This window comes from Rhizobium mongolense subsp. loessense, assembly GCF_900099775.1.
Classification (GTDB): domain Bacteria; phylum Pseudomonadota; class Alphaproteobacteria; order Rhizobiales; family Rhizobiaceae; genus Rhizobium; species Rhizobium loessense.
This window is the reverse complement of record NZ_FMTM01000001.1, coordinates 55,296-167,825: the sequence shown is the minus strand read 5'-3', so window position 1 is coordinate 167,825 and position 112,530 is coordinate 55,296. Positions and strand designations below refer to the sequence as shown.

General features: G+C 60.0%; 108 protein-coding genes, 3 tRNA genes, 4 pseudogenes and 1 riboswitch (2 of these 116 running past the window's edge). Of the genes and pseudogenes, 70 read left to right on the top strand and 45 right to left on the bottom strand.

What is annotated here, in order from left to right:
* Positions 1-700 carry the 5' portion of a phosphoribosylformylglycinamidine cyclo-ligase gene (purM, locus tag BLP23_RS00855; RefSeq protein ID WP_092583140.1) on the bottom strand. 374 nt of this gene lie to the left of the window's left edge, so the window shows 700 of its 1,074 coding nt (coding positions 1-700); its start codon is at positions 698-700; the stop codon falls past the left edge of the window.
* Positions 701-938: 238 nt separating this feature from the next.
* Here purM and BLP23_RS00850 point away from each other — a divergent pair, with 238 nt between their 5' ends.
* From BLP23_RS00850 to ppx, 4 genes are all read left to right on the top strand, one after another.
* Positions 939-2,060, top strand: coding sequence for an AI-2E family transporter (locus BLP23_RS00850; RefSeq protein ID WP_092583139.1), 1,122 nt, complete (start codon positions 939-941; stop codon positions 2,058-2,060).
* Complete coding sequence (hdaA, locus tag BLP23_RS00845) at positions 2,057-2,755, top strand: DnaA regulatory inactivator HdaA (RefSeq protein ID WP_092583138.1); 699 nt, start codon at positions 2,057-2,059, stop codon at positions 2,753-2,755. The genes BLP23_RS00850 and hdaA overlap by 4 nt, the downstream gene beginning before the upstream one ends.
* Before the next feature lie 65 nt (positions 2,756-2,820).
* Positions 2,821-5,025 (top strand): RNA degradosome polyphosphate kinase, encoded by a 2,205-nt coding sequence (locus BLP23_RS00840; RefSeq protein ID WP_092583137.1) that lies wholly within the window; start codon positions 2,821-2,823, stop codon positions 5,023-5,025.
* 12 nt (positions 5,026-5,037) lie between these two features.
* Positions 5,038-6,561: an exopolyphosphatase gene (ppx, locus tag BLP23_RS00835; protein ID WP_092583136.1), complete on the top strand. Its 1,524-nt coding sequence runs from the start codon at positions 5,038-5,040 to the stop codon at positions 6,559-6,561.
* Between the two features lie 279 nt (positions 6,562-6,840).
* Here the strand turns inward: ppx and BLP23_RS00825 are convergent, their stop codons facing one another.
* The 4 genes from BLP23_RS00825 to BLP23_RS00810 all read right to left on the bottom strand — a co-directional run bounded on the left by BLP23_RS00825 (position 6,841) and on the right by BLP23_RS00810 (position 12,391).
* Complete coding sequence (locus BLP23_RS00825) at positions 6,841-8,199, bottom strand: esterase-like activity of phytase family protein (protein ID WP_092583134.1); 1,359 nt, start codon at positions 8,197-8,199, stop codon at positions 6,841-6,843.
* 54 nt (positions 8,200-8,253) lie between these two features.
* On the bottom strand, positions 8,254-9,318 hold the full coding sequence (locus BLP23_RS00820) for an adenylate/guanylate cyclase domain-containing protein (RefSeq protein WP_092583133.1): 1,065 nt from the start codon (positions 9,316-9,318) through the stop codon (positions 8,254-8,256).
* A 94-nt stretch (positions 9,319-9,412) separates the two neighbouring features.
* Positions 9,413-10,558 carry a ribonuclease D gene (gene rnd / locus BLP23_RS00815; protein ID WP_092583132.1) on the bottom strand — a complete coding sequence of 382 codons (1,146 nt, stop codon included), beginning with the start codon at positions 10,556-10,558 and terminating at the stop codon, positions 9,413-9,415.
* Between the two features lie 441 nt (positions 10,559-10,999).
* A complete protein-coding gene (locus BLP23_RS00810; RefSeq protein WP_092584207.1) occupies positions 11,000-12,391 on the bottom strand; it encodes a multicopper oxidase family protein in 1,392 nt (463 codons plus the stop codon).
* Between the two features lie 258 nt (positions 12,392-12,649).
* Between BLP23_RS00810 and aspS the strand changes: the two genes are divergently transcribed.
* Positions 12,650-14,440, top strand: coding sequence for an aspartate--tRNA ligase (aspS, locus tag BLP23_RS00800; RefSeq protein WP_092583130.1), 1,791 nt, complete (start codon positions 12,650-12,652; stop codon positions 14,438-14,440).
* Between the two features lie 60 nt (positions 14,441-14,500).
* On the opposite strand, the gene BLP23_RS00795 is transcribed toward aspS, so the two are convergent.
* A complete protein-coding gene (locus BLP23_RS00795) occupies positions 14,501-15,688 on the bottom strand; it encodes a YdgA family protein (protein WP_092583129.1) in 1,188 nt (395 codons plus the stop codon).
* A 221-nt stretch (positions 15,689-15,909) separates the two neighbouring features.
* Between BLP23_RS00795 and parC the strand changes: the two genes are divergently transcribed.
* Positions 15,910-18,165: a DNA topoisomerase IV subunit A gene (parC, locus tag BLP23_RS00790; protein ID WP_092583128.1), complete on the top strand. Its 2,256-nt coding sequence runs from the start codon at positions 15,910-15,912 to the stop codon at positions 18,163-18,165.
* A 154-nt stretch (positions 18,166-18,319) separates the two neighbouring features.
* Entirely contained in the window at positions 18,320-18,775 is a 456-nt protein-coding gene (locus BLP23_RS00785; RefSeq protein ID WP_092583127.1) for an SRPBCC family protein, read from the top strand.
* A gap of 105 nt (positions 18,776-18,880) precedes the next feature.
* On the opposite strand, the gene BLP23_RS34185 is transcribed toward BLP23_RS00785, so the two are convergent.
* From BLP23_RS34185 to hemB, 5 genes and pseudogenes are all read right to left on the bottom strand, one after another.
* On the bottom strand, positions 18,881-18,937 hold the full coding sequence (locus BLP23_RS34185) for a hypothetical protein (protein WP_233426646.1): 57 nt from the start codon (positions 18,935-18,937) through the stop codon (positions 18,881-18,883).
* 37 nt (positions 18,938-18,974) lie between these two features.
* Positions 18,975-19,322 (bottom strand): annotated as a pseudogene (locus BLP23_RS00780) (DMT family transporter); the annotation flags it as partial.
* Entirely contained in the window at positions 19,323-20,099 is a 777-nt protein-coding gene (locus BLP23_RS00775; protein WP_092583126.1) for an arginyltransferase, read from the bottom strand.
* Positions 20,100-20,267: 168 nt separating this feature from the next.
* Entirely contained in the window at positions 20,268-20,726 is a 459-nt protein-coding gene (locus tag BLP23_RS00770; RefSeq protein WP_022714741.1) for an RDD family protein, read from the bottom strand.
* Positions 20,727-20,797: 71 nt separating this feature from the next.
* Positions 20,798-21,811, bottom strand: coding sequence for a porphobilinogen synthase (gene hemB, locus BLP23_RS00765; RefSeq protein ID WP_092583125.1), 1,014 nt, complete (start codon positions 21,809-21,811; stop codon positions 20,798-20,800).
* A gap of 132 nt (positions 21,812-21,943) precedes the next feature.
* Between hemB and BLP23_RS00760 the strand changes: the two genes are divergently transcribed.
* The 7 genes from BLP23_RS00760 to BLP23_RS00730 all read left to right on the top strand — a co-directional run bounded on the left by BLP23_RS00760 (position 21,944) and on the right by BLP23_RS00730 (position 28,774).
* Positions 21,944-22,381: a DUF6163 family protein gene (locus BLP23_RS00760; RefSeq protein WP_092583124.1), complete on the top strand. Its 438-nt coding sequence runs from the start codon at positions 21,944-21,946 to the stop codon at positions 22,379-22,381.
* 131 nt (positions 22,382-22,512) lie between these two features.
* Positions 22,513-23,028 carry a transcriptional regulator LdtR gene (ldtR, locus tag BLP23_RS00755; RefSeq protein WP_092583123.1) on the top strand — a complete coding sequence of 172 codons (516 nt, stop codon included), beginning with the start codon at positions 22,513-22,515 and terminating at the stop codon, positions 23,026-23,028.
* 453 nt (positions 23,029-23,481) lie between these two features.
* Complete coding sequence (locus tag BLP23_RS00750; protein WP_022714745.1) at positions 23,482-24,783, top strand: L,D-transpeptidase family protein; 1,302 nt, start codon at positions 23,482-23,484, stop codon at positions 24,781-24,783.
* 326 nt (positions 24,784-25,109) lie between these two features.
* The gene (gene glyA, locus BLP23_RS00745) at positions 25,110-26,408 is read left to right on the top strand and encodes a serine hydroxymethyltransferase (protein WP_092583122.1); all 1,299 of its coding nucleotides are present in this window, start codon (positions 25,110-25,112) and stop codon (positions 26,406-26,408) included.
* Positions 26,409-26,417: 9 nt separating this feature from the next.
* Positions 26,418-26,894, top strand: a complete 477-nt coding sequence (gene nrdR / locus BLP23_RS00740) for a transcriptional regulator NrdR (RefSeq protein ID WP_022714748.1) — start codon at positions 26,418-26,420, stop codon at positions 26,892-26,894.
* A gap of 3 nt (positions 26,895-26,897) precedes the next feature.
* Positions 26,898-28,154: a bifunctional diaminohydroxyphosphoribosylaminopyrimidine deaminase/5-amino-6-(5-phosphoribosylamino)uracil reductase RibD gene (ribD, locus tag BLP23_RS00735; RefSeq protein WP_092583121.1), complete on the top strand. Its 1,257-nt coding sequence runs from the start codon at positions 26,898-26,900 to the stop codon at positions 28,152-28,154.
* Positions 28,154-28,774 (top strand): riboflavin synthase, encoded by a 621-nt coding sequence (locus BLP23_RS00730; RefSeq protein WP_092583120.1) that lies wholly within the window; start codon positions 28,154-28,156, stop codon positions 28,772-28,774. The genes ribD and BLP23_RS00730 overlap by 1 nt, the downstream gene beginning before the upstream one ends.
* Here BLP23_RS00730 and BLP23_RS00725 read toward each other — a convergent pair.
* The 3 genes from BLP23_RS00725 to BLP23_RS00715 form a co-directional block, all read right to left on the bottom strand.
* Complete coding sequence (locus BLP23_RS00725) at positions 28,737-29,270, bottom strand: GNAT family N-acetyltransferase (protein ID WP_092584206.1); 534 nt, start codon at positions 29,268-29,270, stop codon at positions 28,737-28,739. The two genes, BLP23_RS00730 and BLP23_RS00725, sit on opposite strands and share 38 nt — an antisense overlap.
* A 29-nt stretch (positions 29,271-29,299) precedes the next feature.
* Entirely contained in the window at positions 29,300-29,794 is a 495-nt protein-coding gene (locus BLP23_RS00720; RefSeq protein ID WP_092583119.1) for a cupin domain-containing protein, read from the bottom strand.
* 114 nt (positions 29,795-29,908) lie between these two features.
* Entirely contained in the window at positions 29,909-30,268 is a 360-nt protein-coding gene (locus tag BLP23_RS00715; protein ID WP_092583118.1) for a hypothetical protein, read from the bottom strand.
* A 321-nt stretch (positions 30,269-30,589) separates the two neighbouring features.
* Here BLP23_RS00715 and ribH point away from each other — a divergent pair, with 321 nt between their 5' ends.
* From ribH to BLP23_RS00700, 3 genes are all read left to right on the top strand, one after another.
* On the top strand, positions 30,590-31,051 hold the full coding sequence (ribH, locus tag BLP23_RS00710; RefSeq protein WP_092583117.1) for a 6,7-dimethyl-8-ribityllumazine synthase: 462 nt from the start codon (positions 30,590-30,592) through the stop codon (positions 31,049-31,051).
* A complete protein-coding gene (nusB, locus tag BLP23_RS00705) occupies positions 31,048-31,530 on the top strand; it encodes a transcription antitermination factor NusB (protein ID WP_022714756.1) in 483 nt (160 codons plus the stop codon). The genes ribH and nusB overlap by 4 nt, the downstream gene beginning before the upstream one ends.
* Positions 31,531-31,728: 198 nt before the next feature.
* Entirely contained in the window at positions 31,729-33,864 is a 2,136-nt protein-coding gene (locus BLP23_RS00700; RefSeq protein ID WP_092583116.1) for a sodium-translocating pyrophosphatase, read from the top strand.
* 69 nt (positions 33,865-33,933) lie between these two features.
* Here the strand turns inward: BLP23_RS00700 and BLP23_RS00695 are convergent, their stop codons facing one another.
* On the bottom strand, positions 33,934-34,458 hold the full coding sequence (locus tag BLP23_RS00695) for an outer membrane protein assembly factor BamE (RefSeq protein ID WP_092583115.1): 525 nt from the start codon (positions 34,456-34,458) through the stop codon (positions 33,934-33,936).
* A gap of 189 nt (positions 34,459-34,647) precedes the next feature.
* On the opposite strand from BLP23_RS00695, the pseudogene BLP23_RS00690 reads away from it, so the two are divergent.
* The 6 genes and pseudogenes from BLP23_RS00690 to BLP23_RS00665 all read left to right on the top strand — a co-directional run bounded on the left by BLP23_RS00690 (position 34,648) and on the right by BLP23_RS00665 (position 39,114).
* A pseudogene (locus BLP23_RS00690) lies at positions 34,648-35,237 on the top strand (ubiquinol-cytochrome C chaperone family protein).
* 10 nt (positions 35,238-35,247) lie between these two features.
* The gene (locus tag BLP23_RS00685; RefSeq protein WP_022714761.1) at positions 35,248-35,802 is read left to right on the top strand and encodes a YceD family protein; all 555 of its coding nucleotides are present in this window, start codon (positions 35,248-35,250) and stop codon (positions 35,800-35,802) included.
* Positions 35,803-35,907: 105 nt separating this feature from the next.
* A complete protein-coding gene (plsX, locus tag BLP23_RS00680; RefSeq protein WP_092583113.1) occupies positions 35,908-36,954 on the top strand; it encodes a phosphate acyltransferase PlsX in 1,047 nt (348 codons plus the stop codon).
* A gap of 19 nt (positions 36,955-36,973) precedes the next feature.
* The gene (locus BLP23_RS00675; RefSeq protein ID WP_092583112.1) at positions 36,974-37,945 is read left to right on the top strand and encodes a beta-ketoacyl-ACP synthase III; all 972 of its coding nucleotides are present in this window, start codon (positions 36,974-36,976) and stop codon (positions 37,943-37,945) included.
* Positions 37,946-38,056: 111 nt separating this feature from the next.
* The gene (locus BLP23_RS00670; protein WP_022714764.1) at positions 38,057-38,395 is read left to right on the top strand and encodes an integration host factor subunit alpha; all 339 of its coding nucleotides are present in this window, start codon (positions 38,057-38,059) and stop codon (positions 38,393-38,395) included.
* Between the two features lie 182 nt (positions 38,396-38,577).
* Complete coding sequence (locus BLP23_RS00665; RefSeq protein WP_022714765.1) at positions 38,578-39,114, top strand: MerR family transcriptional regulator; 537 nt, start codon at positions 38,578-38,580, stop codon at positions 39,112-39,114.
* Between the two features lie 353 nt (positions 39,115-39,467).
* Here BLP23_RS00665 and BLP23_RS00660 read toward each other — a convergent pair whose 3' ends face one another.
* Positions 39,468-39,782: a DUF1236 domain-containing protein gene (locus BLP23_RS00660; RefSeq protein ID WP_092583111.1), complete on the bottom strand. Its 315-nt coding sequence runs from the start codon at positions 39,780-39,782 to the stop codon at positions 39,468-39,470.
* Positions 39,783-40,023: 241 nt separating this feature from the next.
* Between BLP23_RS00660 and BLP23_RS00655 the strand changes: the two genes are divergently transcribed.
* Together BLP23_RS00655 and BLP23_RS00650 are read left to right on the top strand one after the other, a co-directional pair.
* Positions 40,024-40,689 (top strand): HAD family hydrolase, encoded by a 666-nt coding sequence (locus BLP23_RS00655; protein ID WP_267890056.1) that lies wholly within the window; start codon positions 40,024-40,026, stop codon positions 40,687-40,689.
* Positions 40,690-40,885: 196 nt separating this feature from the next.
* Positions 40,886-40,959: transfer RNA gene (locus BLP23_RS00650), tRNA-Pro, on the top strand.
* A gap of 181 nt (positions 40,960-41,140) precedes the next feature.
* On the opposite strand, the pseudogene BLP23_RS34180 reads toward BLP23_RS00650, so the two are convergent.
* Together BLP23_RS34180 and BLP23_RS34175 are read right to left on the bottom strand one after the other, a co-directional pair.
* A pseudogene (locus BLP23_RS34180) lies at positions 41,141-41,338 on the bottom strand (hypothetical protein); the annotation flags it as partial.
* A 329-nt stretch (positions 41,339-41,667) separates the two neighbouring features.
* Positions 41,668-41,931: a hypothetical protein gene (locus BLP23_RS34175; protein ID WP_092583110.1), complete on the bottom strand. Its 264-nt coding sequence runs from the start codon at positions 41,929-41,931 to the stop codon at positions 41,668-41,670.
* A gap of 118 nt (positions 41,932-42,049) precedes the next feature.
* On the opposite strand from BLP23_RS34175, the gene BLP23_RS33525 reads away from it, so the two are divergent.
* Positions 42,050-42,211, top strand: a complete 162-nt coding sequence (locus tag BLP23_RS33525) for a hypothetical protein (RefSeq protein WP_167363811.1) — start codon at positions 42,050-42,052, stop codon at positions 42,209-42,211.
* A gap of 38 nt (positions 42,212-42,249) precedes the next feature.
* Positions 42,250-42,462, top strand: coding sequence for a hypothetical protein (locus BLP23_RS00630; protein ID WP_092583108.1), 213 nt, complete (start codon positions 42,250-42,252; stop codon positions 42,460-42,462).
* A gap of 3 nt (positions 42,463-42,465) precedes the next feature.
* On the opposite strand, the gene BLP23_RS33520 is transcribed toward BLP23_RS00630, so the two are convergent.
* The 6 genes from BLP23_RS33520 to BLP23_RS00600 all read right to left on the bottom strand — a co-directional run bounded on the left by BLP23_RS33520 (position 42,466) and on the right by BLP23_RS00600 (position 47,622).
* Positions 42,466-42,615, bottom strand: coding sequence for a hypothetical protein (locus BLP23_RS33520; RefSeq protein ID WP_092584204.1), 150 nt, complete (start codon positions 42,613-42,615; stop codon positions 42,466-42,468).
* A gap of 73 nt (positions 42,616-42,688) precedes the next feature.
* A complete protein-coding gene (locus BLP23_RS00620; RefSeq protein WP_092583107.1) occupies positions 42,689-42,982 on the bottom strand; it encodes a helix-turn-helix domain-containing protein in 294 nt (97 codons plus the stop codon).
* 38 nt (positions 42,983-43,020) lie between these two features.
* A complete protein-coding gene (locus BLP23_RS00615; protein ID WP_092583106.1) occupies positions 43,021-44,265 on the bottom strand; it encodes an O-antigen ligase family protein in 1,245 nt (414 codons plus the stop codon).
* Positions 44,262-45,812, bottom strand: a complete 1,551-nt coding sequence (locus BLP23_RS00610; protein ID WP_092583105.1) for an undecaprenyl-phosphate glucose phosphotransferase — start codon at positions 45,810-45,812, stop codon at positions 44,262-44,264. Before BLP23_RS00610 ends, BLP23_RS00615 begins: the two co-directional genes overlap by 4 nt.
* Before the next feature lie 46 nt (positions 45,813-45,858).
* Positions 45,859-47,040 carry a glycosyltransferase gene (locus BLP23_RS00605; protein WP_092583104.1) on the bottom strand — a complete coding sequence of 394 codons (1,182 nt, stop codon included), beginning with the start codon at positions 47,038-47,040 and terminating at the stop codon, positions 45,859-45,861.
* Between the two features lie 6 nt (positions 47,041-47,046).
* Positions 47,047-47,622: a polysaccharide biosynthesis/export family protein gene (locus BLP23_RS00600; RefSeq protein WP_022714777.1), complete on the bottom strand. Its 576-nt coding sequence runs from the start codon at positions 47,620-47,622 to the stop codon at positions 47,047-47,049.
* Positions 47,623-47,816: 194 nt separating this feature from the next.
* Here BLP23_RS00600 and BLP23_RS00595 point away from each other — a divergent pair, with 194 nt between their 5' ends.
* Positions 47,817-49,955, top strand: a complete 2,139-nt coding sequence (locus BLP23_RS00595; RefSeq protein WP_092583103.1) for a GumC family protein — start codon at positions 47,817-47,819, stop codon at positions 49,953-49,955.
* Here the strand turns inward: BLP23_RS00595 and BLP23_RS00590 are convergent, their stop codons facing one another.
* Positions 49,956-51,179, bottom strand: a complete 1,224-nt coding sequence (locus tag BLP23_RS00590) for a GNAT family N-acetyltransferase (RefSeq protein WP_092583102.1) — start codon at positions 51,177-51,179, stop codon at positions 49,956-49,958. It lies immediately after the preceding gene.
* 122 nt (positions 51,180-51,301) lie between these two features.
* On the bottom strand, positions 51,302-51,511 hold the full coding sequence (locus tag BLP23_RS00585) for a DUF2842 domain-containing protein (protein WP_092583101.1): 210 nt from the start codon (positions 51,509-51,511) through the stop codon (positions 51,302-51,304).
* A 111-nt stretch (positions 51,512-51,622) separates the two neighbouring features.
* Here BLP23_RS00585 and BLP23_RS00580 point away from each other — a divergent pair, with 111 nt between their 5' ends.
* Positions 51,623-52,726: a COX15/CtaA family protein gene (locus tag BLP23_RS00580; RefSeq protein WP_092583100.1), complete on the top strand. Its 1,104-nt coding sequence runs from the start codon at positions 51,623-51,625 to the stop codon at positions 52,724-52,726.
* Between the two features lie 20 nt (positions 52,727-52,746).
* Here the strand turns inward: BLP23_RS00580 and BLP23_RS00575 are convergent, their stop codons facing one another.
* From BLP23_RS00575 to BLP23_RS00560, 4 genes are all read right to left on the bottom strand, one after another.
* Entirely contained in the window at positions 52,747-53,538 is a 792-nt protein-coding gene (locus BLP23_RS00575) for a sulfite exporter TauE/SafE family protein (protein WP_092583099.1), read from the bottom strand.
* A 20-nt stretch (positions 53,539-53,558) separates the two neighbouring features.
* Positions 53,559-54,491: an N-acetyl-gamma-glutamyl-phosphate reductase gene (gene argC, locus BLP23_RS00570; RefSeq protein WP_092583098.1), complete on the bottom strand. Its 933-nt coding sequence runs from the start codon at positions 54,489-54,491 to the stop codon at positions 53,559-53,561.
* A gap of 62 nt (positions 54,492-54,553) precedes the next feature.
* Positions 54,554-55,513: an agmatinase gene (gene speB / locus BLP23_RS00565; RefSeq protein ID WP_092583097.1), complete on the bottom strand. Its 960-nt coding sequence runs from the start codon at positions 55,511-55,513 to the stop codon at positions 54,554-54,556.
* A gap of 84 nt (positions 55,514-55,597) precedes the next feature.
* The gene (locus tag BLP23_RS00560) at positions 55,598-56,389 is read right to left on the bottom strand and encodes a phenylalanine 4-monooxygenase (protein WP_092583096.1); all 792 of its coding nucleotides are present in this window, start codon (positions 56,387-56,389) and stop codon (positions 55,598-55,600) included.
* 151 nt (positions 56,390-56,540) lie between these two features.
* On the opposite strand from BLP23_RS00560, the gene BLP23_RS00555 reads away from it, so the two are divergent.
* Positions 56,541-57,002: an Lrp/AsnC family transcriptional regulator gene (locus tag BLP23_RS00555; RefSeq protein WP_092583095.1), complete on the top strand. Its 462-nt coding sequence runs from the start codon at positions 56,541-56,543 to the stop codon at positions 57,000-57,002.
* A gap of 76 nt (positions 57,003-57,078) precedes the next feature.
* On the opposite strand, the gene rpsI is transcribed toward BLP23_RS00555, so the two are convergent.
* The 3 genes from rpsI to BLP23_RS00540 form a co-directional block, all read right to left on the bottom strand.
* Positions 57,079-57,546, bottom strand: coding sequence for a 30S ribosomal protein S9 (gene rpsI / locus BLP23_RS00550; RefSeq protein ID WP_022714787.1), 468 nt, complete (start codon positions 57,544-57,546; stop codon positions 57,079-57,081).
* 2 nt (positions 57,547-57,548) lie between these two features.
* Positions 57,549-58,013 (bottom strand): 50S ribosomal protein L13, encoded by a 465-nt coding sequence (gene rplM / locus BLP23_RS00545; RefSeq protein WP_022714788.1) that lies wholly within the window; start codon positions 58,011-58,013, stop codon positions 57,549-57,551.
* 229 nt (positions 58,014-58,242) lie between these two features.
* On the bottom strand, positions 58,243-58,668 hold the full coding sequence (locus BLP23_RS00540) for a PaaI family thioesterase (RefSeq protein ID WP_092583094.1): 426 nt from the start codon (positions 58,666-58,668) through the stop codon (positions 58,243-58,245).
* 73 nt (positions 58,669-58,741) lie between these two features.
* On the opposite strand from BLP23_RS00540, the gene BLP23_RS00535 reads away from it, so the two are divergent.
* Entirely contained in the window at positions 58,742-59,572 is an 831-nt protein-coding gene (locus BLP23_RS00535; protein WP_092583093.1) for an enoyl-CoA hydratase, read from the top strand.
* Between the two features lie 245 nt (positions 59,573-59,817).
* On the opposite strand, the gene BLP23_RS00530 is transcribed toward BLP23_RS00535, so the two are convergent.
* A complete protein-coding gene (locus tag BLP23_RS00530) occupies positions 59,818-60,654 on the bottom strand; it encodes an EamA family transporter (RefSeq protein WP_092584203.1) in 837 nt (278 codons plus the stop codon).
* 472 nt (positions 60,655-61,126) lie between these two features.
* Positions 61,127-61,450: a hypothetical protein gene (locus tag BLP23_RS00525; protein ID WP_092583092.1), complete on the bottom strand. Its 324-nt coding sequence runs from the start codon at positions 61,448-61,450 to the stop codon at positions 61,127-61,129.
* Between the two features lie 97 nt (positions 61,451-61,547).
* Between BLP23_RS00525 and BLP23_RS00520 the strand changes: the two genes are divergently transcribed.
* From BLP23_RS00520 to BLP23_RS00510, 3 genes are all read left to right on the top strand, one after another.
* Positions 61,548-61,976, top strand: a complete 429-nt coding sequence (locus BLP23_RS00520; RefSeq protein ID WP_092583091.1) for a CoA-binding protein — start codon at positions 61,548-61,550, stop codon at positions 61,974-61,976.
* 104 nt (positions 61,977-62,080) lie between these two features.
* A complete protein-coding gene (locus BLP23_RS00515; protein WP_092583090.1) occupies positions 62,081-63,364 on the top strand; it encodes an O-acetylhomoserine aminocarboxypropyltransferase in 1,284 nt (427 codons plus the stop codon).
* A gap of 6 nt (positions 63,365-63,370) precedes the next feature.
* Positions 63,371-63,715 (top strand): cupin domain-containing protein, encoded by a 345-nt coding sequence (locus tag BLP23_RS00510; RefSeq protein ID WP_092583089.1) that lies wholly within the window; start codon positions 63,371-63,373, stop codon positions 63,713-63,715.
* On the opposite strand, the gene BLP23_RS00505 is transcribed toward BLP23_RS00510, so the two are convergent.
* Complete coding sequence (locus BLP23_RS00505) at positions 63,712-64,203, bottom strand: MarR family winged helix-turn-helix transcriptional regulator (RefSeq protein WP_092583088.1); 492 nt, start codon at positions 64,201-64,203, stop codon at positions 63,712-63,714. The two genes, BLP23_RS00510 and BLP23_RS00505, sit on opposite strands and share 4 nt — an antisense overlap.
* Before the next feature lie 149 nt (positions 64,204-64,352).
* Between BLP23_RS00505 and BLP23_RS00500 the strand changes: the two genes are divergently transcribed.
* The gene (locus tag BLP23_RS00500; RefSeq protein ID WP_092583087.1) at positions 64,353-65,156 is read left to right on the top strand and encodes an SDR family NAD(P)-dependent oxidoreductase; all 804 of its coding nucleotides are present in this window, start codon (positions 64,353-64,355) and stop codon (positions 65,154-65,156) included.
* A 278-nt stretch (positions 65,157-65,434) separates the two neighbouring features.
* A complete protein-coding gene (locus BLP23_RS00495; protein WP_092583086.1) occupies positions 65,435-66,250 on the top strand; it encodes a DUF1194 domain-containing protein in 816 nt (271 codons plus the stop codon).
* Here BLP23_RS00495 and BLP23_RS00490 read toward each other — a convergent pair.
* Together BLP23_RS00490 and BLP23_RS00485 are read right to left on the bottom strand one after the other, a co-directional pair.
* Positions 66,234-67,478 carry a cytochrome P450 gene (locus BLP23_RS00490; protein ID WP_092583085.1) on the bottom strand — a complete coding sequence of 415 codons (1,245 nt, stop codon included), beginning with the start codon at positions 67,476-67,478 and terminating at the stop codon, positions 66,234-66,236. The two genes, BLP23_RS00495 and BLP23_RS00490, sit on opposite strands and share 17 nt — an antisense overlap.
* A gap of 50 nt (positions 67,479-67,528) precedes the next feature.
* Positions 67,529-68,782: a GGDEF domain-containing protein gene (locus BLP23_RS00485; RefSeq protein ID WP_092584202.1), complete on the bottom strand. Its 1,254-nt coding sequence runs from the start codon at positions 68,780-68,782 to the stop codon at positions 67,529-67,531.
* Between the two features lie 368 nt (positions 68,783-69,150).
* Between BLP23_RS00485 and clpP the strand changes: the two genes are divergently transcribed.
* The 6 genes from clpP (at position 69,151) to BLP23_RS00455 (ending at position 78,216) form a co-directional block, all read left to right on the top strand.
* Positions 69,151-69,780, top strand: coding sequence for an ATP-dependent Clp endopeptidase proteolytic subunit ClpP (clpP, locus tag BLP23_RS00480; protein ID WP_039844551.1), 630 nt, complete (start codon positions 69,151-69,153; stop codon positions 69,778-69,780).
* Positions 69,781-70,082: 302 nt separating this feature from the next.
* Positions 70,083-71,360: an ATP-dependent Clp protease ATP-binding subunit ClpX gene (gene clpX / locus BLP23_RS00475; RefSeq protein WP_022714809.1), complete on the top strand. Its 1,278-nt coding sequence runs from the start codon at positions 70,083-70,085 to the stop codon at positions 71,358-71,360.
* A gap of 401 nt (positions 71,361-71,761) precedes the next feature.
* Positions 71,762-74,179: an endopeptidase La gene (gene lon / locus BLP23_RS00470; RefSeq protein ID WP_022714810.1), complete on the top strand. Its 2,418-nt coding sequence runs from the start codon at positions 71,762-71,764 to the stop codon at positions 74,177-74,179.
* 205 nt (positions 74,180-74,384) lie between these two features.
* The gene (hupB, locus tag BLP23_RS00465) at positions 74,385-74,660 is read left to right on the top strand and encodes a DNA-binding protein HupB (RefSeq protein ID WP_028739578.1); all 276 of its coding nucleotides are present in this window, start codon (positions 74,385-74,387) and stop codon (positions 74,658-74,660) included.
* A gap of 121 nt (positions 74,661-74,781) precedes the next feature.
* A riboswitch (FMN riboswitch) is annotated at positions 74,782-74,934 on the top strand.
* A gap of 80 nt (positions 74,935-75,014) precedes the next feature.
* Positions 75,015-75,923 carry a DMT family transporter gene (locus tag BLP23_RS00460; RefSeq protein WP_092583084.1) on the top strand — a complete coding sequence of 303 codons (909 nt, stop codon included), beginning with the start codon at positions 75,015-75,017 and terminating at the stop codon, positions 75,921-75,923.
* An 82-nt stretch (positions 75,924-76,005) separates the two neighbouring features.
* Positions 76,006-78,216 carry an esterase-like activity of phytase family protein gene (locus BLP23_RS00455; RefSeq protein WP_208603109.1) on the top strand — a complete coding sequence of 737 codons (2,211 nt, stop codon included), beginning with the start codon at positions 76,006-76,008 and terminating at the stop codon, positions 78,214-78,216.
* Positions 78,217-78,281: 65 nt separating this feature from the next.
* Here the strand turns inward: BLP23_RS00455 and BLP23_RS00450 are convergent, their stop codons facing one another.
* Positions 78,282-79,268, bottom strand: coding sequence for an aldo/keto reductase (locus BLP23_RS00450; protein ID WP_092583083.1), 987 nt, complete (start codon positions 79,266-79,268; stop codon positions 78,282-78,284).
* Between the two features lie 215 nt (positions 79,269-79,483).
* On the opposite strand from BLP23_RS00450, the gene BLP23_RS00445 reads away from it, so the two are divergent.
* The 27 genes from BLP23_RS00445 (at position 79,484) to BLP23_RS00315 (ending at position 104,274) form a co-directional block, all read left to right on the top strand.
* The gene (locus BLP23_RS00445; protein WP_092584200.1) at positions 79,484-79,885 is read left to right on the top strand and encodes a (R)-mandelonitrile lyase; all 402 of its coding nucleotides are present in this window, start codon (positions 79,484-79,486) and stop codon (positions 79,883-79,885) included.
* A 217-nt stretch (positions 79,886-80,102) separates the two neighbouring features.
* Positions 80,103-80,179, top strand: a tRNA-Asp gene (locus BLP23_RS00440).
* A 46-nt stretch (positions 80,180-80,225) separates the two neighbouring features.
* A tRNA-Asp gene (locus tag BLP23_RS00435) sits at positions 80,226-80,302 on the top strand.
* A 246-nt stretch (positions 80,303-80,548) separates the two neighbouring features.
* A complete protein-coding gene (locus tag BLP23_RS00430; protein ID WP_028739579.1) occupies positions 80,549-80,914 on the top strand; it encodes an NADH-quinone oxidoreductase subunit A in 366 nt (121 codons plus the stop codon).
* Positions 80,905-81,489: a NuoB/complex I 20 kDa subunit family protein gene (locus BLP23_RS00425; RefSeq protein WP_092583082.1), complete on the top strand. Its 585-nt coding sequence runs from the start codon at positions 80,905-80,907 to the stop codon at positions 81,487-81,489. Before BLP23_RS00430 ends, BLP23_RS00425 begins: the two co-directional genes overlap by 10 nt.
* Positions 81,490-81,508: 19 nt before the next feature.
* The gene (locus tag BLP23_RS00420; RefSeq protein ID WP_092583081.1) at positions 81,509-82,111 is read left to right on the top strand and encodes an NADH-quinone oxidoreductase subunit C; all 603 of its coding nucleotides are present in this window, start codon (positions 81,509-81,511) and stop codon (positions 82,109-82,111) included.
* A gap of 156 nt (positions 82,112-82,267) precedes the next feature.
* A complete protein-coding gene (locus BLP23_RS35190; protein WP_092583080.1) occupies positions 82,268-82,510 on the top strand; it encodes a four helix bundle protein in 243 nt (80 codons plus the stop codon).
* Positions 82,511-82,586: 76 nt separating this feature from the next.
* Positions 82,587-83,777 (top strand): NADH-quinone oxidoreductase subunit D, encoded by a 1,191-nt coding sequence (locus BLP23_RS00410; RefSeq protein WP_022714819.1) that lies wholly within the window; start codon positions 82,587-82,589, stop codon positions 83,775-83,777.
* Positions 83,777-84,049, top strand: a complete 273-nt coding sequence (locus BLP23_RS00405) for a hypothetical protein (protein ID WP_092583079.1) — start codon at positions 83,777-83,779, stop codon at positions 84,047-84,049. The genes BLP23_RS00410 and BLP23_RS00405 overlap by 1 nt, the downstream gene beginning before the upstream one ends.
* A gap of 16 nt (positions 84,050-84,065) precedes the next feature.
* Positions 84,066-85,196 (top strand): NADH-quinone oxidoreductase subunit E, encoded by a 1,131-nt coding sequence (locus tag BLP23_RS00400; protein WP_092583078.1) that lies wholly within the window; start codon positions 84,066-84,068, stop codon positions 85,194-85,196.
* 12 nt (positions 85,197-85,208) lie between these two features.
* Entirely contained in the window at positions 85,209-86,513 is a 1,305-nt protein-coding gene (gene nuoF, locus BLP23_RS00395) for an NADH-quinone oxidoreductase subunit NuoF (RefSeq protein ID WP_022714822.1), read from the top strand.
* 4 nt (positions 86,514-86,517) lie between these two features.
* A complete protein-coding gene (locus tag BLP23_RS00390; protein ID WP_092583077.1) occupies positions 86,518-87,126 on the top strand; it encodes a 5' DNA nuclease in 609 nt (202 codons plus the stop codon).
* Positions 87,127-87,348: 222 nt separating this feature from the next.
* Positions 87,349-89,430, top strand: coding sequence for an NADH-quinone oxidoreductase subunit NuoG (nuoG, locus tag BLP23_RS00385; protein WP_092583076.1), 2,082 nt, complete (start codon positions 87,349-87,351; stop codon positions 89,428-89,430).
* An 11-nt stretch (positions 89,431-89,441) separates the two neighbouring features.
* Positions 89,442-90,485, top strand: coding sequence for an NADH-quinone oxidoreductase subunit NuoH (nuoH, locus tag BLP23_RS00380; RefSeq protein ID WP_092583075.1), 1,044 nt, complete (start codon positions 89,442-89,444; stop codon positions 90,483-90,485).
* A 40-nt stretch (positions 90,486-90,525) separates the two neighbouring features.
* Positions 90,526-91,017 (top strand): NADH-quinone oxidoreductase subunit NuoI, encoded by a 492-nt coding sequence (gene nuoI, locus BLP23_RS00375; protein WP_092583074.1) that lies wholly within the window; start codon positions 90,526-90,528, stop codon positions 91,015-91,017.
* Positions 91,018-91,160: 143 nt separating this feature from the next.
* Positions 91,161-91,775, top strand: a complete 615-nt coding sequence (locus BLP23_RS00370) for an NADH-quinone oxidoreductase subunit J (RefSeq protein ID WP_022714827.1) — start codon at positions 91,161-91,163, stop codon at positions 91,773-91,775.
* A gap of 24 nt (positions 91,776-91,799) precedes the next feature.
* Positions 91,800-92,108 carry an NADH-quinone oxidoreductase subunit NuoK gene (gene nuoK / locus BLP23_RS00365; protein ID WP_022714828.1) on the top strand — a complete coding sequence of 103 codons (309 nt, stop codon included), beginning with the start codon at positions 91,800-91,802 and terminating at the stop codon, positions 92,106-92,108.
* Between the two features lie 7 nt (positions 92,109-92,115).
* The gene (nuoL, locus tag BLP23_RS00360; RefSeq protein ID WP_092583073.1) at positions 92,116-94,116 is read left to right on the top strand and encodes an NADH-quinone oxidoreductase subunit L; all 2,001 of its coding nucleotides are present in this window, start codon (positions 92,116-92,118) and stop codon (positions 94,114-94,116) included.
* The gene (locus BLP23_RS00355; RefSeq protein WP_022714830.1) at positions 94,116-95,627 is read left to right on the top strand and encodes an NADH-quinone oxidoreductase subunit M; all 1,512 of its coding nucleotides are present in this window, start codon (positions 94,116-94,118) and stop codon (positions 95,625-95,627) included. Before nuoL ends, BLP23_RS00355 begins: the two co-directional genes overlap by 1 nt.
* 18 nt (positions 95,628-95,645) lie before the next feature.
* Positions 95,646-97,091: an NADH-quinone oxidoreductase subunit NuoN gene (gene nuoN, locus BLP23_RS00350; RefSeq protein ID WP_092583072.1), complete on the top strand. Its 1,446-nt coding sequence runs from the start codon at positions 95,646-95,648 to the stop codon at positions 97,089-97,091.
* A complete protein-coding gene (locus BLP23_RS00345) occupies positions 97,091-97,855 on the top strand; it encodes a biotin--[acetyl-CoA-carboxylase] ligase (protein ID WP_092583071.1) in 765 nt (254 codons plus the stop codon). The genes nuoN and BLP23_RS00345 overlap by 1 nt, the downstream gene beginning before the upstream one ends.
* A gap of 8 nt (positions 97,856-97,863) precedes the next feature.
* On the top strand, positions 97,864-99,534 hold the full coding sequence (locus BLP23_RS00340) for a ribonuclease J (protein WP_092583070.1): 1,671 nt from the start codon (positions 97,864-97,866) through the stop codon (positions 99,532-99,534).
* Positions 99,535-99,537: 3 nt separating this feature from the next.
* Positions 99,538-99,942 (top strand): methylmalonyl-CoA epimerase, encoded by a 405-nt coding sequence (gene mce, locus BLP23_RS00335; RefSeq protein WP_092583069.1) that lies wholly within the window; start codon positions 99,538-99,540, stop codon positions 99,940-99,942.
* 116 nt (positions 99,943-100,058) lie between these two features.
* Positions 100,059-100,334 (top strand): DUF1467 family protein, encoded by a 276-nt coding sequence (locus BLP23_RS00330; protein ID WP_092584199.1) that lies wholly within the window; start codon positions 100,059-100,061, stop codon positions 100,332-100,334.
* Between the two features lie 593 nt (positions 100,335-100,927).
* Positions 100,928-102,250: a proline--tRNA ligase gene (gene proS, locus BLP23_RS00325; RefSeq protein ID WP_092583068.1), complete on the top strand. Its 1,323-nt coding sequence runs from the start codon at positions 100,928-100,930 to the stop codon at positions 102,248-102,250.
* Positions 102,251-102,267: 17 nt separating this feature from the next.
* Positions 102,268-103,575, top strand: coding sequence for a lipoprotein-releasing ABC transporter permease subunit (locus BLP23_RS00320; protein ID WP_092583067.1), 1,308 nt, complete (start codon positions 102,268-102,270; stop codon positions 103,573-103,575).
* Positions 103,576-103,590: 15 nt separating this feature from the next.
* Complete coding sequence (locus BLP23_RS00315) at positions 103,591-104,274, top strand: ABC transporter ATP-binding protein (protein WP_092584198.1); 684 nt, start codon at positions 103,591-103,593, stop codon at positions 104,272-104,274.
* Here the strand turns inward: BLP23_RS00315 and BLP23_RS00310 are convergent, their stop codons facing one another.
* A complete protein-coding gene (locus BLP23_RS00310; protein WP_092583066.1) occupies positions 104,275-104,739 on the bottom strand; it encodes a DUF5680 domain-containing protein in 465 nt (154 codons plus the stop codon).
* Positions 104,740-104,810: 71 nt separating this feature from the next.
* Complete coding sequence (locus tag BLP23_RS00305) at positions 104,811-105,389, bottom strand: hypothetical protein (RefSeq protein WP_092583065.1); 579 nt, start codon at positions 105,387-105,389, stop codon at positions 104,811-104,813.
* Positions 105,390-105,697: 308 nt separating this feature from the next.
* Here BLP23_RS00305 and dnaE point away from each other — a divergent pair, with 308 nt between their 5' ends.
* The gene (gene dnaE, locus BLP23_RS00300) at positions 105,698-109,180 is read left to right on the top strand and encodes a DNA polymerase III subunit alpha (RefSeq protein WP_092583064.1); all 3,483 of its coding nucleotides are present in this window, start codon (positions 105,698-105,700) and stop codon (positions 109,178-109,180) included.
* 1 nt (position 109,181) lies between these two features.
* Here the strand turns inward: dnaE and BLP23_RS00295 are convergent.
* The 4 genes and pseudogenes from BLP23_RS00295 to BLP23_RS00285 all read right to left on the bottom strand — a co-directional run.
* Positions 109,182-109,708, bottom strand: a pseudogene (locus BLP23_RS00295) (HIT family protein).
* 141 nt (positions 109,709-109,849) lie between these two features.
* On the bottom strand, positions 109,850-110,026 hold the full coding sequence (locus BLP23_RS33515) for a hypothetical protein (RefSeq protein WP_167363810.1): 177 nt from the start codon (positions 110,024-110,026) through the stop codon (positions 109,850-109,852).
* 81 nt (positions 110,027-110,107) lie between these two features.
* Positions 110,108-111,346, bottom strand: a complete 1,239-nt coding sequence (locus BLP23_RS00290; RefSeq protein ID WP_092583063.1) for a L,D-transpeptidase family protein — start codon at positions 111,344-111,346, stop codon at positions 110,108-110,110.
* Between the two features lie 138 nt (positions 111,347-111,484).
* A protein-coding gene (locus BLP23_RS00285) for a DNA polymerase IV (RefSeq protein ID WP_092583062.1) crosses the window boundary here: on the bottom strand, positions 111,485-112,530 show its 3' portion. It continues 250 nt past the right edge of the window; the window shows 1,046 of its 1,296 coding nt (coding positions 251-1,296); its start codon lies beyond the right edge, outside the window — the gene reads right to left on this strand; its stop codon occupies positions 111,485-111,487.

Below are 112,530 nucleotides of genomic sequence, written 5' to 3'. Positions count from 1 at the left end.
AGATGCGGGTCGGCGTCAGCAGCGCTTCGCCGAGAGCCGCGCCTTCAGCGAAAGGCGCCGGCGCCTCCCAGCCGAGCCCCGAAAGCTCAACGATCTTGCGCACCAGTGAAAAGCCGTTCGAGTGAACACCGGAGGAGGCGAGGCCGAGGATGATATCGCCTTCGGCAATATCGCCTGCGGGGAGAAGCTGGCCGCGCTCGGCGGCACCGACGGCAAAGCCTGCAAGATCGTAATCGCCGGAAGAATACATGCCCGGCATTTCCGCCGTCTCGCCGCCGATCAATGCACAGCCTGCCTCGCGGCAGCCGGCAGCAATGCCGCCGACGATCGCCGCACCCTGATCCGGATCGAGCTTGCCGGTCGCGAAATAGTCGAGGAAGAAGAGCGGCTCAGCACCTTGCACGACAAGGTCGTTGACGCACATGGCAACGAGGTCGATGCCGACCGTTTCGTGATAATCCGCGTCGATGGCGATCTTCAGCTTGGTGCCGACGCCGTCATTGGCGGCGACGAGAACAGGATCGGTGAAGCCGGCAGCCTTGAGATCGAACAGGCCGCCGAAGCCTCCTATTTCGCCATCGGCGCCAGGGCGCCTCGTGGAGCGTACGGCAGGCTTGATCTTCTCAACCAGAAGATTTCCGGCATCGATATCGACGCCTGCGTCGCTATAGGTCAGGCCGTTTCTTCCAGACTGGCTCATGCTGATCTCCGATGGCTGGTTCGGGCGGTATAATGGACCGCGTCACATGCGGGTCGCAATTGCATGAGAGTGCGCTTTATGCAAGGCGGCGATGGAGAAAAGCCCCAATTTCCCGCTCTTTCCATAGGGGAGGGTTGGATTTTCCGCCGCAGGGTTGACCATCTTCCGGCCTGCATCCTATGTGCTTCGAGTAGCGGCGCGAAAAGATTGCGTCACGGGCAGACGAACGGGGAAAGCGATGCCACATCAGGTCAGCGGAGCAAGTCTCAAACGGCAGGTCTTCTTCTGGCTGGGCGTGCTCGTCTTCTTCATCGTCTTTCTCTATGTCTTTAGCTCCATCCTGCTGCCCTTTGTCGCCGGCATGGCGATCGCCTATTTCCTCGATCCCGTGGCCGACCGTTTGCAGCGTCTGGGGCTCAGCCGCCTGATGGCAACAATCGGCATCCTGGTCGCCTTCGTCATCACCTTCGCGCTGGCGCTGATGATCCTCATTCCGGTCTTGATCAATCAGTTCAACGATTTCGCCCAGCGGCTCCCTGGATATATCAGCCAGCTGCAGGCCTTCATCGTCAATGTGCAGGATTCCCTGCTGCCGGGCTGGATCAAGAACCAGCTCGGCACGATCAAGGACAATTTCACCGGCATATTGTCGGAAGGCATGGGCTTCCTGACCGGCCTCTTTGGCCAGATATGGAATTCCGGCAAGGCCATCGTCGACGTCATCTCGCTGCTGGTCGTGACGCCGGTCGTTGCTTTTTACATCCTACTCGACTGGGACCGCATGATTTCCAAGGTCGATCAGTGGATTCCGCGCGATTATGTCAGCGACGTTCGCCAGATCGCTCATGAGATCGATCAGGCGATCGCCGGCTTCATTCGCGGGCAGGGCTCTCTCTGCCTGATCCTCGGAATCTTCTACGCCGTCTGTCTGTCGCTCGTCGGCTTGAACTTCGGCCTGCTCATCGGCCTCTTTGCCGGCATGATAAGCTTCATCCCCTATGTCGGCTCGCTGGTCGGGCTGGTCCTTGCGGTCGGCGTGGCGCTCGTTCAGTTCTGGCCGGGTTATCTCTGGGTCGGCGCCGTGGTCGTTGTCTTCTTCAGTGGCCAGTTCCTGGAAGGCAATATCCTGCAGCCGAAACTCGTCGGCCACAGCGTCGGACTTCACCCGGTCTGGCTGATGTTCGCGCTCTTCGCGTTCGGCGCGCTCTTCGGCTTCGTCGGCCTGCTCGTAGCCGTGCCGGCCGCTGCCGCCGTCGGCGTCCTTGTCCGCTTTGCGCTCTCGCGCTACCTTCAGAGCGATCTTTATGCGGGCGGTTCGCAACCTGCCGACGCCCGGAAGACAAAAGCCGATTCCAAATGAACGACGTGAAGCGCAAGGCGGGGGAACAGCTCCCGCTGGTCTTTTCCCATGATGCGGCAAGCGGCCGAGACGACCTGTTGGTCTCCGACCGGCTGAGCGCTGCGGTGACCATCATCGACGCCTGGCCGCAATGGCCGTCGCCGGTCGTCATTCTGGCCGGGCCGGTCGGATCCGGAAAGTCGCATCTTGCAAGCATCTGGAAAGAGCATAGCGGTGCCGTCAGCATCCATCCTAAGCGGGGATCGGATGCCGCCCTCACTGCGGCAAACGGTCCTGTCCTTTTCGAGGATGTCGACCGCCTCGGCTTCGATGACACCGAACTCTTTCACGTCATCAACAGCGTGCGCGAAAACGGCAACAGCCTGTTGATGACGAGCCGCCTGTGGCCGATGTCGTGGCCGGTTGAGCTTCCGGACCTGCGCTCGCGGCTCAAGGCTGCGACCGTCGTCGAAATCGGCGAGCCGGACGAGGAATTGCTGTCGCAGGTTATCGTCAAGCTTTTCTCTGACCGGCAGCTTAATATAGATGACAAGCTTGTCCTTTATGTCGTGAACCGGATGGAGCGGTCGCTGAACGCGGCCCAGACGATCGTCGAAAGGCTCGACCGGCTGGCCCTTGCGCGGGGCACGAAAATCACCCGGTCTCTCGCTGCCGAAGTGTTGAATGAATTGGGTAATCCGGCGTCTTCCGATTGACTGTCACAGTTCCGTCGTGAAACTGATATACTGCGCAGGGACGAGTGAAACGGGGTGATCGGAACATGGACAGTGCGGTAGTAGAGCATCAGGAACCGGTTCCGGAAACAGCGGCAACCGTCCCGCCGCTGGAAGACCTGCTCGCTAGTCCCGAACGTTTCATCAACCGTGAATTTTCCTGGCTGCAGTTCAACCGTCGCGTTCTCGAGGAAACGCTGAACACTGAGCACCCACTGCTCGAGCGCGTCCGGTTCCTGTCGATTTCAGCGGCCAATCTCGACGAATTCTTCATGGTGCGCGTCGCTGGCCTCGAAGGCCAGGTACGCCAGAACATCGTGGTTCGCACGCCCGACGGGAAGACGCCCGCCGAACAGCTCGACGCAATCCTGCAGGAGATCGACAATCTGCAGATGGAGCAGCAGGCCTCGTTCGCCGTCCTGCAGCAGTATCTCGCGAAGGAAGACATTCTGTTCGTCCGTCCCGGCGCTCTCAGCGACGCCGACCGGCAGTGGCTGGCGGCAGAGTTCGAGCAGGCGATCTTTCCGGTTCTGACGCCGCTGTCGATCGACCCGGCTCACCCGTTCCCGTTCATCCCGAACCTCGGTTTCTCGATCGGCCTGCAGCTTACCAGCAAGCACGGGCGCGAGCCGATGACGGCGCTGCTTCGCCTGCCGCCTGCGCTCGATCGCTTCGTGCGCTTGCCCGATGACGCCGGTACGATCCGCTATATCACGCTAGAGGACGTCGCGAACATCTTCATTCACCGGCTGTATCCCGGTTACGAGGTGCAGGGCTCCGGTACATTCCGCCTCATCCGCGACAGCGATATCGAAGTGGAGGAAGAAGCCGAAGACCTCGTGCGCTTCTTTGAAACCGCGCTGAAGCGCCGCCGCCGCGGCAAGGTGATCCGCATCGAGACGGATTCGGAGATGCCGGCATCGCTCCGCCAGTTCGTGGTGCAGGCTTTGAATGTTCCAGACAATCGTGTCGCCGTTTTGCCGGGCCTGCTCGCGCTCAATACGGTCTCTGAGATCACCAAGGCGCCGCGCGACGACCTTCGGTTTCAGCCCTATAATGCGCGATTTCCCGAACGCGTTCGCGAGCATGCCGGAGACTGCTTCGCGGCCATTCGCGAAAAGGACATGGTGGTTCATCACCCCTACGAGTCTTTCGACGTGGTGGTCCAGTTTCTTCTCCAGGCTGCGCGCGATCCTGACGTTCTGGCCATAAAGCAGACCCTTTACCGCACCTCGAACGACAGCCCGATCGTCCGCGCTCTCATCGATGCTGCCGAAGCCGGTAAGTCGGTGACTGCCCTCGTCGAGCTCAAGGCCCGTTTCGACGAAGAGGCGAATATCCGTTGGGCACGAGACCTCGAACGCGCCGGCGTGCAGGTCGTCTTCGGCTTCATCGAACTCAAGACACACGCAAAGATGTCGTTGGTCGTTCGCCGCGAGGAAGGCAGACTCCGCAGCTACTGCCACCTCGGCACCGGCAACTACCATCCGGTCACCGCGAAGATCTATACCGACCTCTCGTTCTTCACCTGCAATCAAGTGATCGCCCATGACATGGCGAACATCTTCAACTTCATCACCGGCTACGGCGAGCCGGAGGAGAGCATGAAGCTCGCCGTCTCGCCTTACACGCTGCGCTCGCGCATCCTCCGTCACATCGACGAGGAGATCAAACATGCCAAGAACGGTGCGCCGGCAGCGATCTGGATGAAGATGAACTCGCTCGTCGATCCGGAAATTATCGACGCGCTCTATACGGCAAGTCGGGCAGGCGTTGAAATCGACCTGGTCATTCGCGGTATTTGCTGCCTGCGCCCGCAGGTGCCGGGCCTCTCCGACAATATTCGCGTCAAGTCGATCGTCGGCCGATTCCTGGAGCACAGCCGCATCTTCTGCTTCGGCAATGGACACGGCCTGCCGTCCGACAAGGCGCTCGTCTATATCGGCTCCGCCGACATGATGCCCAGAAACCTCGACCGCCGCGTCGAGACGCTCGTCCCCCTCATCAATCCGACTGTGCACGAGCAGGTTTTGTCCCAGATCATGCTAGGCAATATCATTGACAATCAGCAGAGCTACGAGATATTGCCCGACGGCACGTCTCGGCGCATGGAAGTGCGCAAAGGCGAAGAGCCGTTCAATGCGCAGCAGTATTTCATGACCAATCCCAGCCTTTCCGGCCGTGGTGAAGCCCTGAAATCCAGTGCGCCCAAGCTGATTGCCGGCCTGCTTTCCGGCTGGACCAAGAGATAAAACTGGACCTGCATGGTTGAATCAGAAGCCCAGGGGCGCCTACCAGGGATTGCCCCGGTCTCCGTCGTCGATATCGGGTCGAATTCGATCCGAGTGGTCATCTACGAAGGCATGTCCCGGTCGCCGGCGATCCTTTTCAACGAAAAGGTGCTCTGCGGCCTCGGTAAGGGCATCGCGCTGAACGGTAAGATGGATGAGGAAAGCGTCGCCCGCGCGCTGGCTGCTCTACATCGGTTCAAGGCCCTTTCCGACCAGGCCCGCGCGGCGACGATGTATGTGCTGGCGACGGCTGCCGCGCGCGAAGCCTCCAACGGGCCTGATTTCATCCACCAGGCCGAAACGATCCTCCGGCGCAAGATTCGCGTGCTTTCCGGCGAGGAGGAGGCGAAGTTTTCCGCGCTCGGTATCGTCAGCGGCTTCTTCCATCCGGACGGCATCGCGGGCGACCTCGGCGGCGGCTCGCTGGAACTCATCGACATCAAGGAGCGCGAGATCGGCAGGGGAATCACCCTGCCGCTCGGGGGACTTCGCCTTTCGGAATATGCCGGCGGTTCCCTCGCGAGAGCCCGCACTTTCGCTCGCAAGCATGTCCGAAGCGCCACGAAAATCCTGGAAAAGGGGGCCGGGCGGACCTTCTACGCAGTTGGTGGCACCTGGCGTAACATCGCCAAGCTGCACATGGAACTTACCCAATATCCGCTTCACATGATGCAGGGCTACGAGGTTTCTCTCGAAGGGATGATGCAGTTCCTCGATCAGGTGGAAGTAGCCAGAGATTCCAAGGATCCGGCCTTCCAGGCGGTGTCGAAGCATCGCCGTGCGCTGCTGCCCTTCGGCGCCGTTGCCATGAAGGAAGTGTTGAGCGCCATGAATCCCGGCGTCATTTCCTTCTCGGCGCAGGGCGTCCGCGAAGGCTATCTCTACTCGCTGCTGTCGGAGGGCGAGCGCCGCGCCGATCCGCTGCTTTCGGCGGCCGGCGAGCTTGCCATCCTGCGCGCGCGTTCCCCTGAACATGCGCGCGAGCTTGCCGCATGGACCGGCTACATGATGCCGTATTTCGGCGTTGTGGAAACGGAAGAGGAAGCGCGCTACCGCCAGGCGGCCTGTCTGCTCGCCGACATCAGCTGGCGCGCGCATCCGGACTACCGCGGCCTGCAGGCGCTGAACCTGATTGCCCATTCATCCTTCGTCGGCATCAGCCATCCCGGCCGGGCCTTCATCGCGCTCGCCAATTACTACCGCTTCGAAGGCCTGAATGACGACGGCTCGACGGCACCGCTTGCCACGATCGCCGGCCCGCAATATGTCGAGCGCGCCAAGCTGCTCGGCGGCTTGCTGCGCGTCGTCTATCTCTTCTCGGCCTCCATGCCGGGCCTGGTCAAGAACCTGACATTCCGCAAGTCCACCAATCCAAGCATCGACCTCGAATTCGTCGTGCCATCGGAATATCGCGACTTCGCCGGAGAACGCCTCGACGGCCGCCTGCAGCAGCTCTCGCGGCTGACGAATAGACGGCTAGCGTTCAAGTTCGAGTAGGGGCATTCGTGGATTTGTTCTGCGGTGAAGCGCTACTGGACGCCCGTGCGCTGGTCATAAGAATTCACGGCGCGTCTGCGCCGTGAATGACTCTCCCTCAAATCAAAATGAGTCTCCCGCGCCTCAAGGTCCTGGGCGCACCTCATTTCTGTGACAGGCTCGGGAATGAGGTGGGGGAACGAGGAAACGGTCTGCCCGAGCAACGCCTCATCCGCAGTCAGCCGCAAGGGGAAGATAGCGCTCACGCGCTACCCTCTCCATCCTAAAGAGCGTCTTTGTCTATTTCGCACTCAAAAGCTCACCAACTTCCAGCAGGCTGAACTCGTTGTCATCTGCCTTGTCGACGGCGCGGCCGGCGGAGAAGGGGAGGTTGTTGTCGTTGCCGACGATGATGTGCGTGGCATCGACGCGGTCGACATTCTCGATCGTCACGAAGGGCATGTCGTAGAAGCCTTCGCGGCCGCCCTGTTTCTTCTTGTTGTCCGGGTCTTCGATATGCATCAGGTCGATGTAGCCGATCTTGCGCACCGCCTTGCCGGCGTTGGCATCGTCTAGCTCGATTTTGTAGATGCGCTTGAACTCCGCCGGAGCTTGGAAGCAGTCCGGCTTGGGCTCCTTGGGATCGGCACAGACCTTGTCCTTCGTACCGGCCCCATTGTCGCGCTCGATGACGAGGGCGGTCGTGTCGTCAAGCATGTTGAAGTCGCCGATCGCGGCACCCTTGTCCTCGAATGGATAGAACCAGCTGCGGCCCGTCCATTTCTTGGAGGCGACGTCGAACTCGATGAGGCGGATGGCGGTGTGGCCGTCAACGGATTCCATCTTGCCGTCATCCTGGTAGAGCGCACCTTCCAGAAGGCCGTAAAGCTTGGTTCCGTCCTTCGCCATGGCAAGGCCTTCGAAGCCGCCGGAGCGCTTCAGATTGAAGGCAGGCATCTTGGCGGCCGGATTTGCCGGAACCGAGAGCAGCGGGTTGTCGGGCGACATCACCAGCTTGCCATCGGCCGTGGTGGCGATCACGTCGGTCAACCGGCCTTCGGTATCGACTTTCAAAAGATAGGGACCGAACTCATCGCCGAGCCAGAAGCCATCTGCGACCGGCTGGATGGATTCGATGTCGAAATCCCCGCCGGTCAGATAGCGTTTCTCGGCACCTTCGAGCGTAATCGGGAAGGGCGCGATCTTGTTCGGATCGGAGAGAAAGATGTTCTTGACGACGTCGGCCCTGCCGTTCGTCCAGTCGAGTTTCATCTGGTGCAGGAAGAGCATCGCGTCGCTAGAGTTGCCCTTGGAGCCGAAACCGTTGTCGGAGAGCGTCCAGAACGTGCCGTCTTCCATCGTCTTGATGCCGGAAAAGCCTTGGACAGGCTGGCCGTCGAGCGGCAGCTTGATGTCGGTGACGCGCTGTCCGTCCTTGCCGGGAACGGAGCCGAGCGCTTCGATGCGCTTGCGATCCGGAGTGGTGAACTTGCCGGCGTGCTTCAGGAATTCGGGCGCGTCGGAAGGTGCCGGAACCAGCGTGTTGGCAGGCAGGATCGCCTGGCCGGCGAGCTTGGCCGGAAAAGCCCGCTGATCGGCGGAAGCGGAGGTGGCGATGAGGAAGACGAGGGAGACGGAACTGAAAAGCGCAGCTTTCATGGAAACCTCCAGTAAATGAAATGGCGGTTTCGCTTAGCAGTCCATTGATGGCGCCTAATTGAAGGTTGAATGAAGCTTTGGTGACGCTGCCGATGTGGGCAGGGCTTGTGCCAGCGTCATGACGCCCAGTCCCTGGCCGCGGCCCTTGAGTGCATGAACACCCAGGTCCTGCGCGCTGATCCTTTCAGGCAGCGTCAGGCGTTGGGCAAGCTCGCTTGAGATCAGCACCGGTCGGTTCAGCGTCTTGCAAAGGGACTCAAGCCTTGAAGTTGTATTCACGGTGTCGCCGAAATAGGTGATCTTGTGGTGATCGACGCCGATTTCCGCTGTGATGACGAAGCCGCCATGAAGTGCTGCGCGCAGGCGGGGCACCTGCCCGTATTGCTTCAGCCAGCTTTCCGCATCGGCTTCGATGTCGTTCAGGATGTCGAAGATGCAGCGCACGCAGCGGCCATCCTTCAGCCCGCGCGCGAGCGGCCAGGTTATGATCGCGGAATCGCCGACGTAATCATCAATCGCCCCTTTGTTCCGCCGCACCGGTTCGGCAAAAGCGGCAAACAGCGAGTTCAGTAATTGCTGCGCTCGAAGATCTCCGTGCTTTTCGGCAAAAGGGGTCGAATCGACGAGGTCGATAAAGAGGAAGATGCGCTCCTCCTGGACGGGGGTCCGGTAGCGGCCCGAAAACATGCTAAGAAAAACGTCGCGGCCGAGCAGTTCGCGCACGCGCAGCACGAAGATGATGACGGCGCAGACCCCAAGCGCATACATGAAGACGTTGAACGGCATCACCAGGATGTTCAAGAGCGACTGAGGCTTGGTCAGCCCGACCGCCGACAGCAGCGATGCGGCCAGCGCATAGCCGATGTTCATGAGGGCTTCATAAATCAGCAAAGCTGAAATGATAAACGCCGCCGTCGGAAGTTTCTGGAGCCGCCGGTAGAGCGGGCGCAGGAAGGCTCTCCGCTCGAAGGCCAAAATCGGCATGCCGATAAAGACTGCAAAGACCGCGCCGATGACGACCGGTTCGTCGGGATAGACCACCAGGCCATAGGCTACGCCGCTTGCAGCCATCACGGCCGTTAACAGAAGCCAGTTCTGCGCCGGAGAAATCTCTTTCATGACATCTGCCCTGTGTTGGCACCCGCGCGCATTTTTCCACGCAAGACGCGTCGGTCAAGCGATTTCGCAAGCCCGCTCAAGGGGCGAGGAAGCATCAAAGCGAAACGGTATCGACTTTCTTGCCGACGAAACGAAGCGCGATCTCGCCCTTGATAAGCTGCAGCGCGGGCGCACCGAACAATTCGCGGCGCCAGCCGCTGAGTGCCGCGACCTGCGCCTTCTCGCCGTCCGCGGCAATCTTGTCGAGGTCTTCGCTGTTGGCGATGACTTTCGGCGCGACGCCGTGTTTTTCCGAAATCAGCTTCAACAGTACCTTGAGTAATTCGACCGCAGCGGCAGCACCCTCGGGCGCCTGCGTGTGGCGGGGCACATGGGGCATCTCTGCTTTCGGCAGGGCAAGAGCCGTATTGACGGCTTCGAGAACCGCCGTACCGGCGGCAGAACGCTCCCATCCCTTCGGGATCGTGCGCAGGCGGCTCAGGGCCTCGGTGTCCTTCGGCTGCTGCTGGGCGATCTCGTAGATCGCATCGTCCTTCAATACCCGCGAACGCGGCACGTTGCGGGATCGCGCCTCCCGCTCGCGCCAGGCCGCGACATATTTGAGGGTCGCAAGTTCCTGCGGCTTGCGCAGTCGCATCTTCAAACGTTGCCAGGCGTCATCCGGATGCATGTCGTAGGTCTCGCGCGATTCGAGAATATCCATCTCCTCCGAGAGCCAGGACGAGCGGCCCTCGCGCTCCAATTCGGCCTTGAGATAGAGATAGGCGTCTCGCAGATGTGTGACGTCCGCCAACGCATAATCGAGCTGCTTTTCGGAAAGTGGCCGGCGGCTCCAGTCGGTGAAGCGCGAGGATTTATCGATCTGCACGCCCTTTGTCCGGCTGATGAGCTGGTCATAGGAAACGCTGTCGCCGAAGCCGCAGACCATGGCGGCGACCTGCGTGTCGAAGATCGGATGCGGGATCAGCCCGCCGCGATGGAAGATAATTTCGATGTCCTGGCGCGCTGCATGAAAAACCTTGAGCACATTCGGGTTGGCCATCAGCTCGAAGAAGGGTGCAAGGTCTATGCCCTTAGCAAGTGGGTCGATGATGACTTCCGTCGTCAAGCTCGCCATCTGTATCAGGCAAAGCTCGGGCCAGAATGTCGTCTCACGCAGGAATTCAGTGTCGATTGTAATGAAGTCGGACTTGGCCAGCTCTTTGCAGGCGGCCGCCAATTCGGCGGTTGTTTCTATCATGTCAATTCATTCGCAAGGTAAAAGGTCGGTTAACCTTCCTTCTCCTTTACGCTCGATATGTCAATACGTTGAAGGTGCCTATGCCGGCGTGGCCGCGGGGTTATTCGCCGGGATCGGTGGGCGCTTCGCACGATTGCTGTATTCATTGGCGAGTACGGCAATCCAGCCTCCCGCGGCAATCATCGCAGCAAACAATGAAAGCGAAGATTTCGATGCCGCTCATGGGGGTAGGCCCTCCCGATGCACGTCCGCCTGCCAAATGTAATGCAATCGGCGAGGAACGAGATGCAGGAGACTGCGTCATGCCGAAGCCCTTCACCCAAACTCCGTCCCCGCGGGGCGAGGGACTGGCCTCGTGAAATGGCTGAGAAGGACGGAGAGGTTGCGGCACCATGAAAACCGGAAGGGTGCCGGCAGGCGGATGAGGGGCTCCAGCTTACCTTAAACAACCCGCACGTAACTCGTCATGCCGGTCTTCTGATGCTCGATGATATGGCAATGAAGCACCCAGTTGCCCGGATTGTCGGCGACGAAGGCAAGCTCAACCTTCTCATCGGGCTGGACGAGATAGGTGTCGGAAACGAGCGGCATTACCTCGCGTGTGGAGGACGAAATGACCGTGAAGCTCATGCCGTGCAGATGGATCGGATGCAGGTGCGGCGTCACGTTCTCGAGCTGGAAGATGTAGCTCCTGCCAAGCTTCAGTTCGGCAAGCGGGGCGGTCGGATCGGCAATGTCGCCCGGCCACGGCAGTCTGTTGATCGCCCAGAAAGTGTAGCCGATTGTACCGCATATGCTGTCGACGGAGGCGTTTTCCGCTGTGGCGCTGAGCACCAGCGGGATCTTTTCGGCGGCGGAAAGATCAGCCTGCGGGACGGGATTGGCGGCAAGCGGGGCAAGGTCGCCCGCGTTGCGTTTCAGCGACTGGCCGACGGCGCGCAGGCTCGCGATCGTTTTCGGCGTGGTCCCCCGGATATCCTCCAGTATCGCAACGCCGCCTTCGCTGTCCGGCATCCGCACGACAAGGTCCAGCCGCTGCCCGGGACCGATCTGGAGCAGGTCGAGCGGAAAGCGCTGCGGCACCGGATTGCCGTCGATGGCGATCACCGTCGCCTCGGCGCCTTCCATCCGCAGCGAGAAGACGCGGGTGACATCCGTCACGGCGATGCGCAGGCGGACAAGGCCCCCGGCCGGCGCGTCATATTGCGGCTCGTGCTGCCAGTTCGCCGTGCGCACGGTACCATAGGTGCCGGTCTTTGCCGCGTCGCGCGGACGGAAGGGCGCGATGAATTGCCCATCTCCGCCGAGCCGCCAGTCGCGCAGGTTGAGCACGATCTCGGCATCGAAAGTCGGATCGGCAGCATCCTCGACGACGATCACGCCGGTCATGCCTCGGCCTATCTGGGTCAGCGTGTTGCAATGCGGGTGATACCAGAAGGTGCCGGCATCCGGCGGCGTGAAGGCGTAGTCAAAGCTGTCGCCCGTATAGACGTAGGGCTGCGTCATGAAGGGCACGCCGTCCATTCTGTTGTCGATGCGAAGGCCATGCCAGTGGATCGTCGTCGGCTCGTCGAGAGCATTGGTCAGGCGTACGGCATAGGGCCTGCCACGGGTCATGCGAAGCACCGGCGGCGGGCCGCCATCGCCCCAGGTCATGACATCCCTCGTCGGTCCGGCAGCGGTGAGCGAAGCCTTGGTTTTCCCCGCCTTCAGCACCTGTGGTTCGGGCGCCGAGCCGGCAAAGCCGAACTTGCCGGCAATGCCCATGCCGGCGCTGTAGGCGCCGGCGACGGCGGACGCCTTCAACAGATTGCGGCGGGTAAGTAGGGGCATCTGGCGCTCCGGCAACAACAATGGCGCCATCTTTAAAGTTGACTGCGGTTTTCATCAATAAGGAAGTGCGGGCCAAACTGCCGCAGTTGCCGTGCGCAGGGCGCCCGAATAAACCGCGCCAAAGTGGCGCTCAATGCGGCCCAAGCCTTGACAAATCAGACCGTCCATGCGCTTTTCCGCCCGATTTTCTTGTCGGCACCGGCGAGCCATTCGAGCCCCTTGCTGCCGTCTCAAGCCAAAATACCAGGATTAGACATTATGCATCGCTACCGCAGCCACACATGTGCAGCCCTCCGTAAGTCGGATGTTGGCTCGAATGTCCGGATTTCCGGCTGGGTCCACCGCGTTCGCGACCACGGCGGCGTTCTCTTCATCGACCTTCGCGACCATTATGGCATCACGCAGGTTGTTGCCGATCCGGATTCGCCGGCTTTCAAGATCGCTGAAACCGTTCGAGGCGAATGGGTCATCCGCATCGACGGCCTCGTGAAAGCACGTACTGAAGACACCGTGAACAAGGCGATGGCGACCGGCGAGATCGAGCTCTACGCGCAGGAGATCGAAATCCTCTCCGCCGCCAAGGAACTGCCGCTGCCGGTCTTCGGCGAGCCGGACTATCCGGAAGACGTCCGCCTCAAGTACCGCTTCCTCGACCTTCGCCGCGAGACTCTGCACAAGAACATCGTCAAGCGCACGCAGATCATCTCTGCCATGCGCCGTGAAATGGGCAATATCGGCTTCACCGAATATTCGACGCCGATCCTTACGGCCTCCTCGCCGGAAGGCGCGCGTGACTTCCTCGTGCCGAGCCGCATCCATCCCGGCACCTTCTACGCCCTGCCGCAAGCGCCGCAGCTGTACAAGCAGCTCTTGATGGTCGCCGGTTTCGACCGCTACTTCCAGATCGCGCCCTGCTTCCGTGATGAAGACCCGCGAGCCGACCGCCTGCCCGGCGAATTCTATCAGCTCGACCTCGAAATGAGCTTCGTGACCCAGGAAGACGTCTGGAACGCCACGGGTCCGCTGATGACCAAGGTATTCGAGGAGTTTGCCGAAGGTAAGCCGGTGACCAAGGAATGGCCACGCATTCCTTACGACGAGGCAATTCGCAAATACGGCTCCGATAAGCCGGACCTGCGCAACCCGATCGTCATGGAGGCCGTGACCGAGCACTTCGCCGGCTCCGGTTTCAAGGTCTTCGCGAACATGATCGCGTCCAACCCGAAGGTCCAAGTCTGGGCGATCCCGGCAAAGACCGGCGGCTCCCGCGCCTTCTGCGACCGCATGAACGCTTGGGCGCAGAGCCAGGGCCAGCCCGGCCTCGGCTACATCTTCTGGCGCAAGGAAGGCGAGAAGCTCGAAGGAGCCGGTCCGCTCGCCAAGAACATCGGCGAAGAGCGCACGGATGCGATCCGCACCCAGCTCGGCCTCGATGACGGCGACGCCTGTTTCTTCGTCGCTGGCGAGCCGGACAAGTTCTACAAGTTCGCAGGCGAAGCACGCAACCGCGCTGCCGACGAGCTGAACCTCATCGACCGCGACCGTTTCGAACTCTGCTGGATCGTCGACTTCCCCTTCTTCGAATGGAACGAGGATGAGAAGAGGGTCGATTTCGCGCACAACCCCTTCTCCATGCCGCAGGGCGGCTTGGAGGCGCTGCAGAACCAGGATCCGCTGACGATCAAGGCCTTCCAGTACGACGCCGTCTGCAATGGCTTCGAAATCGCTTCTGGCTCGATCCGTAACCAGTCGCCGGAACTGATGGTCCAGGCCTTCGAAAAGGTGGGCCTCAGCCAGGCGGACGTCGAGGATCGCTTCGGCGGTCTCTATCGCGCCTTCCAGTACGGTGCACCGCCGCATGGTGGCGCCGCCTTCGGTATCGACCGGATCGTGATGCTGCTCGCTGGCGCGAAGAACCTGCGCGAAATCTCGCTCTTCCCGATGAACCAGCAGGCCCAGGACCTCCTGATGGGCGCACCGTCGCCGGCAACCCCTGCGCAGCTGCGCGAACTGGCGATCCGCCCGATCCCGCCGGTCAACAAAGACTGAGTTTTCCAATGAAATAAGCCCGGTGCGTTACCGGGCTTATTTGTTGGCGGCATTCAAATCTTACTGGTTCGCCGTCACCTTCACGCCGAGCACGCCGGGCAGCGTGTTTGGAGCGCCCATGGCAGCACCCATGATGGTCGGGAAGGGGACAGGCTGGGCCGGTGCGGCGCTGACGGCGAAGCTTTTCGGGTCGTCGAGATAGGTGTTGACCGCAGCCGAAATTGCATTCTGCAGTTCCGGGATGTTGAGCTGCGCCAACGCAATCGGCGTCATAGCCTTTAGCGCATCCGCCATCTGCTGTGCCGAGATGTTCTGCTTGGAGCCGGCATATTCCAGCGCACGCTTCGTGATCGATGCGTCATCGAAGCGGATTTCGGCGCCGTTGAACGAAAGTTGCTGCATCAGACCGAGCATGGCAAGGCCAAGCGCCTGCTGCGCTTCTTCCTTGTTCGGGTTCGCTTCGGAGGCCTTTGCCGCTTCCTGCAGCGACTTCATGAAGGGCAGGGTGTATCCCGAGATCTTGAAGGCAAGCTTTAGGCGGCCGACATTTGTCACGTCGAAGGCAAATTCGGAGATGTCGATCGTGCCGGGGCCGAGATCCCAGGCGCCCTTCATGGTGATGTCGCCGTTGACGTGCTGCAGGGCCAGCTTGTCGATCGCTTCTTTCGCCTGCGGGTCCGGAGCATCGCTGAGGTCCGCCTTCATGCTCTTGAACGCGCCGTCGAAGTCGAAGCCGGATTCGTCTTCACGAAGCGACAGGTTCATCTGGGTTTCGCCGAGCGAGAAGACTTCCTTGCCGTCCTTGGTGACCTTGAACGGGCCGACATGCGCCGTTTCGTAAAGCAGTATGGAGTCGAGGCCGTCACCGCTGACATCGGCAGGAATGGATATGCCGCCGAGCGTCATTTCGGAGGCGCTGACGCTCGCGCCGTCTTCCGTGATGTTGATGTCGGGAAAGGCTGCCTCCTCGATATAGTAACCGCCGTCTTCGCCTTCCTCGACGCCGGTCATCGTGATGTCGCCGATGTGGAGGGCATCGCTGCCAGTCGGCTTGAAGCTCGCGTTCTTCAGTGTCACCGTAGTGTCGTTGACATCGACACCATCGGCAGTGATCGTTCCGCCTTGGGCACTATAGGCGGCATTCAGCTTCTTCAGGAGATCCTGCCCGTCGAGCGCGAACGCGGAGCCGGCGAGTGACAGGAATGCGGCGCCAGACAGCATCAGCCGGGTTGTCCGGTAAAAGGTCATGGGTAAATCCTTTGGTGGCGGTTGCGACTTGCAGCGAAATTACTGCGGATCGAACCCGGTTTATATTTGCAGGTTTCTAAATTTCTGTTGAAGGGGAAAGCAAACAAAGTTCGAATTGGTGGCGATGCTTGATGACCTTTTCATGTCATTTCATGACGTCATCCACAGGCCCACCCCCCTCATTCCTTGCCGTGAATCGCCTTCTGGGCTAGGCAAGGCTCATGGGACAAGAGATTTTGCCGCCTTCCGGCGGAGACGACGACAGCATTCACCCGGTTGATCTGAAGGCCGCGCTCGAGGAGCGTTACTTGGCCTATGCACTTTCGACCATCATGCACCGCGCACTTCCAGACGTCCGCGACGGCCTGAAGCCGGTTCATCGGCGCATCATTCATGCCATGAGCGAGATGGGCATACGCCCGAACGCGGCCTTTAAGAAATGCGCCCGCATTGTCGGCGACGTCATTGGTAAGTTTCATCCGCATGGCGACCAGTCCGTCTACGATGCGCTGGTGCGTCTCGCGCAGGATTTCTCCCAGCGTTATCCACTCGTCGACGGGCAGGGAAACTTCGGCAATATCGACGGTGATAACGCCGCCGCCTACCGTTATACCGAAGCGCGCATGACGGAGGTCACGGCGCTGCTTCTCGAAGGCATCGAGCAGGATGCCGTCGATTTCCGCCTGACCTATAACGAGGAAGACGAGGAACCGACCGTTCTCCCGGGGTCCTTCCCGAATCTGCTGGCGAACGGCTCCTCCGGCATCGCCGTCGGCATGGCGACTTCCATTCCTTCGCATAACGCCCATGAGCTTTGCGATGCGGCACTGCACTTGATCAAGCATCCGGATGCGACCGTCGAAAAGCTCGTCGAGTTCATTCCGGGGCCGGATTTTCCGACGGGCGGCATTATCATCGACGGTCGCGAAAGCATCATCGAAAGCTACCGCACCGGCCGCGGCGGCTTCCGGGTACGCGCCAAGTGGGAAATCGAAGATCTCGGTCGCGGCGGCTATCAGATCATCGTCACCGAAATCCCCTTCCAGGTGCAGAAGTCGCGATTAATCGAAAAGATCGCCGAGCTACTGATCGCCCGCAAGCTGCCGCTGCTGGAAGACATACGCGACGAGTCTGCCGAAGACGTCCGTGTCGTGCTGGTGCCGAAGAGCCGTACCGTCGATCCGACGATCCTGATGGAATCGATGTTCAAGTTGACGGAGCTGGAGAGCCGCTTCCCGCTGAACATGAACGTATTGTCCATGGGGCGCATTCCGCGCGTCATGGCGCTGAACGAGGTGCTGAAGGAGTGGCTGAATCACCGCCGCGAGGTCCTGCAGCGCCGTTCACGCTTCCGCCTTGCCGCAATCGACAGACGCCTCGAAATCCTCGGCGGCTTGCTCATTGCCTACCTGAACATCGACGAGGTGATCCGCATCATCCGCGAGGAGGACGAACCGAAGCCGGTGATGGTGGCCCGCTGGGGACTGACCGACAACCAGGTCGAGGCGATCCTCAACATGCGGCTGCGCTCTTTGCGCAAGCTCGAAGAGTTCGAAATCCGAACTGAGTTTGACGAACTCACCAAGGAGAAGACCGGCATCGAGGCGCTGCTCGCCTCCGAGGAAAAGCAGTGGCAGACGGTCGCCTGGGAAATTGGCGAGGTGAAGAAGAAGTTCGCCAAAGCAACCGAAATCGGCCGCCGCCGCACCCAGTTCGCCGAGGCGCCCGAAGCCGACGAACAAGCCATCCAGCACGCGATGATCGAGAAGGAACCGATCACTGTCGTCGTTTCCGAAAAAGGCTGGATCCGTGCGCTAAGGGGCCACATCGCGGACACCGCGAGCCTGACCTTCAAGGAAGGCGATGCGCTGAAGATAGCTTTCCCGGCACAGACGACGGACAAGATCCTTGTCGTCACCACCGGCGGCAAGGTCTTCACGCTCGGCGGCGACAAGCTGCCCGGCGGGCGTGGCCATGGCGAGCCGCTGCGCATCATGGTCGACATGGATAACGACCAGGATGTGCTGACGGCCTTCGTCCATGATCCGGCGCGCAAGCAGCTGATCGTCTCGACGGCCGGCAACGGCTTCGTTGTGGCGGAATCGGAGATGGCTGCCAACACGCGCAAGGGAAAGCAGATCATGAATGTTGCGATGCCGGACGAGGCCAAGCTCATCGTGCCCGTCAGCGGCGATCACGTCGCTGTCGTCGGCGAGAACCGCAAGATGCTGGTCTTCCCGCTGGCCCAGGTTCCCGAGATGGCCCGCGGCAAGGGCGTGCGCTTGCAGCGATACAAGGATGGGGGCATTTCCGACGTCCGTTGTTTCGCGATCGCCGACGGTCTCGTCTGGGAAGACAGCGCAGGCCGTACTTTCACAAAAAACAAGGAAGAACTGGCCGAATGGTTGGGCGACCGCGCTTCTGCGGGCCGCACGGTTCCAAAGGGCTTCCCGCGCAGCGGCAAATTTGCCGGCTGAGGCGATAACAAATTGGCGATCCGCTCTTGGCGAGCGGGTCGTATCCTCTATCTCAATCCTGTTATCAAAATTGGGAACAGGTTCATTCCGAGGACGGACGGAATGACCGTTGGGCATTGCGCTCGCAGCGCAGCCCTCACACGGAGGAGCATCAATGTCTGCCAATACCATCAAGCTGCATGTCGATCACACCTATAATGCGCCGCCTTCCGTCGTCTACGACGCATGGCTCAACCCGCAAATTGCCAGGCGCTTCCTTTTCGCGGCGAAGGATGGCCATGTTATCCGAGCTGAAATCGCTCCCCATGTCGGCGGCCGCTTTCTGATCATCGACAGGCGCCCAACCGGCGACGCATGCCACTGCGGCATATTTCTCGAGCTTCGCAGGCCGAGACACATGGCCTTCAGCTTCTCGGCGGAGGAGCACGACCACAATCCCGACCGCGTCGAGATCGACATCGAGCCGCTTGGTGACGGCAGCCGCCTGACACTGTCCCACGAAATGTGCGCCGAATGGGGAGCCTTCGAAGAAAAGACCCGTCAGGGTTGGACGCATGTGATGGACGGCCTGGAACGGGTGCTGGAACAGACGGACCGGCTAGCAAGCTAAGGACACGCAGAAAGCGCGTCACGCCCGCTTCGTCTTTTTCGCAGGCGGCGACGGAGGCGACGAAGGCAACGATCTGCGCGTTCTCGGCATCAATGAGATAGCCGTTTACATATAAAAGGTGAACGCAGCGAGGTAGCCAGTCCGTGTGTTGCCGTCGATCAAAGGATGGTTTCGGACAATCTCATGAAGATATGGGTGGCGAGGACAGCGCGCCGAACATCGGATTGAAGGCAACGATGAAGACGGCGTTGGCCGTCGCCGTGTTGAAGACTGAAAGCAGGAAGGTCAGGGTGGACAGGCCGTAAAGTAGACCCGCAGCGATGCCGTGCCGGCCTGGGATCAGGATCGGCCATTTCCCTTTCAGCACGCGGATTGCAGCGATGATGAGCAGCGTCACCAAAACCGTCGTGATGCTGCGAAGGCCGAGGATCGGCCACATCTTTCCTTCGGCGAGTCGCGCGAGCGGAATGTCCATGGAAAGGGCCAGGCCACCGATTGACGTCAGGGCAAGGCCCTTCCGGTGACCGGAAAGGGTAGGAAGGGACATTTAGTCGTGCGTGCTTTCGGGCATCGTGGAGGGATCGAAGCGTTCCCAGCCGCGCGGCGTCAGGTGCTCTTGCGGCTGGAAGCGCGTCTTGTAATCCATTTTGCGCGATCCCTGAACCCAGTAGCCGAGATAGACATGCGGAAGGCCGAGCGCCTTTGTGCGCTTCACATGATCGAGGATCATGAAGGTGCCGAGCGAGCGCTTGTCATATTCGGGGTTGAAATAGGAATAGACCATGGAAAGGCCGTCGCTCATCGTGTCGGTCAGCGCGGCGGCCAGGAGCTCGCCGCGCGGACGGGTCTCCAGGCCCGAACCTTCCTCGCGTTTGCGGTATTCGATGATCTTGGTGTTCACATGCGTATCTTCCACCATGATCGCATAGTCGAGCACGGTCATGTCGGACATGCCGCCTTGCTGGTGACGGTCGTCGAGATAGCGGCGGAAGAGTGAATACTGCTCGCTGGAAGGCTGCGCCGGAAATTCGGTCGCAATGACGTCGACGTTGTGGGCGAGCACCCGTTTCATCGAATTCGTCAGCTGGAACTCCTGCGCGAGGATACGCACCGAAACGCAGGCGCGGCAGGCTTCGCAGGCGGGGCGGTAGGCGATGTTCTGCGAACGGCGGAAGCCGCCTTGTGTCAGGATGTCGTTCATTTCTGCAGCGCGCGGACCGACGAGATGCGTGAAGACCTTACGCTCCATCTCATGCGGCAAATACGGACATGCAGCCGGAGCCGTCAGATAAAACTGCGGTGATGGCGAGGCCTGCGTATTCATCTGCCGGGGAAATGTCCTTTCGCACTGACTATTTTATGACAGCATGAACTAAGAATAGAAAACGTCAACAGCGCGGCCGGTGTATCCGCGCTATCAATCTTCTGTTCTTTTTTGATATGGCGCCGCGGGCCGGACGGCAAAGGCCGGCGGCGGATTTTATTTGCCACCTCAGTCGGTGCGAACGGTAGCCGTGCCGACAAGCAGGTCGTGAATCAGCCGGCTGCGCTCGGTAAAAAGGCCAGCCAGCAGAATCAGCGGCGTCAATAGCGAATTAAGGATCCAGAATAGCGCCAGATGAGCGATCGCCAAAAGGAAATCCATCGGGCGGCCATCGACACGCACGATTGCGATCCCCATCGCCCGCATGCCGGGCGAAGCCTGGCTCGGCCCGCCGACCGTCAAGCCGAAATAAAGGCCGGCAACCAGCACGAAGAGCGCCGGATAGAGAAAGAAACCGAGGCCGAGCGTCAGAATCGACAGAAAAAACAGCACGACGGCCGCGGGAATGCAGAGCAGCAGCACGATGATGTAGTCGAGAATGAACGCGAAGACTCGCCGGCTCAGCGTGCCGCTATAGGCGCGCCAGTCTTCCGGTGCGGCATAAAGCGGTTTCGGGTTAAGGCTCATCTGCGGTCTCCTTTGGAAATCGATGCCACTGATATGGGGTCGGCCGCCGGAGATACAATAATGCGTGAAGATCAGCGTTTTGCCAGCAGTCTGGCGACCTCGATCGCGAAATAGGTCAGGATCCCGTCGCAGCCGGCGCGCTTGAAGGCAAGCAGCGTTTCCAGCATCGCCCGTTCGCCGTCGATCCAGCCGTTCATCGCGGCAGCCTTGATCTGCGTATATTCGCCGGAAACCTGATAGGCGAAGGTCGGCAGTCCGAAGGCCTCTTTCATCCGCCAGCAGATGTCGAGATAGGGCAGGCCGGGCTTGACCATCAGCATGTCAGCACCCTCTTCGACATCGAGTGCTGCATCGCGGATCGCCTCGGTGCCATTGGAAGGATCGATATAGTAGGTCTTCTTGTCACCCTTCAAAAGGCCGCCGGTTGAAATCGCCTCGCGATAGGGCCCGTAGAATGCCGACGCGAACTTGGTCGCATAGCTCATGATCCCGACATTCTGGTGCCCTGCGGCATCGAGCGCCCGGCGGATCGCGCCAATGCGGCCGTCCATCATTTCCGACGGGGCAATGATATCGGAACCGGCATCAGCCTGCATGACGGCGGCGCGCGCCACCTGATCGACGGTCTCGTCGTTGACGATTTCGCCACCGTGCAGGATGCCGTCATGGCCGTGACTGGTGAAAGGGTCGAGCGCCACGTCGGTGATCACGCCGATGTTCGCAACGGCTTTCTTAATGGCGATCGTCGCCTGATTGATGAGATTGTTGGCTTCCAGGCTGTTCGAGCCCGTTTCGTCACGTAGTGCCACGTCGATGTTCGGGAAGGTTGCTATTGCCGGGATGCCGAGGTCAGCCGCTTCCCTGGCTGCATCCGCCAGCTTGTCGATGCTCATGCGGTTGACGCCGGGCATGGCGGGGATCGGTTCCACGATGCCGGAACCGGGGATCACGAAGACTGGCCATATCAGGTCGTCCACCGTCAGCCGGTTTTCCTGCACCAGCCGGCGCGTCCAGTCCGCCTTGCGGTTGCGGCGCATGCGGCGGTGTCCGGTGATCTCGTCGACGAGGTGCGTTTTGTCCTGCATTGTCTTTCGTCCCTGGCCATTCCATTTCTTGGTTCGCTCATTATCATGACGGACCGGAAAACCAAACCGGGCGAATGGCCGCGGCGTATCCGCCGCTGGTGGAGCCGCAACGGGAACCCTAAGGTCTGCGCCATGGAAAATGATTCTCCGACGATGCCGAAGCGGTCGCTGATAGACATCCTGTTCATCCTCTTCCTGAGGCTGGTCGCGATCTCCTGCTTCTGGTTCGGCCTGCAATATTGGGCGATGCTTGTTGGCTATTCGCTGGTGGGGGCAGGGCGCTTCGATCTTCTGAGCTTGCCGTGGAAAGTTGCAGCCACCAGCCTTGCCGTTCTCTTCCCCGTCGCTTCGCTCGGCCTCTGGCTGACGGTATCCTGGGGCCCGGTCGTTTGGGTGCTCGCCGCAGGCGGACAAATCCTGATGTATGGCCTGCTGCCGCAGACCTTCGGCTCCAACCGGCTCATCCTACTGATGCATGGCGCGGTTGCGTTGGTCTATCTGGTTTTCCGCCTGGCGCTCTGGCTGGAGAAACGCCGCCAGCGCCGCAAAGTAAGCGTTGATTTACCCTGATACAACGCGGGGTTTCCGGTAAGGTGCTGTTAAGCCTGCAGTTTAAGTAGAATTTTATTTGTATTCGATAGGGTCTGTCTCAAGGCGGGAAGAAAACCAACACCGCCAAACAAAACAGTGAGGCAGTCATCATGAATACGAAAATCAAGCCGCAGGCGGCATCGAACTTCCGTGATCAGCAGGACCAGGACATCCGTGATCTTTACATGGAATCCCTTCACCTTGTTGAACGTCTTCACCGCCGCCTTCTGGATGTCATCAAGGACGAGTTCGACCGTCAGGGCCGCAACGACGTCAACGCCATCCAGGCTCTGCTCCTTTTCAACATCGGCAATTCCGAGCTGACCGCCGGCGAGCTGCGCTCGCGTGGCTACTATCTCGGCTCGAACGTGTCCTACAACGTCAAGAAGCTGGTCGATCTCGGCTTCATCAACCACCAGCGTTCGCGCATCGACCGCCGCTCCGTCCGCATCAGCCTGACGGAAACCGGCACTGAGGTCGCCGAAACAGTCGCCAAGCTCTACGAGCGCCACATCGCCTCGATCGACAAGGTCGGCGGCATCGGCACGGACGAGTTCACCCAGATGAACAAGCTCCTGCAGCGTCTCGACCGCTTCTGGAACGACCAGATCCTTTACCGGCTCTAAGGTAACAGACCTCCTCCAAGGTCGAAGAAAGCCGGATGCGTCCCTGCGCGTCCGGTTTTGCCGTTCCGGGTGCCAAGCGTGTCATCTTTGCAACGCATCGCACCCAAGCACAGCGGCCTGTATTCAGGCCGTTTTTTAGCCGTTATTAACCAGCACCGTTTACGACGGATCGATATGGTTTCGTCCGTGCCGCTCCCGACCATCGGTAGGCATATTGGACGTCGGCGACACGAATTGGCCATATTGGTATGACAGCGGACATGCACGGCAAGCGGCGCTTTTCATATGGTAGTTCACAGTCGTTCGTGCTTCCGGCTCGCAATCTTGTGATGGCCAGGCGCGGAAAATCTGTGATGCGCCGGAAAACGGAATGGTAGTGATCTGCGCCGTGGCGCAGTGAATCGCAAAGCCCGCGGTTTTCCTTTCAAGCTGCGGCATTGAGTGGTTGGGATTATGTCGAAGAAAAACCGAATTGAAGCTCTTTCGCGCCGCGCCTTTCTTGCATCTGCGGCAACCGTCGGCGCCAGCGCAATCGCCGCCCCGGCATTTGCGCAGTCCGCGCTCGATGCGCTGATCAACGCACCACGCCGCGGCGCCTGGGATGACCAGTTCGATGCCAAGGCTGCCTCGCGTACGGCGAGTGCCGCCGTCTCCAATACCCCGATCCTCAGCCCGCAATCTGTTCCGAGCATCCAGCAGGCGATCATGGAGTATCAGCAGATCGCCTCCGCAGGCGGTTGGCCTGAGGTCAATCCGGCTGGCCTGCGTCTCCAGCTTGGCGTGACGGATCCTTCCGTTCAGGCTCTGCGCCAGCGCCTTGCCATCACCGGCGACCTGCCGCGCGAAGCAGGCATGTCTTCCGCCTTCGATTCCTATGTCGATGGTGCGGTCAAGCGCTTCCAGGCTCGTCACGGCCTTCCGTCAGACGGCGTCATCGGCGAATTTACGCTGAAGGCGATGAACATTCCGGTTGATGTGCGCCTGCAGCAGTTGAACACCAACCTCATCCGCCTGCAGACCTTCCCGGAAGATCTCGGCCGCCGCCATGTCATGGTCAATATTCCGGCCGCCTATGTCGAGGCGGTCGAGGACGGCAGCGTGGCGACACGTCATGCGGCCGTCGTCGGACGTATCAGCCGCCCGACGCATATCGTCAACTCGAAGATCTACGAGGTCATCCTCAATCCTTATTGGACTGCGCCGCGCTCGATCGTCGAGAAGGACATCATGCCGCTGATGCGCAAGGATCCGACTTATCTCGAGAAGAACGCCATTCGCCTGATTGACGGCAAGGGCAACGAAGTCGCCCCGGAAACGATTGACTGGAATGGCGAGGCGCCGAACCTGATGTTCCGTCAGGATCCGGGCAAGATCAACGCCATGGCTTCGGCGAAGATCAATTTCCATAACAAGAACGGCGAGTACATGCACGACACGCCGCAGCAGGGCCTGTTCAACAAGCTGATGCGCTTTGAGTCGTCCGGCTGCGTCCGCGTCCAGAACGTCCGTGACCTGACGACTTGGCTGCTGCGCGACACCCCGCCGTGGTCGCGTCAGCAGATGGAGCAGGTGATCGCCAGCCGGGTCAACACGCCGATCACGCTCGCCGAGGAAATCCCGGTCTATTTCGTCTACATCTCCGCCTGGGGCATGCCGGATGGCCTCGTGCAGTTCCGCGACGACATCTACCAGATGGACGGCAACGCCGAGCTTGCGCTCGACACGACCGCTGGGATGGAACAGCCGGTTCAGTAAACTTCCTGCTTATAAATTGGGAAACCGCGCTGGAAGGCGCGGTTTTTTCTTTGCCAGCGGTTGCCCTTCATCCGCTTGCCGGGACCTCCTTGCGGTAAACAAGGCGAAGGGGATATGTCGCAACGCTTCGATTTAATCTCTAAGTTTTGTGAGGCACGTCCCCTCCAAGCTGGCGAAGAGAGGATTAGGGTAAGGGGCATCCCACGACAACATGCCAGCCCACGACACTCGTGCGCGTAGATTGCCCAGCAAATGTCGTTCTTCGTATTGCCCTCGGCAGGGCGGAACGCTAATACCTTCGCGCATTCCAGTTGAGGAGCCCGCCCATGACAAATGCTTCCACGCAGACCTTCTTCAATCGCTCGCTTGCCGACACCGATCCGGATATCTTCGGCGCGATTGAAAAGGAACTCGGCCGCCAGCGGCATGAGATCGAATTGATCGCATCGGAGAACATCGTTTCCCGCGCGGTGCTGGAAGCCCAGGGCTCCATCATGACGAACAAATATGCGGAAGGTTATCCGGGCAAGCGCTACTACGGCGGCTGCCAGTTCGTCGATATTGCTGAGGAACTGGCGATCGAACGCGCCAAGAAGCTCTTCGGCGTCAACTTCGCCAACGTCCAGCCGAATTCCGGCTCGCAGATGAACCAGGCGGTCTTCCTGGCGCTGCTGCAGCCGGGCGACACCTTTATGGGCCTTGACCTCAACTCGGGCGGTCACCTGACGCACGGTTCGCCGGTCAATATGTCCGGCAAGTGGTTCAACGTGGTGTCCTACGGCGTTCGCGAAGGCGATAACCTGCTCGACATGGACGACGTCGCCCGCAAGGCCGAAGAGCACAGGCCTAAGCTGATCATCGCAGGTGGCACCGCTTACTCCCGTGTCTGGGACTGGAAGCGTTTCCGCGAAATTGCCGACTCCGTCGGCGCCTATCTCATGGTTGACATGGCTCATATAGCCGGCCTCGTTGCCGGCGGCCAGCATCCGTCGCCGTTCCCGCACTGCCACGTCGCAACGACCACGACTCACAAGTCGCTTCGCGGCCCGCGCGGCGGCGTCATCTTGACGAACGACGAGGATCTGGCGAAGAAGTTCAACTCGGCTGTCTTCCCGGGCCTCCAGGGTGGTCCGCTGATGCACATCATCGCCGCCAAGGCCGTTGCCTTCGGCGAAGCGCTGCAGCCGGAATTCAAGGACTACGCCGCGCAGATCGTCAAGAACGCTAAGGCGCTTGCCGAGACGCTGATGGCAGGCGGACTCGATGTCGTCTCCGGCGGTACCGACAACCACCTGATGCTCGTCGATCTTCGCAAGAAGAACGCGACGGGAAAGCGCGCCGAAGCAGCGCTCGGGCGCGCCTACATCACCTGCAACAAGAACGGCATTCCCTTCGATCCGGAAAAGCCCTTCGTCACCTCCGGCGTCCGTCTCGGCGCTCCGGCTGGCACGACGCGCGGCTTCAAGGAAGCGGAATTCAAGGAAATCGGCAACCTCATCGTTGAGGTTCTCGACGGCCTGAAGGTCGCCAATTCCGATGAAGGCAACGCTGCAGTCGAAGCAGCTGTTCGTGGCAAGGTGGTCGACCTTACCGGCCGCTTCCCAATGTACGACTACATCGGCTAAGGATAGCGCATGCGCTGCCCATTCTGCGGATCGGAAGACACCCAGGTCAAGGATTCACGTCCGGCGGAGGACAATACGTCCATCCGCCGCAGACGGATCTGTCCCGATTGCGGCGGCCGCTTCACGACTTTCGAGCGCGTGCAACTGCGCGAGCTGATGGTCGTCAAGAAGACCGGCCGCAAGGTGCCTTTCGACCGAGACAAGCTGGTGCGGTCCTTCGAGATCGCGCTGCGCAAGCGTCCGGTCGACCGTGACCGCATCGAAAGGGCTGTTTCCGGCATTGTGCGCCGCCTCGAAAGCTCCGGGGAGGTCGAAATCAGCTCAGAGGCCATCGGCCTTCAGGTGCTGGAAGCTCTCAAGAGTCTCGATGACGTTGGCTTTGTTCGGTATGCGTCGGTCTACCGGGATTTCTCGCATGCCGAGGATTTCGAAAAGGTCATCTCCGAAATCAACGCCAAGATCAGCCGCGACACTTTGGAGACCTGAGCCTTGAGCGCCGGGCCGCATGACAAGCGTTTCATGGCCGAGGCAATCCGTCTTGGCCTTCTGCATCTCGGCCAGACCTCCACAAATCCTTCCGTCGGCTGCGTCATCGTCAAGGACAGCGAAATCGTCGGCCGCGGCACGACGGCGATCGGCGGGCGCCCGCATGCCGAGCCGCAGGCGCTCACCGAGGCAGGCGAACTGGCGCGCGGCGCCACCGCCTATGTGACGCTCGAACCCTGCTCCCATCACGGCAAGACGCCGCCCTGCGCCGAAGCGCTGATTGCCGCTGGTGTCGCGCGCGTCGTCATCAGCGTGACCGATCCCGATCCGCGCGTCTCCGGCGGCGGAATCGCGCTTCTGCGCGAAGCCGGCATCGAGGTTGATACCGGCGTACTGGAAGACGAGGGCAGGCGCTCGCTTGCCGGCTATCTCACCCGGCAGACGAAGAACCGGCCATATGTGACTCTGAAGCTTGCCGTTTCCGCCGACGGCATGATCGGCCGCAAAGGCGAGGGACAGATCGCCATCACCAGTCCTCTCGCCCGCGCGCAGGTCCAGGCGCTCCGCGCCAAAACCGACGCCATCCTCGTCGGCATCGGCACGGCGATCGCCGACGACCCGGAACTGACGGTGCGCTTGCCGGGCCTGCAATCGCTGTCGCCGGTGCGTGTCGTGCTTGATCCGCGGCTTGATTTGCCGCTCGGCAGTAAACTTGTACGTTCAGCACGAGAGGTGCCGACCATTGCCGTTGCAGGCGAGGCACCTCCCTTTATCCTACCGGACATCTCTCCTACAAGGAGCGAAATAGATAGGGTGAGCGCTCGCCAGCATTCTTCCGTTGCGACCGACGCCACCACTGACGAGGTGCCAGTAGAAGCGAGCTGCGGCAACCTGCCGATCCCTCCGCTAACGGGGGAGACGCCCGGCAGCGCAGTGGGGGGTGAGGCTCGCGCCGACGCCCTGCGGGCTGCAGGCGTCGAAATCCTCTACTGCCATCCTTACCATCCCGAAGTGCTGCTTCCGGCGCTCGCCTCGCGCGGCATTTCCTCGCTGCTCGTCGAAGGCGGTGCGAAGACGGCGCGGCTTTTCCTCGACGCCGGTCTCGTCGATCGGATCCAGCTTTACCAAGGCCAACTCATCATCGGCGAGGGCGGTATTGAATCGCCTTTGACGAAGACCGATATGCCATCCGGTTTTGCCCATAGAGGCACATTCATGTTCGGCGACGACCGGCTGGACGAATACGAAAGAGAATTTTGATGTTCACCGGAATTGTCACCGATATCGGCACGATCGAATCCATTTCTCCCATGAACGAGGGTGTAAAGCTCCGCGTCGCGAGCAGTTACGACCCCAAGACCATCGATATGGGCGCGTCGATTTCCCATTCGGGCATCTGCCTGACGGTGACCGGCCTGCCGGCCGAAGGCAGCAATGGGCGTTGGTTCGAGGTGGAGGCCTGGGAAGAGGCACTAAGGCTCACGACGCTTGCAAGCTGGAAGGAAGGCACGCGCGTCAATCTAGAGCGTTCCCTGAAGATCGGTGACGAACTCGGCGGCCACATCGTCTCCGGGCATGTCGACGGCAAGGCAGAAATCCTGTCGGTGACTACGGAAGGCGATGCGACCCGTTTCCGTCTGCGCGCGCCGGAGCATCTCGCGAAGTTCGTGGCGCCCAAAGGCTCGATAGCGCTCGATGGTACGTCGCTGACGGTCAACGCCGTCGAAGGCACGGATTTCGACGTGCTTCTCATTCGCCATACCTTGGAAGTCACGACGTGGGGCGAGCGAGGCGCCGGCGATTTCGTGAATTTCGAGGTCGATACGATGGCGCGCTATGCAGCTAGGCTGGCTGAATTCCCTGCCGCGAGAGCAGAATGATTTCGCCGTGATAATCGGTACGTGCCACCTCGCGGAAGCCGAGCTTTTCGGCGACGCGTAGCGAAGCCGCGTTTTCCGGGCTAACGATGCAGGTCATCTCCTTGCCGGGGAAATGACAGTCAGCCCATGCGATCAGCGCCGTGAGCGCTTCTGTCGCATAACCCCGTCCGTGTGCGCAAGGCAGCAATACCCATCCGGTTTCCAGTGTTTCCTCGATGGATGGAGACATCTCGCGTCGGGCTTCGTGGAAGCCTGCTTCGCCGATCAGCCGCCCGCTTTGCTTTTCCTCGATGATCAGAAAGCCGAAACCCATATGGTGCCACATGCCGCTCGCCCTTATGAGGCGGGACCATGTCTGCTCGCGCGTCGATGGCACGCCGCTGATATAGCGAACGACATCCTCGTCGGCCCATAAGTCTATGTAGGCATCGAAATCGTCGAGCCGGTGCGGTCGCAGAATCAACCGCTCCGTTTCGATGGTCGGAACATTAATCATCATGGATATCGTTTCCCTGAACACCTGTCTCACGCGCCTGCTTCGCCGTCCCAGTAGTCGAGATCGTTCTCCGCGCGCCCGATGAAGCGGAAGCGCCCGACGTCATGATTTGTCTTGGCGAGGAATTTTTGGGAATCCGGGTATTCGACGATCTCCGTCTTCGCCATCGTGGAGATGCCGAGATAAATCAGCGTCGTATTACCGGTATTGAGGATCTGATGTGCTGTTTCTTTCCCGCCGGCAGGTGCGCCGAGCGTGTCGCCTTTCCTGATCGGGTAACGTTCGCTTCCAAAACGGTATTCTCCTGTTCCTTCGATCACGAAGAACAGCTCATCCTCGACATGGTGATTGTGGAACGGACAGCTCGATTTGCCGGGCGGCACCTCGTTGTAGCTGATCCCGAGATTGGAAAGGCCAAGCAGGCGGCCGAAGGATATGTCGGCGCCCTCGTAGATCGCGCCCTGTTGCCACCGCTCCAGCGTCAGGTCGGCAACATTGAGAACCGGTTTAATCTCACGTGGCATGTCTTCTCCCCTTTTGCAGGGACGAAGAGACCATCAATTCCGGATGGTTTTCAATAGGCGTCAGCGGAATTGTCGGGCAGGGCGGCGCAGCGATCTGCGCCGCCCTGCGCCCCATCAGTCGGTATAGAAGGTAATGCTGCCATCGGCCGCCTGTTCGGCATTGATGACGTTGCGGACATTGACGCCGTCATTGCCGAGCTTGCGCGTCAGCATCTTGTTGGCGTCGATCGATGCCTGAATCTGGCGCACATCCTGTGCCGAGCGTGGCGCAGCGGAGCGCGGACCATATTCTTCGGGGCTTGCGTCGTGCCAGTTGTAGAAATGCTTTACGGTGAAGTCGTTACCCCGGAAATTGCGGAGCGTCTGTTCGATGCCCGATGGGCTGTTCATGCCAAAGCTTTCCGCGCGGCTGACGCCGGCAAGCGCGAGGGAGGAGAAGGCGGAAACGATGGCGATTGTGGCAACGCGGTTCATGATGGTATCCTTTCATCTGCTATGACGGTCGGCTGTCGTGCAGGGGATCGTCGGCGTTACGCTTGTTGAGTTGGGTCGGCCACAGCGTGGAATCAATAGCTAAACGCCTGAAATAACATTACAAATTGTTCACAACGATTGCCTTCGATTTGCCGTTTTCAAGGTGCTTGCGAGCGTGCATGGCAAACGGCGGGCGTATATTTCTGCGATCCTGTCGCAGAGATTTCCGGCCATGATCCGAATTTGCTTGCCATTCATCGAAAGGCATGTTTTGACCGCGGCCTGCCAAATGGCAAAGTCCTCAGAAACCGAAGGTGATGCATGGCGCGAGATAACGCTCCCCATATTTTGATCGTCGAAGCCCGCTTCTACGACGACATGGCCGACGCCCTTCTGGAAGGGGCAACCTTCGCGCTCAAGGAAGCCGGCGCGAGCTACGATATCGTCACCGTTCCAGGAGCCCTGGAGATTCCGCCGACGATTGCCATGGCGCTTGACGGCGCCGACAATGGCGGCACGCAATATGACGGCTATGTCGCTCTCGGCATGGTCATCCGCGGCGAGACCTACCACTTCGACATCGTGTCGAACGAATCCTGCCGCGCATTGATGGATCTCGCCGTCAGCGAATCCCTTGCCATCGGCAACGGCATCCTGACGGTCGAAAACGATGAGCAGGCTTGGGCACGCGCCCGCCGCTCGGACAAGGACAAGGGCGGCTTTGCCGCTCGCGCAGCTCTCACGATGATCGAGCTGAAGAAGAAACTGGGTGCATACGAATGACTAGTGAAAATCCGGAGCGTCAGGTAAAGACGGCAAACCAGCGCGGCGCTGCGCGTCTGGCTGCTGTTCAGGCGCTCTACCAGATGGATATCGGCGGCACCGGTGTTCTGGAAATCGTCGCCGAATATGAGGCTCACCGCCTCGGTCAAGAAATCGACGGCGAGACCTATCTCAAGGCCGATGCCGCGTGGTTCCGTTCCATCGTTTCCGGCGTGGTGCGCGAGCAGCTTCGTCTGGATCCTTTGATCGCCTCAGCCCTGCAGGACGACTGGGCGTTGTCGCGCCTCGACAGCACCGTGCGCGCGATCCTGCGCGCCGGCGTTTTCGAACTTCTCGACCGCAAAGACGTGCCGGTGGCCGTGATCGTTACGGAATATGTCGAGATCGCCCGGGCCTTCTTCGAGGATGACGAGCCGAAGCTCGTCAATGCCGTGCTCGACCGCATCGCCAAACAGGTGCGCGGCGAAATGAAGAAGTAAGCCTTCCGTCCGCTATCGGACCATTTCGCCCTTTACGCTGCGCTGCAAGGGTTTTCGTCCCTTGCGGTCTTGACGTCGTGTTTCCCACCCCGCAATCTCCGCACGCAAAGCTAGAGCGTTTCCGTGGAGAGAAGACGATTCGGCTGCATTCGTGGCCGGAGGGAGGAGTGCTCCGGCACTTTTGGAGGAAAGAGCGAAATGATAATTCTTTTATGCGTAATTGCATGCGGTCTGCTCTCGGTAGTTTATGCAATCTGGGCAACCCGCTCGGTGCTGGCGGCCGATCAGGGGAACAGCCGCATGCAGGAAATCGCGGGTTATATCCGTGAAGGCGCGCAGGCCTATCTCATGCGCCAGTACAAGACGATTGCGGTCGTCGGCATCGTTGTTTTCATTGCAGCCTGGCTGCTTCTCTCCGGCATGGCCGCCATCGGCTTTCTGATCGGCGCCGTGCTTTCCGGTGCAGCCGGCTTTATCGGCATGCACGTCTCCGTTCGCGCCAACGTCCGCACGGCGCAGGCCGCGTCGCACAGCCTCTCGGCCGGCCTCGATATCGCCTTCAAATCCGGTGCCATCACCGGCATGCTCGTCGCCGGTTTGGCGCTGCTCGGCGTATCCATCTATTATTTCATCCTAACCGGCCTGCTCGGCCATGAAAGCGGTTCGCGCGAAGTCATCGATGCGCTTGTCGCGCTCGGCTTCGGTGCCTCGCTGATCTCGATCTTCGCTCGTCTGGGCGGCGGCATCTTCACCAAGGGTGCCGATGTCGGCGGGGATCTCGTCGGCAAGGTCGAGGCAGGCATTCCGGAAGACGATCCGCGCAACCCGGCCACGATCGCAGATAATGTCGGCGACAATGTCGGCGACTGCGCCGGCATGGCCGCAGACCTTTTCGAGACCTATGCCGTTTCCGTCGTCGCGACCATGGTTCTCGCCTCAATCTTCTTTGCCGGGGCACCGATCCTGCAGTCGGCGATGGTCTATCCGCTGGCAATCTGCGGCGCCTGCATCCTCACCTCGATCGTCGGTACCTTTTTCGTCAAGCTTGGAACCAACGGCTCGATCATGGGCGCACTCTATAAGGGCCTTATCGTCACCGGCCTCCTGTCGATTGTCGGTCTAGGCGCTGCAACATCGTTGACGGTGGGCTGGGGGTCGCTCGGACAGGCCGGCGGTGTGGATGTTACCGGTACCAATCTCTTCTTCTGCGGCCTCGTCGGCCTCTTGGTAACGGCGCTCATTGTCGTCATCACCGAATATTATACTGGCACCAACAAACGCCCGGTCAACTCGATCGCCCAGGCATCCGTGACCGGTCACGGCACTAACGTCATCCAGGGGCTTGCGGTCTCGCTGGAATCGACGGCGCTGCCTGCGATCGTCATCGTCGCGGGCATTATCGGCACCTACCAGCTCGCCGGCCTCTTCGGCACCGGCATCGCCGTCACCGCCATGCTCGGCCTTGCCGGCATGATCGTTGCGCTCGATGCCTTCGGTCCCGTGACCGACAATGCCGGTGGCATTGCCGAAATGTCCCATCTGCCGCCGGAGGTCCGCAAGTCGACGGACGCGCTCGACGCCGTCGGCAATACGACGAAAGCCGTTACCAAAGGCTACGCGATCGGCTCTGCCGGTCTCGGCGCGCTGGTGCTTTTTGCGGCCTATTCCTATGACCTCAAATATTTTGCGGCAAATGGCGACAAGTTTCCCTACTTCGCAGGCATAGGGGAGATTTCATTCGATCTCTCCAACCCCTATGTGGTGGCTGGTTTGATCTTCGGTGGGCTCATTCCCTACCTCTTCGGCGGTATCGCCATGACGGCCGTCGGCCGCGCCGCCGGCGCAATCGTCGAGGAAGTGCGCCGTCAGTTCAAGGAAAAGCCGGGCATCATGCAGGGAACGGAAAAGCCGGACTACGGCAAGGCCGTCGACCTTCTGACCAAGGCCGCAATCCGCGAGATGATCATCCCCTCGCTATTGCCGGTCCTGGCTCCGATCGTCGTTTATTTCGGTGTTCTGCTGGTCTCCGGCTCCAAGGCCTCGGCCTTCGCCGCACTCGGCGCGTCGCTCCTCGGTGTCATTATCAACGGCCTGTTCGTCGCCATCTCGATGACGTCCGGCGGCGGTGCATGGGACAACGCGAAGAAGTCCTTCGAGGACGGCTTCGTCGACAAGGACGGCGTCCGCCACATGAAGGGCTCGGACGCACACAAGGCCTCCGTCACCGGCGACACGGTCGGCGATCCTTACAAGGATACCGCAGGTCCGGCCGTCAATCCGGCGATCAAGATCACCAATATCGTCGCCTTGCTGCTCTTGGCGGTCTTGGCCTGATCAAACGCATAGAGACAAAGAAGAAACCCGCCGGAGCGATCCGGCGGGTTTCTTTGTTGGGTCGCGCATTCATCGGATACTTGCAGGATTCTGCGGGTTGCCTGAAGGCGTTCCGAACAGGCTCTTTGCTGCACCGCCCGCGCCGCCTGCCAGAATCTGCTGCAGGAAGGTCAGTTCGCGGCCGCCGGTCGGGGTCACGCGCGAAATCGTGTCGAAGACCTTGCCGTCCTGGAGGGTGTAATTCGCGCGGCGCGTGACGACGCCGTCCTTGTCGAAGTAGATCGCAAGCACACTCTGGTCGACGACCTTCAGTTTCTGGAAGGCGACGGAGCGCGTGCGCTTCTGCGAGATGTAATAGAAGACCTCGGTGTCGAACGTTGCCGTCGTCGAAGGCGTGCCGAGCGACAGAAGCACCTGTTCGCGGCTAGAGCCTTCCGGAACGAGATTGAGAGATTGCTCGTCGACAATATAGCCGCCGTTAAGCACTGTTCCTGTTTGGCAACCTGTGAGGCCTGCTGAGGCAATCATGATGGCGATGGCTGCGTTGCTGAAGAATTTTATGTCAGACTTGAAATACCGTTTCTTCAACGACATCTACTCCCTTGAGGTATCGATAGGCAGCTTTCCGGCCCTGCAATCACCGCTGATGCAAAACCTTTGTGGCCTTTCCGGGGTCGAATACTCCCAACTCCCCGACATCGAGCCGATAAGGGCACTGTCCCGAAAGTGGCCACCTTCGGCATTGCAATTCGCGCCTGCTTCGGTAAACCAGCTTTCGAAATCATGCAACACGGCCCACGCAACTCCGCGTGAAGAACGAGGCTTTTCCGGAAGAAACAATGATCTTCGGGCTCTTTCGCAAGAAAAACAACAATCAGGCGATCGTCGAACGGCAGTATTCGGTATTGACTGCCGCAGCCCGTATGCCGGAATTCTACGAGACCATGCATGTTCCGGACACCGTGATGGGCCGTTTCGAGATGCTGTCGCTGGTGATGATCCTCTTCTTCCGCCGCACACGCTCCGCCGGATCCAGCGGACAGGAGATTGCTCAGGAGATCGTCGATGCCTTCTTTGAGGATATCGACCATTCGATCCGCGAACTCGGTATCAGCGACAACGGGGTGCCGAAACGCATGAAGAAGCTTGCCGGCATGTTCTACGGACGTCTCGAATCCTATTCGGCGGCAATGGACACCGGCGACCGGGCGGCCCTTGCCGCAGCCCTTAACCGCAACATCCATCCGCAAGCCACCGACGCTTACGAAATGACGGCGCTTGCCAACTGGATGTTTGACGCCGAAGCCGATCTGTCGGCCCAGTCCGAAGACCGGATCGCCACCGGCTCGGCGACGCTGCCACAGGCAGCGTAAGGAGGACGCCATGAAACATCGCAACGACGACATTCCATTTTCTTACCTCGTCAAGGTCGGCCATATCTCCGCAAACCCTGTCGAAGTGCACCTCAAGGCAGACGAGAAGGAGCGCAAAGCGCTTGCTGAACGTTGGGATGTACTGTCCGTCGACGATCTGCGTGCGGACCTGCAGATCAATCGCTGGAAGAAGGATGGCATCCGCGTGAAGGGCAGGGTGCAGGCAAAGATCGTTCAGGCCTGCGTGGTGACGCTCGACCCGGTACCTGCCGATATCGACGAGCAGTTCGAGCAGATCTACGTACCCGAGAATTCGAAACTCGCCAGGCACCCGGCCAATGACGCCGGCGAAATGGTTCTCGATCCTGACGGGCCGGACCTGCCTGAAACCTTCTCCGGCGACACGATCGACGCGGGAGAAGTGGTGATGGAATTCGCCGCGCTGGCGATCGATCCCTATCCCCGCAAGAAGGGTGTCGAGTTCTCCGGCCATATCGAGGATACGGGGGAAAACGATAAGAAGCCTTCTGCCTTTGCGGTGCTCAAGGATTGGCAGAAGGACTGAAAACCCGTGGGGTATTTGACACAATTCAGTTGTAAGCGATAGGAAAACCGGTATTTTGGCCGAAATTTTCGCTCCCCTCAGGCGAAAGAAAAGGATCAGGGACGCGTGATCAGAATATCTCTCGACCTCATGGGTGGCGACTTTGGTCCCCAGGTTGTCATCCCCGGTGCCGCGAAAGCATTGGAAAGGCATCCGGATATCTCCTTCGTCTTTTTTGGACTGAAAGAGCAGTGCGATCCGGTTCTCGCTACGTTTCCGAAGGTGAGAGAAAAGTCCGTCTTCCACGATTGCGAACTTGCCGTTCGCATGGACGAGAAGCCCAGCCAGGCGCTGCGCCGCGGCCGCTATATTTCCACCATGTGGCGCTCGATCGAGGCTGTGAAGACGGGCGACGCTGATGTCGCCGTTTCCGCGGGAAACACCGGCGCGCTAATGGCCATGGCAAAGTTCTGTCTGCGTACGATGGCCAATATCGAGCGCCCTGCGATTGCAGCCATTTGGCCGACGCTGCGGGGCGAGAGCATCGTTCTCGATGTCGGCGCGACGATCGGCGCTGATTCTCAGCAACTGATGGACTTTGCCCTGATGGGCGGCGCTATGGCGCGGGCGCTCTTCGAACTCGAACGGCCGACGATCGGCCTGCTGAACGTCGGCGTCGAAGAGATGAAGGGCCAGGAAGAAGTCAAGGAAGCAGGCCGGCTGCTTCGCGAGGCTAATATCGATTCGCTCGAATATTCCGGTTTCGTCGAAGGCGACGACATCGGGAAAGGCACCGTCGATGTCGTCGTGACGGAAGGCTTTTCCGGCAATATCGCCTTGAAGGCCGCCGAAGGCACAGCAAAACAGATCGCCGCATACCTGCGTGCCGCGATGTCCCGTACGCTGCTTGCCAGGATCGGCTATCTGTTTGCCAAGAGCGCATTCGACATGCTTCGTGAAAAAATGGATCCGAGCAAGGTCAATGGCGGCGTATTCCTTGGTCTCAACGGCATCGTCATCAAGAGCCATGGCGGCGCCAACGCAGACGGCATCGCTGCTGCCATCGAGGTCGGCTATGATATGGCCAAGAATGGCCTCAATCAGAAAATAGAAAACGATCTCAAGAAATATCATGCCAAGCGGTTACCCCCGATGGGGCCGGAAGCCGCATGAGCAACGAGGTTTAACCAGAATGATCCGTTCAGTGGTTCGCGGGTTCGGAGCCGCACTTCCGAAACGCGTAATGACCAATCGCGAGATGGAAGATGTCGTCGATACGTCTGACGAGTGGATCGTCCAGCGCACCGGCATCCGCCAGCGACATATCGCAAGCGATGACGAGACCACGTCTTCGCTCGGCGAGCGGGCTGCGCGTGCGGCGCTCGACAAGGCAGGGCTGACGCCTGCTGATATCGATCTCATCATCTGTGCCACCTCGACGCCGGACAACACTTTCCCGGCGACGGCGGTCAATATCCAGAACCGTCTCGGCATGCACCACGGCTTCGCCTTCGACGTGCAGGCGGTCTGCACCGGCTTCGTCTATGCCATGACGACGGCCGACGCCTATATCCGTGGCGGCCTAGCCAGGCGTGCCCTCGTGATCGGTGCGGAAACCTTCTCGCGCATCCTCGACTGGAACGACCGCACCACCTGCGTGCTCTTCGGCGACGGCGCGGGCGCGATCGTGATCGAGGCTGCCGAAGGCGAGGGTACGACGGCCGATCGCGGCGTCCTGACGGCGCATCTTCGCTCCGATGGCTCCCACAAGGAGAAACTCTTCGTCGATGGCGGCCCGTCCACCACCGGCACCGTCGGCAAGCTGCGCATGGAAGGCCGCGAGGTCTTCAAATATGCCGTCGGCATGATCACCGACGTGATTCAGGCCGCCTTCGATTCGACGGGTACGACCGCCGAAGATCTCGACTGGCTTGTGCCGCACCAGGCGAACCGCCGCATCATCGACGGCTCCGCCAAGAAGCTGCATATCGCCCCCGAGAAGGTCGTCATCACCGTCGACCTGCACGGCAACACCTCAGCCGCCTCGATCCCTCTCGCACTTGCCACTGCAGCGGGCGATGGACGCATCAAGAAAGGCGATCTGGTGATGCTGGAGGCGATGGGCGGCGGCTTCACCTGGGGTGCATTGCTGCTGCGCTGGTGACGGCGAAGAATCGCAAAAAACTGGCGACGAACAAGAGCTTGACCGTAAGGCGCAAGACAAATAGTCTTTGCTCGCTTTTAAAAAATATTTTGTAGAATTGGCGGGGAGACCATGACCGGAAAGACAGTGACGCGAGCAGACCTGGCGGAATCGGTTTTCCGGAAGGTCGGTCTCTCCAGGACCGAATCCGCCGAACTCGTCGAGACCGTGCTCGACGAAATCTGCAACGCCATCGTCCGTGGCGAAACCGTCAAACTTTCCTCCTTCGCCACCTTCCAGGTCCGCGATAAAAACGAGCGCATCGGCCGCAATCCCAAGACGGGCGAAGAAGTGCCGATCTCGCCCCGCCGGGTGATGACCTTCAAGGCTTCGAACGTCCTGAAGACCCGTATTCTCAAGGCACACACCCTGCGCAAGGTCAAACAGAAGCCCGCAAATCCGGCCATGTAAGGGTGCCAAGGGATAAGTTGAATACCTGTCCCTGATTGCTGCCTCCTGATCATTTTTCTCCAATCGCGCTTTCCCGCTTGTGGGCTATGCGAAGACATGACTTGAATTCAACGCCGCAAACCGTTGAAATGTGATGAGTCGCGGTTTGGACCGCCACCGGTGATCGCGTAGGGAGTACGACCTTGGACAAGAGCCCCGATGCCTTCCGAACAATCAGCGAAGTCGCTGACGACCTTGATCTGCCGCAACACGTTCTGCGTTTTTGGGAAACGCGCTTTCCTCAGATAAAGCCGATGAAGAGGGGCGGTGGGCGCCGCTATTACCGGCCGGAAGACGTGGATCTGTTGAAGGGTATTCGGCATCTCCTTTACGACCATGGCTATACGATCAAGGGCGTTCAGAAGCTCCTGAAGACCAACGGCAACAAATTCGTCGTCGCTGTCGCGCAAGGCGATCTCGCCAGCGTCGAGGCGCTTGCCGCCGGTGGCAGAGACAGCGCCCCGGGTGAACCGCGCGTCGGCATTTCGGAGGAGGATCAGCTGGTCGGCCGCGCAAAGCCGCCGATTACCCGCCGCTTCTTTAATTTCGTCGCCGGCGACGACGATCAGTCTGAAGTCTCGATCGGCAAGTCGAGCGTCAGCAAGGAGGACAGGGCGCTTCTGCAGGAGGCGCTCTACGATCTTCTGGAATGCAAGCGCCTGCTCGATCAGGTGCGCTAAAAATCTTTGCGCCCGAGGAATACGGTCCGTGACCGGACACCGGACGGTCATCACCAGATCGGCCTGACGCGCAGGTCGCCAATCTCCGGCGGTATCGACGCCCCATTGCCGCGTCCGACGGAAAATGTCGCCGGAAGAAGCGTAGTTCCGAAGGGAGGGCAGGCGAATCCAACATACCAGCGGTAACGCTCGTCTTGCGGCTGGCGAAACAGCTGCAGGCGTCATGCGCCGGGATGGCTGTTCATCGCCGGCTGTGGCTCAGAACATTAGAAGGCTTCCTGTGAATGGAAATCTTGTACTGCTTTTCTGGGATGAACATGGGCGCGAAGCTACAAGCTTCGCGCCTGATCTGATCACTCCAGGATTTGAATGACGCGGTGCGTCTGAGGTTCGACGATTACTCTGCGATTATTGACAACGGTATAAGCATAACCGTCCATATCCGGGACCTCGTGGATTTCGACGGTCTCCGGAAGCGTCGTTCCGACGACGACGTCGCCCTCGTAGACGACAGAAGGTACCTGCTGCTCCATCACATACGTGCGAACTTCGCCCGGCAACACGATGGAGCCGGTGGGTGCAGGGTCGACGATTACCGTACTCTGCGCGAAGGCAGCAGAGCAGACCGTCAGCGTTACGGCTGCCGTAGCCAGCATGGTCTTGCGCATAGGACAAATCTCCTTTTCCTACCCAGCCTTAATGAAAAACGCCCCCGCGGATCCGTTGTTCCGGAAAAGGTCACAGCCTGCTTCCTGGCGCTGGCGTGGCACTGACCTTGGCAAAGCCGCCGGCATCTGTTTAGAGAGGATCGCACGAAACGATTCGTGCGGTGGAGAAAACAGGGAGAGACCATCCTGATCTCCGTCCGCCTTTCTGCTTACAAAGCCCCATTTCACAAGGAATTCCCCTGTGTCGTCTCCCAATGTACCCGGCAAAGCCTACGATGCATTCCTCTTCGACATGGACGGCACGCTCCTTAACTCCATAGCGGTCGTCGAGCGCATCTGGGGCGATTGGGCAAAGGATCACGGCCTCGAGCCGGAAGTGTTCTTGAAGACGGTACACGGCGTCCGTGCCAGCGACACCATCCGTCAACTGGCACTTCCCGGTGTGGATCCGGTGCTTGAAGCGAAAAAACTCCTGATCGAGGAAATGGAAGACGTCGACGGTATCGTGCAGATCCCCGGCGCAATCCGCTTTCTGAACGGCATTCCCGCCGACAGATGGGCGATCGTCACCTCCGCCCCATTTGAACTCGCCAAGCGACGCATGGCCGCCGCCGGCATCCCGATGCCGAAAGTCCTCGTCACCGGCGAGGAAGTCCAGGCAGGCAAGCCCAGCCCGGAATGCTATCTGCTCGGCGCCAGCCGCCTGGGTGTCGATCCGAAACGCTGCTTGGTCTTCGAAGACGCGGTTGCGGGCATACTTGCGGGAGAAGCTGCGGGAGCCGATGTCACCGTCATTACCACGACACATGCCACACCCTTCCAAACACCGCATTTCTCCATTGCGGACTACGAGGCATGGACCGTGAAGACAATCGGCGGCATAGGAATTGGAATTGTCGGAGCCTAAGTGGCACATCGGCTTTTTGCGCGCAGTATGGCTTTTTCCGCTTGCATTGGGCGACACGAAAAACTAAACGAAACAAGCTGTTTCGGCAGGTCGAGGCGTAGCGCAACCAGATAGCGCACTTGACTGGATCAATGGGCGCTGGTTCGATATGAGGACCAAGCGAAATTGTTGAAGCCTACCGAATGAGGCATTGTGACGGAATGTAGCGCAGTCTGGTAGCGCACTTGACTGGGGGTCAAGGGGTCGTCGGTTCAAATCCGGCCATTCCGAGATTTTTACTCGTTAATCAGACGAGTTTTTTGGGCATCCGAAAAGGCGGCTGGTGGGACAACGTCCGACTGGCCGCTATTTCTGTCTGGAATAGCGACTTTGGCTCTGAACAAAGTTAAAAAGCTATAGATTCAACGATTTACGGATGTTCATCATCAAGCCTGTTCTGGTGTCGGTGCACGCGCAGAACGATCTGGCTTGGCTTGCCGGTATCGATGACGGTGGCGTCACCTGGTTCTGGAACGTCGCAGTCGACCCGAGGTGCAAGATCGTCAAAGTCCGCTTCGAAAACGTCTTCGCCCGTGTAAAGGCCAGCTGGCAGCGAACGCCCATTGTCGCAGGCGTTGCACGATGGAATGGCACAGATCTCTGGTCGCACCTTGCCAGAGCCTCCATCAATTCCAGTGCCCAGAGCCAAGGCGCTCCGGCAGGCTCAACGAATTCGCCGCCATCGGTGCAGGAAGGGGAAGATTGTCCTTTCGGCAACACTAGCAATGCGCCCCCTGCGGTTGATCCCAATGTAACCGGCAGCACGACCATGACCTGGGGAGGCTCCGTGGAAAGCAATTGCTCTGCGTACGACAAGGCGCGGACCTCCTGGCCGCGGCGACGACCAGACCGACATGGCAGAAATATGCGGTAACAAGTAGCCGATGTGCTTCCAAGGAAGGCCGGTGTCGCACCGGCCTTCCTTTTGCTGGTGTCTACTCAATCGGCGCTGTCGACCACATCACGCCGTCTTACGAGCTTGAGGCTTCTGTCCGGTTGAATAATGTAGGTTTCTTCCACCCACCTGCCGGTCGGGTCGATAAACTGATGGGGCAGAACAGAGCCGGGCGGCGATTTGCTAAGCCGCGCCGCTGGCTGGCCCCCATATGTGATGCTTCCGCGTATCGGCTCGATTCCTTCCGAGCCGCTGGTGCAGCCGGATAATGCCAGTGCAGCTATCAAAATCGTCCGTCGAATTCTCATTCCTGTCGGCCTTCAAATGTTTTGTCGCGTAACGGCGCAACGTTTCCGTGTCGCGCGCCTCTGGCGCAAGAAGTAAATGGTGCTCTGTTTTATGCGGGAAAGCATAAGCTCGACCGGCATGAAAAAAAAGCAGGCAGAACCGCCAGTCAGGGGCCTGGCACAGGCGAAGGCGCGCCGCAAACCAGCCTGCGACCCCGAGACATTTGTTCCAGTTGCCAAGCCGGAAATCGGCGCGCATATTATCTATATCGTCGGCCATGGATGGGCGGCTGGCGAATGATGCAGTTGTGCTTTCGCCCTCATGGGAAGTGCGGCTCGATGCTCGATACACCTTTTCATCCCCGTGATCTGCCGCTCTTTTCGGAGGACCTGGATGTGATTTCCGGAGTGTTGGATGTCGTCTGCAAGGCGAGGGGACTAAGCCGCAATACGCCCGAAGCCGAGCACCTCGGCGCGCTGATCATCCAGCTCTATCGCCAGGGCGCCAAGGACAGCACGAAACTCGCAGCCCTTGCGAAAGCCTATTTCTAGCCCTCACTTCTCCTCGACGGAAATGCCGTTCTGGCCGATGCGGAGTTCGATGCCATCGGGCTTGCGTTCCTCATTGAAAATATACGCGCCAAGGCCGACGATGACGACGACCAAGGCGCCGATGACGAAATAGAGACCATTGCTGCGGTTCAAGATGTTTTCCCCAACGTTTTGATATCGAAGGAAAAACGCGTGAAGATCCCGTTGGTTCCCTGCACGGCCACCGTCAGTCGTCATTGGCAGCGTTGAGGTTTTCGGGGCGGATGCCGTCGTCGCTTAACGAGCGCGCCCGCAGACGCACGCCGGGGCCGCCTTCGTCCTGATTGCCGCTTGCGATAAAGATCACGCCGGCTGCTTCCAGCGCGTGCTTGGCGGCAAGGAATGCGCCGGGCTCGCCCGTTCCGTCGCCGTCTTCGAGTGCCTCTATAGCTTCTGGCGTCAGGCCCGAGGCAGAGGCAAGCTCATCGATGCTCATCCCAGTCATGGCGCGCGCGCCGCGTATCTGCATTCCTGTGATCATGCTTGGAAGTTAGCGCGAATGCCGCCCTTCTCAAGTACTTAAGCCGCGCTTTGGCCGGCGAAATTATACCGGTAGCGATGTTCGAGCGCAGCGCACCCCCAGACGATGCCGAAGAGAAGATAGACATGCCGCCAATGGTCGATGTCGATTACGTTGCCGATGACCGCGTGGCCGATGATGCAGATCCAGGCGATCATCAGATAAGGCTGCCAGGGCCGATCCCTGAGAAGGTTCTTGAGGCCGAGGTAAAGCGTCCACACGAGTAGCGACACGTAGGAGACGAAGCCGAGCCAGCCATAGGTCGTCAGCGTCTTCAGCCAGATATTGTGCTCGTCTTCCGGAAAGATGGTGCCGAACACCATCGGTCCGATCCCGAGCGGCCTTTCCATCATCATCTGAAAGCCGATGCGGTGGCGGTCGAAACGGCCGAGATATTCGCCGTCATATTCCTGGACGAGTTGTGCGCGGGTGCTGAACAAATCGCTGACTTGCGGGAATTGAAGCGCGATCAGAAGGGTTGCAACCATCAAAACGATCGCCAGAAGCGAGAGGACGAGGATGCGCAGCCGGAAAGCGCCGCTTCGCTCTTTCAGCAGCATCAGGAAGATGAGCAGCACCACACCGAGCAGGAAGAGGCCCCAGGCGGCGCGCGAGAAGGACAGGAATACGCCGAGCGCAACGATCAGCAGCGCGGCGGCGCGCAACGGCGAGGTCGTCAGGTCGCGCGTCAAAATACCGTGGATGAGATAGAGCGACGGTACGACGAGGAACGGTCCGAAGACGTTCGGATCCTGGAATGCGCCCTTTGCGCGATCGTAGAGCGTGAAAACCTCGGCGCCGGGAAAGGCATGGAAGTATCCAAGTATGCCGAGCAACGCGGTGATGACGGCTGCAAAGACCCAGGCATTGAAGATCAGCGGCAGCCGCTTGGCGCTGTCTTCGATGATGGCTGCATAAAAGACCGAGGTGAGGGCAAGGAAGGTCGAGACCGCGACATACATTGGTCCGCCGGTCATGTCCTTCATTTGCGTTAGTGAAAGCATGCCGCCGACATTGAAAGTCATGAGCAGGGTCAGAAGCATCGCGGTGAAGCGCGAGATTCTAAGGCCAAGGATGAACCAAATGCCGACGAGCCCCGCCATCCACAGTTCGTAAGGCGCAGGCTCGTTGATGACGAAGCCAGCGAGGAAGACGCCGAAGGCAACCATCGCCGAACCGATGAAGCGCAGTGCGGCGCGCTGCGGTTGGGCGACGCGGGAAGATGCCGCCTCGATCGCGGTCAATAGGCGTTTTCCGTGTTGAGCAGCCGCACCGGCGTCAGGAACAATATCTTGAGATCGAACCAGAGCGACCAGTTCTCGATATAGTAGAGGTCGTAGGCAGTGCGGAACTTGATCTTGTCGTCATTGTCGATCTCGCCGCGCCAGCCGTTGATCTGCGCCCAGCCAGTCACGCCGGGCTTGACGCGGTGACGCGCGAAATAGCCTTCCACGATGTCACCCCAGGCGCGATCTTTGGTCTGCGCCAGGACTGCGTGCGGCCGGGGGCCGACGAGCGAGAGATTGCCTTTCAGCACATTGAACAGTTGCGGCAATTCATCAATCGAGGATTTGCGGATGAAGCGGCCGACCGGCGTTACGCGCGGATCGCCCTTGGTCACTACGACCTTGGCGTTGTGATCGCTCATGTTGGTGTACATCGAGCGGAACTTGAAGACGTTGATGACCTCATTGTTGAAGCCGTGCCGCTTCTGCATGAAGAAGACGGGACCCTTGGACGTCAGCTTGATTGCAATGGCCGTCAGGATCATCACCGGCCAGAGCAAGACAAGCGCAAGCGATGCGAAGAGGATGTCGAAGCCGCGTTTGGCGACCGAGTCCCAATCGCGGATCGGCTTCTTGAAAATGTCGAGCATCGGCACGGAGCCGATATGCGAATAGGCACGTGGCCGGAACCGCAGGCGGTTGGCATGTGCCGCAAGGCGGATATCGACCGGCAGGATCCAAAGTTTTTTGAGAAGCTGCAGGATGCGGGCCTCGGCGCTGAGCGGCAGGGCGATAATCAGCATGTCGATGCGGGTCAGCCGTACGAATTCGACCAGTTCGGCAACGGTGCCGAGCTTCGGATAGCCGGCGACCATGACCGGCGAGCGCTTCTCGCCTCGGTCGTCGAAGATGCCGCATATGCGGATGTCGTTGTCCGCCTGCTGCTCGAGAACGCGGATCAGATCCTTAGCGGGTTCGCCGCCACCGACGATCACGGCGCGGCGCTCCATGACGCCGTTGCGCGCCCAGTTGCGGATGCCGTAGGCGACCAGGAAGCGCGAGCCGAGCAGGAAGATTGCGGCAAGCGAGAACCAGGCGACATGCAGGTTTATCTGGGCCAATGCGAGGTCGCGGAAGAGCGAAAAGATCACTTCCGTTATGGTAAAGGCAGCCGCCCAGGCGCCGAAGATGCGCGGTAAAAGGCGAATGCGGGCCCGCAGCGCCGGAATGGAATAGGTATCCGCAAGCTGCAGCGCCACGACGCCCAACGCCGCCGCGGCGGCCGCTATGCCCGCCCGCGCGCCAAGGCTTTCGCTGCCGTCTCCCGGCCAGATCAGGAAGGCGAGCAGCCCGATTGCAAATTGCGAGACGAATTCGAAGAGGCGCAGCTGGCCGATGACCATCGACGGAGAACGCGTCCCCTCGCGGAACTGTTCGGCGATCTGGCGGGCATAGGCGTTGATCTCTCCCGGCGCCTCCTTCCCGCCGCCGTCTGCGTTGGCAGCGGAAACCCGCTTGCGCAGGGCTTCGACGTCGAACTGGTCGCTCTTTTCTGCTTTGTTCATGGGGCTTCGGCCGCTCGTTGTTTCAAACGGCATTAGCAGAAAGGCCCTAAGAAAGATTTACGGATGCTTCATAGGTTTCGGAGGCTGAAGACCCCTCCGCGAGCGCGTGGTACAGTTTCAGGACATCTGCTGCCATCACGGAAGAGGAAAAAACGGACTTCACCGAGTCGATCGAAGGCATCACGGCATTATGCCAGCCGGGTGTCGTCAGCGCGTCGGCCATGACGCGGGCTAAGTCATCCGCGTTGTCGGGCGCGACGAGGGCAGGGCTGCTCTTGCCGAGCACTTCCGGAATGCCGCCGACGCGGCTGGCGATGACCGTCTTTCCGGCGCCGAGCCCTTCGAGGATGATGTAGGGCATGGCTTCGGCGCGGGATGGCACCACCAGGTTCTGCGCCATCGCGAAGGCTTCCTGCACACGCATCGGCGGCAGCATGCCGATACGCTTGCCGAGGCCGCGCTCGACCATCATGTCACGGTACTTCTCCCGGTCTGGGCCGTCGCCGATCATCAGCGCGGAAAGAGGGCGACCAATCAGCCGCTCGGTCTTGGCAAATGCATCCACAAACAAATCGGGACCCTTAAGGTCCCGGAGCATGCCGACATAAATGAAATGTACGGCATCGGATCGTGTGGGAATGATCTGGAAATCCCGCTCCCCAATCCCGTTGTAGATCAGCCGCGTCATGGGTTTCGGCCGGCCCACTTTCTTCGCATAGGTGTCACGCTCGTATTCGCAGATGAAGACGAGGGCATCAGTGAAATATTCCTGCAACCGCTCCATCCGCAGAACGAATTGTCCGGTGAGCGACGAGCGGGAATAGTGCAGGCTTCCGCCGTGGGCGGTATAGAGGCGGGCTACGCGATACCTGTTCACCCGCAAGGCTGAGCCGACAAGGCGCGCGAGCACGCCGCCCTTGGCGCCGTGTCCGTGCAGCACGTCCGGCCGCAAACTTTTGATCTTCTTGTATGTCTCCCATATCACGCCGATATCGGAAAGCGCCACAGAACGCCGGATCGGTATGCGCGTCAGCCCGAGCGAAAGAAAGGGACGGATATCGTCGAATAGCCGGTCCTCGTGTTCGCCGCCAGTGGAGCTGTCGCAGAGGATGCCGATCTCATGCCCGGCCGTGCTGTGTTCTTCCACCAGATCGCGGACATGGCGAAATATCCCGCCGACGGGCGATCTGAAACAATGGAGTATGCGGAGGGGGCGCTGTTCTGCCATCAGCGATCAGAACAGCCGTTCGCGGACATAGATCGTGTCGCCGGCGATGATTGAGGACGAAATGTTGACGCGTCCGGTCAGCACCTGGCCGTTGATCTTGCGGGTGACGTCGACCGTGCCCTGATTGGCGCGGGAGGTGAAGCCGCCGGCAACGGCGATCGCGTTCTGTACCGTCATGCCCGGCACATAGGAATACTGGCCCGGCTGACCGACTTCACCCATGATGAAGATGGAACGGTAGCGGTCGACATCGATCGTCACATCGGGATCCCGCAGATAGCCCTGCTGCAACTTCTGGGCGATCTGGCCGGAGAGCTGCTGCAGCGTGCGTCCGCGCGCCGGCACCTGTCCGACGAGGGGGAAGGCGATGTAGCCTGCCTGATCGACCATATAGGTATTGGTCATGCTCGGCTGATCGAAAACGGTGATGCGCAGGCGGTCGCCGCTGTCGAGCGTATAGGGCTGGATCGTTGCCTGATTAAAAGCTCTCGGCGCGGGCTTATAGGTGTTGCAACCGCTCAATGCCGCCGTCATGGCGACAAGGCTCAGAGCCAGAAGCGTCTTGGGCTGGACGAAAAGCATCCGCGTTATGCTCACAGGAAACGAACTCGGTGCTGCCGTTATCGATCCGTTAGGGTTAATGGGTGGTAAAAACTGCGCCGCATTTTTTGCTTTTTGCCCGGTGACGCTTCGCTTTGCTTATGCCAGGCAACATTAACCCTCAGGTTACTATAGTCGTTTACGCTTCGGGCCATGTTTGTTCTCGGAGTACGGGTATGTCCGGCGTAACGGGTAATCAGGATGTGGACATCGACCTTGGCCAACTCGTTCGAGCCGTCTGGGCCCGCCGGCTGAAGGTTCTAGCCGTCACGCTGATCGGGGCAGGGGTCGCCTTTGCCGGCGCCAAGATGATCTCGCCGAAATACAGTGCCGAAACCCGTCTGCTGATCGAGCAGCGTGCACCGGCGTTCGCCAACACCCAATCGAACGACGGTAATGCCGGACCGCTGCTCGACGAGTTGAACATTGCGAGCCAGGTTCAGCTTCTGCAGTCCGCCGATATCATCAAGAAGGTCATCAACAGCGAGAAGCTCTACGAGCTGCCCGAATTCGACGATGCCGTCAAAGGCTCTGCGCTGAGCGACATCCTTGTGGCACTGCATATCAAGAAGAACCCGCTTGAAAATCCGCGCGAAGAGCGCGTGATCGATGCGTTCATCGAGCGCCTCCAGGTCTACCAGGTTCCCGGCTCGCGCGTCATCGGCATCACCTTCACGTCGAAGGATCCGAAGATTGCTGCGCGCATTGCGAATGCCATGGCGAATGTCTATCTCGCGACGCAGAGCGGCGCCAAACTCGATACGAACTCGGAGGCCACCCGTTGGCTCGAGCCGGAAATCGACAACCTTCGCCAGAAGGTAAACGATGCCGAGCAGAAGGTAGCCGAATACCGCGCCAAGCACGGTCTCCTGCCGACGAACGGTGGCAGCAACTTTCCGCAGCAGCAGCTGAACGATATCTCTGTTGAGCTGACCCGCGTACGCGGCGAAAAGGCGAATGCCGAGGCGCGCGCCCAGTCCGTCCGCAACGCCCTCGCATCCGGTGAGGCGTCGGATACGTTGCCGGACATCATGTCCTCGCAGTCCATGCAGCGGCTGAAGGCCACTGAGTCGGGTCTCCAGTCGCAGATTTCCGATCTCAGCACGTCGCTGCTCAACAACCATCCGAAGTTGAAGAGCCTGCGGGCGCAGCTTGCCGACATCAAGACGCAGATCCGCCAGGAAACGCAAAAGATCCTGGCCAGCGTAGAGAGCGAGGCGAAGGTCGCCGGCCTTCGTGCTGCCGAACTTGAGCGCCAGTCCGGCACGTTGCGGGCAAACAGCGCCCAGGCGGGCGAAGACGAGGTCGGCCTCAATGCCCTGCAGCGCGAGGCAAACGCCCAGCGCCAGCTGCTCGAAACCTACCTCGCTCGCTACCGGGAAGCCGCTTCCCGCGCCGACAGCAACTCGAGTCCGGCAGATGCGCGCATCGTCTCGCGTGCCATCGAGCCTGTCGATCCGTACTTCCCGAAGGTCGTGCCGATCGTTGCCGTCGCTGCCATCGCGACGTTGATCATGAGCGCGATCGTCATCATGCTCGCCGAACTTTTCAGTGGCCGGGCACTGCGTCCGGTCGACAGCAGTGTCGAGCCTGCTGCACCGATCGAAGAAAAAACGCAGGCCACCGCCGCGCCGAAAGCCAAGCGTGACGTCAAGCCCAGCATGCTTTCGGCGCCGGTGGAAGAGGAGCTTGCGCAGGAGGCGCCTGCACCTCTGGAAGAAGAAAACCAATTCTCGATCAGCTCTGTGGCTGATTATCTCACGAGCAGCCGGGCAACGCTCGCTGTCGCGATATCGCCGACTGGCGACGATGGTTCCGCGGCGACCGTTTCGCTGGCCCGCGCACTTGCCGACGTCGGTCAGCGCGTGGTTCTGGTCGACATGACCGGCTCCGGCTACCCGACCGAGTTGATGGGCGACGACCCGAATGCACCGGGCGTCACCGACCTGCTCTGCGGCGCTGCCGCTTTCGGCGAAACGATCCATGGCGACCGCGATTCGGACGCTCACCTGATCCCGCAGGGCATCAGCGACATCCGTCAGGCGATGCGCGGCGCAGACCGACTTTCGCTACTGCTCGACGCATTGTCCTCAGCCTATGATCTCGTGATTGTCGAGTGCGGCGCAGCCGATGTTGCCGGCGTCTCGCGCCTGACGCGCAGCAAGGATGTCGAGATCATCCTTTCGATGCCGCACGTGATCGAAGAGGAATTCGTCTTCGCGATGACGGAATTCGAAAAGGCGGGCTATCAGAGCGTCGTGCTGATGTCCGGCGACGAGACAATCGCGCAGGACCTCCCGCGCCGCGCGGCCTGATCAGACGCCGATCTTTGAACGAGCGCGCTGCGCGAATTTATAGAGGCCGGGCCGTGCTTTGATGTGGGCCTTACTCCGCGTGATGGCCCGGTGCGCAAGCCCGGCGATACGTCCCACGAAGGACAGCGGCAGCACCACATCGTGATGATCCGTTTCGATCGGTGCCCAAGAACGTTTGTAGACCTGATCTCCGAGACCGAAATCGAAGAAGGCGACGCGCGTCCCGTTCAATCGGGAAATCAGCTGCCAAAAGAGGAATTCGCCCGGGCTTGCATCTGCCGCAATGCTTTCGTTGATCGAACTGAACTGGCAGATCACGTGATCGCCCTTGCGCGAGATGCCGGATATCGCAGCGATATGCCCTTCGTTTTCGCCCTTGAGGCGGATCGCATGCATCTCAAGCCCGAAATCGTCGCCGCCGCGAATATCGATCAGGCCATGGAGAAAAGTCCGCGTTTCGGCGTCGGCAAACACATCGGGCAGCCCGAGTGCCTTGAAGCGTTCGGACTTTTGAGCGAAGAACTGATCAAGCAGGGCGTGCTGTTCGCCGGCCGTCCCGCCAGCGACATAGTCGAAGCCGCCGATGGCTTCGAGCCGCTTCGACTGCACCCGGAACTTCTTCCGGCGGCTCTTGGAGTTCAATTGCTTGAGCGTCACCTCGAAATTTTCAAGTAGCGGCAGCTGATAGGCGTGGTTCTGATTCTGCACCAACGGCAACAGACTAAGCGGGCTCTTGCGGCCGCGCCATTCCAGCGGGATGTTCTGCAAGAGCAGCAGATCGGCCTTGCCGCGAAGCGCGTGACGAAGGCCCTCGGCGAAGCAATGCGCATCGAGGTCAACGGCGCCGTGGAGGAATCGCTCCGTAAACAGTCCGGTATTGATATTGCTGTGGCTGGCGCCGATGAATTTTGCGATCCGCACGCCATGGGAGCGCACGATTTCGACCGGCAGGATAAAGGCTGTTTGTGGCCCGCAGACGCCCCGCAAAATGGCGAGCGGCCGCCGATAGGCGCCGACCCAGCTCTGGCACCAGTCATAGCCTTGATGGAGAGACGTCAGATTGTCCCGCTCCATGGCGCGCCAATCCTTTTCCAGCGGCGCCATCGTGTCGAAGACCGTGACATGTAGTTCCGCGCTCAGCGAGCGAAGGCTCGCAATGCCTGCCTCGGTTTTAGCCGCTTCGTCGAGCGGTTGTTGATGGGCATCGAGCTTTTGCGTCTGCACGGGTCTCTCCGGTCAAGATGGCTTGGCCGGAAGCATAAAGGGAGAGCGCCTTCATTTGGCTTAAATGCAAGAGGGCAGACCGCCTTTTCCGCGGATCACGGTTATTCCGGCGTTAACAGCGTTCACTTCTGCCGCGGACCGGCCATCCATTTGATGATCAGCATCGCCGGCAGGACCCAGACAAGGCCCGTCAGCGAGAAATAGAGGAGGTGGACCCACCACGACGATTCCCCAAGTATCGCGACGGCAATCGTGTTCGCCAGAAGCGCATAAAGAAGCACGAGAACGACGATGAGGATCGTGCCGATGAATTTGCGCAAGCGGACGGGCATGAATTCTCTTTCCGGAGTATGTGGACCCGCGCGACGGCATGCCGCAAAGGTTCGGGGCTTGTTTTGCATGAGCCGTTGGGGCAAATCAACTGCCGGAAAGAAGGAACAATCATGGCCGTCGCGAACTTGACCACACAACGGGCGATCTTGAGCGAGGTCCGCAGGTTGGACCGGAACCGCCGCGCACTGCGCATCTGGCTCGGTTTCGTGCTCCTTGCGCTCGTCTGTCTCGTGCTCGTCGGCGGCGCGACGCGTCTTACCAATTCCGGCCTTTCGATCACGGAATGGAAGCCGATCCACGGCGTCGTTCCGCCGCTCACTGCCGCTGAATGGGAGGAAGAATTCAAGCTCTACCAGCGCATCCCCGAATTCCAGCAGCTAAACAGCGACATGACGGTGGAGGATTTCAAAACCATCTTCTGGTGGGAATGGGCGCACCGGCTGATCGCCCGCGGGATCGGCGTCATCTTCGCTCTGCCGCTTGTCTTTTTCTGGCTGACGGGCATGGTCGAACGGCGGCTGCGGTGGCCGCTCGCCGGCATCCTGGCGCTCGGCGGCCTGCAGGGTTTCATCGGCTGGTGGATGGTCTCGTCCGGCCTTTCGGTGAGGACCGACGTCAGCCAGTATCGCCTCGCGGCACACCTCGTAATGGCCTGTCTGATTTTCGCCGCCTGCATGTGGATCATGCGCGGCCTTTCCCCGCATTCGAACGACGCCGCGCCTACCGAAAGCTCGCGGGCATGGGCCGCGATAATTGCGATTTTCGCGCTCTTCCAGATCTATCTCGGCGCGCTGGTGGCCGGCCTTGATGCCGGCTTTGCCTACAATACCTGGCCGCTGATGGACGGCGCGATCATCCCCTCCGATCTTCTCATCCAAAAGCCCGTCTGGATCAATTTCTTCGAAAACCCGAAGACCGTTCAATTCATCCATCGCGCCGGCGCATACGTGCTCTTCGGGCTCGCTTTCATCAATATGGTGGTTGCGCTCCGCGCAGCTCCCCAAACCACCCACGCCCGCCGCGCTGTCGTCCTCTTCGCCCTCGTCACGCTGCAGGGCGCAATCGGCATCGCCACGCTCCTCCTGCAGGTCCCGCTTCATTGGGGTCTTTTACATCAGGCAGGCGCACTGATCGTCTTGGGGTTCGCGGTCGCCAACTGGCGCGGCTTTTACGGTGAATTTGCCCACGACACGATGATTGCGGAAAGGGACTGAGCAGGAGTTGCGTCAGGCGTTTACCGCAAAATCCCGTCTAGCGCTGGCATGCCGATGATGGCGGCCGCGGCGATGAGCAGATAGCAGATCAGCCGAAACGTACTCTCCTTCGCCAAGCCGAACAGCTTCGAGCCGCCATAGAGGCCGAGCGCATAGGCTGGCAGAATGACGAGCGTCAGAGCAAAGACGGCTTGCACGAAAAGCCCTCCGGCATAATAGCTGATTGCGCTGAAACAGGTGGAGACCGAGAAGTAGAGGATGACATTCGCCCGGACGCGGGTGAAGTCGCTCTTGCCGCCGAGCCAATAGGCAACGACCGGCGGGCCGCCAAGCTGTGCCGCGCCGCTGAAAAGACCGGCGAGGAGGCCGACCCCGGCACTGAGCGGCGCGCGCGGCTCGCCGTGATGGCGCCAGCCGGACACGAGGAGCGCCAGCAGCGAGATAGCGACGGCGGTGATGATCCAGCGGAGCGTCAAGGTATCCATCAGTGCAAGTGCAACTGTGCCCGCGGGAACGCCGAGAGCCGCGCCGATCGCCATCGCGAAGACTTCACGCCGGTTGGCGCTGCGCCAGGCGGGCGGGATCATCCCAAGTGTCGCAAGCCCGTCGATGAGAAGCAAAACGGGCGAAATCAGCTTCGGGCCGACGATCGCGCCGCCAAGCGGAATGAAGATCAGCGCCGCCCCGAAGCCCGAAAAGCCGCGCGCGAGCCCGGCAATGAAGGCAAAGACGATTAGCGCATAGATGCCGTGATCCGGCAGCGCAGCGGAAAACCATTCAGCAACGCCGGCCGAAAGCGTATCGATCGGCATATCGCGGGGCTCTGGAAGGTTCAGGAGGCGAGCATAAGGTCCATGTTTTGGACGGCCGCACCCGAGGCGCCCTTGCCGAGATTGTCGAGCAGAGCGACGAGGTTGACCTGACTGGCGCCCGGCGTGCCGAAGACGAAGAGCTTCATTGTGTCCTTCCCGGCAAGCTCGACGGCATCGATACGGGCAAGCGTACGACTTTCCTCGAGCGGAACGACCGTGACGATATCCTGACCGACATAATGGGCTGTCAGGGCCGCATGGATGCTTTCGAGCGTCGCATTGCCCGAGAGATCGTCTATATGCAGCGGCACCTGGACGATCATGCCCTGCGGGAACTTTCCGACCGAAGGCGAGAAGATTGGCGCGCGGTCGAGCAAGCCATGGATTTTCATCTCCGGCACATGCTTGTGTGTCAGCGGTAGGCCATAGAGGAAATGCGGCGCGGTGATTGCATCGTCACGGCTCTGGTCCTCGACCTGCGCGATCATCTGCTTGCCGCCGCCGGTATAGCCGGAGACCGCATTGACGGTGACTGGATAGCCGTCCGGCAGAATGCCTGCAGCGCGCAACGGGCGGATGAGGCCGATGGCGCCCGTCGGGTAGCAGCCGGGGTTGGCGACAAAACGGGCGGCGCTGATCTTTTCGGCCTGCTCCTTGTCCATTTCGGCAAAGCCGTAAGCCCAGCCGGGATTGACGCGGAAGGCGGTCGACGTGTCGATAACGCGCACATTGTTGTTCGCCGAAATCATCTGGACGGCTGCCTTCGACGCATCGTCGGGCAGGCAGAGGATGGCGATATCGGCGCTGTTCAGCATGTCCTCGCGCATCGCGGCATTGCGGCGTTCAGCCTCCGGAATGGACAGAAGCTCGACATCGCGGCGGCCGGCCATGCGCGTGCGGATCTGCAGACCCGTTGTGCCGTGTTCGCCATCGATGAAGATTTTCGGTGCCATGATAATCCTGCGCTTTCAATGAGTTCGGATTGCTTCCGGAATCAGTGTGCCATGAAGTTGAATCAGTTTGATAACGGCCTCGCGTGCCTCTCGGCGCGGAGCCCCAGCATATACATCGCGACCGTCGCCCCTGCAATGGCGGTGATATCCGCGTGATCATAAGGCGGCGAGACCTCGACCACGTCTGCGCCGCGGATATCGAGCTGCTGCAGGCGCTGAAGGACCGAAAGGATCTTGGCGCTCGACGGCCCGCCCGCAACTGGCGTGCCGGTGCCCGGCGCATAGGCCGGATCGAGGCAGTCGATATCGAAGGTCAGATAGGCCGGAGCGTCCTTGGTGTTCGAGACGATTGCCGAGGCGATCTCAGCGGCACTCATTTCTTCGACCTGATGGCCGTAGAGGATGCGAATGCCGAAATCCTCCGGCGCGTGGGTGCGGATGCCGATCTGGATGGAGCGGTCTGGGTCGATGATACCGTCGCGGGCCGCGCGTGCGACGAAGGAACCGTGATCGATCCGCTGGTTATCGTCGAGCCAGGTATCCTGATGCGCGTCGAACTGCACCAGCGCCAGGGGACCGTGCCTGGCGGCGTGTGCCTTCAGGAGCGGCCATGTGACGTAGTGGTCACCGCCAAGCGTGAGCAGGAAGGCGCCGCTGTCAAGAATCGTATTCGCCTGCCGTTCGATTGCAGCCGGCGTCTCCTGGTGATTGCCATAGTCAAGCAGGCAGTCGCCGTAGTCGATCACCGCCATTTCGGCGAAGAAATCGCGATTGAAAGGATATTGCGGATCGTTGTCGAAGATTGCCGAGGCGCGGCGGATCGCCTGCGGCCCGAAGCGCGTTCCCGGCCGGTTGGAGGTTGCCGCATCGAAGGGAATACCCCAGACGACGGCGTCGGCGCCTGTCAGAACCTTGGTGAACCGACGCCGCATGAAGGAGAGCGCTCCGGCAAAGGTTGGGTCAGTTGCCGAGGATGTCAGGCTGGTCGCCATAAAGGCGTGATCGATCGACTTCTCTGCCATGGCGTCCCTCCATCACATGCTTGCGGGACGTTGGACAATCGGGGCCGACAAGGCAAGCCCCGAACGAAACGATATTCCCGTCGCTCAGGACGCCTTGGCTTCGAATGCCGGTGGAAAGTCGCCGAGAGCCTTGGCTTCGTTGATGCGGGCACCGATATCTTCCTCGATGATCCACTCCAACTGCGAAAAGCTGTCGATCACGTAGTAGATCGGCTGGACGATATCAATCCGGTAGGGTGTTCTGAGCGCTGTCATCAGATCGAAGGGCCGGAACTCGCATGCCTTGCCTTCCATTGCGGTCCGGGTCTCGTTGGGCGAGGAGACGATGCCGGCGCCGAAGCAGCGGCGTCCCTGCGGCGTGTTGATGAGGCCGAATTCCACAGTGAACCAGAAAATCCGAAACAGATGCCAGGAATACCCCTTGCCGAGGCCGACGGCCTTCTCGCCGAAGCGGCGGACGAAATTGGCGTAGCTCTGGTTGGTCAGCAGCGGGCAATGGCCGAAGACCTCGTGGAAGATATCCGGCTCTTCGATATAATCGATATGCTCGCGGCGCCGGAGGAACGTCGCCAGTGGAAATTTGCCCTGCGACAGCAATTCATAGAAGCGCGAAGGCGGGATGAGGGCAGGGACGCCTTCCACGCCGAAGCCGGTGGTTTCGTTAAGACGCCGGTTGACGTCGCGAAGCTGCGGAACCTTTTCCGGCTTCAGGCCGAGCGTCTTAACGCCGTCGAGATATTCCCGGCACGCCTTGTCGGCGAGCAGCGTCATCTGGCGCTGATAGAGCTCGCTCCAGATTTGGTCTTCCTCAGGGGTGTAGTGATAGATGCCGTCCGCATCCGGCAGATTCGCCGTGTAGGTGCTTTCCTTGGTCATGAGCGGCTCCCGTCCTCTGATCCAATGAGCCGGGCGATTTCGACCCCCGACTGTCATGTCACCATTATATCCCCGGCAATGCGGGTAAACATTTCAGCATTGCCGGATTATGGTTGGAAAATGGGAGAATAATCCGTGAGGAGGGGAAAGAGTGAAAGAAAATCTGAAGGCGGCCCGCAAGCTTCTGCAGCTCGTGCAGGCCGGCAGCAGTCTGTCGCTCGCCGAGCTGGCGGAAAAGGCCGGCATGTCGCAAAGCACCGCCTGGCGCAAGATGCAGGAGCTCGAGACGGAAGGGGTCATTCGCAAGCGTGTGGCACTCCTCGATCCGGCAAAGCTCGATCTCAAGCTCTGCATCATCGCCCATGTAACCTTGGAGGACCACCACGAAGAGGCGATCGAAGCCTTTGCCGCCGTAGTGCGCGACCGGCCGGAGATCATGGAATGCTATGCGCTATCGGGGACGTTCGACTATATGCTGAAGATCAGGGCGCGCGACGTCGAGGCCTACGAGGCCTTCATGACACGCTACCTGATGCGCAATCCACATGTGCGCAATGTGGTTTCGAGCTTCGTCCTGCGCGAACTGAAGTCGACGACAGAACTGCCGATCTGAGGGCCGGGCGCGAGCGGTGGCAAAAAGAAAAGGCCGGGAAAAACCCGGCCTTCGCAAAATCCGTATTCTGGAGCGATTAGCGCTTCGAGAACTGGAACGAACGGCGGGCCTTGGCCTTGCCGTACTTTTTACGCTCGACGACGCGGCTGTCGCGGGTCAGGAAGCCGCCCTTCTTGAGCACGCCGCGAAGGCCCGGCTCGAAGTAGGTGAGGGCCTTCGAGAGACCGTGACGAACGGCACCGGCCTGGCCGGAGAGACCACCGCCTGCAACCGTTGCAACAATGTCGAACTGGCCGTCGCGGGCTGCCGCGACGATCGGCTGGCGCAGGATCATCTGCAAGACCGGGCGGGCAAAGTATGCCGTGAAGTCCTTGCCGTTGACGGTGATCTTGCCAGAGCCGGCCTTGAGCCAAACGCGAGCTACGGCATCCTTACGCTTGCCGGTCGCATAGGAGCGGCCAAGCGAGTCGACCTTGCGGACGTGAACCGGAGCAGCTGCTTCCGACGACGTGCCGAGATCCTTCAGGGAAGAGAGGTCAGCCATTGTCAGGCGCTCCTTACGTTCTTCTTGTTCAGCTTGGCGACGTCGAGGACGGTCGGCTGCTGTGCTTCATGGGGATGGTTGGAACCGGAGTAGACGCGGAGGTTCTTCATCTGGCGACGGCCGAGCGGACCGCGCGGGACCATGCGCTCAACCGCCTTCTCGAGGACGCGCTCCGGGAAGCGGCCTTCGATGATCTGGCGAGCGGTGCGCTCCTTGATGCCGCCGGCATAACCGGTGTGCCAGTAGTAGACCTTGTCGGAATACTTCTTGCCGGTGAAAACGACCTTGTCGGCATTGATGACGATAACGTTGTCGCCATCGTCAACGTGAGGCGTGAAGGTTGCCTTGTGCTTGCCGCGCAGACGCATAGCGATGAGGGAAGCGAGGCGGCCAACGACAAGCCCTTCGGCGTCGATGATCACCCACTTCTTCTCCACCTCTGCAGGCTTCTGGGAGAAGGTTGCCATAGTAATTCTCTCTTTTGGATCCCTGTGCCTGAGGGCCAAGGGCGTTTCTTGTTGCTTGGTTTGACGCACCCGGAAGCGTGCCAAAAAGAAAGCAGCCCGGAAAGGCTGCGTTTCTGGCGCGGTGTATAGAGGGAAAGGCGCTAGCGGTCAACATCATCTATCTGAGCCACTGCAAAAAATACGAAACAAAATCAATATGTTGATTATGTGGTACTATGGTACCGCAAATTTATCGCGGTGGAATCGAATAAGTTGCCGTCGCATGGGCCACCAACTCGGCCGGATTTTCCTGAAAGATGGTGGCTTCGATAACGGCGAGCCGCTTTCCGAGCTTGAGGATCCGGCAGGTGCAGGTTGTTGGCTGCGGCTTCGGCAGGCGCAGGAAATTGATGTTGAGGCTGGTAGTGACGGCAAGTGCAACCGGGCCGAGATGGGCAAGCACCGCGGCATAGGCGGTGACGTCCGCCAGCGTGAAGAGGGCAGGACCGGACACGGTACCGCCCGGGCGCAGGTGCCTTTCGGACGGATCAAACCGCGTCGAGACGCTGCCGGGCGCAATGTCCGTCACGGTAAAAACGCGCCCGTCCGTGTGGATCTGCGGGAAATCGGTCTCCAAAAACCGGTGAACCTCCTCGATCGTCATGACCGGCTGCATCGCTTCTCCTCGAAATTGCCGATAGCTTGTGACAGAACAGTTAGCACGAAATCGCAATGTGAGGAGTTAGACCATGGCCGAAGTCGTATCCTTCCGGAAGGGCGCAAACGAGGATGGGAGCGCCCTCGTTACCCGCTCGCTTTCCGAGGGCGTGCTGCGGCTCACGCTCAACAATCCGCCGGCGAACGTGCTTTCGATCGCGGTGATGGAACTGTTGATGGGCGAGCTTCAGAAGGCCGCTGAAGACAGGGAAGTCCGCGTAGTGGTCATCGCTTCGACCGGCGACGTGTTCTCTGCGGGCCACGATCTCAAGGAGATGACGGAGCATCGTGCCGATGCCGATGGCGGGGTGGCCTTCTTCGAGGAGACATTTGCGCTTGCAGCCGATCTCATGCTGGAGATCACCCGCCTGCCGAAGCCCGTGATCGCGCAGATCGACGGGCTTGCGACCGCAGCCGGCTGCCAGCTCGTCGTCTCCTGCGACCTTGCGATCTGTACCGACACCGCCACCTTCTGCACACCTGGCGTCAATATCGGGCTGTTCTGCTCGACGCCAATGGTCGCCGTTACGCGCGCCGCGCACCGGAAGCAGGCGATGGAAATGCTGCTGACCGGCGAAACGATCGATGCTTCGACCGCCAAGGACTTCGGCCTCGTCAACCGGATCGTACCCAAGCAGTATCTGACGCAGGTCGTGACCAAATACGCTTCCGTCATCGCTTCGAAATCACCGTTGACGCTGAAGATCGGCAAGGAGGCCTTCTACCACCAGCTCGAAATGCCGACGGAAGAGGCATACAGCCATGCGGCCCAGGTGATGGTCGACAACATGCTGACTGCTGACGCGCAAGAGGGCATCGGCGCGTTTCTTGCAAAACGGATGCCGAGTTGGACCGGCGAGTAGCGCGCCCGATATTCTCTGGGACGAGTAGACAAGGCCAAAAGGTGGGTCGTGCTGCGTTGAGCGACGATCGGAAAGGTCAGTGGGCAATGACAATCAATGGCCCTTTGCATAGGTGCTCGCTTCGAAGACGGGAAACGATCCGCAGTTTTGGCTCAATCGGCAATCTGCCTTCGACTGGCTTTTGCAAAACGTGAGAACGGCGAGTGGATTTCAAATGAGGTATTCCGGCGCAATCTGCGTAGTTCTTACCCGAGCTTCAGGATCAGTCCGCCGCTCGCGATGATCACGCCTGCGAGATAACGCCATGGGCTGGCTTTTTCCTTCAGGACCAGCACCGAAATGATGAGCGCGAAGAGGATCGACGTTTCCCGCAGGGCGGCGACGGTTGCGACAGGCGCTTTGGTCATGGCCCAGAGGGCCAACCCGTAGGAGGCGATCGAACCGGTGCCGCCGATCAGACCGCGCCACCAATTGTAGCGGACATGAATCGCGACCGCGAGAAGGCCGCGGCGCGAGATCGCCCATGCAAAGAGCAGCACGGGCGGTAGCAGCGCCATCCACAGAGTGTAGGACACCGCATTGCCGGAGACGCGTGCGCCGATGCCGTCGACATAGGTATAGGTAGCGATGACGCAGGCATTGACGAGCGCGAGCATGATGGCATGCTTGCTGCCGCGCCGCGCCTCGAAGGCAAGGGTCAGAATGCCGGCGCAGATCGTCATCGTGCCGATGAGCGCGCCGCCCGAAAGGCTTTCGTTCAACACGAAGCCGCTTGTGGCGGTGATGAGGAGCGGCGCGCAGCCGCGCATCAGCGGATAGACGAGGCCGATATCGCCTGCGCGGTAGGCGGCCGCGACCAATTGAAAATACGCAAATTGCAGGACGGCCGATGCGCCGATGAAAGGCCAGGCCGTTGGGTGCGGCAGCGGCAGGAAGGGCAGGAACGGCAGCGCCGCCACTGCCCCCCCGGCCGAAACAAGCGCCGCGTCCAGCGACTTGTTGGTCCCCGCCTTGATGATCGCGTTCCATGTCGCATGCAGGAATGCACCGAAGAGAACGAGCAGAATGACGTCGAGGGGCACGATGCGCACCGGAATGGGAAAAAGGGAAGGCTATCTGGGGAGAATGGGTATGGGCCGTGTTGACGCGAAAATCAATCTTGCGAGCGGATTTTGCAACCGGAGGCTGGTCTCCTGCTTGAAAATGAGAATTGTCATGCTCGGTTCCGGCGTTCACGTGCAACGACATCGGGGCGTAGTGTGCGCGCTCGAAATACGTTTATTTTAGTTGCCTACACTCAACTATGAGGTGTTTCTAATGGAAGCAAGAACGAAAAAGGAACAAAACGAATACAAAAGAAGTTTAATAGATGATAATATTTCTCCTCTTAGTCCATTTTCAATTTATACTTCTGTAATATAGAGAATGTTCTATAATTTTGCTATATCCATTTTGATACAAACCCAAGTAGCAATTGAGCCGCTTCTGATATACAAAGGCCGGAAGCTGCGTGTTTCCGGCTCTTGCGAAATCGTTTTCGCGTCCCGCTACCTGCTACAGGGAGTGGTTTGGTATGAAGAACATCCCGTCCAGATTGTCGATACTCTGGCAGTTGAGGACCGGGCAGGACCGGTCGTCTCTGGTGGGTATGTTCTTCCACTCCGCATATTCGTTTGCGTCGCAGTACCGGCTGTTGCGGACGTAGCGATCGTAAATTGGCAGGCCGCGCGGCGAGGTCCAGCGGAAGATGACGGCGCCCTGATTGTGGATGGCGGCGCGGGCACTTTGGCAGGTCATGGACATCGGATTGTAGCGGGAGATCGCCAGCGATGGTGAGGCCGCAAGGAAAAGTGCTGCGGCGAGCGCGAGTTTTTTCATGGGTTATTCCTCCTTGGGAACCCGGATGCCTATATATACGCCCGAAGGAACTGTCAGTTTCAACTCTCTGCAAAGAATGTCGACTGGAGGAAAGCTGATGAATCACGACCGTTATCCGGACGATTACATTGCCGGAATCTTGAACTCCGTGAAGACGATCGCGCTGACGGGGGCGTCGCCCAATCCGGCCCGGCCGAGCAACGGCGTGATGGGCTATCTCCTGTCGCGGGGCTACAATGTCATTCCCGTCAACCCCGGGCAGGCAGGCAAGCAGATCCAGGGCCAGCTCGTCTATGCCCGGCTTGCCGATATCCCGGTACCGGTCGATATGGTCGATGTGTTCCGCGCCTCGGAATATCTCCATGGCGTCGTTGATGAGGCCCTGGCTCTTCCCTCGCGGCCGAAGGTGATTTGGTCGCAGCTCGGCGTGCGCGATGATGCTGCCGCAGCAAAGGCGGAGGAAGCTGGCATAAAAGTTGTAATGGACCGCTGCCCGGCAATCGAAATCCCGCGCCTTGCCGCCTGAGTGCACGGATTTTTCTCCAGACGCCCGATGGTTGAAACGCAAAGCGATTAACATTTGCGGATCGTAGTCTATGCTCCCGCCATCGACAGCGACGGGGGGACGACATGGCAACGAGCGATCCGGGTTTCAACACGCTGGCAATCCATGCCGGTGCGCAGCCGGATCCGGAAACGGGCGCGCGGGTAACGCCAATCTATCAGACGACAGCCTTCGTCTTTGACGATTCCGATCACGCGGCATCGCTCTTTGGCTTGCAGGCCTTCGGCAACATCTATACGCGCATCATGAATCCCACGCAGGCGGTGCTGGAGGAGCGCGTGGCAGCCCTTGAGGGCGGTACAGCAGCGCTTGCCGTGGCTTCGGGTCACGCGGCGCAGGTCATCGTCTTTCATACGATCATGCGTCCGGGCGAGAATTTCGTCGCGGCCAGGCAGCTTTACGGCGGCTCGATCAATCAGTTCGGCAATGCCTTCGGGAATTTCGGTTGGCAGGTGCGCTGGGCCGATTCCGACGATCCGGCAAGCTTTGAAAGCCAGATCGATGAGAAGACGCGCGCGATCTTCATCGAGAGCCTGGCCAATCCCGGCGGCACCTTTGTCGATATCGCGGCGATTGCCGAAGTGGCCCACCGGTACGGCCTGCCGCTGATTGTCGACAACACGATGGCGACGCCTTACTTCATCCGGCCGATCGAGCATGGCGCCGACATCATCGTGCATTCGCTGACGAAGTTCCTCGGCGGCCATGGCAATTCCATGGGCGGGATCATCGTCGATGGCGGCACCTTCGACTGGTCAAAGTCCGGCAACTATCCGATGCTGTCCACCCCGCGCCCGGAATATAACGGCATGGTGTTGCATTCGACCTTCGGCAATTTCGCCTTCGCGATCGCCGCCCGCGTGCTCGGCCTTCGCGACCTCGGCCCGGCAATCTCGCCCTTCAACGCCTTCCTGATCCTCACCGGCATCGAAACGCTGCCGCTAAGAATGCAGCGCCACAGCGACAATGCCATAGCGGTCGCCAGATGGCTCAAAGCACACAGCAAGATCGCCTGGGTGAACTATGCGGGTCTCGAAGACGATGCGAACCACGCCCTGCAGCAGCGCTACTCGCCGAAGGGTGCAGGCTCGGTCTTCACCTTCGGCGTCAAGGGCGGCTACGAGGCGGGCAAGACCCTGGTGGAAGGACTGGAGCTCTTCTCCCACCTCGCCAATATCGGCGATACGCGCTCTCTGGTTATCCACCCGGCTTCGACCACCCATCGCCAGCTGACCGACGAACAGAAGACCGCCGCCGGCGCCGGCCCCGATGTCGTCCGCCTCTCGATCGGCATCGAGGACGTAAAGGACATCATCGCCGACCTTGAACAGTCGCTTTCGAAGATCTGAGATCCCATGGCAAACCACATCACCTTCGGCATAGACGGAAGGGAACCCGAGTTCGGCGCACCGGATGCGGACCGCATCGTTTCCGGCAATCCGCAGTTCCGCACCTGGAACTTGGAGGAGGCCGAAGGTGGCCTCTATTCGGGCATCTGGGAGGCGACGCCCGGCAAATGGCGGATTTCCTATGACGAGTGGGAATATTTCAACGTGCTCTGCGGCCACTCGATCGTCACCGAGGACGGCGGCGAGCCGGTGCATCTGAAGGCAGGCGACCGGATGATTCTAAAGCCCGGTTTCAAGGGAACCTGGGAAGTCGTTGAAACGACTCGCAAGGACTATGTGATCCGGGTTTAGGGCGCAGAGCCTCTGTCCTTTCCAGGGCCGGCGACGAATGTCTTTGCAAAGTCCGGTGAAGCGATGCGGTTCATCGCATTGCGCAGCGCTGCCGATTCCTCTTCGCCGAAGGCGTTGTCGAAACGCGAATGCGCCTCACGCCAAAGCAGATGCGCCTCTTGCCACTTTTCGACGCCGATCTCCGTCAATTTTACCCGTTTCACGCGGCGGTCCTTCTCGTCAGGCACGAGTTCGACAAGCCCGTCGCGGATGAGGGGCTTGAGTGTGTGTCCGAGTGCGGAAAGATCCATCACCAATCCATCGGCCAGGGATTTCAGGGAAGGGTTAGCGTTGAAGTGTATCTGGCTGAGCAGGCCGTATTGCGTCGCCTTGAGCCCGCTTGGAGCCAGCACATCGTCATAGAGCTGGCCGAGTTGCCGGGTGGCGCGGCGTAATGCGCTGTTGCTGCAATAGGCCCAGCTTTCAAAGCCTTCTGTCTTCTCGTCCATAGTCGCTCTCCTGAGGCGATGTCTGCGGATTGTTGACGATCAGTCAATCGCCACTCCTGAATTTTTCCATCGGTTGCTCTTGCGGAAAATCAGGTTTTCGTCATTATAGTGGCATATACCACTAAATTTCCATCGGAAAGGATTGACCAATGTCTCGCTCGTCTCTTGGGATTGCACTCGTGACCGGCGCCTCCTCGGGGATCGGTGCGACTTACGCCGATCGTCTCGCAAAACGCGGCTATGATCTCCTGCTTGTCGCCCGCGATGTCAGTCGCCTGAATGCGCTTGCCGAAAAGCTGACGGCAGAGCAGGGCATAAAGGCACAGGTGCTGCCGGCCGATCTCACGGAGCGCGAAGATGTCCGCAAGGTCGAACAACGGCTGCGTAAAGATGAAGACATCACGCTTCTCGTCAACAACGCCGGAATCGGTCCGAAAGGCGCGCTGCTGGAGGATGATATCGACTATCTCGAAACGATGATCGAATTGAATGTCGTAGCTGCGAACCGGCTCGCCATCGCCGCGGCGCAGACATTCGCCAAACGCGGCAAGGGCGCCATCATCAACATCGCGTCGGTGGTAGCGCTGATCGCCGAGCGCTTCAACGGCACCTATAGCGCCACCAAGGCCTTCGTGCTCAATCTGACGCAGGCGATCAACGCCGAAGCGGGCCCAAGGGGGGTGAAGGTCCAGGCCGTGCTTCCCGGATTGACCCGGACCGAAATTTTCGAACGCGTCGGCAGCTCCTTCGATCGCTTCCCGCCGACGATGGTCATGGACGTGAGGGACATGGTGGATGCGGCCCTGGCAGGCTTCGATCAAGGCGAACTCGTCACCATTCCGTCTCTTCCGGACAATGCCGACTGGAACGTGTTCACTGCTGCCCGTTCGGCGCTTGGCCCCAACCTCTCGCACGACCACCCGGCCGCCCGCTATGGTGTCCCGAGGACCTGAGGCGGCGCGCCGGTTTTGGGACTGCGGCGAACCAACGCAGTCCCAAGTGCCTTTGCTGAAGCAAGCGTTCCGTTTCGATCGAGACGCTAATTCCGAAGTATTACTACAGCTGACAGCGAGCAACTCGCGCTCGCTCATTATATTATATTTAGCTAATTTAACTTGGTATCGCTTTCCACTATTGAAACCTTCATCCGGCCCAATCTTCGCGCCGGCAATTTCGTCCGTACGCCTCTTTTCATATCACGCATTCAATCCAATCTTTTGGGGAGGGTGACATGCAGGTTTGGAGGGAAACATGCAGAAGGCACCGCCATATCGCTGAATTGCTTGCCGGTCTTTTGATGGCTGCGACGATGTTCGATGTCGCCGTGGCCGGCGAGATTGTGGATATCCAGCTGGTGATCGCGGCTGACGTATCGACATCAATGGATGCGGAGGAAAAGGCGCTGCAGCAGCGGGGCTTCGTCGAAGCGTTCCGGCGCCCGGAAATCATCGAAGCGATCGCCGCAGGCAGGACTGGCCGGATCGCCGTCACTTATGTCGAATGGGGCGGCGACGGGCAGCGAAGGCTGGTCATTCCCTGGACCATCATAACGAATGAGATGGATTCCTGGCTGTTTTCGCTGAAGCTTGAGGAGAGTTCACCGGCAAAGATAAGCCGGGGCACGTCGATCAGCGGCATACTTTCCTATGCCGATCATCTGATCCGCTCAAGCGGCTATGAGGCGACGCGCTCGCTCATCAATATCTCCGGCGACGGCGTCAACAACAAGGGGCGCGATGTCATGCCCGTCCGCGCCGGCGTCCTTGCCCGCGGCATCACCATCAATGCCTTACCTATTGTGTATGGCGGATTGCCAGGGAATGAGGAAGAGGCCATATCGCCGGAAAACTTGCTTGCCTATTTCCGGAGCGAGGTGATCGGCGGACCAGGCGCCTTTGCGGAACCGGTCGCAGCTCCCGAAGAATATTCGCCGGCGATCTATCGCAAGCTTTTGCGCGAAATCTCCAGCATGAGCGAAATCGCAGCGGTCGGCGTCAGACCCGGCATCGCTGCGCTTTGGCGGGCAATCGTCACCACGCCAGATTGAGCGCATCCAGCCCGTGGAAGTGGTAGACGTCCTTCACAGACGGCGTCTTCGCCAACTCGAGGCCCGGCAGCCGTTCGAACAGGATCGGCAGGACGACGTTGAGTTCGAGCCTGGCGAGCGGCGCGCCTATGCAGAAGTGGATGCCGGCCCCGAAGGAGAGGTTCGGCGCTTCGTTGCGGTCGGGCCTGAACTTCAGCGGATCGGTGAATTTCGTCGGATCGAGATTGGCGGCGGCAAGGATCAGACTCACCTTGTCGCCGCGCTTGAAGGAGATGCCATCGATCTCGACGGGCTCCAAGGCCCAGCGCTGGAAGATATGCACCGGCGCGCAGATACGCAGCGTTTCCTCGACCGTGCGCTCCGTCGCCGCTTCGTCTTTGAACAGTTCGGCGGGATTACAGCGGCTTTCCAGGATGACGCGGACCGAGTTGCCGATCTGGTGCACGGTCGCCTCGTGGCCGGCATTGAGGAGCACGATCGTTGTCGAGACCAGCTCGGCATCGGTCAGATACTGGCCCTTGTGCTCCGTGTGGATCATGTGCGTCAGGAGATCGTCGCGCGGGCTGGCGCGGCGCTCGGCAATCACCGTCTTCACATAATCGGAAAATTCGCTTGCGGCTCGCTCGGCGCCGTCCTCGTCTTCACGCGTGCGGCCGAAAAGATACATGCGGATATAGGCATGTGACCAGGCAAGAAGCTGCGGTCCCATCTCTTCCGGAATGCCGATCATGCGGGCGATCATCGTCACCGGGATGATATCGGCGAAGGCGGAAAGCAGTTCGACCTCGCCCTTGTCCTTGAAGCCGTCGATGAGCTTGTTCGCGAGCTCCGCAAGCTCCGGCTTCATTTTCTCGACATGGCGTGAGACGAAGGCGCGGTTGACGAGGGTGCGCAGGCGCGTGTGCTCCGGCGGCTCAAGTTCGAGCAGCGAGTAGCGCTCGGCCAGATCGAAATTTGCCAGATGCTGCTCCGGCTCGGCAAGGCCGAGCTCTTGGCGCGTCGCGATATGCAGGATCTGGCGGCCGAAGCGCCGGTCGCGCAGCAATCCGTTCACATGGTCGTAGCCGGTGAAGAACCACTGCTTCTGCTGTTCCCAGTAAAAGGTCGGACAATGGCAGTGCAGTGCCGCATAGGCGGCGTTCGGATTGCCGTAGAAAGCCCGATCGCTGCTGTCGAGGGAAACGCGGCGGGTGGTGGGATCGATCGAGAAAAAAGGCGCTATCATCATGTTCGGAGGCTTAGCGGATTTGACAGGCCCCGAAAAGGTGGATCGGAAGGTCAGCCGGCGCGCGACAGCGAGCCCATCCGCCGGAGCGCGTCGACCTGATCGTCAACCGTCGGGACCAGCTCGCCGGCATTCTTGTCCATTACCGCAGGTGCGGGGGCCGCAGCTTCTTCCGCTCCGAAAATGACGCTGCAGTTCCGGCCAGCGGCCTTTGCCGCATAGAGCGCCCGGTCGGCTGCGGAAATCAGCTTGTCCATATTGGTTTCGGCCGCAGAGCTGAGCGCAATGCCGATGCTGACGGTAGCCGGCACGATCGCCTCGCCGGTTGCGACCGGCACGCGGCAGAATTCAGTGCGGATCGATTCGGCAAGCGCCTCTGCCTCCATCTGGTCGGCAACAATCGCGAAGGCCGCGAATTCCTCGCCTCCCATGCGGCCAAAGATGTTGTCCGGCACAAACTGGCGCGCGGTCCTCGCAAAAGCCGAAAGAACGGCGTCGCCCGCCTGATGGCCGAAACGGTCGTTGACGCGTTTGAAATGATCGAGATCGAAAAGCAGGACCGCGATCTGCCGCTTGTCGTCGAAGGCCTTCTCATGCATCGCATCGAACCGGGCGAAAAGGCCGCGGCGGTTCCAGACGCCGGTTAATGAATCGGTAAGGCTCAAGGCGCGCAAGTGCTTTTCCGAACGTTCCATGATCATGCGGCAGGTGAATGCGAAGGCGATCGTCAGCAGGAAGGCGCTCGCCATGGCAGCCGCGCCGCTGTAGTTGGTCGCTTCCGCGTCGCTCGGCAAGGTCACGGCCATCGTCAGAGCCACGGCAAAGCAAAGCCATGCCTGGACGATGAAGACGGCGGCAAGTTTGCCGCGCGTCGGTTCGCGGCGCATGCCGGCGCTGCAGACGGCCATGGCAAGGCCGGTGGCGCCGGTCGCTGACGCAAGATTGTAAAGGATGACGCGGTTACCGTAGTCGCCGTTGACCCAGGGCAGGTAAACGCCGGCAAGCCATATCGCCGGCGGCAGCAGCGCCCACCATTCGATCTTCCGGCGATCGAGCGCCATGAAGCCTGCAACCCAGGCACTCTGGCCGAGGAGTGCGGTCGCGTTACCCGCCTCGATCGACAGGATATCGGGGATTTGGCTGCGCAGTGCAATCATGGCAAAACCGGTGCCGCTCAACAGGAAGCCGAGACCCCAATAAAGATAGGCCTTGCTGCGGACGTTATGGCGCCAGGCCATGAACAGCAGCAACGCGAGCGTCATGGCTTCCGAACACCAGATGGCTAATCCTGTAGTAATATTAAACACGGCAACACCCCTTGGAATGCGGGCATTTTCGCCGCCGAAATTCTCCAGCCGATTAATGCCGGAACGCCTTCCGCCCAATATTCGCCATTAGGCTTTCCACAAGGTAAACCGCCCTCAGGACCATCCGAATGCGTTTAGGGTTCGTTCATCCTGTGGCGGAGAAAAGCTGTGCGCGCCCTTGATGGCCTCTCCCGGTCAAGCGGCAGCTGGGAGATAGCCCTGTCATGAGGTTCATCCTGCGCCGGGCTCCGCTTCTTAACGTTATCCTTATGCGTGTCTTGAAGAAGAGGGCGGTGACACTCTATGTAGGGATGAAGCATTTTCTTTGATTCCCGGCGGCAGCCGGCAGACGTTGGCAAAGGACGCACATGAGAAACCCAGTCGATACCGCTATGGCCCTCGTGCCGATGGTCGTGGAACAGACCAATCGCGGTGAACGCTCCTACGACATCTATTCGCGCCTGCTGAAGGAACGTATCATCTTCCTGACGGGCGCCGTCGAGGATCACATGGCGACGCTCGTTTGCGCCCAGCTTCTCTTCCTTGAAGCCGAAAACCCGAAGAAGGAAATTGCGCTCTATATCAATTCGCCGGGCGGCGTCGTGAGTGCCGGCATGGCGATCTATGACACGATGCAGTTCATCAAGCCCGCCGTTTCGACACTCTGCATCGGCCAGGCGGCCTCGATGGGCTCGCTGCTTCTGGCCGCCGGCCACAAGGATATGCGCTTTGCCACTCCGAATTCCCGCATCATGGTTCACCAGCCCTCCGGTGGCTTCCAGGGGCAGGCATCCGACATTGAGCGCCACGCCAAGGATATCCTGAAGATGAAGCGCCGGCTGAACGAGGTTTACGTGAAGCATACCGGCCGCAGCTACGAAGAAGTTGAAAAGACCCTCGACCGCGACCACTTCATGGATGCCGACGAGGCTCAGAGCTGGGGCGTGATCGACAAGGTCCTGACCTCGCGCATCGAAATGGAAGGCGATCAGGCCTAGTAATTAATAGGGATGGTGTTTTTGCCGCCACAGTTCTATCCCATTTGTGATTGAACAAGGGGTTTAATGCGGTAGCGAAGACGCTAATAGTAGCTATTAATGCTATGTTGAATCTGTATGACATAGCATTCGGCATTCGAAGGGGAGTTCGTTGCCGCCGGAACCCGGGCATGTTTTGGTTGGGTACCGGTTTTTACCCCTTAAAGCCTTGGCCGGCTGATGCTCCGGTGGGAGCAGGCCGGCGGGCCATTGAGTGGACCGCGATTTCACCTTGAAATGCGGCGTGCTGGAAGGAAAGTGATATGAGCAAGGTCAGCGGCAGCAACGGCGGCGACTCCAAGAATACCCTGTATTGTTCGTTCTGCGGAAAGAGCCAGCACGAAGTCCGGAAGCTAATCGCCGGGCCGACCGTCTTCATCTGCGATGAATGCGTCGAACTGTGCATGGACATCATCCGCGAGGAGAACAAGTCCTCGATGGTCAAGTCCCGCGACGGCGTTCCCACGCCCCAGGACATCATCAAGGTTCTCGACGAATACGTCATCGGCCAGCGGCAGGCGAAAAAGATACTGTCGGTTGCCGTCCACAACCATTACAAGCGCCTGGCGCATGCCACCAAGAACAGTGAAGTCGAACTGGCGAAGTCGAACATCATGCTCGTCGGCCCGACTGGCTGCGGCAAGACCTATCTCGCCCAGACGCTCGCCCGCATCATCGACGTTCCCTTCACGATGGCCGATGCAACGACGCTGACCGAAGCCGGCTATGTTGGTGAGGACGTCGAAAACATCATCCTGAAGCTTCTGCAGTCTGCCGACTACAATGTCGAGCGCGCTCAGCGCGGCATCGTCTATATCGACGAGGTCGACAAGATCTCCCGCAAGTCCGACAATCCCTCGATCACTCGCGACGTGTCGGGCGAGGGCGTGCAGCAGGCGCTTCTGAAGATCATGGAAGGCACGGTCGCTTCCGTTCCACCGCAAGGCGGCCGCAAGCATCCGCAGCAGGAATTCCTGCAAGTCGACACGACGAACATCCTGTTCATCTGCGGCGGCGCCTTCGCCGGTCTCGACAAGATCATCTCGGCACGCGGCGAGAAGACCTCAATCGGCTTCGGTGCGACCGTCAAGGCGCCGGACGACCGCCGCGTCGGCGAAGTGCTGCGCGAACTCGAGCCGGAAGATCTGGTGAAGTTCGGCCTCATTCCGGAATTCATCGGTCGTCTGCCGGTTCTGGCAACGCTCGAAGACCTCGATGAGGATGCGCTGATCCAGATTCTGTCGGAACCGAAGAACGCGCTCATCAAGCAGTATCAGCGCCTGTTCGAAATGGAAGACGTGGAACTCACTTTCCACGAGGATGCGCTTCGCGAAATCGCCCGCAAGGCGATCGTACGCAAGACGGGTGCCCGCGGCCTTCGCTCGATCATGGAGAAGATCCTGCTCGATACGATGTTCGAACTGCCGGCGCTGGAAGGCGTTCGCGAAGTCGTCATCTCCGAGGAAGTTGCCCGCGGTTCTGCCCGTCCGCTCTACATCTATGCGGACCGTCAGGAGGAAAAGGCGAACGCCTCGGCCTGATGCCGGTTCTCGTATGGTTAGATTTAGGGGCTTGCCGAAGGCGGGCCCCTTTCTATTTGAAAAACCGTGAACGGTCCTGTTAATAATGGCTGGCAAGACTGGGAAAACGCTATTGCTGACGTTGCGGAATGTTCCGTCCTTGGCGATGATGGAATGATTCCATAGCGGGTTTTCCGGCCTTGTGTTTTAGCCGGTTCGGAAGCGGTAAGCGCCGATCCAGTTAGGCGCTTCATTGTACTAGCGTTCCGTTGTAATAAAGCTGTCACAACCGTGGAACGCGGGCGTTAGCGTGGCTTGAAATGCATAGTCAGAACCTCCACTTGTAGCCCAAGTGAGAGTGCCGGCCGATCGCATGCGGCCGCGCAAAGAGCCCGGAAACGGGACGATGGAAAGGAAATAAAATGACGAAGAAAACGTCTGTAGCGAGCAGCACTGCCTATCCTGTTTTGCCCCTGCGCGACATCGTGGTCTTCCCCCATATGATCGTGCCGCTGTTCGTCGGACGGGAAAAGTCGATCCGTGCGCTTGAAGAGGTCATGGGTTCTGACAAGCAGATCATGCTGGTCACCCAGATCAACGCAAGCGATGATGATCCAGATCCTTCAGCAATTCATAATGTCGGCACGGTTGCCAACGTTCTGCAGCTCCTGAAGCTGCCCGACGGCACCGTGAAGGTTCTTGTCGAAGGCCGCGCCCGTGCCGAGATCGATGCCTATACCAGCCGCGAGGATTTCTACGAGGCGCTCGGCCATGTGCTCGACGAGCCGCATGACGACCCGGTCGAGCTGGAAGCGCTGTCGCGCTCCGTCGTTTCGGAGTTCGAGAGCTATGTGAAGCTCAACAAGAAGATCTCGCCTGAAGTGGTCGGCGCTGCCAGCCAGATCGACGATTATTCCAAGCTCGCCGATACGGTAGCTTCGCACCTGTCGATCAAGATTACCGAAAAGCAGGAGATGCTGGAAACCACCAGCGTCAAGGCTCGTCTCGAAAAGGCGCTCGGCTTCATGGAAGGCGAGATTTCGGTCCTGCAGGTCGAAAAGCGCATCCGCTCGCGCGTCAAGCGCCAAATGGAGAAGACCCAGCGAGAATACTACCTTAATGAGCAGATGAAGGCGATCCAGAAGGAGCTCGGAGACGGCGAGGAAGGCCGCGACGAGATGGCTGAACTGGAAGAGCGCATCTCCAAGACCAAGCTTTCCAAGGAAGCGCGCGAGAAGGCCGACGCGGAGCTGAAGAAGCTGCGCCAGATGAGCCCGATGTCTGCCGAAGCAACCGTCGTCCGCAACTATCTCGACTGGCTGCTCGGCATTCCGTGGGGCAAGAAATCGAAGATCAAGTCGGACCTAAACCACGCAGAACAGATCCTCGAAGCCGATCACTTCGGCCTGGACAAGGTCAAGGAGCGGATCGTCGAGTATCTCGCCGTGCAGGCGCGTGCAGCCAAGCTCAAGGGTCCGATCCTGTGCCTCGTCGGCCCTCCGGGCGTCGGGAAGACCTCGCTTGCGCAGTCGATCGCCAAGGCGACCGGCCGTGAGTATGTCCGCATGGCGCTCGGCGGCGTTCGCGACGAAGCCGAAATCCGCGGTCACCGCCGCACCTATATCGGCTCGATGCCCGGCAAGGTCATCCAGTCGATGAAGAAGGCGAAGAAGTCCAATCCGCTCTTCCTGCTCGACGAGATCGACAAGATGGGCATGGATTTCCGCGGCGATCCGTCCTCGGCCCTGCTCGAAGTGCTCGACCCGGCCCAGAACTCGACCTTCATGGATCACTACCTGGAAGTCGAATACGACCTGTCGGACGTGATGTTCATCACGACGGCGAATACGCTGAACATTCCGGCACCTTTGATGGACCGCATGGAGATCATCCGTATCGCCGGCTACACTGAAGACGAAAAGCGCGAAATCGCCAAGCGGCACCTGCTGCCGAAGGCCATCAAGGAACATGCGTTGCAGCCGGAAGAATTTTCGGTCAGCGACGATGCCCTGATGGCGATCAGCCAGCAATACACCCGCGAAGCAGGCGTGCGTAACTTCGAACGCGAACTTATGAAGCTCGCCCGCAAGGCGGTGACCGAGATCATCAAGGGCAAGGCGAAGTCGGTCGCCGTCACGGCTGCCAACATCGACGACTATCTGGGCGTTCCGCGCTTCCGCCACGGCGAAGCCGAGCGCGAGGATCAGGTCGGGGTGGTCACCGGTCTTGCCTGGACCGAAGTCGGCGGCGAGCTGTTGACGATCGAAGGCGTGATGATGCCGGGCAAGGGCCGCATGACGGTCACTGGCAATCTGAAGGAAGTCATGAAGGAGTCGATCTCCGCTGCGGCCTCGTACGTTCGCTCGCGCGCTGTCGATTTCGGCATCGAGCCGCCGCGCTTTGACAAGAGCGACATCCACGTGCACGTGCCGGAAGGCGCGACGCCGAAGGATGGCCCGTCGGCCGGTGTCGCCATGGCAACCGCGATCGTCTCGATCATGACCGGCATTCCAGTCAACAAGGATGTCGCCATGACCGGCGAGATCACCCTTCGCGGCCGCGTTCTGCCAATCGGCGGCCTGAAGGAAAAGCTGCTCGCAGCGCTTCGCGGCGGCATCAAGAAGGTGCTGATCCCGGAAGAAAATGCCAAGGATTTGGCGGAGATTCCGGACAACGTGAAGAACAACATGGAGATCATCCCGGTATCCCGCATGGGCGAGGTGATCAAGCATGCGCTGGTTCGCAGGCCCGAACCGATCGAATGGGATGGAACGGTTGAAACGCCGGTCATCGCGACGGTCGAGGGTCTCGACGAGACAGGTGCAGCCATCGCTCACTAAGCGCTGACTGCCACATTTATGTCAAAATGCTGCAAAACTCGGAAAAGGCTGGCTTAAAACGCCAGCCTTTTTTGTGAAAACGTCACAGAGCCGCTTGCTTTTCCTTGATTTGCAGGGCTTTTGGGTTGCGGCGGGCCTGATGAAACTTATTCTGTGCCTGGCTTACAGATTTGAGTCGTTTCGAACCATTGAAAGGGGTGGAAACATGAACAAGAATGAACTCGTGTCCGCAGTTGCCGAAAAGGCTGGCCTCACCAAGGCTGACGCTGCTTCTGCTGTCGACGCTGTTTTCGACGTTGTCCAGGCTGAACTGAAGAAGAAGGGCGACATCCGTCTCGCCGGCTTCGGCAGCTTCACCGTTTCTCATCGCGCTGCCACCAAGGGCCGCAATCCGTCCACCGGCGCTGAAGTCAATATTCCGGCTCGCAACGTGCCGAAGTTCACGCCTGGCAAGGGCCTGAAGGATGCCGTTAACGGCTAATGAGATTTCTGGCCGCCGGATGACGAGACCGGCAGCCCAGGTTTGGAAGGGTTCGGCGAAAGCCGGACCCTTTTGCACTTTCCGTAGGTCTTGCGGGCTTTTCAAGTTTCATCTACGGCTTTTCTGTTCTCAGGGCGGGGTGAAAGTCCCCACCGGCGGTAAGGGCCCCGGCCCGAGCCCGCGAGCGCCTTCCCCGCCCATGGGCGGGGAGGGGTCAGCAGATCCGGTACGATGCCGGAGCCGACGGTCATAGTCCGGATGAAAGAGAATGGGCGAATGCACGAGGGGCGGGGAACTGCCGCCGGTGTTGTTGCGCTCATGCGTCCTGATTTGTGTTGGTCCTTTTTATCTTGGATGAATGACATGAATCAGACTTCCCTCGGTATTTCCACGTCGCGTGCCATGGTGGGTGCCGCCTGGATGGTGCTGGCCGGCGTGGCCTTCGCGATACTTAACGTCGTCACGCAATGGATGGCGATGAAGCTTGCCTTCCCGACTGCGTCCATCGCCTTCTGGCAATATGCCTTCGCGCTCGTCTTCTCGCTCCCGTTCCTCTATCGGGCCGGCTTCTCGGCGATGCGCACCAATTATCCTTGGCGCCATGTCGTGCGCGTCGCCTTTGCGGCGCTCGGCGTCGAAGCCTGGGTCACGGGGCTCGCCTCTGTGCCGATCTGGCAGGCGATCGCGCTGGTGATGACATCGCCGTTTTTTATCATTCTCGGTGCGCGACTCTTTCTCGGGGAACGCGTTGGTCCGGCGCGTTGGGCGGCAACGGTCGCCGGCTTTGCCGGTGCGATGCTCATCTTGCAGCCCTGGTCGGTCAGTTTCACTTGGGCGGCCCTGCTTCCGGTCCTCTCGGCGCTGCTCTGGGGCGCATCCTCGCTGATCACCAAGAATCTGACGGGCATCGAGCGGCCCGAAACCATCACGGTCTGGCTGCTGGTACTTCTGACGCCCATCAATGGCGGGCTGGCGCTGGCGGCCGGCTTCGCGGTTCCGGCGGGCGTCACGCTTGGGCTGTTCGTACTCGCCGGCCTGCTGACCGTGCTCGCGCAGTATTTTCTCACGCTTGCCTATACAGTGGCCGATGCTGCCTATGTGCAGCCCTTCGACGATCTCAAGCTGCCGCTCAACGTTTTTGCGGGTTGGCTCGTCTTCGGCTATGCACCTACCGGTTATCTCTGGCTCGGCGCGGCATTGATCTTGTGCGCCTCCCTCTTCATCATGCGCAACGAACTGCGCCGCGAGCAGACGGCTGTATAGACAGGGCAGTGCAAAACGCGCCGCCTGTCATGTGTCTGTCATCACCGTCCCTCAAAAATCCCCCGTTTCGAATATTCGACACATGGGGGATTTCATGACCATTTCATCGCGCAAGGCACCGCTGGCTGCCGTGCTTCTCGCGTCCGTTGCTTTCCCGGCCGCTGCGGAGCCTGTTTTCAATCGTATTGCGTCCTTCCCGGTTGCCGCAAACCTGCCCGCCGGCAAGGACAAGCTTTCCACGACCTCCGCCGAAATCATCACCGCCACCGATGACGGCAGGACGCTGATTTACAGTGACAGCCCGCTCGGCGCGATCGGCTTCGTCGACATTATTGATGCCAAGGCCCCGAAACCCGGCGGCGTGGTGATGATGGACGGCGAGCCGACATCCGTTGCGTCGGCAGCCGGCAAGGCGCTCGTAGCCGTCAATACCGGCGAGAGTAAGCAGAAGCCTTCCGGTCGTCTGGCAATCGTCGACGTTGCCACCAAAAAGATCGAGAACACCTGCGATCTCGGCGGTCAGCCGGATTCGATCGCGCTCAACAAGGACAAGACACTCGGCACCATCGCCATCGAGAACGAGCGCGACGAAGACGTCAACGACGGCAAGATCCCGCAGATGCCGGCAGGCGATATCGTCATCTTCCAGGTCAAGGACGGAGCGGTCGATTGCGGCACGATCAAGCACGTTGCGCTGACCGGCCTCTCGGCCGTCGCGCCGGAGGACCCGGAGCCGGAATTCGTCGCCTTCAACGGCCAGGATGAGATCGCACTGACACTGCAGGAAAACAACGAGATCGTCATCATCGACGCCAAAACCGCACAGGTGAAGACGCATTTCTCCGCGGCCAGCACGGACCTTTCGGGTATCGACACGAAGAAGGACGGGGCGCTGAAGTTTGCTGACGAACTGAAGAGTGTTCTGCGCGAACCCGACGCTGTGAAATGGCTGGACGACAACCGTCTCGTCGTCGCCAACGAAGGGGATTATCAAGGCGGCTCGCGCGGCTTCACGATCTTCGACAAGACCGGCAAGGTTCTCTACGAATCCGGCAGCTCCTTCGAGCGCGCCGTGGCTGATCTGGGCCATTATCCCGACGGCCGCTCTTCGTCGAAGGGCGTCGAACCGGAGGGACTGGAAGCAGCCACGTTCGGAGGCCAGCAATATTTCTTCGTACTTGCCGAGCGCTCTTCTGTTGTCGGCGTCTACAAGGACACGGGCGCCGACCCGGAACTCTCGCAGATATTGCCATCGGGCGTTTCGCCGGAAGGCGCTGTAGCCATCCCCTCGCACAACCTCTTTGCGACCGCCAACGAAGTCGATCTCGGCGAGGACGGCGGCCCGCGCTCGCATGTGATGATCTACGAGCTTGCCGAGAGAGAGAAGGCCTACCCGCAGATCGTCGCGGCCGAGAAGGATGGCAACCCGGTCGGCTTTGCCGCCCTTTCGGGCCTTGCTGCCATTCCGGAAAAGCCCGGCAAGCTCTTTGCGGTCAGCGACAGCGTGCTCGGCACGCAGCCGACGATCTACACGATCGACGCGACGCAGAAGCCCGCCGTTATCACCGAGACGCTGACGGTCAAGCGTGACGGTGCTGCCGCCCAGAAGCTCGACATCGAGGGCATCGCGGTCGATGAGAAGGGCTGGTTCTGGCTTGCTTCGGAAGGCAACAGCGAAAAGCTGCTGCCGCACGCGCTCTACCACGTCAATCCGAAGGGCGAGATCAAGGCCGAGGTCGCCTTGCCGAAGGAACTGACGGCCAACGAAATCCGATACGGTTTCGAAGGCGTGACGATCATCGGCTCCGGCGATGATGCCACGCTGTGGATGGCAATTCAGCGTGAATGGAAGGACGACGAGAAGGGCTTCGTCAAGCTCGTCTCCTACAATCCGAAGAGCAAGGAATGGGGCGCCGTGCGCTACCCGCTCGACAAGTCCGAAAATGGCTGGGTCGGTCTTTCGGAAATCTCTGCCCATGGCGACAGCGTTTATATCATCGAGCGCGACAACCTCGTGGGCGATGCCGCGAAGTTGAAGAAGCTCTATAAGGTGGCGATCGCCGATCTCAAGCCCGCCAAGCTCGGCGGCGAGCTGCCGGCCGTCAAGAAAACCGAAGCCTACGACTTCGTCAACGAGCTGAAGACGGCCACAAACGGCTACGTGCTCGACAAGATCGAAGGCTTCACCTTCGACGCCGACGGCAAGGCCTATGCCGTCACCGATAACGACGGGGTGAGCGACTCTTCAGGTGAAACCCTGTTCTTCCCGGTCAACCTGGCCCGCACGAACTGAGGTTCTCGAACTGAAAGGAATGGCCGGGTCAAACCCGGCCATTTCTGATTCTGAAAGGATAACGCTTACCAGCGCTGATGCACATGCGGTGCAATCAGCCGCTCGTAGATCTCGCGGGTCGCCTCCATCACGTCGTGGGAGAGCGGCGCGAAGTCGGCAGCCGCGGCGTTGGCCCTTGCCTGTTCGGCGTTGCGCGCGCCGGGGATGACCACGGTTACGGCATCGTTCATCAGGATCCAGCGCAGCGCAAAGGCTGCCATCGTGGCGCCCTGCGGCACCAGCTTGCGCACCTCCTCGACCGCTTGCAGGCCGACATCGAAGGGAACGCCTGCGAAGGTCTCGCCGACATCGAAAGCCTCGCCGTGGCGGTTGAAATTGCGGTGGTCGTCGCTTGCGAATTTGGTGTCGCGGGTGATCTTGCCGGAGAGCAGGCCACTTGCGAGCGGCACGCGGGCAATCACGGCGACGTTTCTGCGGCGGGCTTCCTGGAAGAACAGGCGATCGGGGCGCTGACGGAAGATGTTGTAGATGATCTGGATGCTTTCAACGCCCGGAAACTCGATCGCTTTCAAACCTTCCTCCACCGTCGAAACACTGACGCCATAACCCTTGATCTTGCCGGCCCTCTGCAACTCGTTGAGACCGTCGAAGGCTTCCGAACGGTAAAGCACCTCCGTCGGCGGGCAGTGGAGTTGGACGAGGTCGAGACTGTCGACCTGCAGGTTCTTCAGGCTCCGGTCGATGAAGCCTTCGAGATTGGCCTTGGTATAGCCGTCGGCGACATGCGGGTTCAGCCTGCGGCCGGCCTTGGTGGCAACCATCGGGCGCGTGCCACCACGGCTTTTCAGCACGTCGGCGACGATCTTTTCCGATCGGCCGTCGCCATAAACGTCCGCCGTGTCGATGAAGGTGATGCCAGCGTCGAGCGCCGCATTGAGGGCCGCCCGGCCGTCAGCCTCGCTGACATCGCCCCAGGAACCGCCTATCTGCCATGCGCCGAACCCGACATTGGTGACTGAATACGGCATGCGGCCGAAAGAATGCTGTTTCATGGGAATCCTCCATTCGTGATGAAAAGCTCGCACGGCGACTATCAGCCAGACACCGGGCGGACAAGCGCCTGCGGGGGAAATAGGGCGCAGACGTTGCTTATTCGAGAACGGTGCGGGATGGTCTGGGATATCTTCCCGCTCCACTTCAAATGGGTCGATCGATGACCTACTTTCTGCAGGAGACGCGCCGGATCAAACAACGAAGAGGCAAGACCATGGAAATCAAGACAGCCGGGTCCCGGCCATCGGCGAAGGCTTCGGCGGACTATTTCGCTGGCACCGTGCGGCTTGATCCGTTGATCGAAGCGCCGGATCCGGCCCGCGTGAGGGTCGTGCACGTGACATTCGAGCCGGGAGCGCGCACCGCGTGGCACACGCATCCTCTGGGCCAGACCCTGATCGTCACGTCCGGCAAGGGGCTTGTGCAGAGCTGGGGCGGCGAAATCCGCGAAATCCGGCCGGGCGACACCGTCTGGTTCGCGGCCGGCGAAAAGCACTGGCATGGCGCAGCCCCGGAAACGGCGATGACGCATATCGCCATCCAGGAATCACTGAATGGCAGCGTCGCCGACTGGCTGGAGCAGGTCAGCGACGAGCAATATGCCGGAAAGGCCTGAAGCGGCTTCAGACGCGAGAAAATGCATCGAAAGTCCTATCAATGCTGAGCTCTTGTGCTGCGGCTGGACTTCGCTTTGAAAACAATTTCCGGACTGTCATGGTTTTGTCTCCAAACCTGCTTGACACTCAAATGCGAACCCCTTAGTTAGCCGCTCATCGAAGCGGCCTGTCCGTTTTGACAAGGATGCGAAAGCTCCGGATGACTTGAAATGAAGTGCGGGTGTAGCTCAGTCGGTTAGAGTGCCGGCCTGTCACGCCGGAGGTCGCGGGTTCGAGCCCCGTCACTCGCGCCATTTTAAGAGTGCCGCAAGGCGCTTTCCGGCCTTTCCTTCACGATGCGCGGGTGTAGCTCAGTCGGTTAGAGTGCCGGCCTGTCACGCCGGAGGTCGCGGGTTCGAGCCCCGTCACTCGCGCCACTCTTTTCTCCGAGCCATGCAGTTTTTGGTTGGCTGCCATGCAGCCTCTCGCAACTTATGCGTATTTGTCGCGACATCGTTGCATCTGCTTGATAATGTCGCATCCTCACAGGTGGAATTGGCGTTCTAAAAGTCTTGCGCCATGGCTCCGGCTGCGCTAACCACGGCTTGTTGCAACGCACGTTCGCTTGCCGGGCATTTGCCCGTTGCGCTGCCTGGCGCATTCGGCAAGCAGGGATGAACATGATGACTGAACTGCTCAGTTCCTATATTCCGATCGCTATCTTCATCGGCATTGCCCTCGTCATCGGCCTGGCGCTTCTGATTGCGCCGTTTGCCGTGGCCTTCAAGGCGCCCGATTCGGAAAAGCTTTCCGCATACGAATGCGGCTTCAACGCCTTCGACGATGCTCGCATGAAATTCGACATCCGCTTCTATCTCGTGTCGATTCTCTTCATCATCTTCGACCTCGAAGTCGCCTTCCTCTTCCCCTGGGCCGTTTCCTTCGGCGCCATCGGCTGGTTCGGCTTCTGGTCCATGATGGTCTTCCTGCTCGTGCTCACCGTCGGCTTTATCTATGAATGGAAGAAGGGAGCCCTGGAATGGCAGTGACCCCCTCAAGCAATCAGACGCTCGTGGCGCAGCAGCCGAAGGGGATCATCGATCCCGCAACCGGCAAGCCGATCGGCAGCAACGACGCGTTCTTCGGCGAGATCAACAACGAGCTGGCCGACAAGGGTTTTCTCGTCACCTCGACCGACGAACTGATCAACTGGGCGCGTACCGGCTCGCTGATGTGGATGACCTTTGGTCTCGCCTGCTGCGCCGTCGAGATGATGCAGCTGTCGATGCCGCGTTACGACGTCGAGCGTTTCGGCTTTGCGCCGCGCGCATCGCCGCGCCAGTCGGACGTGATGATTGTTGCCGGCACGCTCACCAACAAGATGGCGCCCGCGCTCCGTAAGGTCTATGACCAGATGCCTGAGCCGCGTTATGTGATCTCGATGGGCTCCTGCGCCAATGGCGGCGGCTACTATCACTATTCTTATTCGGTGGTGCGCGGCTGCGACCGCATCGTGCCGATCGACATCTACGTGCCGGGCTGTCCCCCCACAGCCGAGGCGCTGCTTTACGGCGTGCTTCTGCTGCAGAAGAAGATCCGGCGCACCGGCACGATCGAGCGGTAAGGGTTTAAGGACAAGACATATGAGCGAAGCCCTCACTGAGCTTTCGTCCCATCTCTCGGAAGCGCGTGGCAGCCTGATTGCCGCGACGCAACTGAAATTCGGCGAGCTGACACTGACGACGACGGGCGAAAACCTGATCGCGCTTCTGACGTTCCTGCGCGATGACGCCAAGTGCGGTTTCATCAACCTGACGGACATCTGCGGCGTCGATTGGCCGCAGCGCGAAAAGCGTTTCGACGTTGTGTATCATCTTTTGTCGCCGAAGCAGAACCTGCGCATCCGCGTGAAGGTCGCGACCGACGAGGATACGCCGGTTCCGTCGGCCTGCGCGGTCTATCCCGGCGCCGACTGGTTCGAGCGCGAGACCTGGGACATGTACGGCGTTCTCTTCACCGGCCACCCGGATCTCCGCCGCATCCTGACTGACTACGGTTTCGAAGGACATCCACTTCGCAAGGACTTTCCGACGACCGGCTTCGTCGAAGTCCGTTACGACGATGCGGCAAAGCGGGTCGTTTACGAGCCGGTGGAACTGAAGCAGGAATTCCGCAACTTCGACTTCATGTCGCCTTGGGAAGGCACCGAATACGTGCTGCCGGGCGATGAGAAGGCGAAGCAGTAGAAGCGAATAGTGAACAGCGACGAGTTGGGAAGGGGTTCAGGACCATAAACTTCGACAAGGATCTCAAGGTCTTTCAGTTGGCGATCGATCTCGTGGACTGCTATCGGATGACTAAGGATTTTCCCAAGTTGGAGGTTTTACGGTCTGACGACCTAGATGCGCAGGGCAGCAAACTCGATTGCTGCCAATATTGCTGAAGGGCACGGACGTGAAGTCACGGGAAGCTTTATCACTATCTGCGCATGTCCCAGGTTCGTTGACGGAATTGGAAACAGATATTCATTTCTCACCGCGTCGGTTTGCTCGGCGAGATTGAATTTCAGGAAGATGACCGAAAAGTGCGACGAGATCAGAGGAATGATCAGAGCGCTGATAGGGAGTCTCCAGGAGAAACAATGAAACGGAACGAAGCTATTCGCTATTCGCCATTCGTCATTCGCCTAACCAGCGGCGCGTTTGGCTTGGAGTTTGCAGCATGACCGAACATAACGTCCGCAACTTCAACATCAATTTCGGACCACAGCATCCGGCAGCGCACGGCGTTCTTCGTCTTGTCCTGGAGCTCGACGGCGAAATTGTGGAGCGCGTCGATCCGCATATCGGCCTGCTGCATCGCGGCACCGAGAAGCTGATCGAAACCAAGACCTATCTGCAGGCCGTTCCTTATTTCGACCGCCTCGATTATGTGGCGCCGATGAACCAGGAGCATGCCTACGCGCTGGCTGTCGAGAAGCTGCTCGGCATCGAGATCCCGATTCGCGGCCAGCTGATCCGCGTTCTCTATTCGGAAATCGGCCGTATCCTGTCGCATCTCCTCAACGTCACGACCCAGGCCATGGACGTCGGTGCGCTGACGCCGCCGCTCTGGGGCTTCGAAGAGCGCGAAAAGCTGATGGTGTTTTATGAGCGCGCTTCCGGCTCGCGCATGCATGCGGCTTATTTCCGTCCGGGCGGCGTCCATCAGGATCTGCCGGAAAAGCTCGTTCAGGATATCGGCGACTGGTGCGATCCGTTCCTGAAGGCGTTGGATGACATTGACGATCTTCTGACCGGCAACCGCATTTTCAAGCAACGTAACGTCGATATCGGCGTGGTATCGCTGGAAGACTGCTGGGCTTGGGGCTTTTCGGGCGTCATGGTCCGCGGTTCGGGCGCTGCCTGGGACCTGCGCCGTGCGCAGCCTTACGAGTGCTATTCCGATCTCGAGTTCGATATCCCGATCGGCAAGAACGGCGACTGTTATGACCGTTACCTGATCCGCATGATCGAAATGCGTGAATCGGTCCGCATCATGAAGCAGTGCGTGAACCGGCTGCTTGGCGATGCCAGCACTGGACCGTTCTCGTCGGTCGACGGCAAGGTGGTGCCGCCTAAGCGCGGCGAGATGAAGCGCTCGATGGAAGCTCTGATCCACCACTTCAAGCTCTATACCGAAGGCTACCACGTTCCGGCCGGCGAAGTTTACGCCGCCGTCGAGGCGCCTAAGGGCGAGTTCGGCGTCTATCTCGTCTCCGACGGCTCCAACAAGCCGTATCGCTGCAAGATCAAGGCTCCGGGCTATGCCCATCTTCAGGCGATGGATTTCATGTGCCGCGGGCACCAATTGGCTGACGTCGCTGCCATTCTCGGCTCGCTCGACATCGTGTTCGGCGAGGTGGACCGTTGATGCAGCTTGCCGCGCTTTCAGCAGTCGTTTTCCTGACGGCATCCGGAGCGTTCGCTCAGGACAATCAGGGATTCGGCCAGAAGCTGGGCGCGCAGGATGTAGCGCCTCCCGCGAGCCAGGCCTCCATGGGCGAGCTATTGTCCAGGGGCTATGAAATCAAGGCTGCCGTTCCGAACGGCAACAAGTTCGTCGTATTTATGCAGAAAGACCAGTCGGCCTATGCTTGCGAGATGCAGTCTCTGACAGCCTCGCGGTGTGGGACCCTAAACTGACAAGGCGTGAGGAAGAATGTCCGTTCGTCGACTAGCCGAAGATCAATTCCAGCCTGCCGCATTCGCCTTCAATGACGAAAACGCGGTTTGGGCGGACAAAACGATCAAGAAATATCCCGCAGGCCGTCAGCAGTCGGCGGTCATCCCGCTGTTGATGCGGGCGCAGGAGCAGGACGGCTGGGTCACCCGCGCGGCGATCGAGAAAGTCGCCGACATGCTGGACATGGCCTATATCCGTGTGCTCGAAGTCGCGACCTTCTACACGCAGTTCCAGCTGGGTCCGGTCGGAACGCGCGCACACGTCCAGGTCTGCGGCACCACGCCCTGCATGCTGCGCGGCTCTGAAGGCCTGATGAAGGTCTGCAAGAGCAAGATCCACGATCACCCGTTCGAGCGCAATGCCGAAGGCACGCTTTCCTGGGAAGAGGTCGAATGTCTCGGGGCCTGCGTTAATGCACCGATGGTGATGATCGGCAAGGACACCTACGAAGACCTGACGCCGGAGCGCCTGGAAGAGATCATCGACGCTTTCAATGCCGGCAATGGGGCGAGCATCAAGCCCGGCCCGCAGATCGACCGTCATTTTTCCTCGCCTGAAGGCGGTCCGACGACGCTTCTGGCGCCGGATCCCAAGCCGAAGGCTTCCGCAAAGAAGGCCGTCGGCGATGCCGTCAGCCTTCCGCCTTCCGAGGCCGGCCGTCCAAAGAGTGGGGACGCTGAAACCAATCCGGTGCTGAAGACGCCCCATACGGCGCCGAAGGCCGCGGCTAATAATGTCAAGGCCGTCGAGGATGCGCCGTTGCCTGCACCGGCCGCAAAGCCTGCAAAGGCAGCCGCTGCTCCGGCCGCTAGCAAGCCGGCGCTAACCGACAAAAATCGCCCGGTCGCCATCGAAAAGCCGACGGCTCCGGATGATCTCAAGCTGATCTCGGGCGTCGGTCCGAAGATCGAGACCATTTTGAACGAACTCGGCATCTTCACCTACGCGCAGGTCGCAGGCTGGAAGAAGACCGAACGCGAGTGGGTCGATGGATACTTGAATTTCAAGGGCCGCATCGAGCGCGACGACTGGGCCAAGCAGGCCAAGGCGCTCGCCAAGGGCGGCGAAGCGGAATATATCAAGGTCTTTGGCAAGAAGCCGCGGTAAGAGGTGTGAAGCATGTTACAAGATAAGGACCGCATCTTTACCAACATCTACGGCCTCAAGGACAAGTCCCTGAAAGGCGCGATGAGCCGCGGCCACTGGGACGGCACCAAGCAGATCCTCGAAAAGGGCCGCGACTGGATCGTCAACGAGATGAAGGCGTCGGGCCTTCGCGGCCGTGGCGGCGCAGGTTTCCCGACCGGCCTCAAATGGTCCTTCATGCCGAAGGAAAGCGATGGCCGGCCGCACTATCTCGTCGTCAATGCCGACGAGTCGGAGCCCGGCACCTGCAAGGACCGCGACATCATGCGCCACGATCCGCATACGCTGATCGAAGGCTGCGTGGTTGCAAGCTTCGCCATGGGCGCGAACGCCGCCTACATCTATGTTCGCGGCGAATATATCCGTGAGCGCGAGGCACTACAGGCGGCGATCGACGAATGCTATGACGCCGGCCTGCTCGGCAAGAACAACAAGCTCGGCTGGGACATGGAAATTTACGTCCATCACGGCGCCGGCGCTTACATCTGCGGCGAAGAAACCGCCTTGCTCGAAAGCCTTGAGGGCAAGAAGGGGCAACCGCGCCTCAAGCCGCCGTTCCCGGCCAATATGGGTCTCTACGGCTGCCCGACGACGGTCAACAACGTCGAGTCGATCGCCGTTGCCCCGACGATCCTTCGCCGCGGCGCCGGCTGGTTCTCCTCGATTGGCCGTCCGAACAATGTCGGCACCAAACTTTTCATGCTCTCCGGCCACGTCAACAAGCCATGCACCGTCGAAGAGGAAATGGGCATTACTTTCCGGGAGCTTGTCGATCGTCACGCCGGTGGCATTCGCGGCGGCTGGGACAATCTGCTCGCCGTCATCCCGGGCGGTGCCTCGTGCCCGATCGTGCCCGCCAAGGACATCATCGATTGCCCGATGGATTTCGACGGCCTGCGCGCTGTCGGCTCCTCCTTCGGCACGGCCGCCGCGATCGTCATGGACAAGTCCACGGACGTCATCAAGGCGATCGCCCGGATATCAGCTTTCTTCAAGCATGAGAGCTGCGGCCAATGCACGCCGTGCCGCGAAGGCACCGGCTGGATGTGGCGCGTGATGGAGCGTATGGCCAAGGGCAATGCCCACAAGCGCGAGATCGACATGCTCTTCCAGGTCACCAAGCAGATCGAAGGCCACACTATCTGTGCGCTCGGCGATGCTGCCGCATGGCCGGTGCAGGGTCTGATCCGTAACTTTCGTCCGGAGATCGAAGCGCGCATCGATCAGTACACGGCGAGCGCCATGGATCATGGTGCGGTTCTCGAGGCAGCGGAGTAGGAAGATGACGAAGGCATCTGGCAGCACAGGGAAGGATGGAGTGGCCGATTTCCCGGCGGACTTCGGCCGTCTTGCAGCCGAGATGCTGGAGCGGGCTTTGCCGATGCATCCGCTGATGGCACCGCCCGTAGCGGCGATGGCTGCGGCAACTGTGATCGGCTTTGGTTTCTCGACGCAGCTTGCTGGCGCTTTCTTCGGCGCTTTGCAGGGCGTGTTCGAGGAGACCAACAGGCTGGCGGAAGCACTTGACGATACGCCGCCGGAAGAACCAAGGCCGGAAGTGCGCATCAAGCCGGAGAACATCCGGCCGGCAGCGTTGGAGAAGGCCAAGCTTTCCATTGTCGGCGCAACCGGCTCAAAGCCTACGGCACAGAAGAAGGCGGCGGCACGCGCGAAGAAGGCAGACGACCTGAAGCTGATTGCCGGCATCGGTCCGAAGCTCGAGCAGGTGCTGAACGCGAAGGGCATTCGGACCTTCGCCGAGATTGCCGCCTGGACGGATGCGGAAATCGCAAAGCTCGACGCCGAACTTGGTTTCAACGGCCGCGTCGCTCGCGACGATTGGACCGGTCAGGCGAAGGCGCTTTCTGCGAAGGGCCGCAAGCGGACGTGATTTTTTCGGCTGACCCAAGCAGCCGGAGATGAATGGCGAAGCGGCAAGCGGGCAGGGGCCTGCGAACTGTGCGCCGATCGGGTTTCGGGCTCCCCGAATCCTGGAAGGACAAATTGGGCGACACCGGTGCCTGCGGGGGTAAAATCCCGCCTGGCAGCGGTCATGTTGCAGAATAGGTTTGTTTGCCGCCATCCGGCGAACGGGAAACAGGACTGAGTGACGATGGCAAAACTGAAGATAGACGGCAACGAGATCGAGGTCCCGGATCATTACACGCTCATCCAGGCGTGTGAGGAAGCCGGCGCTGAAGTTCCGCGCTTCTGCTTCCACGAGCGGCTGTCGGTCGCCGGCAATTGCCGTATGTGCCTTGTTGAGGTGAAGGGCGGTCCGCCGAAGCCGCAGGCATCCTGCGCTATGGGCGTTCGCGACATTCGCGGCGGCCCGAATGGCGAGCTGCCGGAAGTCTTCACCAACACGCCGATGGTCAAGAAGGCCCGCGAAGGCGTAATGGAATTCCTGCTGATCAATCACCCGCTCGATTGCCCGATCTGCGACCAGGGCGGCGAATGCGATTTGCAGGACCAGGCGATGGCTTTCGGCATCGACACCTCGCGCTATCAGGAAGACAAGCGCGCCGTCGAAGACAAGTATATCGGTCCGCTTGTAAAGACGGTCATGAACCGCTGCATCCACTGCACGCGCTGCGTCCGCTTTACGACGGAAGTCGCCGGCATCTCGGAACTCGGCCTGATCGGCCGGGGCGAGGACGCCGAAATCACCACCTATCTCGAACAGGCGATGACCTCCGAGCTGCAGGGCAACGTCGTCGACCTTTGCCCGGTCGGCGCGCTGACCTCGAAACCCTTCGCCTTCACGGCCCGTCCGTGGGAACTGAACAAGACGGAATCGATCGACGTCATGGACGCGCTCGGCTCCGCCATCCGCGTCGATACCCGCGGCCGCGAAGTCATGCGCATCCTGCCACGCGTCAACGAGGCGATCAACGAGGAGTGGATTTCCGACAAGAGCCGCTTCATCTGGGACGGCCTGAAGACGCAGCGTCTCGACAAACCCTATGTCCGCAAGGGTGGTCGCTTGCAGCCCGCGACCTGGGCGGAGGCCTTCGGCGCGATCAAGACTGCAGTTTCCAAGACGACCGGCGAAAAGATCGGCGCGATCGCCGGCGACCTCGCTTCGGTCGAGGAAATGTACGCGCTCTCCGAACTGGTGAAGTCGCTCGGTTCCGAGAACCTCGACTGTCGCCAGGATGGGACGGCACTTGATCCGTCGCTCGGCCGCGCAAGCTACCTCTTCAACCCGACGATCGAAGGCATCGAACAGGCTGATGCGCTGCTCATCATCGGCGCCAACCCGCGCTTCGAGGCTGCCGTGCTCAACGCCCGCATCCGCAAGCGCTGGCGCCGGGGCGGCTTCCCGATCGGTGTGATCGGTGAAGGCGGTGACCTGCGTTATGACTACGAATATCTCGGTTCCGGTCCGGATACACTGAAGGATCTGGTGGATGGCAACCATGCCTTCGCCAAGGTTCTGGCGGAGGCCAAGAAGCCGCTGATCATCATCGGCCAGGGCGCGCTTGCCCGCACGGATGGCGCGGGTGTTCTGGCAAGCGCCGCAAAGCTCGCCGTCAATGTCGGCGCCGTGGCCGAAGGCTGGAACGGTTTTGCCGTCCTGCACACGGCAGCATCGCGTGTCGGCGGTCTTGACGTCGGCTTCGTACCTGGCGCCAAGGGCGTCAACGGGGCTGCCATGTTAGCATCCATGGACGTGCTTTTCCTGCTCGGCGCCGACGAACTGGACTTCGCCGCCAAGAAGGCCAAGCTCACGATCTATATCGGCTCGCACGGCGACAACGGCGCGCACCATGCCGACGTCATCCTGCCGGCTGCCGCCTATACTGAAAAGTCGGGCACTTGGGTTAATACCGAAGGCCGCGTCCAGATGGGCAGCCGCGCCGGTTTCGCACCGGGCGATGCCCGCGAAGACTGGGCGATCCTGCGTGCGCTCTCCGACGTCCTCGGCAAGAAACTTCCCTTTGATTCGCTTGCCGAACTGCGCTCGAAACTCTATGCGGCGTTCCCGCATTTCGCCGCCGTCGACGAGATCGCCGAAGGCGACAGCGCCAAAATTGCCGCACTGGCCAAAAAAGCCGGGAAGATGAACAAATCCGGGTTTGCGTCACCGGTCAAAGACTTCTATTTGACGAACCCGATCGCACGCGCCTCGGCTGTCATGGCCGAATGCTCGGCATTGGCCCGCAACAACTTCAAAGTCGCGGCAGAGTAAGGGCAGGGACTATGGACTCTTTCTTTTCCACATATGTCTGGCCGGGGCTCATCATGGTCGGCCAGTCGCTTCTCCTGCTGGTCTGCCTTCTGATCTTCATCGCCTACGTGCTCCTTGCCGACCGCAAGATCTGGGCGGCGGTGCAGCTTCGCCGCGGCCCGAACGTCGTCGGCCCCTTCGGCCTGTTCCAGTCCTTTGCCGACCTTCTGAAGTTTGTCTTCAAGGAGCCGATCATCCCGGCGGGTGCCAACAAGGTCGTCTTCCTGATCGCGCCGCTCGTCGCCGTGCTTCTGGCGCTGTCCACCTGGGCGGTCGTGCCGCTCGCAGACGGCTGGGTGATTGCCGATATCAATGTCGGCATCCTCTATATCTTCGCGATCGCCTCGCTCGAGGTTTACGGCATCATCATGGGTGGCTGGGCTTCGAATTCGAAGTATCCGTTCCTCGGCGCTCTGCGCTCCGCCGCGCAGATGGTGTCCTACGAAGTCTCGATCGGCTTCGTCATCGTCTGCGTCCTCCTTTGCGTGGGTTCGCTGAACCTGACCGACATCGTCAATGCGCAGCATGACGGCCTCGGAACGATGCTCGGCCTGCCGGCGTCCTTCCTCGATTGGCATTGGCTCGCCCTGTTCCCGATGTTCATCGTCTTCTTCGTTTCCGCGCTCGCCGAAACCAACCGTCCGCCCTTCGATCTTCCGGAAGCCGAATCGGAGTTGGTCGCCGGCTTCATGGTCGAATACGGCTCCTCGCCGTACATGATGTTCATGCTTGGCGAATATGCGGCCGTCTGCCTGATGTGCGCGCTGACGACGATCCTCTTCCTCGGCGGCTGGCTGCCCCCGGTTGATGTTTGGTTCCTGAACTGGGTACCGGGTATCATCTGGTTCACGCTGAAGGCCTGCCTGGTGTTCTTCATGTTCGCGATGGTCAAGGCCTTCGTGCCGCGCTACCGCTACGACCAACTGATGCGCCTCGGCTGGAAGGTCTTCCTTCCACTGTCGCTCGCCATGGTCGTCATCGTTGCATTCGTGCTGAAGCTGATGGGATGGGCATGATGATGTCCGCCCTCGTTTCCAGCAATTTTGGAGGTTGAAGATGGCAAGCTTGTCCAACGCCGTCAGCTCGCTTTTCCTCAAGGAATTCGTTGGCGCATTCTTCTTGTCGATGCGCTATTTCTTTCGCCAGAAGGCAACGATCAACTACCCCTTCGAAAAGGGTCCTGTCAGCCCGCGCTTCCGCGGCGAACATGCGCTGCGCCGCTATCCGAACGGCGAAGAGCGCTGCATCGCCTGCAAGCTCTGCGAAGCGATCTGTCCCGCTCAGGCGATCACCATTGAAGCTGGACCGCGCCGCAATGACGGCACGCGCCGCACGGTGCGCTACGACATCGACATGGTGAAGTGCATCTATTGCGGCTTCTGCCAGGAGGCCTGCCCAGTCGATGCGATCGTCGAAGGCCCGAATTTCGAATTCGCCACGGAAACCCGCGAAGAGCTTTATTTCGACAAGCAGCGGCTTTTGGACAATGGCGACCGGTGGGAGCGCGAAATCGCCCGCAACATGGTGATCGACGCACCGTACCGCTGATTGGAATTTGAAATGCCGCGCGGCGGGCCACTCGCCTCCCGCGGTCAACATGCACCGGAGCTTTGCGGGCTTGACGCCACGCCAAGCTCCATTCGGGCAGGGAAACTCCCGGCTGCCCGGGGGAAGATGAAAAAGGCACCAACATGGGTCTGCAGGCTCTATTTTTCTATCTTTTCGCCTTTGTCGCGGTAGCGTCGGCGTTCATGGTCATCTCGGCGAAGAATCCGGTTCATTCGGTTCTGTTCCTCATCGTGACCTTCTTCAATGCTGCAGGCCTCTTCCTGCTGCTTGGCGCCGAATTCCTGGCGATGATCCTGCTCGTTGTCTATGTCGGCGCAGTCGCGGTCCTCTTCCTCTTCGTGGTCATGATGCTCGACATCGACTTCACGGAGCTGCGCGCGGGCGTTCTTGAATACGCCCCGATCGGCGGCCTGATCGGCCTGGTTCTTGCCGCGGAACTCATCGTCGTTGTCGGCGGCAGCGTGATCTCTCCGGAAGTCGCAAAGACCGTTGCGATGCCCATCCCGGCCATTACCGAGCGCACCAATACCGCCGCCCTCGGCGACGTGCTCTATACGAACTACGTCTACTTCTTCCAGATCGCCGGCCTGGTGCTTCTTGTCGCGATGATCGGCGCGATCGTGCTGACGCTGAGGCACCGTACCAACATCAAGCGGCAGAATATTCCAAGACAGGTTGCCCGCACGCCCGCAACTGCCGTTGAGGTGGTCACGGTCAAGCCGGGGCAGGGCCTCTAAGGGCAGGGACAAGGAACAAAGAACATGGTTATCGGTCTTTCCCATTACCTGACGGTTAGCGCCATCCTCTTCACGATCGGCATTTTTGGCATCTTCCTCAACCGGAAGAACGTCATCGTCATCTTGATGTCGATCGAACTCATCCTGCTTGCGGTCAACATCAACATGGTCGCCTTCTCGTCGTTCCTGAACGACATCGTCGGCCAGGTCTTTGCATTGTTCATTCTGACGGTCGCTGCGGCTGAGGCAGCGATCGGTCTTGCAATTCTTGTTGTCTTCTACCGCAACCGCGGCTCGATCGCGGTCGAAGACGTTAATATGATGAAGGGCTGAGTGGCTCATGTTCCTCTATAAGGCTATCGTCTTTCTTCCCTTGATCGGCGCGATCATCGCCGGCCTCTTCGGCCGTGCGATCGGCGCCAAGGCATCGGAATACGTCACCTGCGGCCTGATGATCGTCGCTGCCATCCTGTCCTGGTACGTCTTCGTCACCGTCGGCATGGGGCATCTCGAAGGCGGGCCGATCAAGGTCGAGGTCCTGCGCTGGATCCAGTCCGGCGGCATCGACGTCTCCTGGTCGCTGCGCGTCGACACGCTCACCTCCGTCATGCTGATCGTCGTCAACACGGTCTCGACGCTGGTGCATATCTACTCGATCGGATACATGCACCATGATCCGCATCGTCCGCGCTTCTTCGCCTATCTCTCGCTCTTCACTTTCGCCATGCTGATGCTGGTGACCTCCGACAACCTCGCCCAGATGTTCTTCGGCTGGGAAGGCGTGGGTCTGGCTTCGTATCTGCTCATCGGTTTCTGGTACAAGAAACCGTCGGCAAACGCTGCCGCTATCAAGGCCTTCGTCGTCAACCGCGTCGGCGACTTCGGCTTCGTGCTCGGTATTGCCGGCATCTTCGTACTATTCGGTTCGATCAACCTCGACACGATCTTCGCCAATGCCTCGAGCTTCGCGCCGCATGAAGGAGCCGAAGCCGCAGGTGAAGTCGTACTTAACCTCTTCGGCATGCAGCTCGACAAGGCGCATGCGCTGACCGGCATCTGCCTGTTGCTTTTCATGGGCGCGATGGGCAAGTCCGCTCAATTCCTGCTGCACACCTGGCTGCCGGACGCTATGGAGGGCCCGACTCCGGTTTCGGCGCTCATCCATGCCGCGACCATGGTCACCGCCGGCGTCTTCCTCGTCGCCCGCATGTCGCCGCTCTTCGAATTGTCGCCCGATGCACTGGTCTTCGTCACCATGATCGGCGCGATCACCGCCTTCTTCGCAGCGACCGTCGGTCTTGTGCAGAACGACATCAAGCGCGTCATCGCCTATTCGACCTGCTCGCAGCTCGGCTACATGTTCGTGGCGCTTGGTGTCGGGGCTTACGGCGCGGCGATCTTCCACCTCTTCACACACGCCTTCTTCAAGGCGCTGCTCTTCCTCGGCGCCGGCTCGGTGATCCATGCCGTCGATGGCGAGCAGGACATGCGTTACATGGGCGGTCTTCGTACGCACATTCCAGTCACCTTCTGGATGATGACGATCGGCACGCTGGCGCTGACCGGCGTCGGCATTCCGTTCACGCCGGTCGGCTTCGCCGGCTTCTTCTCGAAGGACGTGATTATTGAAGCGACCTACGCTTCGCATTCGCCGGTTGCAGGCTTCGCCTTCACGCTTCTGGTGATCGCGGCCCTGTTCACGAGCTTCTATTCCTGGCGTCTTGCCTTCCTCACCTTCTTCGGCACGCCGCGTGCCTCGCACGAGGTGATGCACCACGTCCACGAATCGCCGCAGGTCATGCTCGTGCCGCTCTATCTTCTGGCGGTCGGCGCGGTTCTCGCGGGTGTCCTGTTCGAGGGTTACTTCTACGGCCACCACTATGCCGAGTTCTGGAAGGGCGCGCTCTTCACCGGCGCCGAGAACGAGTTGCTGGAAGAATTCCACCACGTGCCGGCCTGGGTGGCGCTGAGCCCGTTCATCGCGATGCTTCTCGGATTCGTGACGGCTTGGTACATGTATATCAAGTCGCCCTCGACGCCGCGCGTTCTCGCGCAGCAGCACCGCGTGCTTTACCAGTTCCTGCTCAACAAGTGGTACTTCGACGAGCTCTACGATTTCCTCTTCGTCCGTTCCGCTAAGGCGCTCGGCCGCTTCCTGTGGAAGAAGGGTGATATCGGCGTCATCGACGCTTACGGCCCGAACGGCGTTGCCGCCCGCGTCGTCGACGTCACCAATCGCGTCGTCCGCCTGCAGACCGGTTACCTCTATCACTATGCCTTCGCGATGCTGATCGGCATTGCCGCACTCGTTACCTGGATGATGCTCGGGAGTTCCTTCTGATGACCGATTGGCCTATTCTTTCAACGGTCACCTTCCTGCCGCTCGTCGGCGTGGTGCTCCTGCTGCTGATGAGCGAAAACGGCCCGAGCGGCAGGCGCAACGTGCTCAACATCTCGTTGATCACGACCATCGTCACGTTCATCGTTTCGCTGTTCATCTGGATCGGGTTCGACAATGCGAATCCGGGCTTCCAGATGGTCGAGAAGCATAGCTGGCTCGGCACGGGCATCGGCTATCATGTCGGCGTCGACGGAATCTCCATGCTGTTCGTCATCCTGACGACGGTCCTCATGCCCTTCTGCATTTTGGCGAGCTGGCTCTCCATCGAAAAGCGCCTGAAGGAATACATGATCGCCTTCCTCATCCTTGAAGTGATGATGGTCGGTGTCTTCGTTTCGCTCGATATCGTGCTCTTCTACGTCTTCTTCGAAGCGGGTCTCATTCCGATGTTCCTCATCATCGGTGTCTGGGGTGGCAGGGACCGCGTTTACGCAAGCTACAAGTTCTTCCTCTACACGCTGCTCGGTTCGGTACTGATGCTGCTCGCCATCATGGCGATGTACTGGCAGGCCGGCACGACGGATATTTCCGCGCTGCTCGCCTACAAGTTCCCACCTGCGATGCAGACCTGGCTGTGGCTTGCCTTCTTCGCCTCCTTTGCTGTGAAGATGCCGATGTGGCCGGTTCACACCTGGTTGCCGGATGCGCACGTCCAGGCACCGACGGCCGGGTCTGTCATCCTGGCAGGCGTGCTGCTGAAGCTTGGCGGTTACGGCCTCATCCGCTTCTCGCTCGGAATGTTCCCGGTCGCGTCCGATTTCTTCGCGCCGCTGGTCTTTGCCCTGTCGGTGATCGCCATCATCTACACCTCGCTGGTCGCGATGATGCAGGACGACATCAAGAAGCTGATCGCCTATTCGTCGGTTGCCCACATGGGCTACGTCACCATGGGCGTCTTCGCGGCGAACATGCAGGGCGTGCAGGGCTCGATCTTCCAGATGCTGTCGCACGGCATCGTTTCGGGCGCGCTTTTCCTTTGCGTCGGCGTCGTTTATGACCGCACCCATACCCGCGAGATCGTAGCCTATGGCGGCCTGGTCAACAACATGCCGAAATATGCCGTCGCCTTCATGGTCTTCACCATGGCGAATGTCGGCCTTCCGGGCACCTCGGGCTTCATCGGGGAATTCCTGACGCTGATGGGCGTCTTCCGCGTCAATACCTGGGTGGCGCTCTTCGCCGCAACCGGCGTGATCCTGTCGGCAGCTTACGCTCTGTGGCTTTATCGCCGCGTGATCTTCGGCGCGCTGGAAAAGGAAAAGCTGAAGGCGCTTCTCGATCTTTCGCCGCGCGAGCAACTGATCCTCTATCCATTGGTGGCACTGACGATCTTCTTCGGCGTCTACCCGGCGCCGGTCTTCGATGCGACGGCCGCCTCCGTGGATATGCTGGTGAACAACTATACGGCCGCCGTAAACGCTGCGCACGACGTTGCGCTGTCGATGAATTGATGACGGGACTTTTTGGACATGACCGCTGAAACCATTATCGCAAGCCTGCATCTTTCCGCGCCGGAGATCATCCTCGCGGTCGGCGCCCTTGTCCTGCTCATGATCGGCGTCTTTGCGGGCGAGCGGTCGGGCCGTATGGTGAGCGTTCTGGCGCTGATCCTGTTTGCGGCCTCTGCGCTGTGGCTGATCTTCGTGCCGGGCGATGGCCTTGCTTACGGCGGCGTCTACCAGGCGGACGGTTTCTCCCGCTTCATGAAGATCACCGCGCTCGTCGGCTCCTTCGCAGCGCTGTTCATGTCGATCGGCCTTGCCAGGGAAAACCAGCTCGACAAGTTCGAGTTCCCGGTCCTGCTGGTGCTCTGCACCCTCGGCATCTTGCTGATGATCTCGGCAAACGACCTGATCGCGCTCTATCTCGGTCTCGAGTTGCAATCGCTGGCGATCTATGTGGTGGCGGCGATCAACCGGGAGAACCTGAAGTCCACCGAAGCAGGCCTTAAGTATTTCGTTCTCGGCGCGCTTTCTTCGGGCTTGCTGCTTTACGGCATGTCGTTGGTCTACGGCTTCACCGGCCATACGCATTTCGACGATATCGCCCGGGCGCTTTCCGCCGAAGGTGCCCGCTCGCTAGGCCTGGTCTTCGGTCTGGTCTTCATCCTGGCAGGCATCGCCTTCAAGATCTCGGCGGTCCCCTTCCACATGTGGACGCCGGACGTTTACGAGGGTGCGCCCACCCCGGTCACCGCCTTCCTGGCAAGCGCGCCGAAGGTCGCGGCAATGGCCATGATGACGCGCATCGTCATCACCGCCTTCCAGCCAGTCATTGCCGACTGGCAGCAGGTCGTCGTCTTCATCTCGATCGCCTCGATGCTGCTCGGTGCCTTTGCCGCCATCGGCCAGCGGAACATCAAGCGTCTGATGGCCTACTCCTCAATCGGTCACATGGGCTATGCGCTCGTCGGGCTTGCCGCCGGCAACCAGACAGGCGTGACGGGCGTGATGCTCTACATGGTCATCTATATGGTCATGACGCTCGGCTCGTTTGCGATCATCATGTCGATGCGCCGCAAGGACGGCACGGTCGTCGAAGCTGTCGACGATCTCGCGGGCCTTTCCAGCACGAACCCCTTCATGGCGACGGTGCTTACGATCCTGATGTTCTCGCTCGCCGGCATTCCACCGCTTGCAGGCTTCTTCGCGAAGTATTTCGTCTTTGTCGCTGCCATCGAAGCCAAGCTCTACGCGCTCGCCATCATCGGCGTTCTCGCGTCGGTCGTCGGCGCTTACTATTATCTGCGTGTCATCAAGCTGATGTGGTTCGATGAAGCGACGGATGAGTTTGCTCGCGTTTCCGGCCCGCTTCGCCTCGTCTTCGGCCTTTCCGGCCTGTTCGTTCTTGCCTATGTGGTCATCGGTGGCCCGATCGGCGGTGCGGCCGAACTCGCGGCTGCGACGCTCTTTTGATGATGTTTCCCGTGCGGCGCCGGATATCGCTCGGCGATTTCCGGCACGAGGCGCTGTCGGAAACATCCTCCACCAACAGCGAATGCCTTGCCCGCGCCAGGGCAGGGGACGGTGGTTTCCTGTGGGTGACTGCGGAGAAGCAGACCAGTGGCCGCGGCCGCCGCGGCCGCGCATGGGCTTCGGAACGCGGCAATCTCTACGCTTCCCTTCTCTTGATCGATCCGGCGCCGATGGAGCGCCTTTCGTCGCTTCCGCTGGCAATCGCCATTGCCGTGCATCAGGCAATCCGCATGGTTTTGCCGCCTGGCGCAGCACCGCTCGAGGTGAAGTGGCCGAACGACATCCTGATCGGCCGCAAGAAGACCTGCGGAATCCTCGTCGAAGGTGAAAAGCTTGCAGATGAGCGCTACGCGCTGGTGATCGGGATCGGCATCAACGTCTCCCTCATGCCCGACAATCCGCTCTATCCGGTGACCTGTCTGCGTCAAGAGGGAAGTACCGCTGCTCCCGAAGAACTCTTCGCCCATCTCTTCGCTTCAATGGCAGAGGTGCTCGATATTTGGAACAAAGGACGAGGCGTTCGCGAGATCACCGCCCGTTGGCGGGATGTCGCTTGCGGCATCGGCGAGAAGATCACGGTCAATCTGCCGGACCGCTCGATTTCCGGACAATTCGCCGGGATTGATGATAATGGCTTGTTGATGCTCGAAACCGGTACGGGCAAGATGATGCAGATTGCCGCCGGGGATGTATTTTTTGGATAGTGGAGCTGATGGCTAAGCAGGACGAACTGGTATTTCTGCCTTTGGGCGGTGTCGGCGAGATCGGCATGAATCTCGCGCTATACGGCTACGGCCCGGCAGATCACCGCCAGTGGATCATGGTCGATTGCGGAGTCACCTTCCCGGGTCCGGATCTTCCGGGCGTCGATCTGGTGCTGCCCGACATCCGCTTTCTCGCTGCCGAGCGCAAGAACCTCAAGGCGATCATCATCACGCATGCGCATGAGGATCACTACGGTGCACTGGCCGATCTCTGGCCGGGCCTGAATGTTCCCGTTTACGGCTCGCCCTTCACCGCTGGCCTGCTGGAAGCCAAGCGCAATTTCGACAAGGATGCGATCGGCGAAGTGCCGGTGACGATCTTCAAGGCAGGCGATACGATCAATGCCGGTCCCTTCAGCATTGAAGGCGTGGCTGTCAATCACTCGATCCCCGAGCCGATGTCGCTGATGATCCGCACGCCGCTCGGCAATGTGATCCATACCGGCGACTGGAAGATCGACCATGAGCCGTCGCTCGGACCGCTCACCGACGAGACTCGCTTCCGCCAGCTCGGCGACGAGGGCGTGTTGGCGTTGATGTGTGACTCCACCAATGCGCTTCGCGACGGCGTTTCGCCGTCCGAAAAGGATGTTTCGGAAAGCTTGAGCAGGATCATCGAGAATGCCGAGGGCCGCGTGGCGGTCACCAGTTTCTCCTCGAATGTCGGCCGTATCCGCACCATTGCCGAGGCCGCTGAAGCCGCAGGCCGCGAAGTATTGCTGCTCGGAAGCTCGCTGAAGCGCGTCGTCGATGTCTCCCGCGAGATCGGGCTGATGGAAGGCGTCAAACCCTTCATCTCAGAGGACGAATACGGCTATATCCCGCGCGACAAGGTCGTGGTCATCCTGACCGGCAGCCAGGGCGAGCCGCGCGCGGCGCTTGCCAAGCTGTCGCGAGACGAGATGCGCAACGTCGCACTCGCCGCCGGCGATATCGTCGTCTTCTCCTCCCGCGCCATCCCCGGCAACGAGAAGGCGATCCAGGATATCAAGAACGGCCTCACCGAGCAGGGCGTGCACGTCATCACCGACAACGAAGCGCTGGTTCACGTCTCCGGCCATCCGCGCCGCAACGAGCTGCAGAAGATGTACGAGCTGACACGCCCGAAGATCGTCGTGCCCGTGCACGGCGAGGCGACGCATCTGACAGCTCACAAGGAACTGGCGGAGCAATCCGGTATCGGCATCGTGCCGCGCGTGCGCAACGGCGATATACTGCGCCTTGCGCCCGGTCCGGTCGAGGTCATCGACGAGGCGCCGCACGGACGTATCTACAAGGACGGCATGCTCATCGGCGATTTCGACGAGATGGGTATCGGCGAGCGCAAGAAGCTCTCCTATGTCGGCCATGTCGCGGTCAGCCTCGTGATCGACAGCCGTTACGACATCGTCGGCGATCCCGATCTCGTGGCGATCGGCCTACCGGTCTATGACGACGAGGGCGACGAGATGGAGGACACGCTCTTCGACGCCGTCGTTGGCGCTATCGAGAGCATCCCTCGCGCCCGCCGCAAGGACCTTGACATGATGCAGGAAGCGGTGCGCCGCGCGGTCCGCGCTGCAGCAAACCAGACCTGGGGCAAGAAGCCGATAGTCACGGCGTTCATCACAAGGGTCTGATCGATGCTCGGCCGCGTCAACCACATCGCCATAGCCGTCCCCGACCTTGCCGCAGCAACGGCGGGCTACCGCGATACGCTGGGTGCCAGGGTGTCGCAGCCGCAACCTTTACCTGAACATGGCGTCACCGTCGTCTTTGTCGAGTTGGCGAACACCAAGATCGAACTGTTGGAGCCGCTCGGCGAAAATTCGCCGATCACTGCCTTCCTCGAAAAGAACCCTTCCGGCGGCATGCATCACATCTGCTACGAGGTTTTGGACATCGTTGCGGCGCGCGATCAACTCGCGAAATCGGGCGCGAGGGTGCTTGGCAGCGGCGAGCCGAAAACCGGGGCCCATGGAAAGCCGGTGCTCTTCCTGCATCCGAAGGACTTCTTTGGCACCTTGATCGAGCTGGAGCAGGTCTGAGGTAGGCTGCGGCAGAGTGACCTGACTGCGGAAAGGGTCCGGATTGGGATTTGAGCTATCCACCATTCCGCTCTATAAGCGCGTCAATGTTTGCAACGGCGTCTTGGGACACAGACATGCTGCAGGTTTTTCTACAGGGCTTTGCCGTCTACTTCGTCGTCTGGTGGATCACGCTTTTTGCCGTGCTGCCGATCGGGCTCCGCACGCAGGCGGAGGACAATGATGTGGTTCTCGGCACCGTTCCGAGCGCGCCGACGCGTTTTCGGGCGCTCTTCACATTCTCACTGACGACCATCGTTTCGGCGGTCGTCTATGGCGCCTGGTATGTCTCCTCGACCTATTTCGGCTGGGGTTTCGACGCCCTCCCGCAGATCGGCCCGAACTTTCGGTGAAATGGAGCTTTTGCTCAATCTTTGAGCATATGCAATCTTGCCCGAAAGCCGGAGCTGACATACGGGCGTCATAGAAATGACGCAGAGAACTCACGCTACGGCATGACGTCTTGCCGTTAGGCAAGACGTCGGCCTTTTCCGCGTCGAGTTAGGCTGGAAAAACCAAAAAAAAACAAGGCTGAAAGCCTTGTTTTAATTATCGCGTGATCTGTAACCGTTGCCGGGGCTGCGACGAGCGCGCCTAAGATCTGATCCTCCCAAGACTTGACCGCGAATTCGACAGGAATTTAATCTCCCTGCCTGTTTTGTGAGCTAAAGCTAGCTCAAAGATTAAGCTTTGTCATCAGCTTTTTTTGCATTTTTGCTACACTTGAGAAAAAAATACCTGTTGACAAGATTTTGATGCAAACCGTTAGAAACGCCCGCTTTTTTTCGCATAGGCTTTTTTCAGCCGCAAACTTGCGTCTACGATAGGCTGCTCGCGCGTCACGCGGGTTTCTTTCCGGCCGCGAAGCGGTTATGAACGCTCCCGATATCAACGATTGCCGTCGATTCCGCATGAGAGCGGAATCCCAACTGCTCTGGAATCCGTCATGCGTCTGTCCCGCTATTTCATGCCCATCCTCAAGGAAAACCCCAAGGAGGCGGAAATCGTCTCTCACCGGCTGATGCTGCGCGCCGGCATGATCCGCCAGCAGTCGCAGGGCATTTATTCCTGGCTGCCGCTCGGCAAGCGCGTTCTCGACAAGGTGAACTCCATTATTCGCGAAGAGCAGAATCGTAGCGGCGCGATCGAGCTTTCCATGCCGACGCTGCAGTCCGCCGAGCTGTGGCAGGAGAGCGGGCGCTACGACGCTTATGGCAAGGAGATGCTGCGTATCAAGGACCGCCAGGACCGGCCGATGCTCTATGGACCGACGAATGAGGAGATGGTGACGGATATCTTCCGTTCCTACGTCAAGTCGTACAAGAACCTGCCGCTGAACCTCTATCACATCCAGCTGAAGTTCCGCGACGAGATCCGTCCGCGTTTCGGCACCATGCGCTCGCGCGAGTTCATGATGAAGGATGCCTATTCCTTCGATCTGACGCGTGAAGGCGCCGAGCACTCTTACAAGAAGATGTTCACGGCATACCTGCGCACCTTCGACCGTTTGGGGCTGCGCGCCATTCCGATGCGCGCCGACACCGGTCCCATCGGGGGCGATCTCAGCCATGAATTCATCATTCTCGCGGAGACCGGCGAATCCGAAGTTTACAGCCACAAGGATTTCGTCAATTTCGACATCCCGCCGGCCGATACCGATTTCGACGATGCGGCCGGCCTGAATGCGATTTTCGACAAGTGGACCTCTGTCTATGCAGCCACCTCGGAGATGCACGACGAAGCAGCATTCAGCGCCATCCCCGATACCGAGCGTCTTTCGGCGCGCGGTATCGAAGTCGGCCACATCTTTTATTTCGGCACGAAATATTCCGAGCCGATGGGCGCCAAGGTGCAGGGGCCAGATGGCAAGGAACACACAGTTCACATGGGTTCCTACGGCATCGGGCCGACACGCCTTGTTCCCGCCATCATCGAAGCATCGCATGACGACAACGGAATCATCTGGCCGGCTTCTGTTGCGCCGTTCGATGCGATCGTGATCAACATGAAGGCGGGCGATGTCGCTTGCGATGCAGCTTGCGAGAAGATCTACGCGGCGCTTTCGAAGGCAGACAAGGAGGTTCTCTATGATGATACCGATGATCGCGCCGGAACGAAATTCGCCACCGCCGACCTGATCGGCATACCGGTACAGATCATCGCCGGCCCGCGCGCGGTCGCGAACGGCGAAGTGGAACTCAAGGACCGCAAGACCGGTGCCCGCGAAACGATGACGATCGACGCGGCGATCAACAAGCTCTTGGCGTAAGGCCGAACGGAGGCGAAATGGCAGACGCGGCGGTGGACCAGCGGGGTTCAAAATCCGGCTTCGGTCCGGCGGGCAGGCCATTTTCCGCCTTCGAACGCCTTGTGGCGTGGCGTTATCTGCGCGCCCGCCGCAAGGAAGCCTTCATCTCGGTCATCGCCGGCTTTTCCTTCGTTGGCATCATGCTGGGCGTCGCGACGCTGATCATCGTCATGGCGGTCATGAACGGTTTCCGCACCGAGCTGATCTCGCGCATTCTCGGCATCAACGGCCATATGATCGTGCAGCCGGTGGACGGTCCTTTTACCGACTATGCGGCATTGACCGACAAGTTCGCGGCGGTGCCCGGCATCAGGATGGCGCTGCCGTTGGTCGAGGGCCAGACGCTGGCGTCGGGCCAGGCGGGTGCGGGAACCGGCGCCCTGGTGCGCGGCATCCGCGCCGATGACCTGACCAAGCTCAAGACGGTTTCCGACAATATCAAGTCGGGAGACCTCGTCGGATTCGCTTCGGGGCAGGGCGTTCTTGTCGGTTCGCGCATGGCAGAGCAGCTCGGTCTGCAGGCAGGCGACACCATTACGCTGATTTCACCAGAAGGCGACGTGACGCCGATGGGCATCAATCCGCGGGTCAAATCCTACACGGTCTCCGGCATCTTCGAGATCGGCATGTCGGAATATGACGCGGCGATCATCTATATGCCGCTTGAAGAGGCGCAGCTCTATTTCAATGCCGAGGGACTCGTTCAGTCGATCGAGCTCTTCGCCAACAATCCCGACGATATCGACAATCTCCGCCCCAAGGTGGAGGAAGCGGCAGGCCGTCAGATCGCCATCACCGATTGGCGCCAGCGCAACCAGACCTTCTTCTCCGCCCTGCAGGTCGAGCGCAATGTGATGTTCATGATCCTGACGCTGATCGTTCTGGTCGCGGCGCTGAACATCATCTCCGGCCTGATCATGCTGGTGAAAGACAAGGGCAGCGATATCGCGATCCTGCGCACCATGGGCGCGACGTCCGGCGCCATCATGCGCATCTTCTTCATGACCGGTGCTGCGATCGGCATCGTCGGCACTATTGCCGGCGTGTTGCTCGGCGTCGTCGTCTGCATCAACATCGAATCGATCCGCCAGTTCTTCTCCTGGGTCACGGGCACCGTGCTCTTCAATCCGCAACTCTATTTCCTGAGCCAGCTGCCGGCCGAGATGAGTCTCGGCGAGACGGTGTCTGTCGTCGTTATGGCGCTGGCGCTCTCCTTTCTCGCGACCATTTTCCCAGCCTGGCGTGCCTCGCGGCTCGATCCGGTGCAGGCGCTCCGCTACGAATAAGGAATGCTGATTTCAATGAAACGGAACGTCGTTCTCAAGCTTTCCGGCGTCGAGCGTCACTATGGCCAGGGCGATACCGTGCTCACCATTCTCAAGGGCGCAGATTTTACCCTCCACAGCGGCGAGATCGTCGCGCTGGTCGCTCCTTCGGGTACCGGCAAATCGACGCTGCTGCATGTCGCGGGCCTGCTGGAGCATCCGGACAACGGCGAAGTCATCGTCAACGGTCAAGTCTGCGAAGGGCTGACCGACGACAAGCGCACGGCGATCCGTCGCAGCGAGATTGGCTTCGTTTACCAGTTCCACCATCTCCTCCCGGAGTTTTCGGCCCTCGAAAACATCATGATGCCGCAGATGATTGCCGGCCTGCCGCGAAAGGAGGCCGGCGAACGCGCAAAGCAGCTGCTCGACTACATGCGCATCGGGCACCGCGCCAGCCATCGTCCCGGCGAGCTTTCGGGCGGCGAGCAGCAGCGGGTCGCGATTGCGCGCGCGGTTGCCAATGCGCCGACCGTGCTTCTCGCCGACGAGCCGACCGGGAACCTCGATCCCGAGACCGCGAGCTACGTGTTCGATGCGCTGGAGGCGCTCGTGCGCCAGTCCGGTCTTGCAGCGCTGATCGCCACTCATAACCACGAACTCGCCGGCCGCATGGACCGTCGCGTGACCATCAGCGACGGTAAGGTTGTCGAATTCTGATTAGGGGCGGATGAGGCCGCCTCGGTAGTCCAGCTCGTAGGCTCTCCGTTCCGCAACGATGATCATTTCCCGTCCGCTGAAGTGATCGCAATCGCCGGTGCTGTGGTCGGCATAAAAGCCGAATGCATGCTCGAATTCCATGCCGCCCAGGAAGCGACTGTATTCGGCATACATCGTCGAAAGCGCGGCCTTGATGACGGCGCCTGCCTTCTCCCCATCGATCAGCGTCGGCTCGACAATGCGGCCGAAATAGTTCATCACCCAGACGGGCTCGCCGCCCAGCCACACGACTTCCTGTCCGGCGAAATCCGTTCCGCCGAAATAGCTGTCAAGATAGCGCCATTTTCCACGCTCGTAGCCGATGTCGTGAGACCCGCTGCGGCAGGCGTCTAGCTTCTTACCGCCGCCGACATAGGTATTTGCCTTCGCTTCGACGATGAAGCCGTTCAATGCAGCAAGATTCATGGCTCTCGGTCTCCCGCGCCGAAGCTCGCCCAAAAACGCTTGCGTGTAAAGAACAAAATGAGAACTGGCGACTATTGGCCGCAGATCGATCGACCGGTTTCGTCGCTCCACTGCTCGATGGTGATCACGCGAGGCGCGGCTTTCACGTCCTTTCCGTTCTTCTGCAACTTGCCGGTCATCGCATTGTAGTCACATGAACCGCCGGCATTGGGATCGAGCGTGTCGTAGTGATTGTAGGTGTAGCCCGCGACAACGAATTGCTTGTTGCGGTAGGCAAGCGTCAGCGTCAGGTCCCAGCGCTCGCGGCCGATCGCGCTGTTTTGGGCATGGACGGCAATGGAGGATTTGCCGGCAGCCTTGATGGTGGGCTCTTGGCCGAAGGCGCCGTCCGCATCCGTGCTGCCCCAGATCTTGCTGGGCGCGCTCGCCGAAAGCCTGAGCAGTTCGTGGTCGGTGTCACGCAGATAGATATAGATGCCGATCTGCTCGTTTCTCTCAGCGTCGGCCGGCGCGACGAGGATGGCCAGATCCAGCTTTCCGTCGCCGTTCCAATCTCCCGTCGCGCCATCGACGATGGCGCCAGGGTCAATGTCCGCAGCCGACGTCGCCGTTGCGACGAGAATGGCGATCAATGCGATGACAGCCCTCATATAATCCTCCTCCGGTTCCGCCGTTAACTATGCGCAAATGATTCCTGTTGACAACAGAACAATAGCGGAACAAATTGGAAACATAACGAGTAAAGGAGAGCCCGATGACTGACATGATCCGTGATATCGCAGCATTCACCTCCATTGCAATGTTCGTTGCCAGCTTTTCGTTGATCCTCATGGCAATGTAATTTTTCAGGGGACCGCATCGCTTTCATGCGGTCCGCACAAGGGACTGCTTCTGGACATCGCTGTCATCAACACCGACAATGAAAACCGATTCATTCGGGCGATTGGAAGGGTATGAGATGGCGGATGCGGAGAGCGGCTTCGTCGGCGGTACGCCGGGTTTCGTGCATCTGCGTGTCCACTCGGCTTATTCACTGCTTGAAGGCGCGCTGCCGCTGAAGAAGATCCTTTACAAGGCATCGGGCGATGGCCAGCCGGCGATCGCCGTCACAGATACCAACAATCTGTTCGTCGCTCTCGAATTTTCGCAAAAGGCCATGGAAGAGGGGCTGCAGCCGATCATCGGCTGCCAGCTGTCCATCGATATGGACGGCCTGGAGACAGAAAGGCGCGGCGGTCAGCAGGCGCTGGCCAAGCTGCCCTCGATCGTCGTGCTTGCCGCGACCGCGGCAGGCTACGAACGGCTCGTCGATCTCGTCAGCCGCGCTTATCTCGGCGGCGAAGACAACCAGGCGGTCCATATCAGGGCATCCTGGCTGGAAGAGGCCGGAACCGAGGGGCTGATCGCGCTGACGGGTGCGCTTGGCGGTCCCATCGATATGGCACTGAAGCAGGGGCATGCCGCGCAGGCGCAAACCCGGCTGCTTGCCCTGAAGCGCCTCTTCCCAGACCGGCTCTATGTCGAATTGCAGCGCCACGGAACCTATGACAAGCGCCATGAGCAGAAGGTCGTGGGGCTTGCTTATGAGCACGATCTGCCGCTGGTGGCGACCAACGAGGCCTTCTTCCCGACGCGCGACGATTATGATGCCCATGATGCACTGATGGCCGTTGCCCATAACGCCATCGTCTCGGACGACAGCCGCTTCCGCTTGACGCCGGACCACTATTTGAAGAGCCGCGCGGAAATGGCGAAGCTCTTTGCCGATCTGCCGGAAGCGCTGCAAAACACGGTCGAGATCGCCCGCCGCTGCTCCTTCGTACTGAAGACCCGTAAGCCCATCCTGCCGCGCTTTACCGGCGCCACTGACGATCCCGAGGAGGCGGAACGCGCCGAAGCGCTGGAGCTCCGCCGGCAGGCGGAGGAGGGGCTCGACATGCGCCTTTCCACCCTCGGCATGTCGCCCGGCTATGAGGAGAAAGATTACCGCGAACGGCTGGAATTCGAACTCAGCGTCATCGAGCGCATGCGGTTTCCAGGCTACTTCCTGATCGTTGCGGACTTCATCAAATGGGCAAAGCAGCATGACATTCCAGTTGGCCCCGGCCGCGGTTCCGGTGCAGGCTCGCTCGTCGCCTATGCGCTGACGATCACCGACGTCGACCCTTTGCGCTTTTCGCTGCTCTTCGAACGCTTCCTCAATCCGGAACGCGTCTCGATGCCCGACTTCGACATCGACTTCTGCCAGGACCGCCGCGAAGAGGTGATCCGCTACGTGCAGCAGAAATACGGCCGCGAGCAGGTGGCGCAGATCATCACCTTTGGTTCGCTGCAGGCGCGCGCTGCCCTCCGCGATGTCGGCCGTGTGCTGGAAATGCCTTATGGCCAGGTCGACAAGATCTGCAAGCTGGTGCCGAACAATCCGGCCAATCCGACGCCGCTCTCCAAGGCGATCGAGGAGGAGCCGAAGCTTCAGGAGGAGGCAGCAAAGGAGCCCGTGGTGGCGCGCCTGCTCGATATCGCCCAGAAGATCGAGGGCCTTTACCGCCACGCCTCGACGCACGCCGCCGGCATCGTCATCGGCGACCGGCCGCTGTCGAAGCTGGTTCCGATGTACCGCGACCCGCGCTCCGATATGCCGGTCACCCAGTTCAACATGAAATGGGTCGAGCAGGCCGGCCTCGTAAAGTTCGACTTCCTCGGCCTGAAAACGCTGACGGTACTGAAAGTTGCGGTAGATTTCGTGGCCAAACGCGGCATCAAGGTGGACCTCGCCGCGATCCCGCTCGATGACAAGAAAACCTACGAGATGCTCTCTCGCGGCGAAACGGTGGGCGTCTTCCAGGTGGAAAGTGCCGGCATGCGTAAGGCGCTGATCGGCATGAAGCCGGACTGCATCGAGGATATCATCGCCCTCGTCGCCCTTTACCGCCCGGGCCCGATGGAAAACATCCCGACCTACAATGCCCGCAAGCATGGGGAAGAAGAAGTCGAGTCGATCCATCCGATGATCGATCACCTGCTCAAGGAGACACAGGGCGTCATCGTCTATCAGGAACAGGTGATGCAGATCGCCCAGGTCCTGTCCGGTTATTCGCTCGGCGAAGCCGATCTTCTGCGCCGCGCCATGGGCAAGAAGATCAAGGCGGAAATGGACCAGCAGCGCGAACGCTTCGTCGACGGTGCCATGAGAAACGGCGTGTCGAAGCCGCAAGCCGACAACATCTTCGAACTGCTGGCAAAGTTCGCAAACTACGGCTTCAACAAGTCGCACGCCGCCGCTTACGCGATCGTCTCTTATCAGACGGCCTACATGAAAGCGCATTACCCGGTCGAGTTCCTGGCCGCGTCGATGACGCTCGATATGTCGAACACCGATAAGGTCAACGATTTCCGGCAGGATGCTAAGCGCCTCGGCATCGAGGTCATCGCGCCCTCGGTTCAAAGCTCGTTCCGCCAATTTGAAACCGGCGACAACCGCATTTATTACGCATTGGCGGCGCTGAAGGGCGTCGGCGAAAATGCCGTCGATCACATTGTCGAGGTCCGCGGCGACAAGGCTTTTGCCAGCATCGAGGATTTCTGCCTGCGTATCGATCCGCGCCAGGTCAACCGACGCGTGCTGGAAAGCCTGATCTATGCCGGCGCCTTCGATTGCTTCGGCCAGGATCGCGCCCAGCTCGCAGCCGGTCTTGATCGCATTCTGGGCTATGCCCAGCGCGCGCAGGAAAATAAGCTGAGCGGCCAGTCGGATATCTTCGGCGGCGCGCTGTCGTCCGGGCCGGAGAAAATCGCGTTGCCGCCGTTTTCGCCCTGGCTCGCTTCGGAGCGGCTGCTCAAGGAGTTCCAGGTGCTGGGCTTCTACCTGACGGCGCACCCGCTGGACAGCTACAACAACATCCTGCAGAAGATGCGAGTCCAGACGTTTGCGGAATTCTCCGCCGCCGTGAAGCAGGGCGCAACCAATGCCCGACTTGCCGGGACTGTCATTTCGAAGCAGGAGCGCAAGACGCGCACCGGCAACAAGATGGGCATCATCGTATTTTCGGATTCGTCCGGACAGTTCGAAGCTGTGCTGTTCTCCGAAATGCTGAACCAGTATCGCGACGTGCTGGAACCCGGGAAGTCCTTTGTGCTAACCGCCACCGGCGAGGAGCGGCCGGAAGGCGTCGGTCTGCGCTTGCAGACGATCCAGTCGCTCGAGGAAAAGTCGCTGCAGATGCAGAAGTCGCTGCGCGTTTATGTCCGCGATTCCGGACCTCTGCGCGCCGTTGCGGCGCACCTGAACGCCAAGGGCGACGGCCTGGTTTCCTTCATCGTCATCAAGGAGGACGGCAAGCGCGAGGTCGAGGTCGAGCTGCCGCAAAAATACCGCATCACACCGGAAATTGCCGCCGCCTTGCGTGCCGCCCCCGGCATCGTCGATGTCGAGCTTGTCTAGGTCATGAACTGCCTGAACGAGAATCAGGTAACGCCCGTTCCTGAAGAAAGGCTTGGGTGATCTGCTCGGCTAGCCGTGCCATCTCGGCGCCGGGAACCTGCAGCACGCCATGCTCGGCCATGAGCGCATGGTACTGCTGCTCTTCGAGCGGCACGCCTGCGGGCAGAGGAACCACATGGAAATGGAGGTGGCTGTTGGCTTGCTGGCTGCCGAGTGAAAGAACGTAGATTCTTTCAGCCTCGAATGCTTTTTTCAGCGCCGAGACAAGAGGTGTACATGCCCTTGCAATCGCAGGTATTCTTCGGTCGAGAGATCCTGAGCCAAGTCCTCGCGGTGTTTCTTTGGTGAAACCAGACAGTATCCGGGCAGCGTTGGATACTTACTGAGAAAGATGATCGTTTCCTCATCCTCGAAAATGCGATGATGGAAGAACGCAGGATCTCCGCTCACCAGTCCGCAGATAAAACAGGGCCTAGTCGCTAAATCGCGCAGGTAGGCATCCAGATTGAACGGCTGGCGTTTGCTCATGGTGAACATCATCAGGACCATGCGCATAAATCAAGGTCTCTTGCGCTGCCCTTTAACTGCGAGCGAAGGTTGTTTTTAACGCCTTAGCTGCCTCTTGCGAGTGTCTCTGCTATCAATGAGTTGCGCGCCCGTGGGATTGGGTCAAGCAGATCTCATCAGGACCCAGCATCTTGCGTCGGTATAGCTCGGCCGTGCCGAGCGGATCGAAATCGACTCCCTCGATCGCGCAGCCCCACCCGGGATGACGAGATGCCCACCCTCGTTCGCGCCCGCAAGCCCGTGATGATCGAAGGCGATGATGCCGTTCGTCACCTCCATATGTCCTCTTGCAAAACCCTCTTTCGGAATGATCCGCTCAGCATGGAAACCGTCGAGCGGCGGACGCTGAAGGAAGACACTCTAGCGCGTAATTGTGATGAAATCCGTGCCGGCGCCGGTCTCTGGGCCGATGCCGGTGTCGGAAACCGTCAGCGTCGAGCCTGCCGCCAGCATGCCGCCGATCCGGCGACGTATTTCCTCGGATATCGTGATGCGGTCGAGCGCGTTGGCGATCGGCGTGCCAGCTACGATCGAACTCTCGTTGGCGACGATCCCGAGCCGCTTCATTGCCTGCCTGGAAAGATCGTTCCTAAGGGTCACGCCAAGCCAGTCGGCCTTGCCGTTTTTGACGTCGACGGTGTGCAGCGCGAAGAAATGCGTGCCAAGTGCCTGCCGTGGATTGTCGATCGTCAGCGGCGCCTCGAAGACCGGCATGAAATCCTGCCGCACCATGATGATGCCGTTCGGCGGCTGGCCTTTTCCTGCCGCCGCGTAAACTTCCCTAAGGAGAGTTTCGCTGACGAGCGCTTTGTCACCTTTGAATTGCGCCGGCCGCAGTGCCTTGAAGGTGTTGATGGCCTGAATGGTGGCCGTGCCGACAAGGCCGTCGGGTGTGCCCGTCGAGAAACCCAGCTGGTTGAGATAGGTCTGGATATCGATGACCGTCTCGCGCTCGGTGCGCCGGGTGATGAGAATGCGGATCGGATCGGTGGTTTCCGGTGCCGCGACCTGCGCGACAGGCGATGGCGCGGCGCTGTTCATCGCAAGCTGAACAGGCTCGCCGCGGTTTTCGCCGATCGCCGGGCGCAGTTCCGCATCCGAAAGCAGGAGTGGCGGTTCCGGCAGATCGGGACGGAAGAGATTTGGATGGGCAATGGGCTGGGGTGCCAGTTCGGCATCGCTGATGATGACCGGCACGCTGAGATCCGTCATCTTGTAGAGTTGCTTGGCAAAGGCGGCGGGCATGCGCACGCAGCCATGGGAGGCTGGATAGCGCGGCACGGAATTCGATTCATGAAGCGCGATGCCAGACCAGGTCAGTCGCTGCATCCAGGGCATCGGAGCTGCAGAATAGAGGTTGGACTCGTGGTATTTCTTCTTTTCGAGAACGGAAAAGATGCCGTTCGGCGTCGTGTGACCGGCCTTGCCGGTCGAGACTTTCGAGGTCGCGATCACCTCTGTGCCGTCATAGACGACAAGCGACTGCTTGTCCTTGGAAACAAAGATTTGCAGGGTACGGGCGTCCACTGCAAGGGCCGGGTGATTGACGAGTGCGGTCGCCGACAGCAAGCCGAGGCCGAAAACAAAACGCGAGAACATGTGAGCCAACCAATACGCAATACGTGTCCGGCATAATTACGGCACGATGCTTAAGGAAGGCTTGAGCATTCGTCGTTGGATTGGCGCTCACGCTTTGGTGATCTTTGGGCCGCACGGCCGTGACTTGCGATTGCCGGATTATCCGTCGCGTTTGCCGCTGCCGAACGTATAGCCGGTCTCCACGGTCTTCTTGCCGAATTTCTCGCGCAGCTTGTCCATCGCGGTTTCCGCCGCCGCGCGCCGCGTGGATTGCTGATCGATGAGGTCCGGCGGGTCGGCCCTCGCCGGGTCGCAAAGGTCGGTGACGCCGATGCCGATCAGGCGGAATTTCGTGCCGTCCGTTTCCTTCTGCAGAAGCTCGATGCCGGTCCGGAAAATCCTGTCGGCAAGCTGCGTCGGGTCTTCCAGCTTCCGGTTGCGCGTGCGGGACCTGAAGTCCGCCGTCTTCATCTTCAAAACGACGGTATTGCCGGCAATGCCGCTCTTCTTCAGCCGCCAGGAGACCTTCTCTGAGAGACTGCGCAGGATCGGCACCAGTTCGTCATAGCGTGAAATATCGTCGAAGAAGGTCGTCTCCGAGGAGACGCTCTTTGCCGGATCGTTGAGGTGAACCTCGCGGTCGTCGATGCCGCGCGAAAGGCGCGCAAGCCTCTGGCCGATACTGCCGTAGCGGCGCATCAGGTCCGTTTCCTCCATCGTCTGCAATTGCCCGATTGTGCGCACGCCGTCCGCTTCGAGCGTTGCGGCGAGAGCCTTGCCCACGCCCCAGATCGTCGTTACCGGGCGCGGCGCTAAAAACTCCACGGCTTCTTCGCGGCCGATGACGGAAAAGCCGCGCGGCTTCTGCAGGTCTGAGGCCACCTTGGCGAGGAACTTGCAGTAAGACAGCCCGACGGAAACCGTGATACCGATTTCCTTTTCCACTCGGCGGGCGAATTTCGCGAGCGTGCGGGCCGGCGGGTCATGGTGCAGGCGCTGGGTGCCGCCGAGTTCGAGGAATGCCTCATCGATCGAAAGCGGCTGCACAAGTGGCGTCAGCTCCTGCATCATGGTGCGGACCTCGCGTCCGACCTTGACGTACTTGTCCATATCGGGACGGATGACGACCGCCTGCGGGCATGCCTCCAGCGCCTTGAACATCGGCATGGCGGAGCGAACACCGTGGATGCGGGCGATGTAGCAGG

Bases quoted from the DNA above. Each gene is read 5' to 3' on its own strand.
- BLP23_RS00345 (WP_092583071.1), top strand. From the start codon at position 97,091: ATGATGTTTCCCGTGCGGCGCCGGATATCGCTCGGCGATTTCCGGCAC.
- BLP23_RS00810 (WP_092584207.1), bottom strand. From the start codon at position 12,391: ATGCCCCTACTTACCCGCCGCAATCTGTTGAAGGCGTCCGCCGTCGCC.
- BLP23_RS00620 (WP_092583107.1), bottom strand. From the start codon at position 42,982: ATGATCACAGGAATGCAGATACGCGGCGCGCGCGCCATGACTGGGATG.
- BLP23_RS00400 (WP_092583078.1), top strand. From the start codon at position 84,066: ATGTCCGTTCGTCGACTAGCCGAAGATCAATTCCAGCCTGCCGCATTC.
- BLP23_RS00420 (WP_092583081.1), top strand. From the start codon at position 81,509: ATGAGCGAAGCCCTCACTGAGCTTTCGTCCCATCTCTCGGAAGCGCGT.
- nuoG (WP_092583076.1), top strand. From the start codon at position 87,349: ATGGCAAAACTGAAGATAGACGGCAACGAGATCGAGGTCCCGGATCAT.
- BLP23_RS00505 (WP_092583088.1), bottom strand. From the start codon at position 64,203: ATGGACGAGAAGACAGAAGGCTTTGAAAGCTGGGCCTATTGCAGCAAC.
- BLP23_RS00490 (WP_092583085.1), bottom strand. From the start codon at position 67,478: ATGATGATAGCGCCTTTTTTCTCGATCGATCCCACCACCCGCCGCGTT.
- BLP23_RS00455 (WP_208603109.1), top strand. From the start codon at position 76,006: ATGGGGGATTTCATGACCATTTCATCGCGCAAGGCACCGCTGGCTGCC.
- BLP23_RS00700 (WP_092583116.1), top strand. From the start codon at position 31,729: ATGATAATTCTTTTATGCGTAATTGCATGCGGTCTGCTCTCGGTAGTT.
- BLP23_RS00290 (WP_092583063.1), bottom strand. From the start codon at position 111,346: ATGTTCTCGCGTTTTGTTTTCGGCCTCGGCTTGCTGTCGGCGACCGCA.
- BLP23_RS00630 (WP_092583108.1), top strand. From the start codon at position 42,250: ATGCTCGATACACCTTTTCATCCCCGTGATCTGCCGCTCTTTTCGGAG.
- BLP23_RS00725 (WP_092584206.1), bottom strand. From the start codon at position 29,270: ATGATTAATGTTCCGACCATCGAAACGGAGCGGTTGATTCTGCGACCG.
- BLP23_RS00600 (WP_022714777.1), bottom strand. From the start codon at position 47,622: ATGCTTTTCGTCCAGCCCAAGACGCTTCTGGCTCTGAGCCTTGTCGCC.
- BLP23_RS00685 (WP_022714761.1), top strand. From the start codon at position 35,248: ATGAAACATCGCAACGACGACATTCCATTTTCTTACCTCGTCAAGGTC.
- rpsI (WP_022714787.1), bottom strand. From the start codon at position 57,546: ATGGCTGACCTCTCTTCCCTGAAGGATCTCGGCACGTCGTCGGAAGCA.
- BLP23_RS00405 (WP_092583079.1), top strand. From the start codon at position 83,777: ATGCAGCTTGCCGCGCTTTCAGCAGTCGTTTTCCTGACGGCATCCGGA.
- proS (WP_092583068.1), top strand. From the start codon at position 100,928: ATGCGTCTGTCCCGCTATTTCATGCCCATCCTCAAGGAAAACCCCAAG.
- BLP23_RS00820 (WP_092583133.1), bottom strand. From the start codon at position 9,318: ATGAAAGAGATTTCTCCGGCGCAGAACTGGCTTCTGTTAACGGCCGTG.
- nuoH (WP_092583075.1), top strand. From the start codon at position 89,442: ATGGACTCTTTCTTTTCCACATATGTCTGGCCGGGGCTCATCATGGTC.
- BLP23_RS00510 (WP_092583089.1), top strand. From the start codon at position 63,371: ATGGCAAACCACATCACCTTCGGCATAGACGGAAGGGAACCCGAGTTC.
- BLP23_RS00675 (WP_092583112.1), top strand. From the start codon at position 36,974: ATGATCCGTTCAGTGGTTCGCGGGTTCGGAGCCGCACTTCCGAAACGC.
- hupB (WP_028739578.1), top strand. From the start codon at position 74,385: ATGAACAAGAATGAACTCGTGTCCGCAGTTGCCGAAAAGGCTGGCCTC.
- nuoI (WP_092583074.1), top strand. From the start codon at position 90,526: ATGGCAAGCTTGTCCAACGCCGTCAGCTCGCTTTTCCTCAAGGAATTC.
- nuoN (WP_092583072.1), top strand. From the start codon at position 95,646: ATGACCGCTGAAACCATTATCGCAAGCCTGCATCTTTCCGCGCCGGAG.
- BLP23_RS35190 (WP_092583080.1), top strand. From the start codon at position 82,268: ATGCGCAGGGCAGCAAACTCGATTGCTGCCAATATTGCTGAAGGGCAC.
- parC (WP_092583128.1), top strand. From the start codon at position 15,910: ATGGGACAAGAGATTTTGCCGCCTTCCGGCGGAGACGACGACAGCATT.
- BLP23_RS00720 (WP_092583119.1), bottom strand. From the start codon at position 29,794: ATGCCACGTGAGATTAAACCGGTTCTCAATGTTGCCGACCTGACGCTG.
- nrdR (WP_022714748.1), top strand. From the start codon at position 26,418: ATGCGCTGCCCATTCTGCGGATCGGAAGACACCCAGGTCAAGGATTCA.
- BLP23_RS00310 (WP_092583066.1), bottom strand. From the start codon at position 104,739: ATGAATCTTGCTGCATTGAACGGCTTCATCGTCGAAGCGAAGGCAAAT.
- BLP23_RS00840 (WP_092583137.1), top strand. From the start codon at position 2,821: ATGGACAGTGCGGTAGTAGAGCATCAGGAACCGGTTCCGGAAACAGCG.
- BLP23_RS00595 (WP_092583103.1), top strand. From the start codon at position 47,817: ATGTCCGGCGTAACGGGTAATCAGGATGTGGACATCGACCTTGGCCAA.
- BLP23_RS00715 (WP_092583118.1), bottom strand. From the start codon at position 30,268: ATGAACCGCGTTGCCACAATCGCCATCGTTTCCGCCTTCTCCTCCCTC.
- clpP (WP_039844551.1), top strand. From the start codon at position 69,151: ATGAGAAACCCAGTCGATACCGCTATGGCCCTCGTGCCGATGGTCGTG.
- BLP23_RS33525 (WP_167363811.1), top strand. From the start codon at position 42,050: ATGAAAAAAAAGCAGGCAGAACCGCCAGTCAGGGGCCTGGCACAGGCG.
- BLP23_RS00575 (WP_092583099.1), bottom strand. From the start codon at position 53,538: ATGCCGATCGATACGCTTTCGGCCGGCGTTGCTGAATGGTTTTCCGCT.
- BLP23_RS00585 (WP_092583101.1), bottom strand. From the start codon at position 51,511: ATGCCCGTCCGCTTGCGCAAATTCATCGGCACGATCCTCATCGTCGTT.
- BLP23_RS00730 (WP_092583120.1), top strand. From the start codon at position 28,154: ATGTTCACCGGAATTGTCACCGATATCGGCACGATCGAATCCATTTCT.
- BLP23_RS00430 (WP_028739579.1), top strand. From the start codon at position 80,549: ATGACTGAACTGCTCAGTTCCTATATTCCGATCGCTATCTTCATCGGC.
- BLP23_RS00390 (WP_092583077.1), top strand. From the start codon at position 86,518: ATGACGAAGGCATCTGGCAGCACAGGGAAGGATGGAGTGGCCGATTTC.
- ribH (WP_092583117.1), top strand. From the start codon at position 30,590: ATGGCGCGAGATAACGCTCCCCATATTTTGATCGTCGAAGCCCGCTTC.
- nuoF (WP_022714822.1), top strand. From the start codon at position 85,209: ATGTTACAAGATAAGGACCGCATCTTTACCAACATCTACGGCCTCAAG.
- BLP23_RS00605 (WP_092583104.1), bottom strand. From the start codon at position 47,040: ATGGCAGAACAGCGCCCCCTCCGCATACTCCATTGTTTCAGATCGCCC.
- BLP23_RS00320 (WP_092583067.1), top strand. From the start codon at position 102,268: ATGGCAGACGCGGCGGTGGACCAGCGGGGTTCAAAATCCGGCTTCGGT.
- BLP23_RS00520 (WP_092583091.1), top strand. From the start codon at position 61,548: ATGAATCACGACCGTTATCCGGACGATTACATTGCCGGAATCTTGAAC.
- BLP23_RS00450 (WP_092583083.1), bottom strand. From the start codon at position 79,268: ATGAAACAGCATTCTTTCGGCCGCATGCCGTATTCAGTCACCAATGTC.
- clpX (WP_022714809.1), top strand. From the start codon at position 70,083: ATGAGCAAGGTCAGCGGCAGCAACGGCGGCGACTCCAAGAATACCCTG.
- nuoL (WP_092583073.1), top strand. From the start codon at position 92,116: ATGTTCCTCTATAAGGCTATCGTCTTTCTTCCCTTGATCGGCGCGATC.
- rnd (WP_092583132.1), bottom strand. From the start codon at position 10,558: ATGATAGAAACAACCGCCGAATTGGCGGCCGCCTGCAAAGAGCTGGCC.
- rplM (WP_022714788.1), bottom strand. From the start codon at position 58,013: ATGGCAACCTTCTCCCAGAAGCCTGCAGAGGTGGAGAAGAAGTGGGTG.
- hdaA (WP_092583138.1), top strand. From the start codon at position 2,057: ATGAACGACGTGAAGCGCAAGGCGGGGGAACAGCTCCCGCTGGTCTTT.
- BLP23_RS00515 (WP_092583090.1), top strand. From the start codon at position 62,081: ATGGCAACGAGCGATCCGGGTTTCAACACGCTGGCAATCCATGCCGGT.
- BLP23_RS00495 (WP_092583086.1), top strand. From the start codon at position 65,435: ATGCAGGTTTGGAGGGAAACATGCAGAAGGCACCGCCATATCGCTGAA.
- hemB (WP_092583125.1), bottom strand. From the start codon at position 21,811: ATGCAGGACAAAACGCACCTCGTCGACGAGATCACCGGACACCGCCGC.
- BLP23_RS00670 (WP_022714764.1), top strand. From the start codon at position 38,057: ATGACCGGAAAGACAGTGACGCGAGCAGACCTGGCGGAATCGGTTTTC.
- BLP23_RS00460 (WP_092583084.1), top strand. From the start codon at position 75,015: ATGAATGACATGAATCAGACTTCCCTCGGTATTTCCACGTCGCGTGCC.
- aspS (WP_092583130.1), top strand. From the start codon at position 12,650: ATGCATCGCTACCGCAGCCACACATGTGCAGCCCTCCGTAAGTCGGAT.
- BLP23_RS00525 (WP_092583092.1), bottom strand. From the start codon at position 61,450: ATGAAAAAACTCGCGCTCGCCGCAGCACTTTTCCTTGCGGCCTCACCA.
- BLP23_RS00850 (WP_092583139.1), top strand. From the start codon at position 939: ATGCCACATCAGGTCAGCGGAGCAAGTCTCAAACGGCAGGTCTTCTTC.
- BLP23_RS00785 (WP_092583127.1), top strand. From the start codon at position 18,320: ATGTCTGCCAATACCATCAAGCTGCATGTCGATCACACCTATAATGCG.
- BLP23_RS00305 (WP_092583065.1), bottom strand. From the start codon at position 105,389: ATGAGGGCTGTCATCGCATTGATCGCCATTCTCGTCGCAACGGCGACG.
- BLP23_RS00580 (WP_092583100.1), top strand. From the start codon at position 51,623: ATGGCCGTCGCGAACTTGACCACACAACGGGCGATCTTGAGCGAGGTC.
- BLP23_RS33515 (WP_167363810.1), bottom strand. From the start codon at position 110,026: ATGGAGGTGACGAACGGCATCATCGCCTTCGATCATCACGGGCTTGCG.
- BLP23_RS34175 (WP_092583110.1), bottom strand. From the start codon at position 41,931: ATGAGAATTCGACGGACGATTTTGATAGCTGCACTGGCATTATCCGGC.
- glyA (WP_092583122.1), top strand. From the start codon at position 25,110: ATGACAAATGCTTCCACGCAGACCTTCTTCAATCGCTCGCTTGCCGAC.
- lon (WP_022714810.1), top strand. From the start codon at position 71,762: ATGACGAAGAAAACGTCTGTAGCGAGCAGCACTGCCTATCCTGTTTTG.
- BLP23_RS00540 (WP_092583094.1), bottom strand. From the start codon at position 58,668: ATGCAGCCGGTCATGACGATCGAGGAGGTTCACCGGTTTTTGGAGACC.
- dnaE (WP_092583064.1), top strand. From the start codon at position 105,698: ATGGCGGATGCGGAGAGCGGCTTCGTCGGCGGTACGCCGGGTTTCGTG.
- BLP23_RS00500 (WP_092583087.1), top strand. From the start codon at position 64,353: ATGTCTCGCTCGTCTCTTGGGATTGCACTCGTGACCGGCGCCTCCTCG.
- BLP23_RS00660 (WP_092583111.1), bottom strand. From the start codon at position 39,782: ATGCGCAAGACCATGCTGGCTACGGCAGCCGTAACGCTGACGGTCTGC.
- BLP23_RS00370 (WP_022714827.1), top strand. From the start codon at position 91,161: ATGGGTCTGCAGGCTCTATTTTTCTATCTTTTCGCCTTTGTCGCGGTA.
- BLP23_RS00610 (WP_092583105.1), bottom strand. From the start codon at position 45,812: ATGAACAAAGCAGAAAAGAGCGACCAGTTCGACGTCGAAGCCCTGCGC.
- BLP23_RS00750 (WP_022714745.1), top strand. From the start codon at position 23,482: ATGTCGAAGAAAAACCGAATTGAAGCTCTTTCGCGCCGCGCCTTTCTT.
- BLP23_RS00535 (WP_092583093.1), top strand. From the start codon at position 58,742: ATGGCCGAAGTCGTATCCTTCCGGAAGGGCGCAAACGAGGATGGGAGC.
- BLP23_RS00775 (WP_092583126.1), bottom strand. From the start codon at position 20,099: ATGAATACGCAGGCCTCGCCATCACCGCAGTTTTATCTGACGGCTCCG.
- BLP23_RS00760 (WP_092583124.1), top strand. From the start codon at position 21,944: ATGGAAAATGATTCTCCGACGATGCCGAAGCGGTCGCTGATAGACATC.
- argC (WP_092583098.1), bottom strand. From the start codon at position 54,491: ATGGCACCGAAAATCTTCATCGATGGCGAACACGGCACAACGGGTCTG.
- BLP23_RS00340 (WP_092583070.1), top strand. From the start codon at position 97,864: ATGGCTAAGCAGGACGAACTGGTATTTCTGCCTTTGGGCGGTGTCGGC.
- BLP23_RS00410 (WP_022714819.1), top strand. From the start codon at position 82,587: ATGACCGAACATAACGTCCGCAACTTCAACATCAATTTCGGACCACAG.
- BLP23_RS00560 (WP_092583096.1), bottom strand. From the start codon at position 56,389: ATGACCAAGGAAAGCACCTACACGGCGAATCTGCCGGATGCGGACGGC.
- nuoK (WP_022714828.1), top strand. From the start codon at position 91,800: ATGGTTATCGGTCTTTCCCATTACCTGACGGTTAGCGCCATCCTCTTC.
- BLP23_RS00330 (WP_092584199.1), top strand. From the start codon at position 100,059: ATGCTGCAGGTTTTTCTACAGGGCTTTGCCGTCTACTTCGTCGTCTGG.
- BLP23_RS00425 (WP_092583082.1), top strand. From the start codon at position 80,905: ATGGCAGTGACCCCCTCAAGCAATCAGACGCTCGTGGCGCAGCAGCCG.
- BLP23_RS00315 (WP_092584198.1), top strand. From the start codon at position 103,591: ATGAAACGGAACGTCGTTCTCAAGCTTTCCGGCGTCGAGCGTCACTAT.
- BLP23_RS00795 (WP_092583129.1), bottom strand. From the start codon at position 15,688: ATGACCTTTTACCGGACAACCCGGCTGATGCTGTCTGGCGCCGCATTC.
- BLP23_RS00825 (WP_092583134.1), bottom strand. From the start codon at position 8,199: ATGAAAGCTGCGCTTTTCAGTTCCGTCTCCCTCGTCTTCCTCATCGCC.
- mce (WP_092583069.1), top strand. From the start codon at position 99,538: ATGCTCGGCCGCGTCAACCACATCGCCATAGCCGTCCCCGACCTTGCC.
- ldtR (WP_092583123.1), top strand. From the start codon at position 22,513: ATGAATACGAAAATCAAGCCGCAGGCGGCATCGAACTTCCGTGATCAG.
- BLP23_RS00770 (WP_022714741.1), bottom strand. From the start codon at position 20,726: ATGAGCCTTAACCCGAAACCGCTTTATGCCGCACCGGAAGACTGGCGC.
- BLP23_RS00355 (WP_022714830.1), top strand. From the start codon at position 94,116: ATGACCGATTGGCCTATTCTTTCAACGGTCACCTTCCTGCCGCTCGTC.
- speB (WP_092583097.1), bottom strand. From the start codon at position 55,513: ATGGCAGAGAAGTCGATCGATCACGCCTTTATGGCGACCAGCCTGACA.
- ppx (WP_092583136.1), top strand. From the start codon at position 5,038: ATGGTTGAATCAGAAGCCCAGGGGCGCCTACCAGGGATTGCCCCGGTC.
- BLP23_RS00445 (WP_092584200.1), top strand. From the start codon at position 79,484: ATGGAAATCAAGACAGCCGGGTCCCGGCCATCGGCGAAGGCTTCGGCG.
- BLP23_RS00695 (WP_092583115.1), bottom strand. From the start codon at position 34,458: ATGTCGTTGAAGAAACGGTATTTCAAGTCTGACATAAAATTCTTCAGC.
- nusB (WP_022714756.1), top strand. From the start codon at position 31,048: ATGACTAGTGAAAATCCGGAGCGTCAGGTAAAGACGGCAAACCAGCGC.